General features: G+C 64.5%; 111 protein-coding genes and 1 pseudogene (1 of these 112 running past the window's edge). 72 read left to right on the top strand and 40 right to left on the bottom strand.

The window, feature by feature from the left end:
* From FJ972_RS05165 to purH, 3 genes are all read left to right on the top strand, one after another.
* On the top strand, nucleotides 1–1198 hold the 3' portion of the coding sequence (locus FJ972_RS05165) for an RsmB/NOP family class I SAM-dependent RNA methyltransferase (protein WP_140518223.1). It extends 224 nt beyond the left edge of the window; only the last 1198 of its 1422 coding nucleotides appear in the window; its start codon lies beyond the left edge, outside the window; its stop codon occupies nucleotides 1196–1198.
* Between the two features lie 248 nt (nucleotides 1199–1446).
* Nucleotides 1447–3171 (top strand): heparinase II/III family protein, encoded by a 1725-nt coding sequence (locus FJ972_RS05160; protein ID WP_140492891.1) that lies wholly within the window; start codon nucleotides 1447–1449, stop codon nucleotides 3169–3171.
* Between the two features lie 90 nt (nucleotides 3172–3261).
* Entirely contained in the window at nucleotides 3262–4878 is a 1617-nt protein-coding gene (purH, locus tag FJ972_RS05155) for a bifunctional phosphoribosylaminoimidazolecarboxamide formyltransferase/IMP cyclohydrolase (protein ID WP_140524984.1), read from the top strand.
* A 139-nt stretch (nucleotides 4879–5017) separates the two neighbouring features.
* On the opposite strand, the gene FJ972_RS05150 is transcribed toward purH, so the two are convergent.
* Together FJ972_RS05150 and FJ972_RS05145 are read right to left on the bottom strand one after the other, a co-directional pair.
* Nucleotides 5018–6394 (bottom strand): MFS transporter, encoded by a 1377-nt coding sequence (locus FJ972_RS05150; protein ID WP_140518061.1) that lies wholly within the window; start codon nucleotides 6392–6394, stop codon nucleotides 5018–5020.
* Between the two features lie 231 nt (nucleotides 6395–6625).
* Nucleotides 6626–11458 carry an NAD-glutamate dehydrogenase gene (locus FJ972_RS05145; RefSeq protein ID WP_140524983.1) on the bottom strand — a complete coding sequence of 1611 codons (4833 nt, stop codon included), beginning with the start codon at nucleotides 11456–11458 and terminating at the stop codon, nucleotides 6626–6628.
* A gap of 135 nt (nucleotides 11459–11593) precedes the next feature.
* Here FJ972_RS05145 and FJ972_RS05140 point away from each other — a divergent pair, with 135 nt between their 5' ends.
* Both FJ972_RS05140 and FJ972_RS05135 read left to right on the top strand, forming a co-directional pair.
* Entirely contained in the window at nucleotides 11594–12157 is a 564-nt protein-coding gene (locus tag FJ972_RS05140) for a peroxidase-related enzyme (protein ID WP_140524982.1), read from the top strand.
* 126 nt (nucleotides 12158–12283) lie between these two features.
* Nucleotides 12284–12606, top strand: a pseudogene (locus tag FJ972_RS05135) (hypothetical protein).
* Between the two features lie 3 nt (nucleotides 12607–12609).
* On the opposite strand, the gene FJ972_RS05130 reads toward FJ972_RS05135, so the two are convergent.
* A complete protein-coding gene (locus tag FJ972_RS05130; RefSeq protein WP_140524981.1) occupies nucleotides 12610–13224 on the bottom strand; it encodes a LysE family translocator in 615 nt (204 codons plus the stop codon).
* A 382-nt stretch (nucleotides 13225–13606) separates the two neighbouring features.
* On the opposite strand from FJ972_RS05130, the gene FJ972_RS05125 reads away from it, so the two are divergent.
* Entirely contained in the window at nucleotides 13607–14233 is a 627-nt protein-coding gene (locus FJ972_RS05125) for a DUF1062 domain-containing protein (RefSeq protein WP_140524980.1), read from the top strand.
* A 60-nt stretch (nucleotides 14234–14293) separates the two neighbouring features.
* On the opposite strand, the gene typA is transcribed toward FJ972_RS05125, so the two are convergent.
* Entirely contained in the window at nucleotides 14294–16123 is a 1830-nt protein-coding gene (gene typA / locus FJ972_RS05120) for a translational GTPase TypA (protein WP_140492867.1), read from the bottom strand.
* A gap of 253 nt (nucleotides 16124–16376) precedes the next feature.
* Here typA and FJ972_RS05115 point away from each other — a divergent pair, with 253 nt between their 5' ends.
* Nucleotides 16377–16604: a hypothetical protein gene (locus tag FJ972_RS05115; RefSeq protein ID WP_224518939.1), complete on the top strand. Its 228-nt coding sequence runs from the start codon at nucleotides 16377–16379 to the stop codon at nucleotides 16602–16604.
* An 87-nt stretch (nucleotides 16605–16691) separates the two neighbouring features.
* On the opposite strand, the gene FJ972_RS05110 is transcribed toward FJ972_RS05115, so the two are convergent.
* A complete protein-coding gene (locus FJ972_RS05110) occupies nucleotides 16692–17975 on the bottom strand; it encodes an MFS transporter (protein WP_140880322.1) in 1284 nt (427 codons plus the stop codon).
* Between the two features lie 74 nt (nucleotides 17976–18049).
* Here FJ972_RS05110 and FJ972_RS05105 point away from each other — a divergent pair, with 74 nt between their 5' ends.
* Both FJ972_RS05105 and FJ972_RS05100 read left to right on the top strand, forming a co-directional pair.
* Nucleotides 18050–18667, top strand: coding sequence for a TetR/AcrR family transcriptional regulator (locus tag FJ972_RS05105; protein WP_140524978.1), 618 nt, complete (start codon nucleotides 18050–18052; stop codon nucleotides 18665–18667).
* Nucleotides 18668–18711: 44 nt separating this feature from the next.
* A complete protein-coding gene (locus FJ972_RS05100) occupies nucleotides 18712–19305 on the top strand; it encodes a hypothetical protein (RefSeq protein ID WP_140524977.1) in 594 nt (197 codons plus the stop codon).
* A 115-nt stretch (nucleotides 19306–19420) separates the two neighbouring features.
* Here FJ972_RS05100 and FJ972_RS05095 read toward each other — a convergent pair whose 3' ends face one another.
* Nucleotides 19421–19588 carry a hypothetical protein gene (locus FJ972_RS05095; RefSeq protein WP_140492852.1) on the bottom strand — a complete coding sequence of 56 codons (168 nt, stop codon included), beginning with the start codon at nucleotides 19586–19588 and terminating at the stop codon, nucleotides 19421–19423.
* Between the two features lie 309 nt (nucleotides 19589–19897).
* Here FJ972_RS05095 and FJ972_RS05090 point away from each other — a divergent pair, with 309 nt between their 5' ends.
* Nucleotides 19898–20815, top strand: coding sequence for an SMP-30/gluconolactonase/LRE family protein (locus tag FJ972_RS05090; RefSeq protein ID WP_140518068.1), 918 nt, complete (start codon nucleotides 19898–19900; stop codon nucleotides 20813–20815).
* 23 nt (nucleotides 20816–20838) lie between these two features.
* Nucleotides 20839–21045 carry a tautomerase family protein gene (locus FJ972_RS05085; protein ID WP_013892236.1) on the top strand — a complete coding sequence of 69 codons (207 nt, stop codon included), beginning with the start codon at nucleotides 20839–20841 and terminating at the stop codon, nucleotides 21043–21045.
* A 3-nt stretch (nucleotides 21046–21048) separates the two neighbouring features.
* Here FJ972_RS05085 and FJ972_RS05080 read toward each other — a convergent pair whose 3' ends face one another.
* The 8 genes from FJ972_RS05080 to FJ972_RS05045 form a co-directional block, all read right to left on the bottom strand.
* Complete coding sequence (locus tag FJ972_RS05080) at nucleotides 21049–21579, bottom strand: NADPH-dependent FMN reductase (protein WP_140524976.1); 531 nt, start codon at nucleotides 21577–21579, stop codon at nucleotides 21049–21051.
* Nucleotides 21580–21609: 30 nt separating this feature from the next.
* Nucleotides 21610–22230: a pyridoxamine 5'-phosphate oxidase family protein gene (locus tag FJ972_RS05075; protein WP_140524975.1), complete on the bottom strand. Its 621-nt coding sequence runs from the start codon at nucleotides 22228–22230 to the stop codon at nucleotides 21610–21612.
* Between the two features lie 25 nt (nucleotides 22231–22255).
* A complete protein-coding gene (locus FJ972_RS05070; protein ID WP_140524974.1) occupies nucleotides 22256–22930 on the bottom strand; it encodes a septation protein A in 675 nt (224 codons plus the stop codon).
* A 51-nt stretch (nucleotides 22931–22981) separates the two neighbouring features.
* Nucleotides 22982–24817: a signal recognition particle-docking protein FtsY gene (gene ftsY / locus FJ972_RS05065; protein WP_140524973.1), complete on the bottom strand. Its 1836-nt coding sequence runs from the start codon at nucleotides 24815–24817 to the stop codon at nucleotides 22982–22984.
* A gap of 12 nt (nucleotides 24818–24829) precedes the next feature.
* The gene (gene mtaB, locus FJ972_RS05060) at nucleotides 24830–26155 is read right to left on the bottom strand and encodes a tRNA (N(6)-L-threonylcarbamoyladenosine(37)-C(2))-methylthiotransferase MtaB (RefSeq protein ID WP_140524972.1); all 1326 of its coding nucleotides are present in this window, start codon (nucleotides 26153–26155) and stop codon (nucleotides 24830–24832) included.
* Nucleotides 26155–27039, bottom strand: a complete 885-nt coding sequence (gene dapF, locus FJ972_RS05055; RefSeq protein WP_140518073.1) for a diaminopimelate epimerase — start codon at nucleotides 27037–27039, stop codon at nucleotides 26155–26157. The genes mtaB and dapF overlap by 1 nt, the downstream gene beginning before the upstream one ends.
* Before the next feature lie 72 nt (nucleotides 27040–27111).
* Entirely contained in the window at nucleotides 27112–27273 is a 162-nt protein-coding gene (locus tag FJ972_RS05050; protein WP_140518074.1) for a DUF1328 family protein, read from the bottom strand.
* A gap of 89 nt (nucleotides 27274–27362) precedes the next feature.
* The gene (locus tag FJ972_RS05045) at nucleotides 27363–28382 is read right to left on the bottom strand and encodes an MBL fold metallo-hydrolase (protein WP_140524971.1); all 1020 of its coding nucleotides are present in this window, start codon (nucleotides 28380–28382) and stop codon (nucleotides 27363–27365) included.
* A 129-nt stretch (nucleotides 28383–28511) separates the two neighbouring features.
* On the opposite strand from FJ972_RS05045, the gene FJ972_RS05040 reads away from it, so the two are divergent.
* The 3 genes from FJ972_RS05040 (at nucleotide 28512) to zapE (ending at nucleotide 30873) form a co-directional block, all read left to right on the top strand.
* A complete protein-coding gene (locus FJ972_RS05040; RefSeq protein ID WP_140518076.1) occupies nucleotides 28512–28955 on the top strand; it encodes a VOC family protein in 444 nt (147 codons plus the stop codon).
* A 136-nt stretch (nucleotides 28956–29091) separates the two neighbouring features.
* The gene (locus FJ972_RS05035) at nucleotides 29092–29631 is read left to right on the top strand and encodes a protease inhibitor Inh/omp19 family protein (RefSeq protein ID WP_140492818.1); all 540 of its coding nucleotides are present in this window, start codon (nucleotides 29092–29094) and stop codon (nucleotides 29629–29631) included.
* Nucleotides 29632–29658: 27 nt separating this feature from the next.
* Entirely contained in the window at nucleotides 29659–30873 is a 1215-nt protein-coding gene (gene zapE, locus FJ972_RS05030; RefSeq protein WP_140524970.1) for a cell division protein ZapE, read from the top strand.
* Between the two features lie 66 nt (nucleotides 30874–30939).
* Here the strand turns inward: zapE and FJ972_RS05025 are convergent, their stop codons facing one another.
* Nucleotides 30940–31368 (bottom strand): GNAT family N-acetyltransferase, encoded by a 429-nt coding sequence (locus tag FJ972_RS05025; protein ID WP_140492811.1) that lies wholly within the window; start codon nucleotides 31366–31368, stop codon nucleotides 30940–30942.
* Nucleotides 31369–31604: 236 nt separating this feature from the next.
* On the opposite strand from FJ972_RS05025, the gene mdh reads away from it, so the two are divergent.
* The 12 genes from mdh to lpdA all read left to right on the top strand — a co-directional run bounded on the left by mdh (nucleotide 31605) and on the right by lpdA (nucleotide 43519).
* Nucleotides 31605–32573, top strand: coding sequence for a malate dehydrogenase (mdh, locus tag FJ972_RS05020; RefSeq protein WP_140492808.1), 969 nt, complete (start codon nucleotides 31605–31607; stop codon nucleotides 32571–32573).
* Nucleotides 32574–32603: 30 nt separating this feature from the next.
* Entirely contained in the window at nucleotides 32604–33797 is a 1194-nt protein-coding gene (gene sucC / locus FJ972_RS05015; protein ID WP_140492804.1) for an ADP-forming succinate--CoA ligase subunit beta, read from the top strand.
* Nucleotides 33798–33801: 4 nt separating this feature from the next.
* A complete protein-coding gene (locus tag FJ972_RS05010; protein WP_140524969.1) occupies nucleotides 33802–34173 on the top strand; it encodes a cupin domain-containing protein in 372 nt (123 codons plus the stop codon).
* 3 nt (nucleotides 34174–34176) lie between these two features.
* A complete protein-coding gene (locus FJ972_RS05005; protein ID WP_140492799.1) occupies nucleotides 34177–34674 on the top strand; it encodes a DUF1579 family protein in 498 nt (165 codons plus the stop codon).
* Nucleotides 34675–34757: 83 nt separating this feature from the next.
* The gene (locus FJ972_RS05000; protein WP_140492797.1) at nucleotides 34758–35063 is read left to right on the top strand and encodes a hypothetical protein; all 306 of its coding nucleotides are present in this window, start codon (nucleotides 34758–34760) and stop codon (nucleotides 35061–35063) included.
* Nucleotides 34990–35406 carry a PIN domain-containing protein gene (locus FJ972_RS04995; protein WP_033838548.1) on the top strand — a complete coding sequence of 139 codons (417 nt, stop codon included), beginning with the start codon at nucleotides 34990–34992 and terminating at the stop codon, nucleotides 35404–35406. Before FJ972_RS05000 ends, FJ972_RS04995 begins: the two co-directional genes overlap by 74 nt.
* Nucleotides 35407–35432: 26 nt before the next feature.
* A complete protein-coding gene (gene sucD / locus FJ972_RS04990) occupies nucleotides 35433–36335 on the top strand; it encodes a succinate--CoA ligase subunit alpha (RefSeq protein WP_140518080.1) in 903 nt (300 codons plus the stop codon).
* Nucleotides 36336–36473: 138 nt separating this feature from the next.
* Nucleotides 36474–39458 carry a 2-oxoglutarate dehydrogenase E1 component gene (locus FJ972_RS04985; RefSeq protein ID WP_140524968.1) on the top strand — a complete coding sequence of 995 codons (2985 nt, stop codon included), beginning with the start codon at nucleotides 36474–36476 and terminating at the stop codon, nucleotides 39456–39458.
* A gap of 47 nt (nucleotides 39459–39505) precedes the next feature.
* Complete coding sequence (gene odhB / locus FJ972_RS04980) at nucleotides 39506–40792, top strand: 2-oxoglutarate dehydrogenase complex dihydrolipoyllysine-residue succinyltransferase (RefSeq protein WP_140524967.1); 1287 nt, start codon at nucleotides 39506–39508, stop codon at nucleotides 40790–40792.
* Nucleotides 40793–40878: 86 nt separating this feature from the next.
* Nucleotides 40879–41337 carry a hypothetical protein gene (locus FJ972_RS04975; RefSeq protein ID WP_181173422.1) on the top strand — a complete coding sequence of 153 codons (459 nt, stop codon included), beginning with the start codon at nucleotides 40879–40881 and terminating at the stop codon, nucleotides 41335–41337.
* On the top strand, nucleotides 41334–42089 hold the full coding sequence (locus FJ972_RS04970) for an SDR family oxidoreductase (RefSeq protein ID WP_140492777.1): 756 nt from the start codon (nucleotides 41334–41336) through the stop codon (nucleotides 42087–42089). The genes FJ972_RS04975 and FJ972_RS04970 overlap by 4 nt, the downstream gene beginning before the upstream one ends.
* 26 nt (nucleotides 42090–42115) lie before the next feature.
* Nucleotides 42116–43519, top strand: coding sequence for a dihydrolipoyl dehydrogenase (gene lpdA / locus FJ972_RS04965; protein ID WP_140524965.1), 1404 nt, complete (start codon nucleotides 42116–42118; stop codon nucleotides 43517–43519).
* 574 nt (nucleotides 43520–44093) lie between these two features.
* On the opposite strand, the gene FJ972_RS04960 is transcribed toward lpdA, so the two are convergent.
* Together FJ972_RS04960 and FJ972_RS04955 are read right to left on the bottom strand one after the other, a co-directional pair.
* Nucleotides 44094–45161: a TraB/GumN family protein gene (locus tag FJ972_RS04960; protein ID WP_140524964.1), complete on the bottom strand. Its 1068-nt coding sequence runs from the start codon at nucleotides 45159–45161 to the stop codon at nucleotides 44094–44096.
* Nucleotides 45162–45335: 174 nt separating this feature from the next.
* Nucleotides 45336–46274: a tyrosine recombinase XerC gene (locus FJ972_RS04955; protein ID WP_140492761.1), complete on the bottom strand. Its 939-nt coding sequence runs from the start codon at nucleotides 46272–46274 to the stop codon at nucleotides 45336–45338.
* Between the two features lie 282 nt (nucleotides 46275–46556).
* Between FJ972_RS04955 and rimM the strand changes: the two genes are divergently transcribed.
* Together rimM and trmD are read left to right on the top strand one after the other, a co-directional pair.
* A complete protein-coding gene (gene rimM / locus FJ972_RS04950; RefSeq protein WP_140524678.1) occupies nucleotides 46557–47156 on the top strand; it encodes a ribosome maturation factor RimM in 600 nt (199 codons plus the stop codon).
* Complete coding sequence (gene trmD, locus FJ972_RS04945; RefSeq protein ID WP_140492755.1) at nucleotides 47153–47854, top strand: tRNA (guanosine(37)-N1)-methyltransferase TrmD; 702 nt, start codon at nucleotides 47153–47155, stop codon at nucleotides 47852–47854. The genes rimM and trmD overlap by 4 nt, the downstream gene beginning before the upstream one ends.
* Here trmD and FJ972_RS04940 read toward each other — a convergent pair.
* Nucleotides 47836–48588 (bottom strand): sulfite exporter TauE/SafE family protein, encoded by a 753-nt coding sequence (locus FJ972_RS04940; RefSeq protein WP_140524677.1) that lies wholly within the window; start codon nucleotides 48586–48588, stop codon nucleotides 47836–47838. The genes trmD and FJ972_RS04940 overlap by 19 nt on opposite strands.
* Nucleotides 48589–48893: 305 nt before the next feature.
* Between FJ972_RS04940 and rplS the strand changes: the two genes are divergently transcribed.
* The 7 genes from rplS to leuC all read left to right on the top strand — a co-directional run bounded on the left by rplS (nucleotide 48894) and on the right by leuC (nucleotide 54979).
* On the top strand, nucleotides 48894–49433 hold the full coding sequence (rplS, locus tag FJ972_RS04935; RefSeq protein WP_140492749.1) for a 50S ribosomal protein L19: 540 nt from the start codon (nucleotides 48894–48896) through the stop codon (nucleotides 49431–49433).
* Nucleotides 49434–49588: 155 nt separating this feature from the next.
* On the top strand, nucleotides 49589–50008 hold the full coding sequence (locus FJ972_RS04930; protein ID WP_140518091.1) for an organic hydroperoxide resistance protein: 420 nt from the start codon (nucleotides 49589–49591) through the stop codon (nucleotides 50006–50008).
* The gene (locus tag FJ972_RS04925; protein ID WP_140524676.1) at nucleotides 50005–50514 is read left to right on the top strand and encodes a MarR family winged helix-turn-helix transcriptional regulator; all 510 of its coding nucleotides are present in this window, start codon (nucleotides 50005–50007) and stop codon (nucleotides 50512–50514) included. The genes FJ972_RS04930 and FJ972_RS04925 overlap by 4 nt, the downstream gene beginning before the upstream one ends.
* 178 nt (nucleotides 50515–50692) lie before the next feature.
* Nucleotides 50693–51490 (top strand): transporter substrate-binding domain-containing protein, encoded by a 798-nt coding sequence (locus FJ972_RS04920; protein ID WP_140524675.1) that lies wholly within the window; start codon nucleotides 50693–50695, stop codon nucleotides 51488–51490.
* Nucleotides 51491–51750: 260 nt separating this feature from the next.
* Entirely contained in the window at nucleotides 51751–52563 is an 813-nt protein-coding gene (locus FJ972_RS04915) for an amino acid ABC transporter permease (protein WP_140492737.1), read from the top strand.
* Nucleotides 52564–52619: 56 nt separating this feature from the next.
* Complete coding sequence (locus FJ972_RS04910; RefSeq protein WP_140524674.1) at nucleotides 52620–53255, top strand: class I SAM-dependent DNA methyltransferase; 636 nt, start codon at nucleotides 52620–52622, stop codon at nucleotides 53253–53255.
* 314 nt (nucleotides 53256–53569) lie between these two features.
* The gene (gene leuC, locus FJ972_RS04905) at nucleotides 53570–54979 is read left to right on the top strand and encodes a 3-isopropylmalate dehydratase large subunit (RefSeq protein ID WP_140524672.1); all 1410 of its coding nucleotides are present in this window, start codon (nucleotides 53570–53572) and stop codon (nucleotides 54977–54979) included.
* A gap of 88 nt (nucleotides 54980–55067) precedes the next feature.
* On the opposite strand, the gene FJ972_RS04900 is transcribed toward leuC, so the two are convergent.
* Entirely contained in the window at nucleotides 55068–55382 is a 315-nt protein-coding gene (locus tag FJ972_RS04900; RefSeq protein WP_140492726.1) for a hypothetical protein, read from the bottom strand.
* A gap of 160 nt (nucleotides 55383–55542) precedes the next feature.
* Here FJ972_RS04900 and FJ972_RS04895 point away from each other — a divergent pair, with 160 nt between their 5' ends.
* Nucleotides 55543–56739 (top strand): GGDEF domain-containing protein, encoded by a 1197-nt coding sequence (locus tag FJ972_RS04895; RefSeq protein WP_140524671.1) that lies wholly within the window; start codon nucleotides 55543–55545, stop codon nucleotides 56737–56739.
* Between the two features lie 189 nt (nucleotides 56740–56928).
* Nucleotides 56929–58131: a sensor domain-containing diguanylate cyclase gene (locus tag FJ972_RS04890; RefSeq protein WP_140524670.1), complete on the top strand. Its 1203-nt coding sequence runs from the start codon at nucleotides 56929–56931 to the stop codon at nucleotides 58129–58131.
* Here the strand turns inward: FJ972_RS04890 and FJ972_RS04885 are convergent.
* On the bottom strand, nucleotides 58115–58477 hold the full coding sequence (locus FJ972_RS04885) for a hypothetical protein (protein WP_140524669.1): 363 nt from the start codon (nucleotides 58475–58477) through the stop codon (nucleotides 58115–58117). The two genes, FJ972_RS04890 and FJ972_RS04885, sit on opposite strands and share 17 nt — an antisense overlap.
* A gap of 444 nt (nucleotides 58478–58921) precedes the next feature.
* Here FJ972_RS04885 and sdhC point away from each other — a divergent pair, with 444 nt between their 5' ends.
* The 5 genes from sdhC to FJ972_RS04860 all read left to right on the top strand — a co-directional run bounded on the left by sdhC (nucleotide 58922) and on the right by FJ972_RS04860 (nucleotide 63129).
* A complete protein-coding gene (gene sdhC, locus FJ972_RS04880; protein ID WP_140518100.1) occupies nucleotides 58922–59341 on the top strand; it encodes a succinate dehydrogenase, cytochrome b556 subunit in 420 nt (139 codons plus the stop codon).
* A 2-nt stretch (nucleotides 59342–59343) separates the two neighbouring features.
* Nucleotides 59344–59739, top strand: coding sequence for a succinate dehydrogenase, hydrophobic membrane anchor protein (sdhD, locus tag FJ972_RS04875; protein WP_140518101.1), 396 nt, complete (start codon nucleotides 59344–59346; stop codon nucleotides 59737–59739).
* A 4-nt stretch (nucleotides 59740–59743) separates the two neighbouring features.
* On the top strand, nucleotides 59744–61579 hold the full coding sequence (sdhA, locus tag FJ972_RS04870) for a succinate dehydrogenase flavoprotein subunit (RefSeq protein WP_140524668.1): 1836 nt from the start codon (nucleotides 59744–59746) through the stop codon (nucleotides 61577–61579).
* Nucleotides 61580–61618: 39 nt separating this feature from the next.
* A complete protein-coding gene (locus FJ972_RS04865; protein WP_140518103.1) occupies nucleotides 61619–62398 on the top strand; it encodes a succinate dehydrogenase iron-sulfur subunit in 780 nt (259 codons plus the stop codon).
* Between the two features lie 104 nt (nucleotides 62399–62502).
* Nucleotides 62503–63129, top strand: coding sequence for a YceH family protein (locus FJ972_RS04860; RefSeq protein WP_140524667.1), 627 nt, complete (start codon nucleotides 62503–62505; stop codon nucleotides 63127–63129).
* A gap of 48 nt (nucleotides 63130–63177) precedes the next feature.
* Here FJ972_RS04860 and FJ972_RS04855 read toward each other — a convergent pair whose 3' ends face one another.
* Nucleotides 63178–63603, bottom strand: coding sequence for an OsmC family protein (locus FJ972_RS04855; protein WP_140492697.1), 426 nt, complete (start codon nucleotides 63601–63603; stop codon nucleotides 63178–63180).
* A 213-nt stretch (nucleotides 63604–63816) separates the two neighbouring features.
* Between FJ972_RS04855 and FJ972_RS04850 the strand changes: the two genes are divergently transcribed.
* On the top strand, nucleotides 63817–64044 hold the full coding sequence (locus tag FJ972_RS04850) for a hypothetical protein (protein WP_140492694.1): 228 nt from the start codon (nucleotides 63817–63819) through the stop codon (nucleotides 64042–64044).
* Complete coding sequence (locus FJ972_RS04845) at nucleotides 64041–64397, top strand: YciI family protein (RefSeq protein ID WP_140492691.1); 357 nt, start codon at nucleotides 64041–64043, stop codon at nucleotides 64395–64397. The genes FJ972_RS04850 and FJ972_RS04845 overlap by 4 nt, the downstream gene beginning before the upstream one ends.
* 13 nt (nucleotides 64398–64410) lie before the next feature.
* On the opposite strand, the gene FJ972_RS04840 is transcribed toward FJ972_RS04845, so the two are convergent.
* A complete protein-coding gene (locus FJ972_RS04840; protein WP_140524666.1) occupies nucleotides 64411–65670 on the bottom strand; it encodes a ubiquinone biosynthesis hydroxylase in 1260 nt (419 codons plus the stop codon).
* Between the two features lie 99 nt (nucleotides 65671–65769).
* Between FJ972_RS04840 and tesB the strand changes: the two genes are divergently transcribed.
* The 7 genes from tesB (at nucleotide 65770) to FJ972_RS04805 (ending at nucleotide 73822) form a co-directional block, all read left to right on the top strand.
* A complete protein-coding gene (tesB, locus tag FJ972_RS04835; protein ID WP_140524665.1) occupies nucleotides 65770–66630 on the top strand; it encodes an acyl-CoA thioesterase II in 861 nt (286 codons plus the stop codon).
* 249 nt (nucleotides 66631–66879) lie between these two features.
* On the top strand, nucleotides 66880–67218 hold the full coding sequence (locus FJ972_RS04830) for a P-II family nitrogen regulator (protein WP_013528889.1): 339 nt from the start codon (nucleotides 66880–66882) through the stop codon (nucleotides 67216–67218).
* 32 nt (nucleotides 67219–67250) lie between these two features.
* On the top strand, nucleotides 67251–68603 hold the full coding sequence (locus FJ972_RS04825; RefSeq protein ID WP_140492683.1) for an ammonium transporter: 1353 nt from the start codon (nucleotides 67251–67253) through the stop codon (nucleotides 68601–68603).
* Nucleotides 68604–68912: 309 nt separating this feature from the next.
* The gene (locus tag FJ972_RS04820; protein WP_140513949.1) at nucleotides 68913–69188 is read left to right on the top strand and encodes a hypothetical protein; all 276 of its coding nucleotides are present in this window, start codon (nucleotides 68913–68915) and stop codon (nucleotides 69186–69188) included.
* Between the two features lie 213 nt (nucleotides 69189–69401).
* Nucleotides 69402–72068 (top strand): DNA translocase FtsK, encoded by a 2667-nt coding sequence (locus FJ972_RS04815; RefSeq protein ID WP_140524664.1) that lies wholly within the window; start codon nucleotides 69402–69404, stop codon nucleotides 72066–72068.
* 136 nt (nucleotides 72069–72204) lie between these two features.
* Complete coding sequence (locus FJ972_RS04810; RefSeq protein WP_140513951.1) at nucleotides 72205–72885, top strand: outer membrane lipoprotein carrier protein LolA; 681 nt, start codon at nucleotides 72205–72207, stop codon at nucleotides 72883–72885.
* A gap of 130 nt (nucleotides 72886–73015) precedes the next feature.
* On the top strand, nucleotides 73016–73822 hold the full coding sequence (locus tag FJ972_RS04805; protein WP_140524663.1) for an exodeoxyribonuclease III: 807 nt from the start codon (nucleotides 73016–73018) through the stop codon (nucleotides 73820–73822).
* Between the two features lie 122 nt (nucleotides 73823–73944).
* On the opposite strand, the gene FJ972_RS04800 is transcribed toward FJ972_RS04805, so the two are convergent.
* Together FJ972_RS04800 and FJ972_RS04795 are read right to left on the bottom strand one after the other, a co-directional pair.
* On the bottom strand, nucleotides 73945–74400 hold the full coding sequence (locus FJ972_RS04800; protein WP_140524662.1) for a cyclic nucleotide-binding domain-containing protein: 456 nt from the start codon (nucleotides 74398–74400) through the stop codon (nucleotides 73945–73947).
* Nucleotides 74401–74521: 121 nt separating this feature from the next.
* A complete protein-coding gene (locus tag FJ972_RS04795) occupies nucleotides 74522–75205 on the bottom strand; it encodes a response regulator transcription factor (protein WP_140524661.1) in 684 nt (227 codons plus the stop codon).
* A 144-nt stretch (nucleotides 75206–75349) separates the two neighbouring features.
* On the opposite strand from FJ972_RS04795, the gene FJ972_RS04790 reads away from it, so the two are divergent.
* The gene (locus tag FJ972_RS04790; protein ID WP_181165209.1) at nucleotides 75350–75886 is read left to right on the top strand and encodes a L,D-transpeptidase family protein; all 537 of its coding nucleotides are present in this window, start codon (nucleotides 75350–75352) and stop codon (nucleotides 75884–75886) included.
* Between the two features lie 44 nt (nucleotides 75887–75930).
* On the opposite strand, the gene FJ972_RS04785 is transcribed toward FJ972_RS04790, so the two are convergent.
* Nucleotides 75931–76176, bottom strand: a complete 246-nt coding sequence (locus FJ972_RS04785) for a hypothetical protein (protein ID WP_140524660.1) — start codon at nucleotides 76174–76176, stop codon at nucleotides 75931–75933.
* A gap of 165 nt (nucleotides 76177–76341) precedes the next feature.
* Here FJ972_RS04785 and gcvA point away from each other — a divergent pair, with 165 nt between their 5' ends.
* Nucleotides 76342–77274: a transcriptional regulator GcvA gene (gcvA, locus tag FJ972_RS04780; protein WP_140492662.1), complete on the top strand. Its 933-nt coding sequence runs from the start codon at nucleotides 76342–76344 to the stop codon at nucleotides 77272–77274.
* Nucleotides 77275–77283: 9 nt separating this feature from the next.
* Here gcvA and FJ972_RS04775 read toward each other — a convergent pair whose 3' ends face one another.
* The 6 genes from FJ972_RS04775 to tsaD are packed head-to-tail and all read right to left on the bottom strand — an operon-like array spanning nucleotide 77284 to nucleotide 81313.
* On the bottom strand, nucleotides 77284–77700 hold the full coding sequence (locus FJ972_RS04775; RefSeq protein WP_140524659.1) for a DUF1761 domain-containing protein: 417 nt from the start codon (nucleotides 77698–77700) through the stop codon (nucleotides 77284–77286).
* A 51-nt stretch (nucleotides 77701–77751) separates the two neighbouring features.
* A complete protein-coding gene (locus tag FJ972_RS04770) occupies nucleotides 77752–78465 on the bottom strand; it encodes a class I SAM-dependent methyltransferase (RefSeq protein ID WP_411908942.1) in 714 nt (237 codons plus the stop codon).
* On the bottom strand, nucleotides 78420–78845 hold the full coding sequence (locus FJ972_RS04765) for an EVE domain-containing protein (protein ID WP_140492656.1): 426 nt from the start codon (nucleotides 78843–78845) through the stop codon (nucleotides 78420–78422). Before FJ972_RS04765 ends, FJ972_RS04770 begins: the two co-directional genes overlap by 46 nt.
* Before the next feature lie 28 nt (nucleotides 78846–78873).
* On the bottom strand, nucleotides 78874–79170 hold the full coding sequence (locus tag FJ972_RS04760; protein WP_140513955.1) for a YciI-like protein: 297 nt from the start codon (nucleotides 79168–79170) through the stop codon (nucleotides 78874–78876).
* A gap of 23 nt (nucleotides 79171–79193) precedes the next feature.
* Nucleotides 79194–80216 (bottom strand): NAD(P)H-dependent glycerol-3-phosphate dehydrogenase, encoded by a 1023-nt coding sequence (locus FJ972_RS04755; protein ID WP_140513956.1) that lies wholly within the window; start codon nucleotides 80214–80216, stop codon nucleotides 79194–79196.
* A gap of 11 nt (nucleotides 80217–80227) precedes the next feature.
* Complete coding sequence (gene tsaD, locus FJ972_RS04750; RefSeq protein WP_181167281.1) at nucleotides 80228–81313, bottom strand: tRNA (adenosine(37)-N6)-threonylcarbamoyltransferase complex transferase subunit TsaD; 1086 nt, start codon at nucleotides 81311–81313, stop codon at nucleotides 80228–80230.
* 105 nt (nucleotides 81314–81418) lie between these two features.
* On the opposite strand from tsaD, the gene hemC reads away from it, so the two are divergent.
* The 6 genes from hemC (at nucleotide 81419) to FJ972_RS04720 (ending at nucleotide 87523) form a co-directional block, all read left to right on the top strand.
* Nucleotides 81419–82345, top strand: coding sequence for a hydroxymethylbilane synthase (gene hemC / locus FJ972_RS04745; RefSeq protein ID WP_140513958.1), 927 nt, complete (start codon nucleotides 81419–81421; stop codon nucleotides 82343–82345).
* A gap of 2 nt (nucleotides 82346–82347) precedes the next feature.
* Nucleotides 82348–83064: a uroporphyrinogen-III synthase gene (locus FJ972_RS04740; protein ID WP_140513959.1), complete on the top strand. Its 717-nt coding sequence runs from the start codon at nucleotides 82348–82350 to the stop codon at nucleotides 83062–83064.
* A gap of 89 nt (nucleotides 83065–83153) precedes the next feature.
* Nucleotides 83154–84635 (top strand): COG4223 family protein, encoded by a 1482-nt coding sequence (locus FJ972_RS04735; protein WP_140524657.1) that lies wholly within the window; start codon nucleotides 83154–83156, stop codon nucleotides 84633–84635.
* 10 nt (nucleotides 84636–84645) lie between these two features.
* Nucleotides 84646–86247 carry a heme biosynthesis protein HemY gene (locus tag FJ972_RS04730; RefSeq protein WP_140513961.1) on the top strand — a complete coding sequence of 534 codons (1602 nt, stop codon included), beginning with the start codon at nucleotides 84646–84648 and terminating at the stop codon, nucleotides 86245–86247.
* 36 nt (nucleotides 86248–86283) lie between these two features.
* Nucleotides 86284–86763: a TerB family tellurite resistance protein gene (locus tag FJ972_RS04725; RefSeq protein ID WP_140492633.1), complete on the top strand. Its 480-nt coding sequence runs from the start codon at nucleotides 86284–86286 to the stop codon at nucleotides 86761–86763.
* A 22-nt stretch (nucleotides 86764–86785) separates the two neighbouring features.
* Complete coding sequence (locus FJ972_RS04720) at nucleotides 86786–87523, top strand: glutamine amidotransferase (protein WP_224655818.1); 738 nt, start codon at nucleotides 86786–86788, stop codon at nucleotides 87521–87523.
* A 21-nt stretch (nucleotides 87524–87544) separates the two neighbouring features.
* On the opposite strand, the gene FJ972_RS04715 is transcribed toward FJ972_RS04720, so the two are convergent.
* Nucleotides 87545–87775 carry a hypothetical protein gene (locus FJ972_RS04715; protein ID WP_140492627.1) on the bottom strand — a complete coding sequence of 77 codons (231 nt, stop codon included), beginning with the start codon at nucleotides 87773–87775 and terminating at the stop codon, nucleotides 87545–87547.
* Between the two features lie 84 nt (nucleotides 87776–87859).
* Nucleotides 87860–89098: an MFS transporter gene (locus FJ972_RS04710; RefSeq protein ID WP_140513962.1), complete on the bottom strand. Its 1239-nt coding sequence runs from the start codon at nucleotides 89096–89098 to the stop codon at nucleotides 87860–87862.
* Between the two features lie 896 nt (nucleotides 89099–89994).
* Here FJ972_RS04710 and FJ972_RS04705 point away from each other — a divergent pair.
* Nucleotides 89995–90420, top strand: coding sequence for a hypothetical protein (locus tag FJ972_RS04705; protein WP_140513963.1), 426 nt, complete (start codon nucleotides 89995–89997; stop codon nucleotides 90418–90420).
* 33 nt (nucleotides 90421–90453) lie between these two features.
* Nucleotides 90454–90861, top strand: coding sequence for a lysozyme inhibitor LprI family protein (locus FJ972_RS04700; RefSeq protein ID WP_140513964.1), 408 nt, complete (start codon nucleotides 90454–90456; stop codon nucleotides 90859–90861).
* A 178-nt stretch (nucleotides 90862–91039) separates the two neighbouring features.
* Here the strand turns inward: FJ972_RS04700 and FJ972_RS04695 are convergent, their stop codons facing one another.
* The 5 genes from FJ972_RS04695 to FJ972_RS04675 form a co-directional block, all read right to left on the bottom strand.
* On the bottom strand, nucleotides 91040–91501 hold the full coding sequence (locus tag FJ972_RS04695) for a MucR family transcriptional regulator (RefSeq protein WP_140492615.1): 462 nt from the start codon (nucleotides 91499–91501) through the stop codon (nucleotides 91040–91042).
* 216 nt (nucleotides 91502–91717) lie between these two features.
* Nucleotides 91718–92422 (bottom strand): ROK family protein, encoded by a 705-nt coding sequence (locus FJ972_RS04690; RefSeq protein ID WP_140492612.1) that lies wholly within the window; start codon nucleotides 92420–92422, stop codon nucleotides 91718–91720.
* Nucleotides 92423–92438: 16 nt separating this feature from the next.
* Nucleotides 92439–93815 carry a glucose-6-phosphate dehydrogenase gene (gene zwf, locus FJ972_RS04685; RefSeq protein WP_140513965.1) on the bottom strand — a complete coding sequence of 459 codons (1377 nt, stop codon included), beginning with the start codon at nucleotides 93813–93815 and terminating at the stop codon, nucleotides 92439–92441.
* Between the two features lie 22 nt (nucleotides 93816–93837).
* Nucleotides 93838–94848, bottom strand: a complete 1011-nt coding sequence (gene gnd / locus FJ972_RS04680; protein ID WP_140524656.1) for a phosphogluconate dehydrogenase (NAD(+)-dependent, decarboxylating) — start codon at nucleotides 94846–94848, stop codon at nucleotides 93838–93840.
* A 42-nt stretch (nucleotides 94849–94890) separates the two neighbouring features.
* On the bottom strand, nucleotides 94891–97308 hold the full coding sequence (locus FJ972_RS04675) for a glucan 1,4-alpha-glucosidase (protein WP_140524655.1): 2418 nt from the start codon (nucleotides 97306–97308) through the stop codon (nucleotides 94891–94893).
* 208 nt (nucleotides 97309–97516) lie between these two features.
* On the opposite strand from FJ972_RS04675, the gene FJ972_RS04670 reads away from it, so the two are divergent.
* From FJ972_RS04670 to FJ972_RS04650, 5 genes are all read left to right on the top strand, one after another.
* Nucleotides 97517–98530, top strand: coding sequence for an ABC transporter substrate-binding protein (locus FJ972_RS04670; protein WP_140492600.1), 1014 nt, complete (start codon nucleotides 97517–97519; stop codon nucleotides 98528–98530).
* Nucleotides 98531–98579: 49 nt separating this feature from the next.
* Entirely contained in the window at nucleotides 98580–100043 is a 1464-nt protein-coding gene (locus FJ972_RS04665) for a sugar ABC transporter ATP-binding protein (protein WP_140524654.1), read from the top strand.
* Between the two features lies 1 nt (nucleotide 100044).
* Nucleotides 100045–101019 carry an ABC transporter permease gene (locus tag FJ972_RS04660; RefSeq protein ID WP_140513969.1) on the top strand — a complete coding sequence of 325 codons (975 nt, stop codon included), beginning with the start codon at nucleotides 100045–100047 and terminating at the stop codon, nucleotides 101017–101019.
* A gap of 3 nt (nucleotides 101020–101022) precedes the next feature.
* Entirely contained in the window at nucleotides 101023–101970 is a 948-nt protein-coding gene (locus FJ972_RS04655) for an ABC transporter permease (protein WP_140513970.1), read from the top strand.
* Between the two features lie 145 nt (nucleotides 101971–102115).
* Nucleotides 102116–104188, top strand: coding sequence for a 3-hydroxyacyl-CoA dehydrogenase NAD-binding domain-containing protein (locus tag FJ972_RS04650; protein ID WP_140524653.1), 2073 nt, complete (start codon nucleotides 102116–102118; stop codon nucleotides 104186–104188).
* A 27-nt stretch (nucleotides 104189–104215) separates the two neighbouring features.
* Here the strand turns inward: FJ972_RS04650 and FJ972_RS04645 are convergent, their stop codons facing one another.
* Nucleotides 104216–105022, bottom strand: coding sequence for a response regulator transcription factor (locus tag FJ972_RS04645; protein ID WP_140524652.1), 807 nt, complete (start codon nucleotides 105020–105022; stop codon nucleotides 104216–104218).
* Nucleotides 105023–105141: 119 nt separating this feature from the next.
* Here FJ972_RS04645 and FJ972_RS04640 point away from each other — a divergent pair, with 119 nt between their 5' ends.
* The 6 genes from FJ972_RS04640 to FJ972_RS04615 all read left to right on the top strand — a co-directional run bounded on the left by FJ972_RS04640 (nucleotide 105142) and on the right by FJ972_RS04615 (nucleotide 110961).
* Nucleotides 105142–106278: an ABC transporter ATP-binding protein gene (locus FJ972_RS04640; RefSeq protein WP_140524651.1), complete on the top strand. Its 1137-nt coding sequence runs from the start codon at nucleotides 105142–105144 to the stop codon at nucleotides 106276–106278.
* Nucleotides 106259–107422, top strand: coding sequence for an ABC transporter substrate-binding protein (locus FJ972_RS04635; protein ID WP_140524650.1), 1164 nt, complete (start codon nucleotides 106259–106261; stop codon nucleotides 107420–107422). The genes FJ972_RS04640 and FJ972_RS04635 overlap by 20 nt, the downstream gene beginning before the upstream one ends.
* A 77-nt stretch (nucleotides 107423–107499) precedes the next feature.
* Nucleotides 107500–108357, top strand: coding sequence for an ABC transporter permease (locus tag FJ972_RS04630; protein WP_140524649.1), 858 nt, complete (start codon nucleotides 107500–107502; stop codon nucleotides 108355–108357).
* Nucleotides 108357–109169: an ABC transporter permease gene (locus FJ972_RS04625; protein ID WP_140492575.1), complete on the top strand. Its 813-nt coding sequence runs from the start codon at nucleotides 108357–108359 to the stop codon at nucleotides 109167–109169. The genes FJ972_RS04630 and FJ972_RS04625 overlap by 1 nt, the downstream gene beginning before the upstream one ends.
* Before the next feature lie 10 nt (nucleotides 109170–109179).
* Nucleotides 109180–109941 carry an SDR family NAD(P)-dependent oxidoreductase gene (locus FJ972_RS04620; RefSeq protein ID WP_140492572.1) on the top strand — a complete coding sequence of 254 codons (762 nt, stop codon included), beginning with the start codon at nucleotides 109180–109182 and terminating at the stop codon, nucleotides 109939–109941.
* 324 nt (nucleotides 109942–110265) lie between these two features.
* On the top strand, nucleotides 110266–110961 hold the full coding sequence (locus FJ972_RS04615) for a hypothetical protein (protein ID WP_140524647.1): 696 nt from the start codon (nucleotides 110266–110268) through the stop codon (nucleotides 110959–110961).
* A gap of 29 nt (nucleotides 110962–110990) precedes the next feature.
* On the opposite strand, the gene FJ972_RS04610 is transcribed toward FJ972_RS04615, so the two are convergent.
* A complete protein-coding gene (locus tag FJ972_RS04610; RefSeq protein WP_181167274.1) occupies nucleotides 110991–111185 on the bottom strand; it encodes a hypothetical protein in 195 nt (64 codons plus the stop codon).
* Nucleotides 111186–111197 lie beyond the last annotated feature (12 nt).

Genomic DNA, 111197 nt, shown 5'->3' with positions numbered 1-111197 from the left:
GGACCTGCGCGATCGCGGTCTCGTGCGCGCCATTCTGGTCACCGCGCTGCGCTATCGCATGACCATTGCCGGGCTGCTGGCGCGGCGTTTGGAAAAACCGCTGCCGGCCAATGCCACCGCGCTGTCGCATATTTTGCATGTGGCGGCCGCGCAGATCCTGTTCCTCGACATTCCAGACAGCGCCGCGGTCGACCTCGCCGTCACCCATGCCAAGTCCGATCCCCGCACATTGCGCTTTGCCGGCCTGGTCAACGGTGTGCTGCGCACGCTCGCGCGGATCAAGGAGGCTGAACTTCCAGAGGCCCTTGCTACCACCGACGAAGCGCCGAAATGGTTTTCCGACCGTTTGAAGGCCGCCTATGGCGTGGACGAGGCCGGACGGATACTCGCCGCCCACCGCCAGGAGGCCCCTGTCGATTTCTCGGTCAAGGCCGATCCGGAGCACTGGGCCGAAAGGCTCGGCGGCATTGCCCTGCCGACCGGCACGATTCGGGTGGAGAAGCTTGCCGGCCCGGTCACCGAACTGCCTGGCTTCGCCGAAGGCGCCTGGTGGGTCCAGGATGCCGCAGCCGGCCTGCCTGCCCGGTTGCTCGGTGATGTCGGCGGGCTTCGCGTCGCCGATCTCTGCGCCGCGCCCGGCGGCAAGACCGCCCAATTGATCGTGGCCGGCGCACGCGTCACCGCGATCGACACCTCGAAGAACCGGCTGGCGCGGCTGGCGCAGAATCTCGAACGCCTCCGCCTGTCGGCGGATATCGTGCAGGCCGACCTCCTCCAGTACGAGCCGGACGAGCTGTTCGACGCCGTCCTCCTCGACGCGCCCTGCTCCTCGACCGGCACGGTGCGGCGGCATCCCGACGTGCCATGGACCAAGACTGTGGCTGATGTCGAGAAGCTCGCCGATCTCCAGCGCCGGCTGCTCGCGCGCGCCGTCACCCTGGTTAAGCCGGGCGGAAGGATCGTCTTTTCGAACTGTTCGCTCGACCCACTCGAAGGCGAGGAGCTTTATCGTGGCTTCCTCGCCGCGACGCCTGGCGTCGTTGCCGACCCGCTTCGCGCCGGCGAGATCGTCGGCATCGATCCCTTCCTGACGCAGGAAGGCACGTTGCGCACCACACCTGCCGACCTCGATCTGGGCTCGCCGGAACGTTCCGGTCTCGACGGCTTTTTCGCCGCGCGCATGCGTCGCGCCGGCTAGGGCAATTCCACGAAAGCTGCGTGATGATTCTCCGTCCGGAATTGCGTGGAACAAGGATCTGGAGCGGAGTATGGATGCCCATAGGGCACTGAACCGCTCCAAGGTTTAAGCATAGGAAGCTGCTGACTTTTTGGGGAGACACCGCGGCCAAGCCAGGCGCAGCGTCACCGCTCGCGGGAATTCGCCTTCGCATGAATCGTTGAATCAGATAAGCTTGCCCTTGGGATAGAGGACGATCAGGAGGGGTTTTGGCACTTGCTGCCGGCAACACGACGCGTCTGTGGGCGCTTGTCGCGAAGGAGTTTTGGCGCAAAACGCGCCGGCGCCTGCGTGCCGGACCGGTCTATCGCTGGCGCTATTCCGGCCGCACGCCCGAACGGGTGCTGATCGCGCCGCCGGACCTGCGGCTGGCCGACCCGCAGATCGCGCTCGAGATCTACTATGGCCGCTATCCCCTGTCGGGACATATGGTCGAGACCGGCGGCAAGTCGCCCTTCCAGATCAGCGTTCCCAATTACGGCTGGCAGAAGACGCTGCATGGCTTTCGCTGGCTGCGTCACATGCGCGCCGCCGGCACCGAGCTTGCCGCCGCCAATGCGCGTGCGCTGGTGTCCGACTGGATCGCCACGCATGGAAACAACATTTCCGGCATCGCCTGGGAGCCCGGCACGGCCGCCAAGCGCATCATCGCCTGGCTGCAGCATTCCTCGATCGTGCTGCAAGGCGCTGAATTCCCGTTCTACCGCGCCTTCCTGAAATCGCTGGCCGTCCAGATCCGCTACCTCAGGTCGATGGCGCGCGAAATGCCTGACGGCAAGGACAGGCTGCGCGCCCGCATCGCCCTCGCCTTCGCCGCCCTGTCGCTGCCGGCGCCCGCATCGGCGCTGCGCGGCGCCACCCGCAACCTCGCCGAGGAACTGGACCGCCAGATCCTTCCTGATGGCGGCCACATCTCGCGCAACCCAATGGCGGTGCTGGAAATCCTCGCCGACCTTTTGCCGCTGCGGCAGACCTACGCCAACCAGGCGGAAGCGCCGCCACAGGCCCTGATCGGCGCCATCGACAGGATGCTGCCGGCGCTGCGCTTCTTCCGCCACCAGGACGGCAGCCTCGCCCGCTTCAACGGCATGGGCGCCACCATCCATGACCGCATCGCCAGCATCCTGCGCCACGACGACACCGCCGGCTCGCCGCTGCTGCATGCACCGCATTCGGGCTATGAGCGGCTGTCCATGGGTGGCGTCACCGTCATCGCCGACACCGGCCTGCCGCCGCCCGTCCACGTCTCCAATGCCGCCCATGCCAGCTGCCTTGCGTTCGAGCTGTCGTCGGGCCGCCAGCACTACATCGTCAATGCCGGCATCGACACCTATGGCGCCGCCGAATTCCGGCCCCTGGCCCGCGCCACCGCCGCGCATTCGACCGCCACCATCAACGACACCTCGTCGGCGCGGTTCAGCCATTCGCTGCGCATCAACGATCTTCTGGGGTCGCCTTTGATCGGCGGCCCGCAGCATGTGCAGTGCAAGCGTATCGACCAGAAGGGCGTTCAAGGCTTCATCGCCCGCCATGACGGCTATATCCAGCGCTTCGGTTTCCTGCACGAGCGCGAGCTGAAACTGTCCTCGAACGGCAATGTGCTGACTGGCAGGGACCGCTTCCAGCGTCCTGGAGGTGCGGTGATCCGCAACAATGGCCGCGATTTCGTCACCGTGCGCTTCCACGTCCATCCCGACATCAACCTTTTGCAGGACGAGCATGACCGCCTGGTGCTGACCGCCGAGCAGGCCGATAGCTGGGTGTTCACCTGCACCGAGATGGTGCCGGAGGTCGAGGAATCGATCTACTTCGCCGGTCTCGGCGGCCCGCGCCGCAGCCGGCAGATCGTGCTTGCCTTCAAGCCGTCCGACATCGCCGAAGTCCACTGGCAGCTCACCCGCACCTCAATCGCCGGCTATCCCGAAAACAACTGACCGCGCCTGCGCTGACCGAGCTTGCGCCTTGATTTCCTGATCTCATATGATACGGCGCGGGCCTGCCCCTCCAGCCGTGAAAGCACGCCCATGGCCGTCGCCGCCAAGAACATTCCCGCTCCCGACCTCGTTCCCGTGCGTCGCGCGCTGCTCTCCGTCTTCGACAAGACCGGCCTCATCGATCTCGCCAGGGCGCTCGCCGCTTCCGGCGTCGAGCTGGTGTCGACCGGCGGCACGGCAAAAGCGATCGCCGATGCGGGCCTGGCGGTCCGCGACGTCTCCGAGCTCACCGGCTTTCCCGAGATCATGGATGGCCGCGTCAAGACCCTGCACCCGTCGGTGCATGGCGCCCTGCTCGGCGTTCGCGATGATCCCGATCACGCCGCGGCGATGCACAAATATGGCATCGAGCCGATCGACCTGGTCGTCTGCAATCTCTATCCGTTCGAGGAAGTCCGCCGCTCCGGCGCCGACTACGCGGCGATCGTCGAGAACATCGACATTGGCGGCCCGGCGATGATCCGCGCCTCGGCCAAGAACCACGCCTATGTCGCCATCGTCACCGACCCCGGCGACTATGCCTCCGTGCTCAATGCGCTGGAGATGAATATCGGCTCGCTTTCGCTGGATTTCCGCAAGAAGCTCGCGGCCAAGGCTTTTGCCCGCACCGCCAGCTATGACGCGGCAATCTCGGGCTGGTTCGCCGAGGCGCTGGAGATCGAGCACCCGACCTGGCGCGCCTTCGGCGGCAGGCTGGAAACCGTGATGCGCTATGGCGAGAACCCGCACCAGGGCGCCGGCTTCTATGTCAATGGCGACAAGCGGCCGGGCGTGGCCACGGCGCGCCAGCTCCAGGGCAAACAGCTTTCCTACAACAACATCAACGATACCGACGCCGCCTTCGAGCTGGCCGGCGAGTTCGACCCGGCGCACTCGGCCGCCGTCGCCATCATCAAGCATGCCAACCCGTGCGGCGTCGCCGAGGGTTCGACGCTGAAGGCCGCCTACGCCAGGGCACTGGCCTGCGATCCGGTCTCGGCCTATGGCGGCATTGTCGCTGTGAATCGCATCCTGGACGCCGAGGCGGCCGAAGAGATCGTGAAGACCTTCACCGAGGTCATTATCGCGCCCGGCGCCACCGACGAGGCGGCAGCGATCGTGGCCGCGAAGAAGAACCTGCGCCTGCTGGTCGCGGGCGGCCTGCCGGATCCGCGCGCGATCGGCACAACCGTCAAATCCGTCGCCGGCGGCCTGCTGGTGCAGGGCAGGGACAACGCCGTCGTCGACGACCTCGAGCTGAAGGTGGTGACGAAACGGGCGCCGACGCCGGCCGAACTGGCCGACCTGAAATTCGCCTTCCGCGTCGCCAAGCACGTCAAGTCGAACGCCATCGTCTACGCAAGGGACAGCGCCACGGTAGGCATCGGCGCCGGGCAGATGAGCCGCGTCGATTCCTCGCGCATCGCTGCCCGCAAGGCACTCGACGCTGCGGAAGCGGCGGGCTGGGCCGAGCCGCTGACCAAAGGCTCTGTCGTCGCCTCCGACGCCTTCTTCCCCTTCGCCGACGGCCTGCTGTCGGCCATCGAGGCCGGCGCCACGGCGGTGATCCAGCCCGGCGGCTCGATGCGCGACGACGATGTGGTTGCCGCCGCCGACGAGCATGGCATCGCCATGGTGTTCACGGGCGTGAGACACTTCAGACATTGAGCGCCTCACCCTCCCCCTTGTGGGGAGGGTCGGCGAGCGATGTTTGCGAAGCAAAGCTCGTGAGACGGGGTGGGGCCAGCGCCGTCCCCCACCCCGCTCCGCTTCGCGGATCGACCCTCCCCACAAGGGGGAGGGTAAATCACTCCGCCGCCCGGTCCGCCGGATACGGCGTCCTGATCAGGATCGCCATGCCTATGGCCAGGAACAGGATGATAACCGCCATGCCGAGCCGCGCCGAATCGCTCACCGCCGTGATGGTCGCCACCAGGAACGGCGCCAGGAAACTGGTCGCGCGCCCGGCCAGCGCATAGATGCCGAAATAGCGGCCGGATTCCGACGCCGTAACGCTGCGCGCCATATAGGACCGCGATGACGCCTGCACCGGCCCGAAGGCGAGCCCGATCAGCAATCCATAGAGGATGTAGGCCTTTTCCGCGGCGGTGCCGAACAGGCCCCCGGAATCGGTGGTCGAGAGCTGGATAAGCCCGAGCAGCGTGAAGCCGGGGCCGGTCGAGACGACGCCGATGGTGGCGACCGAAAGCATGACCAGCGCGATCATCACCACCGCCTTGGAGCCGAGCGCGGTGTCGAGCCGCGCAGCGATCCAGCAGCCGAAGATGGCGACGACGTTGAGGATGATGCCGAACATGCCGATCTCGGTGATCGACCACTGGAACATGCCGGCCGCGAAGGTGCCGCCGAGCGCCAGCAGCGCATTGACGCCGTCCTGATAGATCATGCGGGCGACGAGGAAGCGGAAGATGCCGCCGCGCCTGCGCACCTCGACCAAGGTCGACTTCAGCTCCGACAGGCCTTCGCGCACCGCAGGCTTGATCGGGATGCCTTTGATGGCATCGGGAGTGAAGAGGAACATCGGCAGGATGAACAGGAAATACCAGCCGGCCGACAGCGGCCCGGTGGCGCGGGCATCCTCGCCGAGCTTCGGGTCCAGCCCGAACAGCGGGTCGAGGCCGATGATGGTCTTGCCGGTCTCCTGCGATCCGGCCAGGAACAGCACGACGAAGATCAGCGCGATCATACCGCCGAGATAGCCAAGCCCCCAGGCCATGTTGGAGATGCGGCCGATCTCGCTCTTCGGCACCAGGCGCGGCATCATGGAATCGTTGAAGACGGTGGAGAATTCAGCCGCCACCGAGGCCAGCGAGAACAATGCCACGATCAGGAACAGGTTCGAGCCGGGCGCGGCGAGCCACAGCAGCGCCAGGCTGGCGATCTTGATCGCCGCGAAGAAGGCGATCCACGGCTTGCGCGGCCCGGTCTGGTCGGCGATCGAACCGAGGATCGGCGATAGCACGGCGATGACCAGTCCGGCCGCGGCGATGCCGTAGCCCCAGACGGCCTGGCCGGTGGTCGGATCGCTGGCCATGCGCGAAACGAAATAGGGGCCGAAGATGAAGGTGGTGACGACCGTGAAGAAGGGCTGCGCCGCCCAGTCGAACAACATCCACCCCCAGATGCCGCGCCCGGACGCCCGCTGCACTGCTACTTCGGCCATGTCCCCTCCGGTCGCCTTCGTTTCGTTGGCGGTTCACCCATGTCTGCATGTTTTCCGCGGGTCATGCAAACGAACACGCGCCGCGCCGCCGTTCTTTGGCCTACCCGCCTTCATTCAGATCAACGGAGCAAGGGCGCCACCCCTATGCCCCTTGTGCGACGGTCGGACCGAAGGTCCGGGTGAGGGCCGGCGCCGCCTCCCCGCCTAGGCGAGGGTAAGTCAGGCGATGGCTCACATCCCCGTCAGATCGCTCATCAGGCCCGATGCCACCGACAGCCGCGACACGGTGATGTCGCCGCCCTCGGTCAGCGCCTGCAGCCGTTCGCGGGTGCGGCCGATCCTCTCCCCGCCGGCCTCCAGCCACGCCGCCACCGGGTCGGCTGCCCCGGCGTGGTTCACGAGTGCCGCCACCGCGATGCCGCGCCGCGCGGTCCCGATCGTGTCGGTGGCGCGCGACAGGGCGAGCTGGTCGTAATAGTCCGCCGGTGTGATGGAGCGGGCCGCCTCCTCGACGCGCGGAATACGGAAGGCGTCGCTGACCGCGAAGAAGGCCTTCGCCGCGGCGACGATGTCGGCGCCTGCCGTTCGCGCCGTCAGCGCGATGTCGGGGATCAGCTCCGCCACATCGGCCAGCGCCAGTTGCGCTGCCAGCCTGTCCGGCGCCCCGGCCTTGAACAGTCCATGCCGCTTCTCGTCGATCCGTTCGCGCGAATAATCGGGGAGCAGCGAAACGAGTTTCGGCTCCAGCGCCTTGCGGGCCTCCTGCAATTCGGCGATGCGCTGGGCAAGCGGCGCCGTGCCGGCGTCGTTCTTCAAGTACCAGCCGCTGGTCACGTAGATCAGCCGGCTGACCGCCTGGTAGAGATCGAGCTGCATCTGGCCGTCGATCTGATTGTCGAGCGCGTCGATCTCGCGGTAAAGCGCCGGCAAGGCAAAGCCGTCGCGCACCACGGCGAAGGTGCGCACCACGTCGGCGGCGGTGCGCCCCGTCGCTTCCCGCAACCGGTTGACGAAGGAGGGACCGCCGCGGTTGACCAGCTCATTGGCGACGACGCGGGCGATGATCTCGCGGCGCAGGCGATGGCCGTGTATCTCGGCGGCATATTTCTTCGCCATCCGGTCGGGGAAATAGCCCATCAGGTCGCGGTCGAAATGCGGCTCGTCAGGCACGTCGCTTGCGACGATGTCGGAAAACAGCACGATCTTGGCATAGGCGAGCAGCACGCCGAGCTCGGCCCTGGTCAGCGGCTCGCCGCGCGTCTCGCGCTCGGCAAGGGCCGCCGGCGAGGGCAGCGTCTCGACCGTGCGGTCGAGCAGGCCGCGTGCTTCCAGCGCCGACATGAAGCGGGCCTGGTGGGCGATGTCGGCGAGGCCGCGCTTGCGGGCGATGGAGAGCGCCAGCGTCTGCTGGTAGTTGTTGGACAGGACCAGCTCGCCGACCTCGCCGGTCATCTCGGCGAGAAGCTTGTCGCGCGCAGGCCGGGTCAACGACCCTTTGCGCATGGCGGACGCCAGCGCGATCTTGATATTGACCTCGACGTCGGAACAGTTGACCCCGCCCGAATTGTCGATGGCGTCGGAATTGCAACGCCCGCCATTCATGCCGAATTCGATGCGCGCGCGCTGCGTCACCCCGAGATTGGCCCCCTCGCCGATCACCTTGGCGCGCACGTCGAGCGCGGTGATGCGGACGGCGTCGTTGGCGCGATCACCGACCTCGGCGTTGGTCTCGGTCGAGGCCCGCAAATACGTGCCGATGCCGCCGAACCACAAGAGGTCGACGGGCGCCTTGAGGATGGCGCTCATGATCTCGACCGGCGTGGCGGTCGTCTTGTTGAGGCCGATCGCAGCAGCAGCAGCGGCCGGCAAGGTGATCGATTTCTGGCCGCGCGAGACGATGACGCCGCCCTCGGAGAGCTTGCTCTTGTCGTAGTCCTGCCAGCTCGAACGGGGAAGAGCGAACATGCGCTGGCGCTCGGCCATCGATGCCGCCATGTCGGGATCGGGATCGATGAAGATGTCGCGGTGGTCGAAGGCTGCGATCAGCCTTGTCTTCGGTGACAACAGCATGCCGTTGCCGAACACGTCGCCCGACATGTCGCCCACCCCGACGACGGAGAAGGGCGTGGTCTGGATGTCGCGGTTCATCTCGCGGAAATGCCGCTTGACCGCCTCCCACGCGCCCTTGGCGGTGATGCCCATCTTCTTATGGTCGTACCCGGCCGAACCGCCGCTGGCGAAGGCATCGTCAAGCCAGAAGCCATGGCTTTCACTGATGGCGTTGGCGGTGTCCGAGAAAGTTGCCGTGCCCTTGTCGGCGGCAACGACGAAATAGGGATCGTCCTGGTCGCGCCTGACAACGCCGGCCGGCGGGATGACGCCGTCGAGGCCGATATTGTCGGTGATCGACAAAAGGCTGGAAACGAAGTTCTTGTAGGCCGATGTGCCGGCTTCGAAGATGGCGTCGCGGCCGGCGCTCATCGGCAGCTTCTTCGGATAGAACCCGCCCTTGGCGCCGACCGGCACGATGACCGCGTTCTTGACCTGCTGTGCCTTGACCAGGCCGAGCACCTCGGTGCGGTAATCCTGGGCGCGGTCCGACCAGCGCAGGCCGCCGCGCGCCACCGGACCGAAGCGCAGATGCACGCCCTCGACCTCAGAGCCGTAGACGAAGATTTCCCGCCACGGTCGCGGCTCGGGCAATCCGTCGACCGAACGCGAATCGAGTTTGATCGCCAGCGACTGGCCCTTGGCTTTCGTATCGGCAACGAAATGATTGGTGCGCAGCGAGGCTTCGATGAGATTGAGGTAGCGGCGGATGATGGCGTCGTCATCGATGTTGGGAACGTCTTCCAGTGCGTCCCTGATCTTGGCCTTGAGATGCTTTGCCGCCACCACGCCTTCCGTCTCGGCCGTCGGCCCGAGCCGGGCGATGAACAGCGCGTGCAGGCCGCGTGCGATCTCGGGATAGCGGTTGAGGGCCGCGGCGATGAAATCCTGGCTCTGCGGGATTCCGGCCTGCTGCAAATAGCGACCATAGGCGCGCAGGATGGTGATTTCGCCCGACCACAGGCCTGCGGTCTGGGCAAGGCCGTTGTAGCCGTCATTGTCGACGTCGCCGCGCCACACCGACAGGAATGCGTCCTCGAACAGCGCGCCGCCATTGCTGAGGTCGATCGGCTTTCCGTAGCCGTTCTCCAGTTCCATGTCGTGGATGAACACGGTGCCGGGCTGATCACTATCGATCATGCCGGGCTGGCCGCTATTCCCGGCCTTGTCGTCACCGACCTCGAAGGTGCGCTCGCTGATGACGCGGAAACCGATGTTTTCCAGCACCGGCACGCGCCGCGACAGCGCCACCGGGCTGCCATGGTGATAGATTTTCAGCGCCGCCTGATGCGGCTTCTGCTCGGCATGGCGATAGTAATCGATGGCGATCGGATTGCTGGCGCTGATCTTGGCGATACGCCCGGCATCGACCAGCGCCACACCGGCGCTGAAGGAGTCCCGGTAGCTTTCCGGAAATCGTGCCGCGATCCTCTTCAGCGCCGGGTCGCTGCCGCTGGTTTCCGCCGCCTCGGAAAGGGCATCCTCCCAGGTGCGCACGATGTCGCGGATCGCCGCCTCGATCGTCGCCTGTTCGACCTTCGGCGTCTTGCCGCCGGAGCGGCCGATGATGAAATGCACACGCGCCAGCCCGCCTTCCGGGAAGGCCGGGTAGTAGGCCGACAGCCGGCCTTCGAACACCGTCTTGAGGTAGGTGCCGACCTTCTCGCGCACGACGCTGTCGTAACGGTCGCGCGGCACGAAGACGAGAATGGAGACGAAGCGGTCGAACTGGTCGGCGCGCACCAGTGCCCGCACGCGCGGCCTCTCGACGAGGCCCAGAATGGCCGCGGCATGCTTCCTCAGGATGGGCACCGGCACCTGGAACAGCTCGTCGCGCGGATAGCTCTCCAGCACGTTGATCAGCGCCTTGCCGGAATGGTCGTGCCGGTCGAAACCGGATTTGGCGATGACGGTTTCGGCCTTCGACCTGAGATAGGGGATCTTCATCACCGAGCGCGTGTAGGCGGTCGACGTGAACAGGCCGACAATGCGCAGTTCGCCCGCCAGCGCGCCCTTGGCGGTGTAGGTCTTGATGCCGATATAATCGAGATAGATGCGCCGGTGCACGGAAGACTTGGCATTGGCCTTGGTGACGATCAGCGGCTCCGGCCCATGCAGGAAGGCTCGAATCTCCGGCGTTGTCGTCACCGCTTCGGTGCCGCGCCGCAGCACCAGCACGTCCAGGTCGGACAATATGCCCAGGCCAGGCTTGTCGGCACGCTCCAGCGTGCCGCTTTCCTCGCCGCCGACATATGTGAATTCGCGCATGCCGAGGAAAGTGAAATTGTCGTCGCGCAGCCACTCCAGGAAGGCGATCGCCTCGGCCACGCTCTTCTTGTCCAGCGGCACCGCCGAATAGCGGAACTCCGAGATCGCCTGGTCGAGGCGGGCCAGCATCGGCTTCCAGTCGCTGACGGCTGAATGGACCTGGCCGAGGATCTTGCGCAGCCGCTCTGCCAAGCCGTTCGCCTGCTCCGGGGTCAGCCGGGGAATATGGACATGGATGACGCTCAGCCGGTCGTGGCTGCCGTCGTCCCTGGCGAAATTGCCGTCGCCGAGAATTTCCTCGACGCCGTCCTTGCCATGGCGGACGGTGATGACGGGATGGGTGACCAGGGTCGGCTCGCCGGCACTCTCGGTGATCTCGCCGAGTATGGAATCGAACAGGAAAGGCATATTGTCGTTGACGACGGTGACGATCGTGACGGGTCGGCCCTCGCGAACGACGCCGGAATCGGTGTCGACGGCGACGGCGCACGCGCCCTTCTTGTGACCGGCGACCGCGCGGCCGGCGAGATCCGCGGCGCGTTCGAGGTCGGCCACCTCATAGGCGGCAATGTCTTCCGCCGGCGCGCGGGCGAGCAGGTAGTCGGCAAGCCTGGCCGGCCTTTCCTGCGTCTTCGGCATCGCCGTGGCTTTCTTCTTCGACCTGCTCGCCGATTTCACGCTGGCCATGACGCTTCTTTCCTCCAGTCGTATGCTTTTGCGGACTATGTAGCAGATGACCGCTATTTGGCGACAAAGGTTTGACGGCGTGCCAAGAATTATCGCAATTCGGCGGCAGCCGGCGACAAACGAGGAGGAATGCCCATGACCGACAGGATCACCGCGCTCGATCTCGCCGCCGCTGAGCTGAGCGATGCGACCAGGACCTATTTCACCAAATGCGAGGAGAAGCTCGGCCTGGTCCCCAACGTGTTGCGCGCCTATGCCTTCGACGACAAGAAGCTGCGTGCCTTCACCGACATGTACAATGATCTGATGCTGGGTGATTCAGGCCTGTCGAAGCTGGAGCGCGAGATGATCGCGGTCGCTGTCTCCTCCATCAACCATTGCTACTACTGCTTGACGGCGCATGGCGCCGCCGTGCGGCAGCTGTCGGGCGACCCTTCGCTCGGCGAGATGATGGTAATGAATTTCCGCGCCGCCGATCTTTCATCGAAGCAGCTCGCGATGCTGGAATTCGCGGTCAAGCTGACAGAGGAGCCGGCCAAGATCGTCGAAGCCGACCGCGCGGCCCTGCGTATGGCCGGCTTCACCGACCGCGACATTTGGGACATCGCCTCCACGGCCGCCTTCTTCAACATGTCGAACCGGGTGGCGGCGGCAATCGATATGCGCCCGAACTCCGAGTACCACGCCATGGCAAGGTGACGAGCAGGCTACCTGCTCATATATTAGCCACCTCTCATTCTCATTGCTTGTTTGCCGGTTTGGTCCGATGATCGCCGGGCGGCATGACCGCATGCCGGTTCGATGCCGCCGACAAGGGAGGAGAACATGGCGAAATTTCTCTATGTCTATCACGGCTCCGGCAAGATGCCGACCGAGGAGGCCGAACGCAAAGCGGCGATGGATGCCTGGAACGGCTGGTACGGCAAGCTCGGCTCGGCCGTGGTCGACGGCGGCAATCCGGTCGGCATGTCGAAGACGGTGCTGCCCGACGGCAAGGTCGAGAACAATGGCGGCAGCAACCCGACCGCCGGCTACACGATCGTGGAAGCCAGGGACATCGACGATGCCGTCGCCAAGGCCAGGGATGCCCGATCCTGATGAACCCGGCCTTCAGCGTCGAGATCGCGCCGATCGTCGAAATGATGTGACGGTCACGAGCGCGCCGCGATCGCCGCGGCTGCACTGGCCATGGTGGTGGCGCTGACGCGGTTGGCAATTCTCATGGCGCGCTTGCTCTTCAGGAGCTTGCGCGCCTGGGCGGCGGCCAGCACCCAGGCAAGGTCGATGATAACAAGCACCACCGCCATGGTCGCCGTCAGCTCGATCCAGCCAACCACCGTCACCGAAGCAAGGTCGATGATGGTCGGCAGCAAGGCCAGGTAGAACATCATGATCTTGGGGTTGCCGAGCGTCACGGCCATGCCGGCGAAGAACAGTTTGCCGGGCGAGTCCTCGCGCGGCATCTCGCCTTCATTCGCTTCGACAGGCGCGGTCCACATCTTCCAGGCGAGGTAAGCGAGATAGGCGACGCCGACCCATTTGACGATGACGAAAGCGAAATGGAAAGTCTGCGCCACCACCGCCAGCCCGAACACGGCCAGCGACAGCCAGATGCCCTCGCCGATCCACATGGCGAGCAGGAACGGGAACACGTCGCGAAACCCCTTGGCGATGACGCGGGCGACGAGTGCCGCGATCGAAGGACCCGGCGAACCGGCGGCCACGAAGAGCGCGCCGGCGAAGATCAGGAGCGAGGTGAGATGCATGGTGAGGATCTCGGCTTGAAAACCTTCAATGCCAGACAATAGCGCAAGCGATCGAGTTTCGGTAGCATCAACATGCTTGCCGGCCCGGCATCTCGCGGCTAGATAGATCGCCGCGAAACAATTTCGAGCTTCACTTTGCCTACGTAACCGCCGGTCTCGTCAACTCCCCCGACACAATGCATGGCGCCGCCACAACGGTGCCTTTTCCATTTCATGTGTTCCTCTGGGCGGCGGTTCGAGACCGGTTTGGCACTGCTGAACCGCTGTCGCATGCGCCGCGACGCCTGATCCCAAGAACCGCAGCCTACCGCCACGCCGTGCCCGCCTGGGCATCTCGACATTGCCGACCTGATGAACTTCCCGACGGGAAGGGCTTATCGGCATGTCTTCCGCCTTGCGCATCCGCTGGACGATCGCGCCTCAAACCGCACCACGTCCCCTGATCACCTGCAATCGCTGCGGCGGCGTCAAAGCCTATCGCAGCAGCGGAAAGTTCCGCGTCAACGCCAACGGCAAGCGCATTGACGTCTGGCTGATCTATCGTTGTATCAACTGCGACAATTCCTGGAATTTCGGCATTTTCGAGCGCCGCAACCGCCGCGAAATCGAGCCGGCGCTGCTGCGGGCGCTGGAGAGCAACGATGCAGCACTTGCCCGGCGCCATGCATTCGATGTGACCGCACTGCGCGGCCAGGTGGGGCGTGTCGAGGAGTTTCCCGACGTCGACGTGCACAAGACGGCGCTTGGCGGGACAAGCGAAGCTGCAAGCGTGCTGGAGCTCCGGCTCGGGCTCAAAATGCCGATATCGCTGCGGCTCGATCGTTTGCTCGCCAACGAACTCGGCATCTCACGGTCGCGACTTCAAGCCCTGGAGGAGAAAGGCCTGTTGGTTGTCGATTGCGACGGGGCCAAGGCTTTGCGCAAGCCGGCACGCGACGGGACGACGGTCCGCGTCGATCTGGCCGGCGAACCCGACCGGCAGGCCATCATATCTGCCGCTAGGGGATGAACGGCAGAGGGGCGAAGCACCTGTGCTCCGCCCCTCCCGGATACGATCAGAAAGCAGAAATTACGCGGCGCCGACGGCCTTGGACGATTTCTCGAAGCGCTTGCGCTCGTTGGGATCCAGATAAAGCTTGCGCAGGCGGATGGTCTTCGGTGTCACCTCGACCAGCTCGTCGTCCTGGATCCAGGCCAGCGCGCGCTCCAACGTCATGCGGATCGGCGGTGTCAGCTTGACCGCCTCGTCCTTGCCGGCGGCGCGGATGTTGGTCAGCTTCTTGCCCTTCAGCACGTTCACTTCCAGGTCGTTGTCGCGGGAGTGGATGCCGATGATCATGCCCTGATAGACCTTGACGCCCGGATCGATGACCATCGGGCCACGATCCTCCAGGTTCCACATGGCGTAGGCGACGGACTCGCCCTGCTCGTTGGAGATCAGCACGCCGTTGGTGCGGCCGGGCAGTTCGCCCTTATAGGGCTCATAGGCATGGAACAGCCGGTTCATCACGGCGGTGCCGCGCGTGTCGGTCAAGAGTTCCGACTGGTAGCCGATCAGGCCGCGCGTCGGCGCGTGGAAGACGAGGCGCTGGCGGTTGCCGCCGGAGGGGCGCAATTCGACCATCTCGGCCTTGCGCTCGGACATTTTCTGCACGACGACGCCGGCATGCTCCTCGTCGACGTCGATGACGACTTCCTCGACCGGCTCCAGCAATTCGCCGTTCTCGCCCTTCTGCATGACCACGCGCGGCCGCGACACGGCGATTTCAAAGCCCTCGCGGCGCATGGTCTCGATCAGCACGGCAAGCTGCAATTCGCCACGGCCCGACACGAAGAAGGAATCCTTGTCAGGCGATTCCTCGATCTTGAGCGCGACATTGCCCTCGGCTTCGCGCAGCAGGCGGTCGCGGATGACGCGGCTGGTCACCTTGTCGCCTTCCGTGCCGGCCAGCGGCGAATCGTTGACGAGGAAAGACATGGTCACGGTCGGCGGATCGATCGGCTGCGCGTGCAGCGGCTCGCTCACGCTCAGGTCGCAGAACGTGTCGGCGACGGTGCCTTTGGACAGGCCGGCAATGGCGACGATGTCGCCCGCCTGCGCTTCCTCGATCGGCTGGCGCTCGAGGCCGCGGAAGGCCAGTATCTTGGAAATGCGGCCGGTTTCGATCTGGGTACCGTCATGATGCAGCACCTTGACCGCCTGGTTGGCCTTCAGCGTTCCGCTCTCGATGCGGCCGGTGATGATACGGCCGAGGAACGGATTGGCTTCCAGGATAGTGCCGATCATGCGGAACGGGCCGGGATGCACGGTCGGCGCGGGCACATGCTTGAGGACGAGGTCGAACAGCGGCGACAGGCCCTGGTCCTTGGGACCTTCCGGATTTTCCGAGACCCAGCCGTCGCGCCCCGAACCATAAAGGATCGGGAAGTCGAGCTGCTCGTCGGTGGCGTCGAGCGCGGCAAACAGGTCGAACACCTCGTTGACCACCTCGACATGGCGGGCGTCCGGCCGGTCGATCTTGTTGATGACGACGATGGGCTTCAAGCCGACCTTGAGCGCCTTGCCGACGACGAACTTGGTCTGCGGCATCGGGCCTTCGGCGGCGTCGACCAGCACGATCGCCGAATCCACCATCGACAGGATGCGCTCGACCTCGCCGCCGAAATCGGCGTGGCCGGGGGTGTCGACGATGTTGACGCGGGTACCCTTCCAGTCGACCGAGGTCGCCTTGGCCAGGATGGTGATGCCGCGTTCCTTTTCGAGGTCGTTGGAATCCATGGCGCGTTCGGCGACGCGCTGATTGTCGCGGAAGGCGCCGGATTGTTTCAGAAGCTGGTCGACAAGGGTGGTCTTTCCATGGTCGACGTGCGCGATGATCGCGATATTGCGGAGGTTCATGATCTGGTCTCGGGAGCGTTGCAGGCAGCAGGCCAAAAGGCGCCGCCTCTTTCGTGTTGCGCGGCTCATACAGGGTTTTTCGCATTTGCGAAAGAGGAAGCGCGACACCAAATAATCATCAAATCTTAAGCATCGCCATGTGAAATGGTTTTGTTAACCAAGGCGGGAACCTTTTGCGGGCCCGGGCAGTTCGAACACCATGACCAACGCAGTCGTCAAATTTCGGCCGATTCTCGCAACTGCGGCTTTCGCCGTGCTGCTGGCTGCCGGCGCCGCTCAATCCGCGGCGACGCTCAAGGAAGCGCGGCCCGCTCTGCCGAGCGATATCCCGAGCGCCGAACAGGTCTTTGCGGATGCGCCCGATGGCGTCGATCCGGTGGTGACGGGGCCGGTCAGCGCGGCCTTCAAGCAAAGGCAGCAAAGCGCCAACTGCGATAGCGCGGTTTGGCCCAACGTTCCGATAGTCTGCTATCCCGACTGATCGGCTGCGCGCCGTTGGCGAAGCTGCCGATCTCCCCCTTATTGAAAGATCGCCAATCTGACCGACGGCCCCTCGTCCGAAGGCGCACTACGCCGCCTGCGGCTCCGGGTCGAACGCCGGCCGGCTGGTGTTGATCAGGAGCGAGATACAGGCGGCGGCAATCGCGGTCATGCCGGCGATCAGGAAGGCCAGTTCGTAATTGCCTTGCAGTTCGCGCATGGTGCCGCCGAAGAAGGCGGCGGTTGCCGCGCCCACCTGATGGCCCGCGACGATCCAGCCGAACACGATCGGGCCGCTGCGGTCGCCGAAGGCTTCATTGGCGAGCCGCAGCGTCGGCGGCACGGTGGCGATCCAGTCGAGACCGTAAAGCACGGCGAAGATGATCAGACTGGTCGCCGAAAAGCCGGAATAGGGCAGATAGATCAGCGAAAGGCCGCGGATCGCATAATAGACGCCGAGCAGCTTGCGCGGATCGAAACGGTCGGTGAGCCAGCCCGACAGCGTGGTGCCGATCAGGTCGAAAATGCCCATCATCGACAACAGGCCAGCCGCCTGCACCTCGTTGATGCCCATATCGCCGCAAAATGCGATGAGATGCGTGCCGACCAGCCCGTTGGTGGTGAAACCGCAGACGAAGAAGGTGGCGAACAGGTACCAGAAGACGCGCGTGCCGGCGGCGCGACGCAGCGTGGTCAGCGTGTGGGTCAGGAAATTGCCTTGTGCCGCCGGCGGTACCGGCGGCACGTCGTCGGCTTCCGCGCCATAGCGCACCATGCCGATCGATGCCGGGCGTTCCGGCACCAGCAGCAGCACCAGCGGCACCAGACAGGCCGTTGCGACGGAGATGGCGGTGACGACCGGCTTCCAGCCGCCTGACTGCGCCAGCGAGGCCAGCAGCGGCAGGAAGACCAGCAGACCGGTGGCGCTGGAGGCCGACATCAAGCCCATGACGAGACCGCGGTTGGTCTTGAACCAGCGGTTGACGATGGTGGCGCCGAGCACGGTGGCGACCGCGCCGGAGCCGACGCCGGAAAACACGCCCCAGGTGATCAGCAGATGCCATGGCTTGGTCATCAGCAGGCTGAGCGCGGTGGAGGCCGACATCACCACAAGCGCGGCAAGCAGCGTGCGCCGCAGCCCGATCCGCTCCATCAGCGCAGCGGCAAACGGTCCGGTCAGGCCGTAGAGGAAGATGCCGACCGCGGCAGCCAGCGACACCACGTCGCGCCGCCAGCCAAAACTTTCCTCCAGCGGCAGCATCATGACGGCTGGCGCGGAGCGCAGGCCGGCCGCGATCAGCAGGCAGAGAAAGATGACGGCGACCACGACGAAAGCGTAGCGCTGGCCAAATGGACGGGATTGAGCTAGCATGTTACTGACCGGTACGTTGCAGGATGGAAACATGTATACGTACCGATCGGTAACAGTGTCAACCGAGACCGCGAATGCCACCAGACAATAAAATTGAACCGTCCATCAGCAGCGCTCACGCGTCGGCTCCGCCAAAGGCGGCGGAAAAGATACTCGGCGTGGCGCGCGATCTGTTTTACCGGCAAGGCATCAGGGCAATTGGCGTCGATGAGATCGTCAGGCGCGCAGGGGTCACCAAGCCCAGCCTCTATCGCAGCTTTCCCTCCAAGGACGAATTGGCCGCCTCTTATCTGCGCCGATACGACCTCGAATTCTGGGAACGCTTCGACGAGGCGGTGAACGCCCATCCCGGCGATCCGCGCGCGCAAATCCGAGCCTTCCTGACCCGCGTCGGCAAGCGCACGCAGAAGCCTGACTATCGCGGCTGCGGCATGACCAATGCGGCCGTAGAATATCCCGAGCGCGGCCATCCGGCGCGCGTGGTGAGCGAGGACAACAAGCAGGAACTGCGCCGCCGGCTGCGCGCCATGGCCGCCGCGATGAATGCCGCCGACGCCGACACGCTGGGCGACGGTCTGCTGCTTCTGATCGAAGGCGCCTATATCAGCGGCCAGTTGTTCGGCGCCGGTGGCCCGGCGGCGTCGGTGGCGATCAACGCCGATCTGCTGATCGAGGCGAGCTTGAAGAAATAGTGTTTGGCGATAGGCTGCTGCGACCTTCAACGGAGATGTCCGCGATGCGCAGCCTGGTTCTTCCGCTCGTTCTCGCCAGCGTCTGCCAGGCAGCGCATGCCGGCGAGATATCGAGCGCCTCCACCGATCTTGACTGGAAGAACGACTGCGTCACCTATGCGCAAGCCGGGGACGGCGATGGCGACTGGGCCGACCTCGCCTGTTCGGGCTATCGTGGCTATCCGGTGCTGATCGCCTATGACGATGCGCGCGAATCGCTGTTTTATGGTTTCCCGCCCGGCGGCGACATGACATCGGTCTGGGAAAGTTTCTCCGGCTTCAATTCCTCAGGCGCCAGGATCGAGTGGCGCATCGAGACCGACGGCGACAAGGCGGTGCCGTTCGCGGTCATTCACCGCCGCTCCATCAGCAATCCGGAAGACGAAAAGAAACCCACCGACGTGCTGCTTGTCTCCAAGGTCGCGCAAATGGATGCGCGCGACGGCTGCACGGTCGCACTGGTGCTGGCTACAGGAAATCCTGCCGCCAACGATCAGGCGCGCAAGCTTGCCGACGAGAAAGCACGGTCCTTCGCCTGCGGCAAGGACCGGCGCACCGTCATCGGCGAGGTGCCGGCTTTCGGGCGCGTCGACAATTGAAGGACAAGCGTTCGCCGCTCGCCGACGCGTCAAATGCTTCTGTTTTCACGCGCCCTCGTCATCACCGTTGAGGAACAGCAATGTCTCGGAGCGCGCGAATTTGCTTGTTGTGGGCTCAGCCGTAGATCTGCTTGTGGACCTGATAAAGCATTTCCGAGCGGTCGGCGCGCATGTCGGCCAGATCGCGGCTGGAGAAGCTGTCGATTTCAGCGACGAGGCGGTTGTAGTTCTTGCGCTTGGCGATGCTGCTGCGGGCGCGGGTCAAGAGGCTGTCGAGGATCATAGCGAGTTTCCTTCTGGGGCCGCATTTGGCGGCCGGTTTCTTCCTCCCTTGATCGAGACGGAGCATGACATAGGAATGGTGCATCGCAAAAAGAAGATGTTGCAATGCACCATTGCGCTGTGTGCATAGCCGGTTAATGGCGCCTGAACGCCACCCCCGGCGCCGGCGCATTGCCCTTCCGTGATGGGAATGCCGGTTCCTGTCGTTTTGTCTTACAAATTGCGGAAATGTCATCGCCGCCGACCTTGCCATATCGATCTCCTGCTGGCTTGATCGCCGCCGGATTGCCAACGTTACCGGGAGGAAAGAATGGCCGCCGCCGACTACGAAATTCTCGATCCGCGTTTTGCGCGGCTGTTCAACGGCAATGCGCAAGTGGATAAGCTCTTCACCGGCTGCCGATGGGCGGAAGGGCCGGCCTGGTTCGCCGCCGGCCGCTATGTCGTCTGGTCCGACATCCCGAACAACCGCATGATGCGTTACGACGAGACCGACGGCAGCGTCAGCGTGTTTCGGCAGCCATGCGGCAATTCCAACGGCAACACCGTCGACCGGCAGGGCCGGCTGGTGACCTGCGAGCATTCGGGGCGCCGCGTCAGCCGCACCGAGTTCGACGGTTCGGTCACCACCATTGCCGCCAAATGGAAGGGCAAGCGGCTGAATTCGCCCAATGACGTAGTGGTCAAGTCGGACGGCTCGATCTGGTTCACCGATCCAACCTACGGCATCGACACCGATTACGAGGGCGACAGGGCCGAGAGCGAGATCGGCGCCTGCCATGTCTACCGGGTCGATCCCGGTACCGGCGATGTCGAGGCTGTCATCACCGACATGGTCAGGCCGAACGGGCTGGCTTTCTCGCTCGACGAGAGCAAGCTGTATGTCGTCGACACCGGCCGCACGCATGGCGCGCAGAACCCGGCGCATATGCGGGTATTCAATGTCGGCGAGGGCGGCAAGAAGGTCTCGGGTGAAAAAGTCTTCGCCGACTGCACCGCAGGCCTGTTCGACGGCTTCAGGCTCGACGATGCCGGGCGCATCTGGACCAGCGCCGCCGATGGCATCCATTGCTACGATCCGGACGGAACGCTGATCGGCAAGGTCAAGGTGCCCGAGGTGACGGCCAATTGCGTGTTCGGCGGCGCCAAGCTGAACTGTCTCTACATCGCCGGCACCACCTCGCTCTACATGGTCCGGCTGATGGTGAACGGCGCCAAGACCTACTGAGCTGAATTAAAGGGGAGGACGTCATGCCATTCGTCAACATCCGCATCGTCAAGGAAGTGATCGCCGCCGATCCGGCCGGCAAGAAAGCCGACATCGCCAAAAAAGTCACGGCGGCGATCATGGACGCCACCGGGCTCGGCAATGACGATGTCTGGGTGGTCTTCGAGGAGGTCAACGCCCGCGACTGGTACGTCGGCAAGACCGATGTCGAGACGCTGAGAAAAGGGTAGGCGCTAACGCGCGCGAATGAAATCCGCGAAAGCGGACAACGCATCGCGCGTTGCCAACGCGTTCGCCTGCTCCCCCAGGACGGCCTCCACCTCAGCTGGCTTCTTGCCGAGCAGCCCGATCTCCAGCCCGCCGTCATAAAGCGCGAAGGACATGGTGCGCATGATCTCCGCCAATGCAGCGCGGGCATAGAGCGAGCGCGGCGAGGCGTGCACCAGCATGGCCGGCTTGTCGACGGCGGCATCGCGCGACACCAGCCAGTCGAGCGCATTCTTCAGGCCGCCCGGCACGCCATGCGCATATTCCGGGCATGAGATGATGACGCCGTCGGCGGCGGTGACGGCATCGATCAGCCTGGACGCTTCGGACGGCGTCCGCTCACCCTCGTCGTCGGGGTTGAAGATCGGCAGCAGGCCGAGTCCTTCATGGATGGCGACGCGGCAGCCCTCTGGCGCGTTCCACGCCAGTGCCGCGACAAGGGCCGAATTGGTGGAGGCCGCCCGCAGGCTGCCGGAAATGGCAAGGAGGTTCAGCAAGGCGACGCTCGAACGAATCTCCCCCGCACGCTACCACATCGTCTGCTTGTATTCGTCGTCCAGCCAGCGGTCGGTCGCCTCGGCCGAATCAGCGAGCGCCAGCTGGTCGCGCAGGATCTGGCCGAGCGTTGGCAGCGTGGCGCGGTCGTACCAGCTGTCGGGCTTCCAGAGGTCGGAGCGCATGAAGGCCTTGGCGCAATGCATGTAGGCGGCCTTGACGGCGACCACGACGACGCTCTGCGGCTCCTTGCCGTCGACGGCCAGCCGTTCGCGCAAACCGGCGTCGACGGTGATGCGGGCGTCGCCATTGACGCGCAGCGTCTCGTTCATGCCGGGAATGAGGAACAGCAGCCCGACCGACGGGTTGAGCAGGATGTTCTCCAGCGTATCCAGCCGGTTGTTGCCGGGCCGGTCGGGGATGGCGATGGTCCTGTCGTCAAGCACGGCGGCGAATCCTGGCTTGTCGCCTTTGGGCGTCACATCGGCATTGCCTTCGCCGTCGGAGGAGCCGATCAGCACGAAGGGGCTCTTGCCGATGAAGGAGCGGCAATGGCCGTCCAGCGCCTTCAATTCTTTGCGGATCGAACCATCCGTCGGACGCGGCGTCTTGTAGATCGTCCGCAGCTCTTCGCGCGTGGTGACGAATTCCATGGCACTCCCCCCCAATTTGCAGGCCTTATTTGCGGGCCTTCTCTTCGCCGCCGGTCTTGTCGTCCAGCGAATGGCGCAGGATCAGCGGCATCTGGCTGAAGGTGAACAGAAGCGTGATCGGCATGATGCCCCAGACCTTGAAGGTAACCCAGGCATCGGTCGAAAAATTCCGCCACACCACCTCGTTGACGAGGGCCAGGAACAGGAAGAACAGACCCCAGCGGAAGGTGAGTTTTCTCCAGCCCTCGGCATCGAGCCTGAAGGCGGAATCGAAGACGTAGCCAAGCAGAGATCTGCCGAAGAACAACCCTCCGAGCAGCACGCCGCCGAACAGCGTGTTGACGATGGTCGGCTTCATCTTGATGAAGATGTCGTCCTGCAGGTAGAGCGTCAACGCGCCGAAGATGAAGACGACGACGCCCGACACCATCGGCATGATCGGCAGGGTGCGGGTGAGTAGCCACGACGCGACCAGCGCGATCGCGGTGGCGGCCATGAACAGGCCGGTGGCGACGAAGATCGGGCCGCCGAATTCAGCCAGCGCCGGGAATTTCTGCGTCAGCCATTCGCCTCGCGCATTGGCGAAAAAGAACACCAGCAGCGGCCCTAGCTCGAGAACGAGCTTGAGCAGCGGGTTGACGCCTTCCTTCTTCTCTTTCTGCGGGTCGGACGGATCGCGTTCGAGAATGGGTGGGTTCATATCTTCCTTCTTACGCACGATCCGGTTGAAGCAACTTCCGGGATCATGCCGTTACGCAACGCCAGCGATCGCCCTGGCGAATTCGCTTGCCGAGAACGGTTCGAGGTCGTCGACCTGTTCGCCGACGCCGATGAAATAGACCGGCAATCTGTGTTTTGCCGCGATCGCCACCAGAATACCGCCACGCGCCGTGCCGTCCAGCTTGGTCATCACCAGGCCGTTGACGCCGGCGATGTTGCGGAAGATCTCCACCTGGTTGAGCGCGTTCTGGCCGGTGGTGGCGTCGACCGTCTGCAGCACGGTGTGCGGGGCTTCCGGATCAAGCTTGCCCAGCACGCGCACGATCTTTTCCAACTCGGCCATCAGCTCGGCCTTGTTTTGCAATCGGCCGGCGGTGTCGATGATCAGCACGTCGGAACCCGCTTCCTTCGCCTTCTCGAAGGCATCGTAGGCGAGGCCGGCGGCATCGGCGCCGAGCTTGGAGGCGATGACCGGCGATTTCGTCCGCTCGCCCCAGATCTTGAGCTGCTCGATGGCGGCGGCTCGGAAGGTGTCGCCGGCGGCCAGCATCACCGACAGGCCGCCATCGGTCAGTTTGGCCGCCAGCTTGCCGATGGTCGTGGTCTTGCCGGTGCCGTTGACGCCGACCACCAGGATGACATGCGGTTTGTGGCTGAGGTCGAGTTCCAGCGGCAGGGCGACGGGGGTCAGCACCTTCTCGACCTCCTGCGCCATCACGGTGCGGACCTCGGCGTCGGAGACATCCTTGCCGTAGCGGCTGGCGGCCAGCGAATCGGTGACGCGCAAGGCCGTCTCCAGCCCGAGATCGGCGCGGATCAGCACGTCCTCCAGATCCTGCAGCGTGTCGTCGTCGAGCTTGCGCTTGGTGAAGACGCCGGCAATGTTGCCCGACAATTCGCGCGAGGAGCGGGCAAGCCCGTCCCGCATGCGCTGGAACCAGGAGCGCCGCGGCGCCGGCTCCGGCGCCTTCTGCGGCTCGGCCTTCTGCTCCACCTTTCTGGCGACCGTTACCTTTCCGGGGGCGGGCGCAGCCTTCGGCGGGACGGGAACTGCCTCAGGTTCCGGCGCGATCTCGGCGCGCACAGGCTGCGGCTCGATCGGCGCAGGCTGGCGAATCGGCGGCGAGATTTCGGCGGCGGTTTCGGCGCTGGGTGCCAGGTTCTCGACAGGTCGGCGCTGCCCCTCACCCTCGCCCTCTTCCCGTGAAGGACGGGGAGAGGGAGGCGTTGGCGTTGCAGCTTCTTCCTTCTCCCCGTCACTATACGGGGAGAAGGTGCCAGCAGGCGGATGAGGGGCGGCGCCGGCCTGTGAAGGCTGCGCGGAAGACGGTGTCGCAGGAATCTCGATTGGCGCCGGCGTCTCGACCGGAACTTCGGCGGGCGTCGGTACTTCGGCGGGTGCCGGTTCCGGCAGCTGCTCCGGGCGCGACGGGACAATTTCCGGCTCGGCGGGCGCTGGTTGCGGTACCTCCTGCGGCCGCGGTTCGGGCGCAGGCTCCGGAATGGCCGGGGGTGTCGGAATTTTCTCAGGGGCCGGCGGCTCCGGGCGCTCTGGCGCCGGTGCCGGTTCCTCCTCCGGCCGCGGCTCCGGCAGCGGTTCCGGCTCGGGCGGAATGGTCGGCTCCGGCACCGGCGGAATGGCCGGGGCAGGCTCGGGTGTCGGCTCCTCGGGCGGCGCGGGCTCGACGGGAGGCTGAGCCTGGCTCTCCTCCCGCTTCAGGAATTCCGGAACGGCCTGCTCGGCCGCCGGCTTCAGCGTGTCGAGCTGATCCCATTTGATCGGCGGCAGCGGGGCGGTCTCGTCGACGCGCTCCTCGACGACCTCCTTCTTGCCGAACGAAAATATCTTCTTGAAGAACCCGGCCATCTCTTGCGTTTCTCAGGCGGCACGGGCGGCAAGCGGAGCCGCGATCAGCCGGGCGCCGTCATGACCGGTGACTGTTGCTTCGACGATCTCGCCCGGCGCGCCGGTGGCGAGCGCGGCGAGCGTAAACCCTTCGGTGCGGCCGAGCCCGTCGCGCTCGATCAGGATCGACTGGCGCGTTCCGGAGAGCGACGACAGATGGCGGCGATATGCCGTCTCGCCGGCGGCGCGCAGGCGGGCTGCCCTCTGCTTGATCACTTCGCGGCGGACCTGCGGCATGCGCGCGGCGGGCGTGCCTTCGCGCGGCGAAAACGGAAAGACGTGCAGGTGGGTCAGCCCGCATTCCTCGACGATCTTTGCCGAATTTTCGAACATCGCCTCCGTCTCGGTCGGGAAGCCGGCGATGATGTCGGCGCCGAAGACGACGTCAGGGCGCAGCTTGCGCACGTCTTCGCAGAAGCGGATCGACTGATCGCGCAGATGCCGACGCTTCATGCGCTTCAAAATCATGTCATCGCCGGATTGCAGCGACAGATGCAGATGCGGCATCAGCCGCGGCTCGGTGGCGATGGCGTCGAGCAAATCGTCGTCGGCCTCGATGGAATCGATGGAGGAGAGGCGCAGGCGCTTCACGTCCGGCACCTGGCGCAGGATCGTCTTCACCAGCCTGCCGAGTTTCGGCGCACCCGGCAGGTCGGCGCCGAAACTGGTCATGTCGACGCCGGTCAGCACGATCTCGGCATAGCCGTTGCCGGTGAGCCGCTTGACCTGTTCGACCACGGCGCCCATCGGCACCGAGCGTGAATTGCCGCGGCCATAGGGGATGATGCAGAAGGTGCAGCGGTGGTCGCAGCCATTCTGCACCTGCACGAAGGCGCGTGCCCTGCCCTCGATGGCATCGACCATATGGCCGGCGGTCTCGCGTACGGAGAAGATGTCGTTGACGCGCGCCTTCTCGCTGTCGTTGACGCCGAAATCCGGCAGCGCGCGATAGGAATTGGCCTTCAGCTTCTCCTCATTGCCAAGGACGAGATCGACCTCGTCCATGGCCGCGAAATTCTGCGGCTCGGTCTGCGCCGCGCAGCCGGTGACGATGATGCGAGCTTCGGGGTTGTCGCGGCGCGCCTTGCGGATCGCCTGTTTGGCCTGGCGGACCGCTTCGCCGGTGACGGCGCAGGTGTTGAAGATGACGGCGCCGCCAGCCAGCCCACCGAGGCCCGCAGTTTCGGCCTCGCGCCGCATCACCTCGGATTCATAAGTGTTCAGCCGGCAGCCGAAGGTCACCAGTTCGATGCGATTGGGGCCCTTCCCCACATCGCCATCCTTGAAAGGAGCGGGCATCAGGCCGCGCTTTCGGTGTCGCGCGCCCAGGCGCCGCTCGAGGGATCGAAGCTGCCGGAAAACTCCCATTCGGCCGCACCGGTCAGGATGACATGGTCGTTTTCAAGCCATTCGACGTGCAGCGAGCCGCCGCCGGGGGTCAGTAGATTGACGCTGCGCCCGGTGCGCCGGGTGCGGGCCGCAGCCACGACGGCGGCGCAGGATGCCGTGCCGCAAGCCTTGGTCAGGCCGGCGCCGCGTTCCCAGGTGCGGATGATCATGCTGTCGGGCGAGGTCACCTGCGCGATGGTGATGTTGGCGCGCTCGGGGAAGATCGGATGGTTTTCGAGCAGCGGTCCGAAGCGGTCGAGTTCGTAGGACCAGACGTCGCGGTCGACCCAGAAGATGGCATGCGGATTGCCCATGGAGACGACCGAGGGCGAATGCAGCACCGGGGCGTCGATCGGGCCGACCTGCAATTCGATCATGCGGGTATCGCGAAACTCCTCAGCGAGCGGAATGTCCCGCCAGCCGAAGCGCGGCGTGCCCATGTCGACCGAGATCGAGCCGTCGGCATGTTCCTGCGCGTTGAGGATTCCGGCGACGGTCTCGAAGGTGAATGTCTTTTGTCCGGTCTCGGCCGCCAGCGCCTGGACGACGCAGCGCATGCCGTTGCCGCAGGCCTGCGCGCCCGAGCCGTCCGAATTCAATATGTCGATGAAATAGGCCGTACCCGGCGTCCGCGCCTCATGGATCGCCATGATCTGGTCGAAGCGCGTCGAGGCATCGGCGTTGAGCGCGATCGCAGCTGTCGGCGTCACCCGGTCGGCACGGCCGCGCATGTCGGCAACGATGATCTCGTTGCCGATGCCGTTCATCTTGGCGAAAGGGGCGGTGCCTGCCATTTCTTCCGGTCATTCCGTACTGTTTGCCGCTATATGGCGGAAAAGGGCGGGAATTACCAGTGCATCGCGCCTTCAGGTGACGGCGAAGACGCCGAGCACGATCAGCAGGAATATGATCAGCACGATACCGATCAGGATGCGCGCGCCGGTGGCGGCCGCACCTGCTAATGCCGGCATGCCGAGCAGGCTCGCAGCGGCGGCGATAATCAGGAGAATGATGATCCATTTAAGCATGGAAATGCCTCGCAAAGCGATAGAAATCGAAGCCCCTTCAACAAACGCGCCGGTGGCGCTCGGGTTCCGCCGGCCGCGGCCGGCCCCGGTCAAAGCGCCGCTTCCTGCGGCACGTCCCAGACCTCACCTGGCCGCAAGGCGCGAAAACGTTCGCGCGGCAGGCCCTCGGCCTCCAGCGCCTCGTCGAGCTTGCGTGCCGGCTCGTCGATCGGTTCGTCGGTGAGCTGGAACGTGCCCCAATGGCAGCCGGCCGCATAGGCGGCGTTGCACAATGTCATGCCTTGCACCGCCTCCTCCGGGTTTTGATGCTGCGAGGCCATGAACCAGCGCGGCTCATAGGCGCCGATCGGCAGGATGGCGAAGCGGAAGCCGCCGTGCTTGTGAGCCATGAGCCGGTAGTTGATGCCGTCATGGAAGCCGGTATCGCCCGCGAAATAGATCCGGCCGGCCGGCGTCTCGATGACGAAGCCGGCCCATAGCGCCATGCGCCGGTCGCGTGTGCCGCGCGCCGACCAGTGATGCGCCGGCTCGACATGGACGGCCACGCCATCGCCGATGTCGACCCTGTCGCCCCAGTCATGCGCCGAGAGCCGCATGCCGGGAACCGCCCCGCCAATCAGGACGTCATTGCCGAACGGGGTCACCACCAGCGGGTCGTGCCTGGCCTTGAGCTGCTTCAGCGTCGCAATGTCGAGATGGTCGTAGTGATTGTGGCTGACCAGCACGAGATCGATCGGCGGCAGGTCGGCCAGGGCGATGCCCGGCGCGTTGACGCGTTTCGGCCCGACGAAGGAGAACGGCGAGGCCCGCAGCGACCATACCGGATCGGTGAGGATGTTCAGGCCCGCGGTCTGGACCAGCAGCGTGGAATGACCGACCATGGTCACGGTCAGGCCGGCGCCCTCGACACGTGCAGGCGGCTTTGCCTGCGGAAAGGGGCTCGGATTGGTGGCCGGCCATTTCGAGCGTTGGCCATTGAACTGCCATTTCAGCAGATCGGCGAAACGCGCCGGCGGCTGGCCGCCGGGATTGAAGAACAAGATTCCGTCGAAATGATCGCTGGGCGGGCCGTTATAGTAGCGATTGGCGGCTTTCGGTCTCGCAGCCAATTTGCGGCTCCAGCGAATTTCGTCTTGATAGACATAGCCCTTGTGCCGGCTGGCGCAAGCGTTTGCCGGCCGAATGCCAACGGCCCGGGCGGCCGGCTTGAGTAGGATCGGATTGGGGAGGACGATGCCATGGCGATGAAGCGGACCAGGACACCATGGATGAAGGCCGGGGATTTCGGCCGCTCGCTGGCGCGCGGCATCGGCGTCAACCTGCTGGTGAGCGACATGGCGGCCATGGAAGCCTTCTGCCGCGACGTGCTCGGCGCCGATATCATCTATGCCGACGAGGATTTCGCGGCAATCGAGCTGCTGGGCTCGGTGTTCATGCTGCACGCCGACCATTCCTATCTCGACAATGCCATGACAGGGACGATCGCCGGCGCCGAGACACGCGGCGCCGGCGTCGAGCTGCGTCTTTACGGCGCCAACCCGGATGCGGTCGAGGCCGCCGCGCGCGATCACGGCCACATCGTGCTGGCCGGGGCGATCGACAAGCCGCACGGCCTGCGCGAGAGCTATGTCGTCGGACCGGACGGCTATATATTCGTGCCAAGCGCTCCGCTGGCCGGATGATAGCGACAAATTTGCAACAATTCTTGGCGCAAACCCTATTTTAACCATATCGGGTTGAAATTTCGCCACCTTCTCCATCTTGGTGGAGGGCGACATTGTGCGGACGGCAGCCCCGCCGGATCCGACGGAGGTTGAAATGACTTTTTCGAAAACAGCCCTGGTGGCCGTATCGCTGGCGGCGCTCGTTGCGAGCGGCTGCTCAACCTCACGGTTTTCCTCGATGGACGACCAGCAGCCGGCGCCGCTGCAGCCGGCGCCGTCCGGTCAGGTGACGGCCAACCAGTTGCCGCCCCCGGCCTCCCCCGGCACCACGGATCCTTCGCAATTCCCGACCGCCCCGCAGAACAGCCAGGTCGCCTCCTTGCCGCCGGACGGTTCGGCGCCGGCGGGTGCGCCGGACCTGACCGCGGCCAGTGTCGCCGGCGTATGGAACGCCAGCGTTTCCGGCCAGAGCTGCAAGGTGGCGACGCCGCAGACCAAATTCGGCGCCGGTTTCCGCGCCGGACCGCTGCATTGCCCGGCGCCGATCGACGGCATCAAGTCATGGAACGTCGCCGGCAAGCAGTTGACGCTTTACGATGAGAATGGCGGCACGCTGGCACGGCTCTATTCCTCGGGCGGCTCGAAATTCGACGGCCAGACTTCCAATGGCCTGCCGATCTCGCTTACAAGGTAAGCCAATCCCTCGACAACGACGTGACCTATGCATCTGCGTGACGGCCTCCAGACCCATGTGACCGTCAGGCAGCGTTACGACCATCTGGTCGACACCGGTGCCATCGAGCGCGATCCGGCGCAGGAGCGGATCGTCACCGCTCTCGACCGGCTGATATCAGAGATTTCGGTGAAGCGGCTGGCGCACAAATCGAGCGCGCTTGGCTGGCTCTTCGCCCGAAGGCGCGAGACGCACGAGGCGGTCAAGGGCCTCTACATCCACGGCGGCGTCGGCCGCGGCAAGACCATGTTGATGGACTTGTTCTTCGAGCTGCTGCCGGTGCGGCGCAAGCGCCGCGTGCATTTCAACGACTTCATGGCCGAGGTGCAGGACCGCATCCAGAAGCACCGGCAGGAGCGCAAGGACGGCACGGTGAGGGAAGACGATCCGATTCCGCCGGTGGCGCGGGCGCTTGCCGAACAGGCCTGGGTACTGTGTTTCGACGAGTTCTCGGTCACCGACATCGCCGATGCGATGATCCTGTCCCGGCTGTTTTCGGCGCTGTTCGCCAGCGGCGTGGTGCTGGTGGCGACGTCGAACGTGGCACCGGAAAATCTCTATCGCGACGGGCTGAACCGTCAGCTTTTCCTGCCCTTCATCGGCATATTGGAACGGCACGCGCAGGTGCTCTCGCTCGATGCCGACAAGGACTATCGGCTGGAAAAGCTTGCCCGTACGCCGGTCTATGTCACGCCCACCGATGCGGCGGCCGATGAGGCGATGGACGCGGCTTGGCAAACGATGACGCGCGGCGCGCCGACGGCCGAGACGTTGCTTGCCGTCAAGGGCCGGCAGCTGGCCGTTCCGCGCGCCGCCGGCGACGCGGCGCGTTTTTCCTTCGCCGATCTGTGCGAGAAGCCACTCGGCGCGCGCGACTATCTGGCCCTTGCCGACCGCTTCTCGACCATCTTTATCGACCACATTCCGGTGCTGGGTGAAGGCCGGCGCAACGAGGCCAAGCGCTTCATCCTGCTGGTCGACACGCTCTACGACCATCACATCAGGCTGGTGGTAAGCGCGGAAGCGCCGCCGCAGCAACTCTATGTGGCCAAGCGCGGCGTCGAGGTGTTCGAGTTCGAACGCACGGCTTCGCGGCTGATCGAGATGCAGAGCCGCGACTGGCTGGAGGATTGGGCGGAGCGGCGGAAGGCGAAGACGACGCCGGAGGCGCGGCAGGCGCCGGCTACGCCGCCTTCGTCCTAGGGCGGAGCGACGCAAAGCGAAGCGCGCACCCTAGGACGAAGATAGGCCGAACTCCTGTCAGCCTCGCTACAGTTGATAAACATACATGAGGAAGCTCTCTGCTGACTCGTGCGTCTCCTCGCGCGACTCGTAAAGCGCGCGGGCGGCACGGTTGTCCGGCTCGGTGCCGACCCAGGCTTCTTCGCAGCCATTCTCCCTGCCGATCGCAAACATCGCGTCGAGCATCTTTCGCGCGATGCCCTGGCGCTGGAAGGCCGGCGATACGCCGACCTCGTCGATGTAGAGCTCCGTCGCCTTGTCGGGATGACGGTGAATGATGGCGGCGCATTGACCGACGGTCACGCCGTCGGCGAGCGCCACGACCATGAAGTGGCCGGGTTCCCTGAGATAGACTGCCAATCGATCTGGCCTGACCGGTTCGTCGAACACATCCTCGGCGACCCGCATCACAAGGGCGTCATTGCCGGCATCAAGTCTTACGATCTCCATCTTCATCGTGTAGATTTTCCCCAGTCGAGTTTTCAAACTTTTACGTTTACGTAATTCCCGGTCACTCTAACCGATTGAAAACGCTCGCTCCAAAATAATCGTTTGAATTTACGCGGCGCCGGGGCTATTGGGTGCGGCGAAATCTCGCGGGATCCCCGCAGCATTCCGGTCTCTTCCTCGACGCCGTCATCAGATCGTCAGCGATTTGAGCGACATCACGAACAAAGGGAAACTATCCTGACATGGCACGCAACAAGATAGCGCTTATCGGCTCTGGCATGATCGGCGGCACGCTCGCTCACATGATCGGCCTCAAGGACCTCGGCGACGTGGTTCTGTTCGATATTGCCGAAGGCATCCCGCAGGGCAAGGGGCTCGATATTGCGCAATCGTCGCCGGTCGACGGGTTCGATTCCAGGCTGACCGGCGTCAACGACTATGCCGGGATCGAAGGGGCGGACGTCTGCATCGTCACCGCCGGCGTGCCGCGCAAGCCGGGCATGAGCCGCGACGATCTGCTCGGCATCAACCTCAAGGTCATGGAACAGGTCGGCGCCGGCCTGAAGAAGTACGCGCCGAAGGCCTTCGTCATCTGCATCACCAATCCGTTGGATGCGATGGTCTGGGCGCTGCAGAAGTTTTCCGGCCTGCCGAACACCCATGTCGTGGGCATGGCCGGCGTGCTCGACAGCGCTCGCTTCCGCTATTTCCTGGCCGAGGAGTTCAAGGTCTCGGTCGAGGACGTCACCGCCTTCGTGCTCGGCGGCCATGGCGATTCCATGGTGCCGATGATCCGCTATTCGACGGTTGCAGGCATTCCTCTGCCCGATCTCGTCAAGATGGGCTGGACCTCGAAAGAAAAGCTCGACCAGATCGTGCAGCGCACCCGCGACGGCGGCGCCGAGATCGTCGGCCTGTTGAAGACCGGCTCGGCCTATTACGCGCCGGCCGCATCGGCGATCTCGATGGCCGAAGCCTATCTCAAGGACAAGAAGCGTGTGCTGCCTTGCGCGGCTCATCTTTCCGGCCAGTATGGCGTGAAGAACACCTATGTCGGCGTTCCCGTGGTGATCGGCGCCGGTGGCGTCGAGCGCGTCATCGAGATCGAGCTTTCCAAGCCAGAGCAGAAGATGTTCGATAGCTCGGTGGCGGCGGTGCAGGGCCTGACCGAGGCCTGCGTCAAGATCGCGCCGCAACTCGCCTCGAAGTGAACCCCAGTAGCTGATCCGGAGACGATCCAGATGAACATCCATGAATATCAGGGCAAGGCGCTGCTGAAGGGCTTTGGCGCGCCGGTGGCCCAAGGCGTGCCGGTGTTCAAGGCGGATGAGGCGGAAGCCGCCGCCAAGGCGCTGCCCGGCCCGCTCTATGTGGTGAAGAGCCAGATCCATGCCGGCGGCCGCGGCAAGGGCAAGTTCAAGGAGCTCGGGCCTGACGCCAAGGGCGGCGTGCGGCTGGCCAAGTCGGTCGCCGACGTCGTCGCCAACGCCAACGAGATGCTCGGCCACACGCTGGTGACCAAGCAGACCGGCCCGGCCGGCAAGCAGGTCAACCGGCTCTATATCGAGGATGGCGCCGATATCGAGCGCGAGCTCTATCTGTCTGTTCTGGTCGACCGTTCGGTCGGCCGCATCGCCTTCGTCGTCTCGACCGAAGGCGGCATGGACATCGAGGCGGTCGCCCACGACACGCCGGAAAAGATTATCACCGTCGCCATCGATCCGGAAAAGGGCGTTACCGCGGATGACGTGAAGAAACTCAATGGCGCGCTGAAGCTCGACGGCGATGCTGCCAGGGACGGCGGCACGCTGTTCCCGATCCTCTACAAGGCCTTCGTCGAGAAGGACATGAGCCTGCTCGAGGTCAATCCCCTGATCGTCATGAAAAACGGCCGGCTGCGCGTCCTCGACGCCAAGGTGTCGTTCGACAACAACGCGCTGTTTCGCCATCCGGATGTGCTCGAGCTGCGCGACACCACCGAAGAGGACGAGAAGGAGATCGAGGCGTCGAAATACGACCTCGCTTATGTCGCGCTCGACGGCAATATCGGCTGCATGGTCAATGGCGCCGGCCTCGCCATGGCGACGATGGACATCATCAAGCTCTACGGCGCCGAGCCGGCCAACTTTCTCGATGTCGGCGGCGGCGCGTCGAAGGAAAAGGTGACGGCGGCCTTCAAGATCATCACCAGGGATCCGGCGGTCAAGGGCATCCTGATCAACATCTTCGGCGGCATCATGAAATGCGACATCATCGCCGAGGGCGTCATCGCCGCGGTCAAGGAAGTCGGCCTGAAAGTGCCGCTGGTCGTGCGCCTGGAAGGCACCAATGCCGAACTCGGCAAGAAGATCATCAACGACAGCGGCCTCAACGTCGTGTCAGCCGACGATCTTGACGACGCGGCCAAGAAAATCGTGGCGGCGGTGAAGGGCTGATCAAGTGCCTCCACGCAAGATAAACCTCGTCGAGGCTGCGGATGCGAAGATCGCGGATGTCTTCGATCCGCATATCGCCGGCGACGTCAATGACAGCCAGGCGAAGGTCGCCAAGTTCGGCGCGGTTTTCGACTGGCACGCCCATGACAACGAAGACGAAGCCTTCCTCGTGCTGCGCGGCCGCATCGCCATCGATTTCCGCGACGGTCCGGTCGAGCTCGGCGAAGGCGATTTCATCGTCGTGCCGCGCGGCGTCGAGCACCGGCCGCGTTCGCTGACACCGGAACCGGTGGTGCTGATGTTCGAGCCGGCGACGACGCTCAACACCGGCAACGCCAAGAGCGCTCTCACCGTCACCGACCTGAAGCGGCTCTGAGCCATGAACGCGGCCTCCTTCTCCTCGCTCTCGCCTGATCACCAGCGCCTGCAGGCGCTGGTCGGCGCGTGGCGTGGCGAGGAAGAGGTCGCGGACACACAATGGGCCGATGGCGGCTCAGCGACTTCGGAAGTACTGGCAGAGGCACAGTTCGGCGGCCTGTTCGTAGTGCAACGCTATCGCCAGCGCCGCGACGGGACGATTTCGTTCGGCGCGCACAGCGTGTTCGGCTTCGACCGGCAAAACAGCCTTGTCACCATGCATCAGTTCGATTCGATGGGCTTTGTGCCGGCCTCGCCGGCCTCCGGCACGTGGGAGGGCAACACACTGACGCTGTTGCGCTCGTCGCCGCGCGGGGCCGCACGCGTGACCTACGCTTTCGACGGCAGCGACAGCTATCGCATGCGACTGCAATTCCAGCCCGTCGGCAGCGACGGCTGGCAAGACATGATGAGCGGCCTTTACCGGCGCGTCCCGCCTTCCGTTTTGGGGGATGGCTGAGCGATGGAAATCCTGGGCAAAGCGGTTGAAGAAAGACACATAATCACACATATATTGGCTGTGTGTTTATGTGGAGACGAGCGATGAAGAACGTCACCCTGGCCATGGACGAGGCACTGCTTGAGAAGGCGCGAGGCCTTGCCGGACGTCGCAAGACGACGCTCAACGCCCTCATTCGTTCACTGCTTGCGCATGAAGTCGAGCAGGAAGATCGGATTGCCTGGGCCAAGGCGGGAATGAAGCGGCTTATGGACGAGGCTGCGAAACGGAGCGACAGCGCCGACACCCCCTACAAGTGGGATCGAAGGGACGCCTATGCCGACCGGGAAGATCGACTGCTTTCTCGACACGAACGTCCTGATCTACGCGGCTTCGGAGAAGAATCGTGACCCACGTCGCGCGCCAATCGCAGAAGACCTGGTATCGAGCACTGTCTTTGGCGTGTCGGGGCAAACCTTGGCCGAATTCACAGCGGTGGCGCGAGGAAAATCCCTTCTGGGGGATGATCTGCTCGACCAATGGCTGGTCCTCCTCGGCACTTGTCCGCTGGTGCCTGTCGACGAAAGCTATGTTCGCGCAGGACTGGACCTCGCCCGCCGCTACGGAATTCACTACTACGACGCCGCGCTTCTTGCCGCAGCCGGATATCTCGGCGCGCCGATTTTCTACACCGAAGATCTCAACCACAACCAGGTTTATGGCTCGGTGCGAGCCGTCAATCCTTTCTTGTAATCGCTGAATTCAGAGGCGTTCTCACCATGTCCATTCTCGTCGACAAGAACACAAAGGTGCTCGTGCAGGGCCTGACCGGCAAGACCGGCACCTTCCACACCGAACAGGCGCTGGCCTATCACGGGACCAAGATGGTCGGCGGCATCCATCCCAAGAAGGGCGGCGAGACCTGGACCGGCGCCAAGGGCGAGAACCTGCCGATCTTCGCCACCGTCGCCGAGGGCAAGGCCAAGACCGGCGCCAACGCTTCCGTCGTCTATGTGCCGCCGGCGGGTGCTGCCGAAGCCATCATCGAGGCCATCGAGGCCGAAATCCCGCTCATCGTCTGCATCACCGAAGGCATTCCCGTCATGGACATGATCAAGGTCAAGGCGCGACTCGACCGTTCGACGTCGCGGCTGATCGGCCCGAATTGTCCCGGCGTGCTCACCCCCGACGAATGCAAGATCGGCATCATGCCCGGGAACATCTTCCGCAAGGGTTCGGTCGGTGTTGTTTCGCGCTCGGGAACGCTTACCTATGAGGCCGTGTTCCAGACCACCAATGTCGGCCTCGGCCAGACCACCGCTGTCGGCATCGGTGGCGATCCCGTCAAAGGCACCGAATTCATCGACGTGCTCGAAATGTTCCTCGCCGACGACGAGACCAAGTCGATCATCATGATCGGCGAGATCGGCGGCTCGGCCGAGGAAGACGCCGCGCAGTTTCTCAAGGACGAGGCCAAACGCGGCCGCCGCAAGCCGATGGCGGGCTTCATCGCCGGACGCACGGCGCCGGCCGGCCGCACCATGGGCCATGCGGGCGCGGTTATCTCGGGCGGCAAGGGCGGCGCCGAAGACAAGATCGCGGCAATGGAATCGGCCGGGATAAAAGTTTCGCCATCGCCGGCCCGGCTGGGCACGACGCTGGTCGAGGCAATTAAGGGCTAGTGAGTAGTCAATAGTGAGTAGTGAAAAGGGAAGAACGGGTGAGTAGCAGCTGAACGGGAAAGTCTTCATTTTTCCTACTCCTTACTGACTACTCACTATTCCCCTCGAAAGGAGACGGAGCCAGGCTCCGCAGACAAAATGGCACGACAAGATCAGGCCAACGACCAATTTTCGCTCACCTCTTTCCTCTATGGCGGCAATGCCGATTATATAGACGCGCTCTATGCGGCGTATGAGGACGATCCAGCCTCGGTCAATCCCGAATGGCAGGAGTTCTTCGCCGGCCTGAAGGACGATGCCGGGGATGTCCGCAAGAACGCCAAGGGCGCCTCGTGGGCCAAGCCCTCCTGGCCTCTGCAGGCCAATGGCGAGCTGGTGTCGGCGCTCGACGGCAATTGGGGCCTGGTCGAGAAGCACATCGAAAAGAAGGTCAAGGAGAAGGCAGCCGTCAACGGCGCCGTCCCCTCCGACGCCGACGTGCACCAGGCGACGCGCGATTCCGTGCGCGCCATCATGATGATCCGCGCCTATCGCATGCGCGGCCATCTGCACGCCAATCTCGACCCGCTCGGCATCGCCACGCTCGAGGACTACAACGAGCTGTCGCCAGAGAATTACGGCTTCACCGAAGCCGACTACGACCGGCCGATCTTCCTCGACAATGTGCTCGGGCTCGAATTCGGCACCATCCGCCAGATGCTCGACATCCTGACCCGCACCTATTGCTCGACGCTGGGCGTCGAGTTCATGCATATCTCCGATCCCGAAGAGAAAGCGTGGATCCAGGCGCGCATCGAGGGCGCCGACAAGGAGATCTCCTTCACCGCGACCGGCAAGAAGGCGATCCTGCAGAAACTGATCGAGGCCGAGGGCTTCGAGCAGTTCGCCGACGTCAAGTTCAAAGGCACCAAGCGCTTCGGCCTCGACGGCGGCGAAGCGCTGATCCCGGCGCTGGAGCAGATCGTCAAGCGCGGCGGTCAGCTCGGGCTGAAGGAGATCGTGCTCGGCATGGCGCATCGCGGCCGCCTCAACGTACTCTCCCAGGTGATGGCCAAGCCGCACCGCGCCATCTTCCATGAATTCAAGGGCGGCTCGGCCGCACCCGACGAGGTCGAGGGCTCGGGCGACGTCAAATACCATCTTGGCGCCTCCTCGGACCGCGAGTTCGACGGCAACAAGGTGCATCTGTCGCTGACCGCCAATCCCTCGCATCTGGAAATCGTCGACCCTGTGGTGATGGGCAAGGCGCGCGCCAAGCAGGATTATCTGTTCGGCCGTGGCCGCGAGGAGATCGTGCCGCTGGAAGAGCGGGCCAAGGTGCTGCCGCTTTTGCTGCATGGCGACGCCGCCTTTGCCGGCCAGGGCGTCATTGCCGAAATCCTCGGCCTGTCGGGCCTGCGCGGCCACCGCGTTGCCGGCACGCTGCATTTCATCATCAACAACCAGATCGGCTTCACCACCAATCCGCGCTTCTCGCGCTCGTCGCCCTACCCGTCCGACGTCGCCAAGATGATCGAGGCGCCGATCTTCCACGTCAACGGCGACGATCCGGAGGCCGTGGTGCACGCCGCCAAGGTAGCGATCGAATTCCGCATGAAGTTCCACAAGCCTGTCGTGGTCGACATGTTCTGCTACCGCCGCTTCGGCCACAATGAGGGCGACGAGCCGGCCTTCACGCAGCCGATCATGTACCGCAACATCCGCACCCACAAGACGACGGTGCAGATCTATGCAGACCGGCTGATCGCCGAAGGGCACATGACGCAGGCCGAGTTCGACAAGCTCAAGGCCGACTGGCGGGAGCATCTGGAATCCGAGTGGGAAGTCGGCCAGCACTACAAGCCCAACAAGGCCGACTGGCTGGACGGCGCCTGGTCGGGCCTGCGCACGGCCGACAACCAGGACGAACAGCGGCGCGGCAAGACCGCGGTGCCGGCCAAGACGCTGAAGGAGATCGGCAAGAAGCTGACCGAGGTGCCGAAGGATTTCGAGGCGCACAAGACGATCATCCGCTTCCTCGAAAACCGCCGCCAGGCCATCGAATCCGGCGAAGGCATCGACTGGTCGACGGCCGAGGCGCTGGCTTTCGGCGCCATTCTGCTCGACGGCAACCCGATCCGCCTCTCCGGGCAGGATTCGGAGCGCGGCACCTTCTCGCAGCGCCATTCCGTGCTCTACGACCAGCGCGACGAGACCCGCTACATCCCGCTCAACAACCTGTCGGCGGCGCAGGCGGGCTATGAGGTCATCAACTCGATGCTGTCCGAAGAAGCCGTGCTCGGCTTCGAATATGGCTACAGCCTGGCCGAGCCGAAGGCGCTGACGCTGTGGGAAGCGCAGTTCGGCGACTTCGCCAACGGCGCCCAGGTGGTGTTCGACCAGTTCATATCCAGCGGAGAGCGCAAGTGGCTGAGAATGTCGGGCCTCGTCTGCCTGCTGCCGCATGGCTATGAGGGCCAGGGGCCGGAACATTCGTCTGCCCGGCTCGAGCGTTTCCTCCAGCTCTGCGCCGAAGACAACATGCAAGTGGCCAACTGCACGACGCCGGCCAACTACTTCCACATATTGCGTCGGCAGTTGAAGCGCGACTTCCGCAAGCCGCTGATCCTGATGACGCCGAAGTCACTGTTGCGCCACAAGCGGGCGGTGTCGACGCTGCCGGAAATGTCGGGCGAAAGCTCGTTCCACCGGCTGCTGTGGGACGATGCCCAGCTCTTGCCCAACCAGGCCATCAAGCTGACCAAGGATTCCAAGATCCGCCGTGTCGTGCTGTGCTCGGGCAAGGTCTATTACGACCTCTACGAGGAGCGCGAGAAACGCGGCATCAACGACATCTATCTGCTGCGTGTCGAACAACTCTACCCGTTCCCGGCCAAGGCGCTGATCACCGAATTGTCGCGCTTCCGCAATGCCGAAATGGTGTGGTGCCAGGAGGAGCCCAAGAACATGGGCGCATGGTCGTTCATCGACCCGTATCTGGAATGGGTGCTGGCGCATATCGACGCCAAGCACCAGCGGGTGCGCTACACCGGCCGGCCGGCAGCCGCCTCGCCGGCGACCGGGCTTATGTCCAAGCATCTCGCCCAGCTCGCCGCCTTGCTCGAAGACGCGCTCGGCGAGTAGGCAGAGTTGAGCGAATAGAACAGACAGACAACAAACGGACAGGCACAATGGCTACCGAAATCCGCGTTCCCACTCTCGGCGAATCCGTCACCGAGGCAACCATCGGCAAATGGTTCAAGAAGGTGGGCGATGCCATTGCCGCCGACGAGCCGCTGGTCGAGCTCGAAACCGACAAGGTGACGGTCGAGGTTCCCTCGCCAGGCGCCGGAACCTTGGGCGAGATCGCCGCCAAGGAGGGCGAGACGGTCGGGGTCGGCGCTCTTCTGGGCTCGATTTCGGCCGGTGGCGCCGCCGCACCGGTCACCAAGCCGCAGGCCGTGGCGCAGGCATCGAGCCCCGACGCCGCGCAGACCACCAAACAGGCCGCCGCCGAGACCGCCAAGGTCGCAGGCGACGCCGGTCCGGTCGAGCCGCGCACCATGCCGCCGGCGCCGGCAGCGGCGAAACTGATCGCCGAGAACAATCTGTCGGTCGACCAGCTTTCCGGCTCCGGCAAGCGCGGCCAGGTGCTGAAGGGCGACGTGCTGGACGCCATCTCCAAGGGTGCGCCGTCGCAGCCGGCCGAGACGCCGAAGGCGGCCCCGGCCCCGGCAGCGCCGGTTGCTGCCCGTGCGCCGTCCTCAGGCAACGACGCGGCGCGCGAGGAGCGCGTGCGCATGACCAAGCTGCGCCAGACCATCGCGCGCCGGCTCAAGGAAGCGCAGTCGACCGCCGCCATGCTCACCACCTTCAACGAGGTGGACATGTCAGCGGTGATGGCGCTCAGGACCAAGTACAAGGACGTGTTCGAGAAGAAGCACGGCGTGAAGCTCGGCTTCATGGGTTTCTTCACCAAGGCCGTCACGCACGCGCTGAAGGAAATCCCCTCGGTCAACGCCGAGATCGATGCCACCGATATCATCTTCAAGAACTACGCCCATATCGGCGTCGCCGTCGGCACCGAGAAGGGTCTGGTCGTTCCGGTGGTGCGCGATGCCGACCAGATGTCTATCGCCGAGATCGAGAAGGAGATCGGCCGGCTCGGCATCGCCGCGCGCGACGGCAAGCTGTCGGTCGCCGACATGCAGGGCGGCACGTTCACGATTTCCAATGGCGGCGTCTACGGGTCGCTGATGTCCACGCCGATCCTCAACGCGCCGCAGTCGGGTATTCTGGGCATGCACAAGATCCAGGACCGGCCCGTGGTGGTCGGCGGCCAGATCGTGATCCGGCCGATGATGTATCTGGCGCTGAGCTACGATCACCGCATCGTCGACGGCAAGGAAGCGGTGACCTTCCTGGTGCGCGTCAAGGAAAGCCTGGAGGATCCGGAACGGCTGGTGCTTGATCTGTGAGGCGGTCGGATGGCGGCTCGCGGTCGGAGTAGCCAATAATGGCCCTGTTCCCTGGGCCTGCCAGACCGATAGCGCTGGCGGCCGGTATGGCATTCGCCGCTGTCCACGCTAATGCCGCATGCCCGGCCGAACTCGCCGTCTACGGCGATGTCCAGAGCGGCAGTGAGATCAATTTTACGCCGACCGGCACGTCGGCGACCGTCACCAACACGTTCCGCTTGATCCTCGACAACGATGTGGTGCTGAACGGCATCGTCCAATGGAACGAAGGTGTTTCGCGGCCGAACGGGGCGCTGATGTACAAATGCCCGGGAGGCGACGTTACCGGCACCGAGCTTGCCGCCTGCACCTTGTGGAACGGCGTCATCTATACGTCGGATGAAAAGGGCAGCATCGGCCTGTTGCCGGCCGAAGGCGTCGAAGCACCGAAGACGCTGATCCTGCCCGATCTCGGTCCGGTGTTGCATCAATCCACCGCCTATGGCGGCGCCGGGTTTTCGAAAGTGCCGTCGGACGTGTTTGCCTTGAAGGGATGCCAGGAATGAGCGGGACGCAAAAGGTGCTGCTGGTCACCGGTGGCAGCCGCGGCATCGGCGCCGCGATCTGCCGGCTCGGGTCGAAGGCTGGCTATCGCGTAGCGGTCAACTACACCTCCAACCAGACCGCCGCCGAGGCGCTGGTCGGCGAAATCAAGGCCGCAGGCGGCGAGGCCTTTGCGGTCAGGGGCGATGTCGGCGTCGAATCCGATATCGTTGCCATGTTTGAAGCCGTCGACCGCGGCTATGGCCGGCTCGATGCTTTCGTCAACAATGCCGGCATCGTCGACGTCAAGGCGCGGGTCGATCAGATGGATGTTTCACGGCTGGAGCGCATGATGCGCATCAACGTCGTGGGGTCGTTCCTCTGCGCCCGCGAAGCGGTGAAGCGGATGTCGAGCCGTCACGGTGGGTCGGGTGGATCCATCGTCAACATCTCGTCGGCTGCGGCAGTTCTGGGCTCGCCGGGCGAATATGTCGACTACGCCGCGTCCAAGGGCGCGATCGACACCTTCACCATGGGGCTCGCCCGCGAGGTGGCGCTGGAAGGCATCCGCGTCAATGCGGTGCGGCCGGGCATCATCGATACCGAAATCCATGCCTCGGGTGGACAGCCGGACCGGATAGAACGGTTCCGCGATCTTCTGCCGATGAAAAGAGCCGGCACCGCGGATGAAGTCGCGGGCGCGGTTCTCTACCTGTTGTCCGATGCCGCGTCCTATACGACCGGCGCGATCCTGAATGTCAGCGGCGGCCGCTGAGCGCCCCAAGAAAAAGGGAAACAAACATGGCTTATGACGTCGTAATCATCGGCTCGGGACCGGGCGGCTATGTCTGCGCCATCAAGGCGGCGCAGCTCGGGCTGAAGGTCGCGGTGGTCGAGAAGAACCCGACCTTCGGCGGCACCTGCCTCAACATCGGCTGCATTCCATCCAAGGCGTTGCTGCATGCCTCCGAGATGTTCGCCGAAGCCGGCCACTCCTTCGACACGCTGGGTGTCGAAGTGACACCGAAGCTCAATTTGAAGAAGATGATGGCGCACAAGGACGCCACGGTGACGGCGAACGTCAACGGCGTCGCCTTCCTGTTCAAGAAGAACAAGATCGATAGTTTTCGCGGCATCGGCACGGTGGTCGCGGCGGGCAAGGTGTCGGTGACGAGCGAGGACGGCAAGGTCGAGGAAATCGAGACGAAGAACATCGTCATCGCCACCGGCTCGGATGTCGCCGGCATTCCTGGCGTCACGGTCGACTTCGACGAAAAAGTCATCGTGTCCTCGACCGGCGCGCTGTCGCTGGACAAGGTGCCCGGCCATCTCGTCGTGGTCGGCGGCGGCGTCATCGGGCTCGAGCTCGGCTCGGTCTGGGCGCGGCTCGGCGCCAAGGTCACCGTGGTCGAATTCCTCGACACCATCCTCGGCGGTATGGACGGTGAGGTCTCCAAGCAATTCCAGCGGCTGCTCTCCAAGCAGGGCTTCGAATTCAGGCTCGGCGCCAAGGTCACCGGCGTCGCCAAGGCCAAGAAGGGCGCCAGCGTCACTTTCGAGCCTGTGAAAGGCGGCGCGGCCGAGACGATCGAGGCCGACATGGTGCTGATCGCCACCGGCCGCCGAGCTTTCGCCGACAGCCTGGGCCTGAAGGAAGCGGGCGTCGAGGTCGATGAGCGCGGCCGGGTCAAGACCGACGCGCACCTCAGGACCAACATACCAGGCATCTATGCCATCGGCGATGTCATCGCCGGGCCGATGCTGGCGCACAAGGCCGAGGATGAGGGCGTGGCAGTGGCCGAGACCATTGCCAGCCAGGCCGGCCATGTGAACTATGACGTCATTCCGAGCGTCGTCTACACCAGCCCGGAGATCGCTTCGGTCGGCAAGACCGAGGAAGAATTGAAGAAGGCCGGCATCGACTACAAGGTCGGGAAGTTCCCGTTCACCGCCAATGGCCGGGCGCGCGCCATGCTGCACACCGACGGCTTCGTCAAGATCCTGGCCGACAAGGCCACCGACCGCGTGCTCGGCGTTCACATCGTCGGCTTCGGCGCCGGCGAGATGATCCACGAGGCGGCGGTGCTGATGGAATTCGGCGGCTCGTCGGAAGATCTCGCCCGCACCTGTCATGCCCATCCGACCATGTCGGAAGCAGTGAAGGAAGCGGCATTGGCGACGTTCTTCAAGCCGATCCATATTTAGAACGATCCAGGAAAACCGTGAAACGGTTTTCCCGGGCAAGCGCGTAACGCTTCCCTTGAGGGAATTGCCTCCTTGCCTGCCCCAAACAGAACGGCCCACCGGAAGGCGGGCCGTTCTTCGTTGAAAGCCGTGGCCCGATTACTGGGCCGGTGCGGGAGCTGGGGCCGGCGCAGGAGCCGGTGTCGCCGGTGCAGGGGCCGGCGCGGGTGCTGGGGCAGGGGCAGGGGCAGGGGCAGGGGCAGGAGCCGGTTCGGCGGGCTTCATCGGCTCCGCGGGCGCTGGCGCCGGGGCCGGTGTGCTCGCGGCGGGCGGTTCGGTCGCCGGATGCTCACCACTTCTTCCGAAAACATAATACGCGACAATCGCCAGAATAACGACGACCAATGCAATCAGCCAAGGGCTGCCGCCGCCACCTGATCTGGGCGTGTCGTTTGATGGATTCGCCATAAAAGTGTCCTCCGTGGATGAAAATGATCAATCAACAGCCATCAACGCGCAACCGTTGATGGGGTTTCACGCTAGGGAAGGAAAGCGCCGAAAACGCGGCGCCTGATTCCTCCGCTGCCCACGCGACTCAATCGACAGCGGTGACAGTATAGCCGGCTTTGCGGAAATCCTCGACCAGGCCCTCGGGGCCGGGCAGATGTAGCGCGCCGACGGCGATGAAGGCACTGCCTTTGGCGAGGAATGGTCCGGCATGATCGACCATCGCCTTGTTGCGGCTGGTGATTATGGTCTGCTCGAACGCCGCATAGCCTGTCGCGTCGCCCGTCTCGCCGGGCAGCACGGCGCGAAACAGCGGCCAGAACATGCCGGTCTCGCCGCGCTGGTAGAGCACGATCATGGTTTCGTTGACGTCGTTCATCTTGTCGCCGAGCTTCAGCGTGTCGACCAGTCCCTTCATGTGGAACGCCATCGGCAGCGAAGCCATGGCGCGCAGCTGGTCGGCGACGGTTTCCAGCCCTTCGACGGATTTGCCGGAGGCCTTGGCATCCTCGGCAAGCTTGACGTCGAGCACCGGCGCGCCGCCCGCCTTGCGGGCGAGCTCGCAGGCTGGAAGCGCCACCATGGCCGACAGCATCCACGGCTTCATCTTGGCGACGGTTGCCGGCGGGATGCCGCGTTCGTCGAGCGCCTTGTCGACCGCCGCGGCGTCGTCGGGCGACAGCAGCGACGACAGCGTGGTGCTGTCGGTGAACATCATCAGCTCCGGCTGCTTGAGCAGGGCCGCCATCATCTTCTGCTGGTCGAGCACTTCGGTGGTCTCGATGACGATGGTGCCGGCGCCGTCATAGGCCTTCTGCGCCGCCGGCGGCAGCGCTGTGACGCGCGGGTCGGTCATATGCATGGTGCCGAACAGGAAGGACGGCTGTTCGCCCGTCTTCTCCAGCTTCCACAGCAGGCCCTTGCCGTTCGGCGTTGCGGCGGCTTCCGCCTCGATCTTGCGGTAGGTGGACGGGTCACTTTTCTGCAACGCCGACAGCATGTCGGCGCCGGTGCAGGACGGGATTTCGGCATGCGCCTTGCCCGCCGCAAACAACAGGACGGCGAGCAGAGACAGGAAGAACAGCACATGGAACGCCAGGAGCAGCTTCAGCGAGAAGAGCGCAGCGCGGTCGGCGATGACGATGACCCGTTTCATGGTCCTTTCCTAAGCTGGAAAAACGGCAAAACGGTTAACCCGGAGAACGAAATTGTCTTCGGTTCAATCAGTTTTGACTATCGCTCGAATTACTGAACGGCTTGCGGTTGGTTGAGCCGCCCACCCCTCATCATCCCGTGGCGAAGTCCGGAAGCCTCGCGCAACCCCAATACTTCACGCCCTCGGGTGAGCCGATTCATAGATCTCCAACAGCCTCGACGTATCGACGCCGGTGTAGATCTGCGTGGTCGACAGGCTGGCATGGCCGAGCAGTTCCTGGATGGTGCGCAGGTCGCCGCCGCGGCCGAGCAGATGCGTGGCGAAGGAATGGCGCAAGGCGTGCGGCGTTGCGGTGTCCGGCAGGTTGAGCGCCGAGCGCAGCTTGGCCATCTCGCGCTGGACGATGGCCGGGTTGAGCGGGCCGCCGCGCGCGCCGCGAAACAACCGGCCCTTGGGGTCGAGATGGTAGGGGCACAGCCGGCGGTATTCGGCAACCGCCCTGAGCGCCACCGGCAGCACCGGCACCAGCCGCGTCTTGCCGCCCTTGCCGGTGACGCGCAGCACCGTGTCGGCCTCCGACGCCAGTTCGGCGCCGGCAAGGCCGAGCGCCTCGGAAATGCGCAGGCCCGAGCCGTAGAGCAGCGTCAGCACGGCGGCGTTGCGGGCGGCGATCCAGGGTTCCTCCGCCAATTGACCCTCGACGGAAACGACATGTTTTGCGTCACTGGCCGTCAGCGGTTTCGGCAGTGACTTTGGTTGGCGAGGCGCGCGCAGGGCCGCCGCGCCCGCTGCGTTGGCGAGACCACGCCGTTCCAGAAAGCGCAAGAGTGAGCGAATGCCGGCCAGCCCCCGGCCGAGCGTGCGGGCGCCTGCGCCTTCATTGCGGCGCGCGGCGAGAAAGCCGCGCAGGTCGGCCGGGCGCAGATCGGCGATGTCGGCTATGCCGGGCGGGCCGCCATTATGACCCGTCAGGAAATGCAGGAACTGCCTGGTGTCGCGCTCGTAGGCTTCCACCGTCTCGGGCGACAGCCGACGTTCTCGCGCGAGCATCTTGAGCCAGCTTTCGCGCGCCGCCTGGAGGTCGGGCTTTGCCGGGATAAGGAATTCCTGCATGGCGTCGTTCCGGTTCGCCGTCATTTTCCGGCAGCCGGGTTAGGAAGCGGTGAAGAGGCGTCATTGAAATGACAATCCGGTGGGGCTAGGAGTCGACCGGCGGCAAGTCAAAACCGTGGTGATTGGCCAAACGGGGTATCCGCAAATAGAGAGTTGCAGGAACGAAACCCGTGAGCCTTTCTGAACTGCCGTGGGTTTGATCACCGTAACGAATGGGTCCTCGGGTCTGCGCAGTCGCTTCGCGCCTGCTCCGCCCGTGGATGACGAAGGTAAAAGCGCGCCATGAGCAAGCCCCAGAACCCTGTCCAGATGGCCGTGATCGGCGCCGCTCACGGCATCAAGGGCGAATTGCGCGTCAAAACCTTTACCGGCGATCCGCTGGCGCTCGCCGATTACGGGCCGCTTTACGCAAGGGACGGCCGCGCCTTCCAGATCATGGACATAAGGCCCGCCAACACCGTGGTCGTGGTGCGCTTCAAGGGTGTCAGTGACCGCAACGCGGCCGAGGCGCTGGCCGGCACGGAGCTGTTCGTCGATCGCTCCATGCTGCCCGATGACGGCGAGGAGGACGAATTCTATCATGCCGACCTGATCGGTCTGGAGGTTCGGGACGATACGGGAGCCGTCCTTGGTAAGGTCGTCGCCGTGCACAATTTCGGCGGCGGCGACATCCTCGATGTGACGCTGGCCGGACGCAAGGGCGTGTTGATCCCGTTCACGCAGGCCGCTGTGCCCGAAGTGTCCATCGCCGAGGGTTTTGTGCGCGTCAACCAGGCGGCGGCCGGACTGGTCGAGGACGAGGACGGCGAAGCGCCGCGCGAGGAAGGCTTCGACCCGAAGGGCAGGCCGCGCGGCCCGAGGGACGCCGGGGGCAACCGGTGAGCTTCTCCGCCTCCGTGCTTACGCTCTACCCGGAAATGTTTCCGGGTCTGCTTGGCCTGTCGCTGGCCGGGCGGGCGCTGGAGGCGGGTACATGGTCGCTGCAAGCAATCCAGATCCGCGACTTTGCAACCGATCGCCACCGCACTGTCGACGACACGCCGGCCGGCGGCGGCGCCGGCATGGTGATGCGCGCCGATGTCTTGGCCAGGGCGATCGACCATGCCTCGCCCGAAGGCGATTTGCGGCCACGGCTGCTGATGAGCCCGCGTGGAAAGCCGCTGACGCAGGCGCGCGTGCGCGAACTGGCCGCCGGGCCGGGCGCCGTCATCCTGTGCGGCCGCTTCGAAGGCATCGACCAGCGGGTGATCGACGCGCGAGGATTGGAGGAAGTCTCGGTCGGAGACTTCATTCTGTCCGGTGGCGAGCCGGCGGCGCTTGTGCTGCTCGACGCGGTCGTGCGGCTGCTGCCCGGCGTCATGGGCAATGCCGTGTCGGGTGAAGAAGAGAGCTTTGAAAACGGCCTGCTCGAACACCCGCATTACACGCGGCCGCAGGATTTCGAGGGCCGGCCCATTCCCGAGGTGCTGACCTCGGGCAACCACGGCAAGATCGCGGCGTGGCGGCGGGCACAGTCGGAGAAGCTGACTCGAGAACGGCGGCCGGACTTGCTCGGCTCTCCTCAGCCCTTGGCGAAATAGTAGAAAGCCAGGAACAGCCCGACCGCGACGACGAAGCCACGCACCACGTTCTGCGGCACGCGCTTGGCGATCCACACGCCGGCATAGCCGCCCAACGCGCCGCCGGGGATCATGACGATCGCTTGCGGCCAGGCGACGACGCCACCCGAGACGAAGACGATGATGGCGACCGCTGCGATGACCATGGCCAGCATGTTTTTCAGCGCGTTCAGGCGGTGGTAGTCGCCGGCCTGGGTCAGGCCGAGCGTCGCCAGCATCATCACGCCCATGCCGGCCCCGAAGAAGCCGCCATAGATGGCGGTGACGAACTGCGCCAGCGAGCCGGCCAACGAGCCCACAGAAGCCTCATGCCCCGGCTTGGGTGCGGGCTTCAGCCACGGCCCGGCGGCGAACAGCGCCGTCGCGGCCAGCAGCAGCCACGGCACCAGGACGCGAAATGACGGATTGTCCAGCGCCAGCAGGATAAGCGCGCCGGCCAGTGCGCCGAGCGCCGATATCAGGCAGAGCAGCAGGGCGCCACGCCAGAAATGGCGGATGTCGTCCCCGTAGGCCAGCGTCGAGGTGATGTAGCCGGGAAATTGCGTCACCGAGGAGGTCGCGTTGGCGACGATCGGCGGCAGGCCGACCAAGGTCATGGCACCGAACGTGATGAAGGTGCCGCCGCCCGCGACCGCATTGGCGGCGCCGGAAAGAAAACCCGCCATGAATAGCAGGACCGCGTCGAAAAAGGACATGAGGATGCCGCCCGAGAACTATGGTTGCCTCGCCTTAGGCAGCTTGAAGGGCCCTTGCAACCCGGCAGTGGACAGATACGATGGTGCACGCGAGCAAAAAAGACGCGGCCAAGACGTGACAAAGCGTCGAAATAGCTGTATGTGCCCGCCGAACCGGGAGAAATCTGCCGGACCCGTCAACAATGGCGGTGTAGTCGCCCCTGCCCGATGTTTTCGAACAAAGGGCATAGCCGAGCGGTCATTGGAACTGCAAGGCGAGCGCCGGGCGCTCTGACTGTCGGAAGAACAAGAAGTGGATTATTAAGATGGATCTCATCCGTCAGCTCGAGGCCGAACAGGCCGCCAAGATCGAAGCCAAGCGCAAGCTTCCCGAATTCCAGCCCGGCGACACCGTGCGCGTCCAGGTCCGCGTGACCGAAGGCACCCGCACCCGCGTCCAGGCCTATGAAGGCGTCGTCATCGCCCGCGCCGGTTCGGGCTTCCAGGAAAATTTCACTGTCCGCAAGATCTCCTACGGCGAAGGCGTCGAGCGCGTCTTCCCGGTGTTTTCGCCAATGGTCGAAGGCGTCGAGATCGTGCGTCGCGGCAAGGTGCGTCGTGCCAAGCTCTATTACCTGCGCGACCGTCGCGGCAAGTCGGCCCGTATTTCGGAGAACACCGGCGTGCGCGCCCGCAAGCTCAATGATGAGGAGCGCGATGCGCTGAACGCCGAGAAGGCGCGCATCGAGGCCGAGAAGGTTGCCGCCGCGCAGGCGCTGGCCGCCGAGACAGCCGCCAAGGAAGCCGCCGAGAAGAAGGCCGCCGACGAAGCCGCCAAGGCTGCGGAAGCCGCTGCCGCCGAATAAGGCTTTCGACAGAGACTTCTGAAAAAGGCGGCTTCGGCCGCCTTTTTTTCGTTTCGGAGCCCGCCCTTTGCCACATGCGGGCTTCCAAAGCGGGATTGACTCCTATAATACGGTATACTAATTAATCGTGTACGAATTAATTTTGGAGACTTGATATGCCCGCACTCTATTCGACCCAGGCTCGTGCCGTCGGCGGCCGCGCCGGCCACGTCCAGACCAATGACGGCCTGCTCAGCGTCGACCTCGCAATGCCGAAGGAGCTTGGCGGCAAGGGTGGCGCCACCAATCCCGAACAGCTTTTCGCCGCCGGCTATGCCGCTTGCTTCGAAAGCGCCATGCGGTTTCTCGCCGGCAAGCAGAAACTGCCGCTGCGCGATGCCTCGGTGACGGCCACTGTCAGCCTCCATCCCAACGGTCAGGGCGGTTTCCTGCTCGGCGTTTCCCTGGCGGCCGAGACGAAAGGTCTTGATCAGGCGGCCGCCGAAGCGCTTGTATCGGCAGCGCACCAGATCTGCCCCTACTCCAACGCAACCAGGGGCAATATCGAGGTGGCGATTTCGGCAAAGGCGACATGACGGCGAAAACCAAAGACACGGCCAACCAGGTCCCGGCGGGTGACGCCGGGACAAGCGCGGTCCCAAGGCTCAGCGACCAGCTCTGCTTCGCGCTCTATTCGGCGAGCGGATTGATGACGAAGCTCTACCGGCCGTTGCTCGATCCGCTTGGCCTGACCTATCCGCAATATCTGGCCATGCTGGCGCTGTGGGAGCGCGCGCCGAGCACGGTGGGCGAGCTCGGCGAGGCGCTGGGCCTCGATTCGGCGACGCTGACGCCGCTGCTCAAGCGGCTCGAGGCCGGCGGCCTGGTTACGCGCCGGCGCGATCCTGCCGACGAGCGCCGCGTGCTGGTCGAGCCGACAGTCAAGGGCCAAGCCTTGCGCGAGCGCGCCAGGGACATCCCCGCCGCCATGCTCTGCAGCCTGCCGCTCGACCCAGCCGAGTTGAAGTCGCTGCACGGCACGCTGACCCGCTTCGTCGCCGGGCTGCGCGAGGCCGATGCCGGAGCGCCGCAGCGCGGCTGATCGGCCACGGCAAGGATCGTTCCCCAAAATCCCGGCCGAAAGTATCTATTTGCGTTTTTCGCCGGCCGTGGCGCAGCGGAGCGTCTTGCATGGCGCTTGCGGAGAGCTAAAGTCGGCGCCGGATTTCCTTTGCAAGCCCGGCCCGTGTCCGGGCGCTTTCACTTCCGGGGAGTGTGTCATGACAAAATCGAAACTGCTGCTGGCCGGCCTGCTTGCCGTCATGCTTGCGCCCGTTGCCGCCTTCGCCCAGGCGCTGCCCGATCTCGGCGGCAAGAAAGTGGTGGTGGTGACGGAAAACGCCTATCCGCCGCTACAGTTCATCGATGCCAAGACCGGAAAACAGATCGGCTGGGAATATGACGCGATGAACGAGATCGCCAAGCGGCTGAATTTCACCGTCGAGTACCAGAACACGTCCTGGGACGCGATGATCCAGGCGGTTTCCGACAACCAGTACAACATCGGCATGACCGGCATCACCATCAAGGACGACCGCAAGCAGAAGGTGGATTTCTCTGACCCCTATATGCGCTCGGAACAGTTCATGTTGGTGCGCGGCGACGAGAGCCGCTTCACCGACGCCAAGACCTTCGGCGCCTTCAAGGACGGGCTGATCGGCGCGCAGGCCGGCACGACGCCCTTCTACACCGCTGTCTACAGCGTGCTGGACGGCAATGAGCAGAACCCGCGCATAAAGCTGTTCGAGACGTTCGGTGCCACCGTGCAGGCGCTGAAGACTGGCGACGTCGATGTGGTGCTCACGGACGGCACTGCGGGCAAGGGCTATGTCGACGCTTCCGAGGGCAAGCTGAAGCTGATCGGCGGCCCGCTGGGCACCGAGGATTTCGGCTTCATCTTTCCCAAGGGCTCCGACCTGGTGAAGCCTGTCAACGCCGCGATCGCCGCGCTCAAGACCGACGGCACGTTCGATGCGCTGAACAAGAAATGGTTTCTTGATTACAAGATGGGGCAGTAGTTCGTCTTGATGCGGGCGGTGCGCGTGCGGGAACTCGCGCTGAGTTTGCGCTTGAACGCCCCCCTCTGCCCTGCCGGGCATCTCCCCCTCAAGGGGGGAGATTGGCAGCTTGGCCTTCGTCCCACATGCAGCATCGATGAAGATTGGCGAAGGCCGATGAGACATCTGATCTCCCCCCTTGAGGGGGAGATGTCCGGCAGGACAGAGGGGGGCGCCTTGGCGCCTGCCTTGCGCACTATGCACCTCGCCGGCCACGCCTGATGGCCCCCCCACCATCCTCCGTCAAACCTGAATTCCCCTGGTGGCTGGCCGCCGCCCTTGTCCTTGCCTTGGCCGCCGCGCTCGCCATCGCCGCCAGCGATCTTTATGCCCAGGTCTTCGCCACTGTTGCCAAGGGCATCGGCGTCACCGTCTTCGTCACCATTGTCGCCTTCGCGCTGGCCTCGATCATCGGCCTCGGCATCGCGCTGATGGGATTGTCGGGTTCGCAGTGGCTGCGGCAGATCGCGCGTTTCTATGTCGAGATCATCCGTGGCGTACCGATCCTGGTGCTTTTGTTCTGGATCGCGTTTGCCGGCGCACCGGCTTTCGTCGCAGCCTGGAACGCGCTGACCGCGCCGCTGCAGAGCACCGGCTATCTCGGCGAGTTGCAGGTGCGCGACGTCTCGCTCTTGTGGCGCGCCGTCATGGCGCTGACCATCGGCTATTCCGCCTTCATCTCCGAAGTGTTCCGGGCCGGCATCCAGGCGGTCGAGAAGGGCCAGATCGAAGCGGCCAAGGCGCTCGGGCTCACGCGGGCGCAACGTTTCCGGCTCATCGTCTTTCCGCAGGCGATCCGTACCATCCTGCCGCCGCTCGGCAATGACTTCGTCGCCCTGGTCAAGGATTCCTCGCTGGTCTCGGTGCTCGGTGTCGCCGACATCACGCAGATGGGCAAGGTCTATGCCGCCGGTTCCTTCCGCTTCTTCGAGACCTATTCGATAACAGCCTACATCTATCTCATCCTGACCGTCGGCTTGTCTTTGGCGCTCCGGGCGCTGGAACGGCGGTTGCGCCGCCAGCATCAGGAATAGTCTTTCGGCAAGGACGGCGTTACGCTCCAGTTGCGCATTGGAGGAGGAGCATGCCCATGAACGTCGACAAGGCCAATGCTGCGCTGGATTCGGTCTATACGGCCGATACGCCCGAAACCCTGGCGCAGGCCTATGCCGCATGGGCCGCGACTTATGACAGCGAGACCGCCTCGCTCGGCTATCTCCTGCCGTTCCTCATCACCGCCTGGGTGGCGCGCCACGTGCCTGCGGGCGAAGGGCCGCTGCTCGACGCCGGCTGCGGCACCGGCCTGTCCGGGCCGTCGCTGAAGGCGCTGGGCTACGGCGATATCGCCGGGCTCGACCTGTCGGACGACATGCTGAAGATCGCCGGCAGCCGCAACGCCTATGGCGAGCTGAAGCAGGCAATGCTGGGCGGCCCGCTGCCCTGGCCCGACGGCCATTTCCGCGCCTTCTTCTCGACCGGCGTGTTCACCATCAGCCATGCGCCGGCTTCCGGCCTGCACGAACTGGTGCGCATCACGAAGAAAGGCGGCCACGCCATCTTCACCGTGCGCGACCAGGTGTTCGAGAGCGGTGGTTTCCAGGCCGTCTTCGACGAGCTGGAACGGACGGGAAAATGGCGGCTGATGGAGCAAAGCCCGTGGTTCCGCTGCTATGCGATTGCCGAGCCGGATGCGCTGGTGAAGACGTTTGTCTTCGAGGTGCTTTGAACCGCGGGTCCGCCAAGCTTGGTGCGCATCCCCCGGAGGCGTGGACGCGAGGACGAGGAACCCAGGTCCCGCGCAGCCACCGCCAATTGCCGAAAAGCCAAAACATTGCTATCTACCCCGCCATGGAAGAGCTTTTTGGCGATCCGGCCTACAAGGGGTTCGTGCTGCAGGACAGAAAACGCCTGCCGTCGCGCTTCTCCGCGCGTGTCTGCGGCGCGCCGACCAGCCGACTTACGCAAGCCGACTGATCAAGTCGTTCCGCCGGACGTCTCGGCGTCTGCCCTTCCCTTTCTCATATCGACGGATTTACGCACATGAGCGCACCGCGCACCCTCTATGACAAGATTTTCGACGACCACGTCGTCGACCGCCAGGACGACGGCACCTGCCTGCTCTATATCGACCGCCACCTCGTCCATGAGGTGACCAGCCCGCAGGCCTTCGAGGGCCTGCGCATGAGTGGCCGCAAAGTCCGTCATCCCGAAAAGACGCTGGCCGTGGTCGACCACAACGTCTCGACCTCGCCCGAGCGCAAGTTCGGCATCAAGAACGAGGAAAGCCGCATCCAGGTCGAGGCGCTGGCCAGGAACGCCAAGGATTTCGGGGTCGAATATTATTCCGAGAACGACATCCGCCAGGGCATCGTCCATATCATCGGGCCGGAACAGGGTTTCACCTTGCCCGGCATGACCATCGTCTGCGGCGACAGCCACACCTCCACCCACGGCGCCTTCGGCGCGCTGGCGCACGGCATCGGCACGTCGGAGGTCGAGCACGTGCTGGCGACGCAGACGCTGATCCAGCGTAAGGCCAAGAACATGCTGGTGCGCGTCGACGGCCAGTTGCCGGAAGGCGTCACCGCCAAGGACATTATCCTCGCCATCATCGGGGAGATCGGCACCGCCGGCGGCACCGGCTATGTCATCGAATATGCCGGCGAGGCGATCCGCTCGCTGTCGATGGAAGGCCGCATGACGATCTGCAACATGTCGATCGAGGGCGGCGCGCGCGCCGGCCTGATCGCACCCGACGAGACGACCTTCGCCTATGTCAAGGACAAGCCGCGCGCGCCCAAGGGCGCCGCCTGGGACGCCGCGCTCGCCTACTGGAAGACACTGCAATCCGACGAAGGCGCGCATTTCGACAAGGTGATCGTGCTCGATGCGGCCAAACTGCCGCCGATCGTCTCCTGGGGCTCTTCCCCGGAGGATGTTGTCTCGGTGCAAGGGATTGTGCCGAACCCGGAAGACATCACCGACGAAAACAAGCGCACCTCAAAGCAGCGCGCGCTCGACTATATGGGCCTGACGCCGGGAACGAAGATCACCGACATCGCCCTCGACCGTGTCTTCATCGGCTCCTGCACCAACGGCCGCATCGAGGATCTGCGCGCCGCCGCCAAGGTGGTCGAGGGCCGAAAAGTCAATCCGCGCGTCAACGCCATGATCGTGCCGGGCTCCGGCCTGGTCAAGGAACAGGCCGAGGCCGAAGGGCTGGACAAGATCTTCCTCGCCGCCGGCTTCGACTGGCGCGAGCCGGGCTGCTCGATGTGCCTTGCCATGAACGACGACCGGCTGAAGCCGCATGAGCGCTGCGCCTCGACCTCGAACCGCAATTTCGAGGGCCGGCAGGGCTTCAAGGGGCGCACCCATCTGGTGTCGCCGGCCATGGCTGCGGCGGCGGCGATCGCCGGCCACTTCGTCGATATTCGCGACTGGAAGTAAATCGCGGCTGGTTCGATCGAAACGCAAGGGCCCGGATCGCGATGCGATTCGGGCCTTCTGCTTGAGCGTTCAGAGCATGTTTGGAGCTTCACCGGTCGTCGCGGCGGATGATCTCGTGGAACTGCTCGCGGCGCCCGGGTTCTTCGGCGGCGACCACCAGGGCCAGCCCGCGTTCATCGAAGAGTTTGAACCATTCGTCCCACTCGACCAGCTCATAACCTCCGGCATTGATCGGGCGCTCCGGCTGGTCTTCGTCCTCATAGGCGTGCTGGCCGAATACCAGCCGCAGCATCGCCTGCGTGCCGGCTTCGGGCGACACGTCGACAATGGCCGGAAAGCCGGCGCGCGACGCGGCCCACGAACGGATTGCCTCGTGATCGGTCAGGGTGATTGTATCGGCCATTATCGGTTCCTCTTCTGCGCTGGACAAACGCAGGTCCGGCGCGCCGGTTCCACGTCACGCTCCGCACCAGCGTGACGCATATTCGCTTTCGCTTAACCGCTTGTTTGGGCTTGCGCCCTAAGGTCTTCCCTGACGTCAAGCGAGGGGAAGTCACGGTCTTTTGGACACCGGCCTGCTGATAGCGTTGTTAAACCCGACGATCGCGCTGGCCCTTGGCGCGGCGTTCCTCGTGCTTTGGTTCTATCAGCGCCACCGTCCCTATCTGGCCGTGCTGGCGGTAAGCTATTCGCTTGCGGCGGCCGGGTTCCTGTTCCAGCATTTCACGCTGCCCGTTGGCCTGGCACCGTCGAAGCTGCTCTCCAACCTATGCTTCTGCGTTGCCGGATCCTGCCTGGCCGGCGCGATCGTGGCGCGGCATGGCCAGCGAGTGCCCTATGCCGGGCTTTGCGTCTTGGCGAGCGGCGGCATGGCCGCCTTTTGCTGGTTCCTGTTCGTCCAGCCGGACCTGACATGGCGGGTCCTCGTCATCAATTTCGCGCTCGGCGGCATCAGCCTGGTGGCGGCCGCCGAATTGCGCAAGGTGCGTGGCAATGGCCCGACGGAAAATATCCTGTTCGTCCTGGCGTTGCTCGCGGGGCTGAATTTCTTCGTGCGCACCCTTGCCGTCATCGTCGCGCACGGGCCTTTCGCGACTTATGACGAGCTCTATACATCATCCTATTGGACGACGGCGTTGCTGTCGCATGCGCTGCTGTCGCTGCTGATCGCGCTTTGCCTGTTCTCCGCCGCCGCCCTCGACGTGATGAAGGCGTTGAAGGTCGAAACCTACACCGATCCGCTGTCTCGCCTCCTCAACCGGCGCGGCTTCGAGCAACGGGCGGCCCTGCTCTTGCAACGCTGCGCGGCGGCGAAATTGCCGGTGGCTCTTGTGTTGGCCGATCTCGACCACTTCAAGACGCTCAACGACCTGCATGGGCATGCCGCGGGCGACCGGGTGATCGCCGACTTCGCCGCCAAGCTTCGCGCCGCCGCCGGTACGCGCGGTGAGGCCGGACGTATCGGCGGCGAGGAATTCGCGGTGCTCCTGCCCTTGACCGATCTTGCCGCCGCGCGGCTGCTCGCAGAGGCCGTGCGCGTGGCCTACTCGGCCGGCGGCGTCGACGGACTTCCGCCCGGCACCAAGGTCACCGCCAGTTTCGGCGTGGCGGCGCGCAGCGGCGACGAAGCTCTGGAGCCGTTGATGCGCCGCGCCGACGAGGCCCTCTACAAGGCCAAGAAGAACGGCCGCGACAGCGTGCGCCTGTCCTATGAGCGGCCGGAAACGCTGTTCGTGCCGGAGCCGCTCAAAGCCGGCTGAAGGCGATCGGCCGACGCCTTCATCATCCAGGACCCGCGCCGCACCGCTTCTTTCCTTGCTTCGCCCTGAAGGGCGATGGCAACCATCCTTCGGCCAATCTCCGAGGCGTGCGCGAGCCTCCGATATGACCTGACGTTAACTTCTTTTTCGCCCGTCGATGGTTTGCTGCCGTCAGGGGCTTGGGAAATCATGGGCGGCGCGGACTTCATCCTTGTCATCAATCTGTTCGTTGCCGGGCTGCTGGCGGCGGCCTTCATGGCGATTGCCGTCTATGACATCGGACGCGTCTCGGCACGCTGGCTGGCGTTCGGTTATGTGCTGGGCATGGCCTATTTCGTCGTGGAATTCAGCATCCCCGCCTTCGACAATGCGCGGCTGGTGGTCGTCGCAGCCTTTGCCGTTTTCCTTGGCGCCACCATCGCCTTCAACGGCGGGCTTGCGCATAGATACGGCGTGACGCCGCCCTGGTCGGCGATGCTCCTGGTCCTGGCCGTTGCGTCTGTCGCGGTCTATTTCGCCCAGGATCTGCCGCGCCAGTCCCTTGTCAGCAAGATGGCCTACCAACTGCCCTACGCCGTCATGCAGCTTACCGGGTTCGGCATTGTCTGGTCGTCCAGGCAAAGGCGTGACCGGCTCGATCGGATGCTGATGGCGGTGCTGGCGGCCAGCGCCATGCAGTTCGCCAGCAAGCCATTTATCGCCGATGCGCTTGGCGGCCGCGGCGCCGCCCCGCAATCCTATCTGCAGACCAGCTATGCCCTGGTATCGCAATCGCTCGGCACCGTGTTCGGCGTGGCGCTGGCCTTGCTGGCGCTGGCCATACTGGTGCGCGACGTGCTCGCCGAGGCGACGTCGAAGTCGGAAACGGACACGCTGTCGCGGCTCCTCAACCGCGGCGGCTTCGAGCGTCACGCCGAGACGGCGCTGGGGGACGCGGCGCGCCGGGGCGTTCCAGTCGCGCTGGTCATCGCCGATCTCGATCACTTCAAGTCCATCAACGACAATTACGGCCATGCCTCGGGCGACCGGGTCATCGAGGCCTTTGCCCGCTTCCTGCGTGAGGCCGCGACCGACCACCATGTCGCCGGTCGTATAGGCGGCGAGGAGTTCGCCATCATCCTGCCCGGCACCCACCTTGCCGCCGCGCGGCTGTTCGCCGAAGGCGCGCGCAGCGCCTTCGGGACGCTGCCCATCGACGGGCTCCCCGCCGACAATCGCTGCACGGCGAGCTTCGGCGTCGCCGAACTTCATGCCGGCGAGCATTTTTCCGACCTGATGCGACGTGCCGATGAAGCGCTCTATCAGGCCAAGGATGCCGGGCGCGACTGCGTGCGCGTTTCCGCCGGGCCAGCCAGGCCAGAGGCCGTGGCGCTGTTCAGCGGCAGGGGCTGAGCTCGGGCATTTCGCCGTCGGAGAGGCCATACATATAACTGCGCCCCTTCACGAACACCGGCGGCCGATAGCAGTCGCCATAGCCCGACATCTCGTCAGCCCCGTTCTCGTAGATCACCTTGGGCTGGCCGGCGCTGGTATAGTCGGACAGCTGCTTGGCGAGCTTGCCTTCGCCGACGAGGATGCGCTTGTAGCCGGCGGCACTGTCGATGACGAGATTGCCGAAGGAATCGGCGTAGACCCGATCCTGGTGGCGTCCGTCCGCCAGCGCCGGCGCGGCGAAGCCGACGGCCAATACCGCCACTGTGAGCACTGCAAGGCGCGATCTGCCCGAATTCGAACGCATGGCGTCCTCCATGTTGGAGACAAAGCCTCCTCGAATCGGAAATTAACCTTTTCTTAACCTTTGTTAAGAGGCTGGCGCGGTTCTCACCCATGTCTTGATAAACATGGTTAACGAGGCACATGACGCGATCGTGATCGACGGTCGCGAGGCGCTGGTGATGAAAGCGGGCTCGGCGCCGCTGACCCGCACCCGCTGAGCCGAAGCCCGCGCCCGCCACATATATGCTGCACCGCAGCGAGAACGGGCCGGCTTGGCATCGTCGACGCCTAATCGATTGAAGCCCGGACCTGCCTTTTAATCAGACTAAATTACGTTTTCGAAACGGTTTTCCGGCTTTGACGCGGTGCAAAAAGAGCATTAGAAACCGGCTGTCCGAAGTCGCAACCGGAAGCGGCAATGCCGCATTTCCACCTGAGGCTCCAGGAACGCCGAACTGGGGGAGCCATGAGCAAATCACCAGCCACCCGCGAATTCGCCAGACGTGAACGGCCGCTTTCGCCGCACCTCAGCGTGTACCGGCCGCCGATCACCATGACGATGTCGATCATCCATCGCATCACCGGCGGCGCGCTCTATTTCGGCACGCTCCTGGTCGCGATATGGCTGATGGCGGCGGCGAGCTCGCAAGCCACTTTCGATTGGGTGAGCTGGGCCTTCGGAACCTGGCTCGGACGGCTGATCCTGTTCGGCTACACCTGGGCGCTCATGCACCACATGCTGGGCGGCGTGCGCCACCTGATCTGGGATACCGGCGCCGGTCTCGAAAAGCATACCGCCTCCAAGATCGCCTGGGCGACCCTGGCCGGCTCGGTCCTGCTCACGCTGCTGATCTGGATCGCCGGCTATATGGCGCGAGGAGCCTGACCATGAGCACTGGAAAGACCGACATGCGCACGCCGCTGGCGAAAGTCCGCGGCCTGGGGTCCGCCCGCGAAGGCACCGGGCATTTCTGGCGCCAGCGCCTCACGGCAATCGCCAACATCCCGCTGATCCTGTTCTTCACCGGGTTCCTGGTCGCGCTCAACGGCGCCGGTTATGCGGAGGTGCGGGCAGCGCTCGCCAACCCGCTCGTGGCGCTGATGATGGCCCTTGTGCTCATCTCGCCGCTTTATCACATGCGGATCGGCATGCAGGTGATCATCGAGGATTACGTGCATGGCGAAGGCATGAAGCTGGCGCTGATCGCCCTCAACACTTTCTTCACCGTAGCGGTCGGCGTGGCTTCGCTCTTCGCCCTGCTCAAACTGGCATTCGGAGGCTGACGTTTTGGCCAAGGACGCGAAAGAAGCCAATACGGCAGGCTATACCTATGTCGACCACAAATTCGACGTCGTGGTCGTCGGTGCCGGGGGCGCGGGACTGCGCGCTACGCTGGGCATGGCCGAACAGGGCCTGCGCACCGCCTGCATCACCAAGGTTTTCCCGACCCGCTCGCACACGGTGGCGGCGCAGGGCGGCATTGCCGCTTCGCTTTCCAACATGGGCCCGGACTCCTGGCAGTGGCACATGTACGACACCGTCAAGGGTTCGGACTGGCTGGGCGATGTCGACGCCATGGAATATCTGGTGCGTGAAGCGCCGGCCGCCGTCTACGAACTCGAGCATTACGGCGTGCCGTTCTCGCGCACGGAAGAGGGCAAGATCTACCAGCGGCCGTTCGGCGGCCACATGATGAATTACGGCGATGGCCCGCCGGTGCAGCGCACCTGCGCGGCCGCCGACCGCACCGGCCACGCCATCCTGCACACGCTCTACGGCCAGTCGCTGAAGAACAACGCGCAGTTCTTCATCGAGTATTTCGCGCTCGACCTGATCACGGAGCCGGACGGCACATGCACCGGCGTCGTCGCCTGGAACCTCGACGACGGCACCATCCACCGCTTCTCGGCCAAGATGGTTGTGCTGGCGACAGGCGGCTATGGCCGCGCTTATTTCTCGGCGACGTCGGCCCACACCTGCACCGGCGACGGCGGCGGCATGGCCGCGCGGGCGGGGTTCCCTTTACAGGACATGGAGTTCGTGCAGTTCCACCCGACCGGCATCTACGGGGCCGGCTGCCTGATCACCGAAGGCGCGCGCGGCGAGGGCGGCTATCTCGTCAATTCCGAGGGCGAGCGGTTCATGGAGCGCTACGCGCCGTCGGCCAAGGACCTTGCCTCGCGCGATGTCGTCTCGCGCTGCATGACGCTGGAAATCCGGGAGGGCCGCGGCGTCGGCAAGAACAAGGACCATATCTTCCTGCACCTCGATCATCTCGATCCGGCGGTGCTGCACGAGCGGCTGCCCGGCATCTCGGAATCGGCAAAGATCTTCGCCGGCGTCGACCTCACCAAGGAGCCGATTCCGGTGCTGCCGACGGTGCACTACAATATGGGCGGCGTGCCGACCAATTACTGGGGCGAGGTGCTCAACCCGACGATCCTTAATCCCGATCGGGTCTCGCCCGGCTTGATGGCGGTAGGCGAGGCCGGGTGCGCCTCGGTGCACGGCGCCAACCGGCTGGGATCGAACTCGCTGATCGACCTGGTCGTGTTCGGCCGCGCGGCGGCGATCCGTGCCGGCCAGGTCATCGACCGCAAATCGGCAATCCCGTCGCCCAACCAGGCCTCGGTCGACAAGATCATGGACCGCTTCGACCGGCTGCGCCACGCCAACGGCTCGACGCCGACGGCGGTTCTGCGCGAAAAGATGCAGCGCGCCATGCAGGAAGACGCGGCGGTGTTCCGCACGCAGGAATCGCTGGAGAACGGTTGCAAGCGCATTTCGCAGATCTGGGGCGAGCTCAAGGACATAAAGGTTTTCGACCGCTCGATGATCTGGAACTCCGACCTGGTGGAGACGCTGGAGCTGGAAAACCTGATGGCCAACGCCATCACCACGGTCTACGGCGCCGAGGCGCGCAAGGAGAGCCGTGGCGCGCACGCGCGGGAGGATTTCTCGGCCCGCGACGACGCCAACTGGCGCAAGCACACGCTCGCCCATCTGAGCGAGACCGGTGAGGTGACGCTCTCCTACCGCCCGGTGCACACCGAACCGCTGCTGGCCGAAAAGGACGGCGGCATCAGTCTCGCCAAGATCGCGCCCAAGGCCAGGGTGTATTGAAATGACGTCCAGCCGCGTCATCCGAAAGGACCTGAGGTAATGGTCGAACTCACGCTCCCCAAGAACTCGAAGATCCAGCAGGGCAAGACCTGGCCGAAGCCGGAAGGCGCGACCAATCTCAGGGAATACCGCATCTACCGCTGGTCGCCGGATGATGACGAGAACCCGCGCATGGACACCTATTTCGTCGACATGGACGATTGCGGGCCGATGGTGCTGGATGCGCTGCTCTGGATCAAGAACAAGATCGACCCGACGCTGACCTTGCGCCGCTCCTGCCGGGAAGGCATCTGCGGCTCCTGCGCCATGAATATCGACGGCTCCAACACGCTCGCCTGCACCAAGGGCTGCGACGACATATCGGGTGCCGTCAAGATCTACCCGCTGCCGCATATGCCCGTCATCAAGGACCTGGTGCCCGACCTCACCAATTTCTACGCCCAGCACGCCTCGATCGAACCGTGGCTGAAGACGGTCTCGCCGCAGCCGGCCAAGGAATGGCTGCAGAGCCATGAGGAGCGCGAGAAGCTCGACGGGCTCTACGAATGCATATTATGCGCCTGTTGCTCGACCTCTTGCCCGAGCTATTGGTGGAACGGCGACCGTTATCTCGGCCCGGCAACCTTGCTGCAGGCGTATCGCTGGCTGATCGACAGCCGCGACGAGGCCACGGGCGAGCGGCTCGACAATCTCGAGGACCCCTTCCGGCTCTATCGCTGCCACACCATCATGAACTGCGCGCAGACCTGCCCCAAGGGCTTGAATCCGGCCAAGGCGATCGCTGAAATCAAGAAGATGATGGTGGAGAGAAGGGTTTAGGCGCTCGCTCGCGGCAATCTTGAACGCAGCGATCCTTCGCGCCCCTTTCTCCGGCAGGACAAAAGGGGCGCTGTCTTGCCAGCTTCAAAAAGGATTGCAATCCAATGACGGACCTCCCCATCCTGTCTCCTCCCGAAGCGCGTGTGCTCGGCTGCCTCATCGAGAAGAAGGAGCTGACGCCGGACGTCTATCCGTTGACCCTCAACGCAGCGCTTGCCGCCGCCAACCAGAAGACGGCGCGCGAGCCCGGCATGGCGCTGGAGCAGACAGAGGTGCACCGGGCGCTAAAGCTGCTCGAGCAGAAGGGGCTGGTGCGGCAGGTGTTCGGCTCCCGCGTCGAGCGCTACGAGCACCAGATGGCGCAGCGCTTCTCGCTGACCACGCCTCAGACCGCCTTGGTCGGTCTGCTTTTGCTGCGCGGGCCGCAGACGGCGCATGAATTGTTGGCACGCAGCGAGCGCATGGCAAGGTTTTCATCGATCGAGGATTTGCGCGGTGAACTCGATATGCTGATCGGCCGTCGACCGCCGCTCGTTCAGGAAATCCCGCGCGGTTCAGGCCAACGCGAGGACCGCTATGTGCATCTCCTCGCCGGGCCGGTTGACGTTGCCGCCCTGTCGGCGCAGCGCACTGCATCGGCCGTGCCCGCTTCCGACCTCGAAGCGAGAGTGGAGGCGCTGGAGCAGGAAGTCGCAGCCCTTCGCGCCCGGCTCGACGCGCTGGGCGCCTGAGCGCTCGAGGGTGCCCGGCGCGACCATGCGCGCCGGGATGCCGGGGTCTCAGCCGAGCCTGGCGTCGAGCGATACGTTGATGGCGCCCAGCGCTTTGGAAACAGGGCATTCGGCCTTGGCCTTCTCGGCCAATTCCTTGAACTTCGCCGCGTCGATGCCGGGCACCTTGCCGACAAGGGTGATCGCGCTGCCCGTGATGCCGGTGCCGGGAACCAGCGTCACCACGGCCTTGGCGTCGAGTTCGGCCGCCGGGGTGCCGTTCTCGGCCAGGAAATGCGACAGCTGCATGGCGTAGCAGCCGGCGTGCGCGGCCGCGATCAGCTCTTCCGGATTGGTGCCGGATTTGCCGCTCTCGTCCTCGAAGCGTGCCTTGAACGAATAGGGCGTGCCGTTCAGGGTCCCGCTCTGGCTGTCGAGCGTGCCTTTGCCGTCCTTCAGATTGCCCTTCCAGACGGCGGTTGCGGTGCGGTCCATGAATTCCTCCTTGGTTGTCGTGAACTTGTCCAGGTGAGCCCAGCGTCCGGCCAACTATAGCGCGGGCATGCGCGAAGACCACTGCGCTGTTTGGACCACGGCGTGATGACGGTTCATTCCTTTAGAAAAAAATCCGCGTGCAAAAATGTCGGCTTCCATTCGGCCCGACCGTCCTGCGGGCGACCACGGGATTGTGGCCGGATGGAGGTTCACATGGACAATCTGTTTTTCGCAATATGGAAGACCCCGGGCCGCAAGGCTCAACGACGGCAGGACTTCTGGCTGGAGCCGCCGCCGTCCGGTGTCCGCAGGCTGCTGGCGGCTGTCGCCATCGTCGCGGTCGCGGCATGCCTTCTCGACCATGCAGCAGCGGTCGAAGGCAAGGCTGACACGCTCGTCGCCGCATCCTATGATTCATCGCAGCAAGGGAGCGCGAAATGAAATATGTCTGCCTGGTCTATGGTGAGGAGAAAGACCTCTACGCGCTCACTCCGGAAGGATCGGCCAAGCTCGACGCCGATTCGCTGGCCTATGACCGGTCCTTGGACCAACAAGGCAAGCTCATCGTCGCGCAGGCGCTGCAATCGGTGAAGACCTCGAAGACCGTGCGCCGTCGCAAGGGCAAGCGACTGGTCACCGACGGCCCGTTCGCCGAAACCAAGGAGCAGTTGCTCGGCTTCGTCATGATCGAGGCGAAGGACCTCCAGGAGGCGCTGGACATCGCTGGCGGCATTCCGCTGGCCGAACTCGGCACGATCGAGGTCCGGGCGATCTATGACGTGCCCGGGTCATAGATGGCGCGGCGGGTCAGATCGCCTCGCCCTTCAAAAGGCGCGGCGTGCCGGCCGAAAGCCCCGACGCCTGGCGGATGAAGAATTCCTTCAGCCGCGGCATGCGTTCGACCAGGCCGAGGCCGATGTCGCGCACCGCGCGCAGCGGACCGATGTCGTTGGAAAACAGCCGGTTCAGCACATCTGTCGTGACGCCCATCTGCACCGTGTCGAAACGACGCCATTGCTGGTAGCGCTCGAGCACGTCGAGCGCGCCGATATCCTGGCCCAGCCGGTCGGCCTCGACGATCACCTCGGCCAGGGCGGCGACATCCTTGAAGCCGAGATTGAGGCCCTGGCCGGCGATCGGATGGATGCCGTGGGCGGCATCGCCGGCAAGCGCCACGCGCGGCGCGACGAAGGCGCGCGCGATGGTAAGACCCAGCGGCCAGGCGCGCGGCTTGTCGGCGACGCGGATCTCGCCAAGCTTGAGGCCGAAACGCTGTTCCAGTTCGTGCTCGAAGAGGAGGTCGTCGCCGGCGACCAGCGTCTGAGCATCTTCCGACCGCTCGACCCAGACGATCGACGAGCGGTTGGAGCCGTCCTCGCCCGGCTTCAGCGGCAACGTGGCGAAGGGGCCGGCGGGCAGGAAATGCTCTTCGGCACGGCCGTTGTGGGGCCGTTCATGTGCCACGGTGCAGACGATGCCGGACTGGCCGTATTCCCACTTCACCGTCTTGATGCCGGCCATGTCGCGCAGCTTCGAATTGACGCCGTCGGCGGCGACCAGCAGCCGCGCCTTCAGCGTCGCGCCGTCGGCCAAATGCACGGTGATGCCTGCACCATTGGTTTCGAACCCTTGCACGGCAACGCCTTCGATGATGTCGACGCCGAGCTTTTCGGCGCTGCGGCGCAAGGCGCCGTTCAGCACCCGGTTGGCCACCATATGTGCGAAGGGCTCGCCCGGCGCCACCTCGCCGTCGAAAGTGAGGAAGACCGGGCGCACAGGATCGGCGGCACGCGAATCGGTGATGATCATCTCGGTGATTGCCTGCGCTTCCGGCGCGATCTCGGCCCAGACGCCGAGCCGCTCGAGCATGCGGCAGGCGGCCGCCGCAATGGCCGAGGCGCGCCCGTCCCTTTGCCAGGAGCCGGGGGGTGCGGCATCGACCAGGGCCACGGCAAGCTCCGGTTGCGCCTGTTTCAGCGACACGGCGGCAGCCAGGCCGACATAGCCGGCGCCGGCGACCAGAACATCGAGCCCGGACCTGGTTTTCGCCTCTGCCTTGCCTTCCATGGTCTTCGCTCCTTGCAAGCCAGCCTGCCATCCGCCCTTGACGGCCCGTCCTTCCTGTCGGAAACCCGCCGAGGAAATCTTGAGGCGAGGTCACGACACATGACGGCGGCCATGGACGAGCTTCTGCGCATTCTCGACCTCGAGAGGCTGGAACACAATCTGTATCGTGGTCGCAGCCCCCAGGTGGAGTGGCAGCGCGTGTTCGGCGGCCAGACCATCGCCCAGGCGCTGGTGGCGGCGCAGCGGACCGTCGAGCCCGACCGCTACGTGCATTCGCTGCACGGCTATTTTATGCGGCCGGGCGACATCAAGGTGCCGATCATCTACGAGGTCGACCGCATCCGCGACGGCGGCTCCTTCACCACCCGCCGGGTGCTGGCGATCCAGCACGGGAACGCGATCTTCTCGCTGGAAGCCTCGTTCCAGGTCGATGAGAAGGGGCTGGAGCACCAGTTCGCTTTGCCCGACGACGTGCCGCCGCCGGAAGGGCTGAAGACGCAGCGCCAACTGCTCGAAAAGGCCGACCGGGTGCCGGAAGCGGTGCGACGCTTCTGGGCGCGCGAGCGACCGCTGGAGCTCAGGCCGGTCAATCTCCAGCACTATGAAAGCCGTGACAAGCTGCCGCCCCGGCAGAATGTCTGGATCCGCCTCGCCGGTCCCGTCCCAGACGACCGCGCGCTGCAATCGGTGTTGCTCGCCTATCTCTCCGACATGACGCTGCTCGACACCTCGACCTTCGCGCATGGGCGCGGGCTGTTCGATCCCGACATCCAGGCGGCCAGCCTCGACCATTCGATGTGGTTCCACCGCCCGCATTCGCTCGACGGCTGGCTGCTCTACGCGCAGGACAGCCCCTCGAGCTCGGGATCGCGCGGATTCAGCCGCGGCACGCTTTATGCCCGCGACGGCACGCTGATCGCCTCGATGGCCCAGGAAGGCTTGATCCGGCTCAAGCGTTGAGCAGTCCTTTCGACCAAAGCCCGCCAAATAGGCGTTTTCTGAAAACTGCTTAATTATTGAGCAGAAGCTGTGCCGCGCTCATCGGTACGGTGCGATCGCCGGTGCGTCAATTCCTTTGTTTACAACCAGTTAACACGCTGCTTCGGCAATTGGCACGGAGCTTGAATCCTCGTCGGCACTCTCCGGCTCCTCGGGATCGGTGAAGGTGTGCAAACGCGGGGGACCGCAACAGCAAAAGGGTGAAACCTTATGAAAATCGTGATGGCAATCATCAAGCCGTTCAAGCTCGACGAGGTACGCGAAGCGCTTACCGCCGTCGGCATCCAGGGCCTGACCGTCACCGAAGTCAAAGGCTACGGGCGTCAGAAGGGGCACACGGAAATCTATCGCGGGGCGGAATACGCGGTCAGTTTCCTGCCGAAGATCAAGATCGAGGTCGCGGTCAGCGCCGACATGGTCGACAAGGCCGTGGAGGCCATCACCGCAGCCGCCAAGACCGGTCAGATCGGCGACGGCAAGATCTTCGTTTTCGGCATCGACCAGGCGGTGCGCATCCGCACCGGCGAAACAGACACCGACGCGCTCTGAAGCGGCGAACACGTATTCCAATGGAGAGTTCAATGAATATTCCTTCCACCTTGAAGAAGACGGGACGCGCCGCCCTTTTTGGCTCGCTCGCTCTCGCAGCGTTGGGCAGCGTCGCCGCCCTCGCGCAGGAAGCGGCTCCGGCCGCGGCTGCCGCCGCCCCGGCCGCTCCCACCCCGGTGCTCGACACCGGCAACACCGCCTGGATGCTGACTTCGACGGCGCTGGTGCTGATGATGACCATCCCCGGCCTGGCACTGTTCTACGGCGGCATGGTGCGCAAGAAGAACGTGCTTGCCACCGTCATGCAGAGCTTCGCCATCACCTGCCTGGTGACGGTGCTGTGGTTCATGTTCGGCTATTCGCTGGCCTTTTCCGACGGCGGCGGCATGAATGCCTATCTCGGGGGCTTCTCGAAGTTCTTCCATCACGGCATCACCACCTCGACGCTGTGGGCGCCGGGCGTGGCTAACATTCCTGAATTCGTCTTTTCGATGTTCCAGATGACCTTCGCCATCATCACCCCGGCCCTGATCGCCGGCGCCTTTGCCGAGCGCATGAAGTTCTCGGCCCTGCTGATCTTCATGGCGCTGTGGCTGCTGGTCGTCTATGCGCCGATCGCGCATTGGGTCTGGGGCGGCGGCTTCCTCGGCGCTGCCGGCGTGCTCGACTTCGCCGGCGGCACGGTCGTCCATATCAATGCCGGTGTCGCGGGTCTCGTCTGCGCCCTGGTCCTGGGCAAGCGCGAAGGCTACGGCACCACCAACATGGCGCCGCATAACCTGGTCTATTCCGTGATCGGCGCTTCGCTGTTGTGGGTCGGCTGGTTCGGCTTCAACGCCGGTTCGGAACTCGCCGCCGACGGCCTCGCCGGTGCCGCGATGCTCAACACCCAGGTTGCCACCGCGGCAGCGGCGCTGGCCTGGATGTTCGCCGAATGGATCGTCGCCAAGAAGCCCTCGGTGCTCGGCATCATCTCCGGCGCCGTCGCCGGCCTTGTCGCGGTGACGCCGGCTTCCGGCTTCGTCAACCCGACGGGCGCCTTCATCGTCGGCATCGTCGCCGGCGTCGTCTGCTACATCTCGGCGGTCAAGGTAAAGCACATGTTCGGCTATGACGACTCGCTCGATGCCTTCGGTGTCCATGGCGTCGGTGGCGTGGTCGGCGCATTGCTGACCGGCGTGCTCGCCGACCCGGCAATCAACAGCCTCTCCTCGGGCGCGTCGATCGGCAAGCAGCTCTACGGCATCGTCTTCACCATCCTGTGGACGGCAATCGCCACCTTCGTCATCCTCTACATCGTCAAGGCGCTCGTCGGCCTGCGTCCGTCGACCCAGGAGGAGGTCGAGGGTCTCGACATCAGCCAGCACGGCGAAGTGGTGCCGTAAGGCCTCTTTGCCATGGGACCGGCGGACCTCCTCCCGCCGGTCCCATCTCTTTCGGTAATCACGTACGGAAAACCGCTGCACGTCTTCCGGAACTGTTTTGAAATCCCGTCGTGACGCTCCGCAAGGTGCTCACGCCTTGAGGCCCGGATCGCTCCGGGCCTCTTTTTTTGGAGCCCGTTTGGTTGGACGAGCGCAATCACGTTCGCGTGATTGAGATTTTCGAGGAAACATCGGCCGTCTTGGCATCGAACTCCCGGGCACGACCACTGTTCGGCGGTCGTTGCAAACAATAGGGAAGGAAACTATCCAATGAACGTCAAGAATATCTGTCTCGGCGCGCTCGCTCTTTCCATGGTCAGCGGCATGGCATTTGCCGGGGCTCTCGACGAACCCGACAATATGGCCCCGTTCTTCACCGATTCCAGCATGAAAACCATGAAGCCGATGGCGGAATTCAAGACCGCTTTCATGGCCATGCCAATGGAAAAGCAGGATGCGATGAAGAAGGAATGCCAGGACGCGGCGATGAGCAAGCCGCACGCCGAGTTCTGCGCCAACGTCCAGGCGCTCGGCGGAGCCAACTGAGACCGCGGCGGATCAGGCCCACCGAGCCTGGTCACCCTGCCGTTGCCGATGCAGAAATGGCGGGCCGTGAGGCTTGCCATTGTTATTTGCGGCAGGCGGCTGGGGCCCTTGCCATGGTTAATGCGGCCTTAACCTTCCCACGCATAGTCTGGCAGCCAAATCTGCCGAAGTGCGTCACGCGCTCGGGCCAGGCAATCACTGACGGGGAAGAGCATGCGTTCAGGGGCTTCAGCACCGCTCGCGCTGACCGATACGGGGCACGGCATCCAGGCATTCGCGCGACGCCAGGTCGGCCGGCTTGTCGGCGCCGGCATGTTCGCGTTCACCGCCTTCGGCGTCGCCAGCCTTGCCACCTGGAATGTCGCCGACCCGAGCTTCTCGCACGCCACAGCCAACACCGTCACCAATGCCATGGGATATGCGGGTGCGGTCTTCTCCGACATCGCCATGCAGTTCTTCGGCCTTGCCGCCGTGGCGGCGCTGGTTCCGGCCGTGATCTGGGGATATCTGCTGTTTTCGGCGCGCGGCGTCGACAGGCTGCCCAGGCGCGGTCTGTTCTGGTTCGGCTTTGCCCTGCTGGCCGCTGCGATCGCCGGCTGCGTGGTGCCGCCCAAGACCTGGCCGCTGCCGACCGGGCTCGGCGGCGTGTTCGGCGACATGGTACTGAAGATTCCGGGCGTCGTCATCGGTGGCTATCCGACCGGGCTGGTGGCCAGCGTGCTCGCCATTCTGATGGCCGGTCCGGCGCTATGGCTATTCGCCTACGGTTCGGCGCTGATCGCACGCAAGAACGGTTTCGCCGTCATGGAGGAACCGGCCGCCGCCGATCCGCGTGAGGATGAGCTGCTGTTCGACAATGACGAGGATGAAGGCGACGAAGGCATACTGGCGCTCGGCGCAATGACCCATTGGTGGCTTTCGTTCCGCGCGTGGATGCACCGCCGCGCCGTGCGCCGCAGGCAGCGGCGGGACGAATTCGAGCCGGGAATGGAACCGCGCGCCAGCGCCTGGCGGCGTGCCGCCGAACGGGTCGAATCGGCCGAGTTCGCCGAGCAGCGGATGAGCCCGGATGGCCGTGCCCGCGTCGAACCGGAATTCTTCGCCGCCATGGTCAACGACCGCAGCGTTTCCGTCGATCCGGACGATGACGTCTTCGACGGTCGCTTCGACACCGGCGATGACGATGTCGATTTCGACGATGAACCCCTCGTCCAGCGTCGCGCGGCTTCCACCGCCAAGGTCCAGCCGTTCCGCTCGGATGCCGCCACGCGCGTTGAAGCGCCGGCGCCGCGCCCGGCTCCGGGTGCGCGCGTCCAGCGCGAGGCGCAGACCTCGTTGATCGGCTCGGAAAAATTCGAGATGCCGTCGCTGCATTTCCTGTCCGAACCGAAGAACGTCGCGCGCGACCCGAGCCTCTCGAAAGACGCGCTGGAACAGAACGCCCGCCTGCTCGAAGGCGTGCTGGAGGATTTCGGCGTCAAGGGCGAGATCATCCATGTCCGCCCCGGCCCCGTCGTCACGCTCTATGAGCTGGAGCCTGCGCCAGGCATCAAATCATCGCGCGTCATCGGCCTCTCCGACGACATCGCCCGCTCGATGAGCGCCATCGCCTGCCGCGTCGCCGTGGTGCCGGGCCGCAACGCCATCGGCATCGAATTGCCGAACGCCAAGCGCGAGACGGTGTATCTCAGGGAAATCATGGCCAGCCGCGATTTCGAGACCACCAAGGCCAAGCTGGCGCTGGCGCTGGGCAAGACCATCAACGGCGAGGCGGTCATCGTCGATATCGCCAAGATGCCGCACGTCTTGGTCGCCGGCACCACCGGCTCGGGCAAGTCGGTCGCCATCAACACCATGATCCTGTCGCTGCTCTACCGGCTGACGCCGCAGGAATGCCGGCTGATCATGATCGATCCCAAGATGCTGGAGCTCTCGGTCTATGACGGCATCCCGCACCTTTTGACGCCTGTCGTCACCGACCCGAAGAAGGCGGTGGTTGCGCTGAAATGGACCGTGCGGGAGATGGAAGACCGCTACCGCAAGATGTCGAAGGTCGGCGTGCGCAATATCGACGGTTTCAACGCACGCGTCCAACAGGCGGAGAAGAAGGGCGAAAAGATCTCGCGCACGGTGCAGACCGGCTTCGACCGCCAGACCGGCGAGGCGATCTACGAGACCGAGAATCTCGACCTTGAGCCGATGCCTTACATCGTCGTCATCATCGACGAAATGGCCGATCTGATGATGGTTGCCGGCAAGGACATCGAGGGTGCCGTCCAGCGCCTGGCGCAGATGGCGCGCGCCGCCGGCATCCATGTCATCATGGCGACGCAACGTCCGTCTGTCGACGTGATCACCGGTACCATCAAGGCCAACTTCCCCACCCGCATCTCCTTCCAGGTAACGTCGAAGATCGACAGCCGCACCATCTTGGGCGAGCAAGGCGCCGAGCAGCTGCTCGGCATGGGCGACATGCTCTACATGGCCGGCGGCGGCCGCATCCAGCGCGTGCACGGCCCGTTCGTCTCCGACGACGAGGTCGAGAAGATCGTCGCGCATCTGAAGCTGCAGGGCGTGCCGGAATATCTCGACGCCATCACCGAGGACGATGATGAGGACGAGGACGAGCCCTCCGGCAAGGGCGGCTCGGGCGGCGGCGGCGGCAATTTCGAGGATTCCGACGATCCTTACGACCAGGCGGTGTCCGTGGTGTTGCGCGACGGCAAGGCCTCGACCAGCTACATCCAGCGGCGTCTGGGCATCGGCTACAACCGCGCCGCTTCGATCATCGAGAAGATGGAAAAAGAAGGCATTGTCGGCCCCGCCAACCATGCCGGAAAACGCGAGATCCTGGTGCCGACCGAAGAGGACAAATTCTGATCGCGACAAATACCGGCGGCAACTTTGAACCTTCTGGCGCGTTCAAGCGGTCAAGCAGTGTTCGCGCCGTCAAACTTCAGCCCAACTGGGGGTTCAGGACAACAACAAATCAGGACTCAAGATGAGAGTGACCGACATGAAAAACGATCTTTCCGCGCTCGGCGATCTTGCCCCGACGCGCCGTCAGTTGCTTGGCCTCGGCCTGGTGCTCGCGGGCGCTGCCGCCCTCAACGTGGTGCCCGGATTCGAGCTGCTGGCATCCGCGCAGGCGGCCGTGCCGGCGGCCGCGCAGAAGATCGCCGATCATTTTTCCTCGGTTAAGTCGATGAGCGGCGAATTCGTGCAGTTCGGCCCCAAGGGCGAACAGACCGGCGGCAAGTTCTTCCTGGAAAGACCGGGCAAGATCCGTTTCAATTATGACGGATCCTCGAATTTCCGGGTGATTTCGGACGGCAAGTCGGTGGTCATCCTCAACAAGAAACTGAACACGTCCGATCTTTATCCCTTGTCGAAGACGCCGCTGAAACTGTTGCTCGACGACCGGATCGATCTCTCCGGAAACCGCGTCAAGAGCGTCAAGGAAGAGGACGACCTCACCACCATCCAGCTCTCGGACAAGTCGGTGTTCGGCAATGCGCGGATCACCATGATGTTCGATCCGAAGACCTATGATCTGCGCCAGTGGACGATCACCGATGCGCAGGGCAAGGACACCACGGTGATGATCTTCAACACCAAGGAAGGCGTCAGCTTCGCTCCCGACACGTTTGCCATCGACTATACGGCCAATCGCGAGCTGAATACGAAAACCAGATAGCTTTCCTCGCGCTGGCGAAGCCTTTCGTGCAGTTTCGGCGGCGCGGCGCCGACCTCCGCAACTGCTGCAATGCTTGTCTTTATGGCGCGGGGCTGGCAGTAGTTCGGCGATCTTTCGCCGGACCCGCCAAATGCCCTTTTCCATCGCCACCTGGAACATAAATTCCGTTCGCCTGCGCATGCCGATCATCGAGCGCCTGCTCGATGAATACGCGCCCGATGTGCTTTGCCTGCAGGAAACAAAAGTTCCCGACGAGCTGTTCCCCGAAAAGGCCTTCCGCAGGCTCGGCTACGGGCACATCGCCTTTCACGGTCAGAAGGGCTATCACGGCGTGGCGACGGTCGCGCGCCGGCCGATCGCGGTGGTCGAGAAGCGCCGCTTCTGCGACATCGACGACAGCCGGCATTTGTCGGTGACCGTGCGGGCCGGCGGCAAGACGATCCTGCTGCACAATTTCTACGTTCCGGCGGGCGGTGACGAACCGGACCCGGAAGTCAACCGCAAATTCAGGCACAAGCTCGATTTCGTCGCCGAGATGAACGCAATCCGCGCCGAACACAGCGAAGTGTCCGCCTCGGTCCTGGTCGGCGACCTCAACATCGCGCCGCTCGAACACGATGTCTGGTCGCATAAGCAACTGCTCAACGTGGTCAGCCATACGCGGGTCGAGACGGAGAGTTTCGAGGCCATGCGGCTGGCCGGCGACTGGGTCGACCTGATGCGGCTCAACGTGCCATCAGAACAGAAGCTCTACACCTGGTGGAGCTACCGCGCGCAGGACTGGGAGGCATCCAACCGCGGCCGGCGGCTTGACCATGTCTGGTCGTCACCGAACCTGGTGCCTGATTTCACCGGCTACGAAATCCTGCGGGCGGCGCGTGGCTGGGAACGTCCCTCGGACCATGTTCCGGTCATCGCGCGGTTCAACCTAGACTGATCAGCCGGGCCGGCGCTTTTCCCACTCCGGCGACAATTGCGTCAAGCCGCTCGGTCGCCATGATGAAGGGCAGGTCATTTTCGGTGGCGCGAACCAGCCGGAACTCCACCTGTCTCTCCCGTTCACTCGGAAAAGCGCGGCGCCAGCTTCTCGATGCGGTGGATCATTGCCTGAAAGTCTTCCAGGATGCGCTGGTGGAGCTGTGCCGCCAAATCCGGATATTCCTCCAGGATGCGGCGGAACATCTTTCGGCTGAGCCGGATCACCTCCGAATCGACCGCGGCCGATGCACTGGTCAGCCGGTTGGTGTCGGCGATCAGCGCCAGTTCGCTCAGCATGGTGCCGGGGCTGGCCGTGCCGATAGGGATGCGTCCGCCTGCCTGTTCGCGGTAGAGCACGATCTCTCCGCTGACCACGATATAGGCCGAATCAGCCATATCGTCCTCGCGATAGAGCTTGTGGTCTGCCTGCAGCAGCATGGTCTCGGCGCCGAAGGCGAGCAGGCGCAATTGTTCCTGCGTGAAGCCCTCGAAAAGCCTCACGGCTGACAGGATGCGGATGTCGTCATCCAGCGCCATCTAGCTGTGTCCCCGAACGGTCAGTCCAATCCCTCCTCTGCGGTGCGATCCAGAATCCCGCTCCAACAGGATCGCACCCAAAAGCAGCCCCGCCCAGACCGCTTATTGGATAATAAAATGTTTAAGGAACCAGCTTGTAGCCACCGCTTTCTGTCACAAGAATTTCCGCATTGGAAGGATCGCGCTCGATCTTCTGGCGCAGGCGATACACATGGGTTTCTAGTGTGTGCGTGGTAACGCCGGAATTGTAGCCCCACACCTCCTCGAGCAGCACGTCCCGCGTCACCACCTTCTGGTCGGCGCGGTAGAGATATTTGATGATCGAGGCCTCCTTCTCCGTCAGCCGCACTTTTGCGCCGCGCGGGTCGATCAGCAGCTTCTGGCTTGGCTTGAAGGTGTAGGGGCCGACCGAGAAGGTGGCGTCCTCGCTTTGCTCGTGCTGGCGCAGCTGCGCGCGGATGCGCGCCAAAAGCACCGCGAAGCGGAACGGCTTCGTCACGTAGTCGTTGGCGCCGGCTTCGAGGCCAAGGATCGTGTCCGAATCGGTGTCGTGGCCGGTCAGCATGATGATGGGCGCCTTGTAGCCACCCTTGCGCAGGATCTTCACCGCTTCGCGGCCGTCCATGTCGGGCAGGCCGACATCCATGATCAGCAGGTCGATGAGGCCGCCACGCGCCGCGTCGACGCCTTTTGCCGCAGTGGACTCCTGCAGCACGTCGAATTCCTCATAAAGAGACAATTGCTCGACCAACGTGCCGCGCAGGTCGTCATCGTCGTCGACGATCAGGATGGTTCGTGAAGTCATGGATCAATCCGTTGTTTTGAAAAGAAAATTCAGTTGACCGCTGCCTGTTTATGCGGAAGCTGACCGGCACAACAGCCGATCACAGTGATTTGTTCCGTGGCACGATCATACAAGAAAAAACACGATCGCAATGCAGCCGGCGCAATTTTGCGAAAAGGACTGCGGGTGCTGACCGTGCGGGCAAGGCCCGGCCGTCCCAGCCAGGGGCTGCTGCAGGCGGGCAGAACGGTGTTTGCCTGCGCGCTGGGGCGTGGCGGCATCTCGGCGGGCAAGCGCGAAGGCGACGGCGCCACGCCGCTTGGCCAAATGCGGATCCTGTCGGGTTATTTCCGGGGAGACCACTTCTCCAGCGGCCGCATCACCCGGCTGGCGATGACGCCGATCGGGCCTGATCTCGGCTGGTGCGAAGTGCCCGACGACCGAAACTATAACAGGCCAGTCAAGATCCCCTACGGCGCCAGCCACGAACGCATGCGGCGCGACGACAGGCTCTATGATGCCTGCCTTGTGCTCGACTGGAATATAACGCCGCGCCGCCGCGGACGCGGCAGCGCCATCTTCTTCCACCTGGCGCGCCCGGGCTTCACGCCCACGCAAGGCTGCGTCGCGGTGACCGCACGCACGATGGCGCGCCTTTTGCCGCTGCTGTCGGACCGGACGGTGGTGAGGGTGGTAAGGTAGGGAATAGGCAGTAGGCAGTAGGGTTCTCTTTCTATTGCCTACTCCTAATTCCTATTCCCTTTCCTTACCTGCCAGCCGATGTCGAGCAGGCCCAGCCGGCCGAGTTCGCGGGCCATGGCGCGGGAGACGTCTTTGCGCGTGGCGCCGACATCGCGCAACTGGCGATCCGACAGGTCCTCGATGTCGTCCTGCGGCAGGCTTGCCGCGACCTTGGCCTGGCGGAGCCAGTCGAACGCGGCGGTCAGCCAGTTCAGCCGGCTCGCGGGAGCTCTCAAAGCTATGTGAGACATGATACGGTTCCTTCCATCCGGACATAAAATCCGGTTTGATATTGGTTCGATGGTCGCATCATGCCCGATTGAAAGATTGGAGAGAAACGAGTAGTTCTTTCCGGATTATCAAGTTTTCTTTGAGGATCAGGACGCCATGACCGCGTCTGTTCTGGGGCCGCGCTGATGGCCCGCCTGGTGCCGGGAACCCGGGCGCTGAGGACGCTGGAGGCAGCGGCCCGGCATCTCAATTTCACCCGGGCCGCCGACGAACTCGGCCTGACGCCAGCCGCCGTCAGCCACCAGATCAAGGAGATCGAAGACCAGCTCGGCATCGTCCTGTTCACGCGCTCCAGCCGCAGCATCCGGCTGACGGAGGCCGGAACGGTGCTGTTCGAGGCCTCTGCCGATGCGCTCGACCTGCTTGGCAAGGCCGTCTCGCGGGCACAGAAGATGACGCGCGGCACGACGCTGCTGAAAGTGACGCTCGACGCCCAATTCGCGACGAAATGGCTGATGCGGCGGGTCGAGGATTTTCGAAAAAAACATGAAGGCATCGAACTCAGGTTCGACATCGCCTACGGATTGCGGGATTTCGACCTTGACGATGTCGATGTCGGCATCCGCTTCGGCGCCGGCAGATATCCGGGACTTTGCGCGCATCGGCTGTTCGACAACGTCATCATCCCGGTATGCAGCCCGAGCCTGCTGGCGTCAGGTCCGCCGCTGCGCGAACCGCGCGATCTCTTCCATCACACGCTTGCCCATATCGAATGGGCGCGTCAGGGCGTGACCTGGCCGAACTGGCGCATGTGGATGGCGGCAGCCGGCGTCGACGATTTCGACGACAGCCGCACCATCGTTTTCGGCACCTCGGCCGACGCGGTCCAGGCGGCGATGGAGGGCAGCGCCGTGGCGCTCGCCGATTTCGCCATGGTGGCCAACGACCTTTCCGAAGGTAGGTTGGTGCGGCCTTTCGAACTCGGCATCAAGGTCGCGCCGGAATTCGCCTATTTCCTGGTCTATCCCAAGGAATTGGTGAACGATCCGCGCATCGTTGCCTTTCGCACGTGGATTCTGGAGGAAATGGCAAAATCCCAAACCGCGGACCGGGTGTAGCGGAGGCCTTCAACTCGCTGCGGCGCCGAACCAGCCGACCACGGCGCCGACGATCAACAGCACGCCAAGCCAGTGGCCGCCGTCGATGACGGTCAGGTCCCAGCCGAAATTCTCGTAGCGATGATTGACCGACAGCGTGGTTGCGACGAAGCCGAGCCAAAGCACGAAACCGAAGACCAGTCCCGCCAGCAATGTCGGCTCGCCGCCAGTCACCGCGCCGACGACCAGGGCCAGCACAAGCGCCATGACCAACTCGGCGATGAAAGAGATGAGAAACGGCAGCAACGATTTCTTCATGGTCGCCGGATCGAGTTTTGCAGCCTTCAGCCATGGCTTACTCAAACCGGTGTACCAGCCGGCGCCGAACAGCCACGCCAGGATTGCGGCGACGATCACCGCCAGCCAGTTAACCGCTGAAAAATCCATGATATTCCCCTCTGATACGGAGCTCATGGAAACGCCTGTTCAGTGGCGGCGTCAAGCCGGGCGCTCGGTGCTCCACCGCCAGACGGTGGTGCGTTTTATTTCGGCATCCTCGAGCGCCCGCGTCACCGGCACCTGGTAGACGCCAAGCGGTTCCAGCCCCGACCGCGGCAGATAGGAGCGGCCGGGATCGCCGATCAGGATATCGGCGCCGCGCCGCTTCAGAGCCGCGAACCAGGGCGTCAGCCGGTCTGCGAACGGCTTGTCGTAGAAGACATCGCCGGCAAGAACCACGTCCCAGTCCGCATCCGTTCCGACGCAGTCATCCTGGACGAATTCGACGGCGACGCCATTGGCTTGCGCATTGAGGCGGACCGCCGTGGCGCAGAACGGGTCGATGTCGGCGGCGGTCACCCCTGCCGCGCCGGCTTTTGCTGCGGCGATGGCGACGAGACCGGAGCCGGAGGCGAAGTCGAGCACGCGCTTGCCCCGCACCATGGCCGGGTTGTCGATGATATGGCGGGCAAGCCCCTGGCCGCCGGCCCAGGCAAAGGCCCAGAAAGGCGGCGGCAGCCCGATCTCGACCAGCTCGTCCTCCGTCCGCTGCCACAGATCATGCGCCTCGTCGGCAAGATACAGCGCAATCTCGGGCACATGCGGCGGCGCCATCAGCGCCGTATTGTCGAGGATGAAGCGTTCGGCGCTATGGCTCGTGAGAACCGTCACGGAGCCGGCGTCAGGCCACCCATGCGGCAGACTTCCTTCCATTCGGCCGGCGTCACCGGCTGCACGGAAAGCCGTCCGAGCCGCACCAGCGCCATGTCGGCGAGCTTGGGATTGGCCTTGACCTGCTCCAGCGTCGGCGGGTTCGGCACATCCTTGAAGGCGCGGATGTCGACGCATTCCCAGCGCGGATCGTCCGATGTGGTGTCGGGATGAGCCAGTGCGCACACTTCGGCGATGCCGACCACGTTCAGCCCCTCGTTGGAGTGGTAGAAGAAGCCGAGATCACCGATCTGCATGGCCTTCATGTTGTTGCGCGCCGCATAGTTGCGCACGCCGTCCCATTGCGTGCCTGCCTTGCCCTTGGCCTTCAACGCCTCGAACGAGAAGACCGAGGGTTCGGATTTGAACAGCCAGTAGTTCATTCGTATTGCTCCTCCAGCCTTGTGCCGATTAATTAGCCGCCGGCTTGTTGAAGGTCCAGTTCCACTGGCGGATCTCGACGCTTTCGAACAGTCCCGCCTTGGCATAGGGATCGGCTGCCGACAGCGCCTGCGCGCCTGCCATGTCAGGCGCTTCGACGACGACGAGGCTGCCGTTGGACTTGCCGTCGGCGTCGAGGAACGGACCGGCGAAGGCCAGCTTCTTGTCGCTGTTCAGCCCTTCGAGAAAAGCGAGGTGCTCCGGCCGCGTATCGATGCGCACTTGCATGCTTCCGGGCTTGTCCTTGCAAATCAACGCGAACAACATGTCTCTGTCTCCTGATGCTGGAATCAATCGTCGGTTTCGGTCTTCAGCGGCCGGGTCATCAAGGCCGCCACAGCCTGCCGGATGGTGATGGTGCCGTCCAGTATGGCGGCGACTGCGGCGATGATAGGCGCGTCGATGCCGCGCTCGGTGGCGATGCGGGCGGCGATCGCCGCCGTCGGCACGCCTTCCGCCAGCGGCAGCCCGCCAAGCGGCTTGCCCTGGCCGAGCGCCAGTCCGTAGGCAAAGTTGCGCGATTGCGTGGACGAGCAGGTGAGCAGCAGGTCGCCAAGGCCGGAAAGCCCCATCAACGTCTCGGGCCTGGCGCCGAAGGCGGCACCGATGCGGCGCAGTTCGACGAAGCCGCGCGTCACCATGGCGGCCTGGGCACTGGCGCCGAGCCCGGCGCCGGTGACGGCACCCGCGGCGATGGCGAAGACGTTCTTCAAGGCGCCGCCGATCTCGACGCCGATCAAATCATCATTCGAATAGCAGCGCAGATTTTCCGCCGAGAAGCGCGCGGCAAGCTTGGCCGCCAGCGCCTCGTCCCGGGCGGCAACCACTACCGCCGTGGGCAAGCCCCGGGCAACGTCCGTGGCGAAGCTCGGACCGGACAGAGCGGCGACCGGATTCACAGGCAGGATTTCCCCGACGATCGCCGACAGCAAAGCGCCGGTGTCGCGCTCGATGCCCTTGGCGCATAGCACCAGTGGGACGCCGGCCGGCATATGGCCGTTGGCGTGAGCAAGCATGGCCCGCAACGATTGCGCCGGCGTCACCGCCAGCACGCAATCGGCACCGTCGAGCGCGGCTTGGATGTTGCTCGTCGCCACGATGCCGGCCTGGAGCGCGATGCCAGGCAGATAGCGTCGATTTTCGCCGTGGTCGATTGCGGCGACGGTCTCCGGGTCGCGCGCATAAAGGCGGACGAAATGGCCGGCGCGCAGCATGGCCAGCGCCAAAGCGGTACCCCAGGCCCCGCCACCGAGCACGGCAACGCGCCAGCCGGTTGGCGCGATCTCGATGCCGCTCATGCCTTCTTCGCTCATGCCCTCCTTGCTCATGCTTTGGCCCCGCGCCGGCCCGAACCGATCATCGGCGCGGAGATGCTGTCCAGCGGCCAGCGCGAGCGCGGCACGAAATCGAAGCCGTTTTCTTGCGCCAGGCCTTCGCGCATCCGCTCGATGCCGGCCCAGGCGATCATTGCCGCATTGTCTGTGCAAAGTTTCAGCGGTGGCGCGACGAAGGCGAAGCGCGCCTCGGCGCACAGCCGTTCCAGCGTCGCCTTGATCGTATGGTTGGCGGCGACGCCGCCGGCGACGACCAGCGCCGGCGCGGCCGTGTCGGGGAATTCCCGGCGGAACCGGGCGAGCGCGCGCGAGACACGGTCGCCCAGCGCGTCGGCCACCGCCGCCTGGAAGGACGCGCAGATGTCGGCGACGTCCCGGTCGCTCAAGGGCTCGATCGCGCTCGCCGCCTGGCGCACAGCGGTCTTCAAGCCGGAGAACGAAAAATCGGGCTGCGCCGATCCCTTCATCGGACGCGGGAAGGCAAAACGACCCGCATCGCCCGATGCCGCCGCCTTCTCGACATTGGGACCGCCGGGATAGGGTAGGCCAAGCATCTTGGCCGTCTTGTCGAATGCTTCGCCGAGCGCGTCGTCGATGGTCGTCGCCCAGCGTTGGTAGTCGCCGACACCGCGCACGGCCAGGATCTGTGTGTGGCCGCCGGAGACCAGCAGCAGGAGATAGGGAAAGTCGAGCCCATCGGTCAGCCGCGCCGTCAAGGCATGGCCTTCGAGATGGTTGACGGCGATCAGCGGCTTGCCGGTTGCGGCCGCGATCGCCTTGGCCGTCATCAGCCCGACGATGAGGCCCCCGACGAGGCCCGGACCTGCGGTCGCGGCGATGGCGTCGATGTCGGCCAGCGCCACGCCCGAATCGGCAAGGGCTGCCTCGACAATGCCGTCCAGGGCCTCGACATGGGCGCGCGCGGCGATCTCCGGCACAACCCCGCCGAAGGCGGCATGCTCCTCGATCTGCGACAGCACGATATTGGACAGGATTTTGGGCGCGGCATCGCCCTCCAACGCCACGACGCTGGCGGCGGTCTCGTCACAACTCGTTTCAATGCCCAGAACGCGGATCAATTGGTCGCTGTCCCCAAGGATTGTGTATCGGGGCATTCCCCGGTAGGAGACGCCCGGAAAAGGCGACTTCGCTTGCCGGGGGGTTATCACGGACCGCGCGCCATGCAAACAATCTTGAAGATCGGAACACGCGGCAGCCCGCTGGCGCTGGCGCAGGCGCAGGAAACCCAGGCGCGGCTTATGGCGGCGCATGGTTTGCCGCAAGAAGCGTTCGAAATCGTCGTCATCTCGACCACCGGCGACCGCATCCAGGACCGGCCGCTGTCGGAAGCTGGCGGCAAGGGCCTCTTCACCAAGGAGATCGAGGAGGCGCTGCTCGCCCGCGCGATCGACATTGCCGTGCATTCCTCGAAGGACATGCCGACGCAGTTGCCCGATGGGCTGGAGCTGTCTGCTTTCCTGCCGCGCGAGGACGCGCGCGATGCTTTCGTCGGCAAGGCGGCTAAGACGATTGCAGACCTGCCGCGTGGCGCCAAAGTCGGCTCGTCGTCGCTCAGGCGGCAGGCGCTGATCCGCCGCATGCGGCCGGATCTCGACGTGGTGATGTTTCGTGGCAATGTGCAGACGCGGCTGCGCAAGCTCAATGAAGGCGTTGCCGCCGGCACCATCCTCGCCCATGCCGGGCTGAAGCGGCTCGGGCTCGGCCACGTGGTCACCGATCTGATCCCGCTCGACATCTTTCCGCCGGCGCCGGGCCAAGGCGCGATCGGCATCGAAACCCGCATAGGCGATGGCGACGTCGAACAGATGCTGGCGGCCATCCACGACCTGCCGACCGGACAGGCGCTGGCTTGCGAGCGCGCTTTCCTGGCGGCCCTCGACGGCTCCTGCCGCACGCCGATTGCCGGTCATGCCGTGATAGACGGCGCGGACCTTTCTTTCGCGGGATTGATCATCTCGCCTGATGGCACGCAGTCGCACATGGTCGAGATGAAAGGCCTGGCGCTGGATGCCGCCCGCATCGGTGAAGAGGCGGCAAGGACGGTGCGGGCCAGGGCCGGCGAGACATTCTTCGACGGCTGGGCCTGACGGTGCAGCGCGTTCTGGTGACGCGGCCTCAACCGGGCGCCTCCCGCACCGCGCGAATGCTCAAGGACATGGGGTTTCTACCGCTGCTTTTGCCGCTGACCGAGACGGTGGCCTTGCCGATCGATACGGACCTCGTCATCGGCAATGCCGTGGCCGTTGCGGTGACCAGCGCCAATGGCGTGCGCTTTGCGCCTAAGGAGGTCGTCGCCCGGCTTTCGGACTTGCCTTGCCATGCCGTCGGCAAGAGGACCGCGCAAGCCGCGCGTGAAGCAGGATTTTTGTCCGTCAGCGAAGGTCCCGGCAATGCCGAAGGTCTTGCTGGCAGTCTTGCCGGCGAATTCCAGGGCAAGACCATTGTCTATCTCTGCGGACGCGTGCGCTTCCCGGCATTCGAGCAGCGGCTGCAAGCTGCCGATGTCGGGGTCCGCCCCGTCGAGACATACGACACGCTCGCCGTGACCTATTCGGACGAGGCCGTGCTTGCCCGTCTGTCGGGGCAAACCGCGGATGCGGTGCTGCTCTATTCCGCCAGGGCGGCTGCTGCGCTGCAGGCCTTGGTCAGGCGGCCTGCGCTGCATGAAGCCTTTGACAAGACGCGGGTTTTTGCCCTGTCGCATCGCATCGCCGCCGTCCTTGGCGACGTCGCTGGCGACCGCATCCACATAGCCGCGCGGCCCGACGAGGGTGCGCTGCTTTCGCTTTTGCGGCCCGGGTCCTGAGCCGCGTCATCACACCGCCCCTTTTCACCGCTTGGTGATGTGCTAGACCCTCTTTGAACCATCCCCAAGCGAATTTGCGGAGCCCAAGCATGGTCAAGACGCCGAAGATGCGACATTCGAAAAGCCGCCGCGAGCCGGTGACCATCGAACTTGAGCCCGGCGCCGTTTCCCGCATCGCCGACGAGAATGCCGCCAGGGCCGGGGCGCAAACCGACGAGGCCAAGGCGGAGGAAGCCGCGAACGCCTCGCGGCCGGAGGCGCCCGAAGAGCCTGTGCACGCCGACCAGACCGATCTAGAACCCTGGGAGCACGCCGAGGCGACAGCGCCCCGATCGGAACGATCCGCGGAAAGCGCCGCCAAGGCGGACGAACCGGCGGCAGCCTACCCCGGTTCCCGGGACGACGCCGCTGGCAAGGCCGGCGCCTTCGACTACAGTTTCGAGGACACATCGGCGAAGCGCGCCGAACCTGAACCGGCCGGGCCAGTAACCGGCGCCTCGGCGGGGAACGGGAAAACCGCATCCGCACCGCCACCGCCGAAGCGGGTCAACGGCATCGCGGCCGGCATCATCGGCGGTGTCATCGCACTGGTCGGCGCCGGCGGATTGCAGTTCGCCGGCCTGCTCGGCGCGCCGGGGTCCGCTCCCAGCGTCTCGCTCGAAGGCGTCAACGGCGAAATCGCCGCGCTCAGAGCCGAGATCGCGGATCTGAGGCAAGCCGGCGACGGCGGTGCGTCGGCCAAGGTCGACGGGTTGTCCGCGGCGTTGGATCAGGTCAGGACGGATGTCGCAGCGCTCAAATCGGCGGTCGAGCAAGGCGGAGCGGGCGACAATGCCGGGCTGGCCGCGCTTGGCGACAAGGTCAGGCAGATCGAGACGGCGGTTGCGGCGCTCGGCAAGGCCGGCAACTCGGCCCCAGTCGATCTCGGTCCGCTCAATGAAAGGCTGGCTGGCCTCGATGCGCTGGTGAAATCGGCCGGCGAGGCGGCGGCGAAGCAGGACAGTCGGCTCACCGCGCTGGAGCAGTCGGTGTCGCAGCTTTCTGGGAAAGTCGAGGCGCAGGCCGGACAGCCGAAGGTCGCGCTCGCCATCGCCGCTTCGGCACTGAAGGCGGCGCTCGACCGTGGCGCGCCGTTTGGTGCCGAACTCGAGACCTTCGCCGCGATCGCGCCGGACGCGCCGCAGCTTGCGGCTCTGCGCGCCTACGCCCAAAAGGGCGTCCAGACCCGCACCGAGATCGCATCGCAGATGGATGCCGCCGCCAACGCCATGGTCGCGGCGGCCACGCCGGTCGACGAAAATGCCGGGCTGCTGCAGAACCTTCTGTCGAGCGCCGAATCGCTGGTCAAGGTCCGGCCGATCGGCGCTGTCCAGGGCGCCGGCGCGCCGGAAACCATTGCGCGCATGGAGGTGGCGGTCAATCAGGGCGACTATGCCAAGGCGCTCACAGAATATGAGACGCTGCCCGCGCCTGCAAAGGCGGCCGGCGCCGATTTTGCCGGCAAGCTGAAGGCACGCATCGAGGTCGAGACGCTGATCGATGCGCTGATATCAGGCGCGATGAAGGCGTGAGGAACTGGCGATGATCCGAATCCTGCTCTTCCTCGCCGTCGTCTTCGCGCTGGGCCTAGGCTTTGCCTGGCTGGCGGACCGGCCGGGCGACATGGTCATCACCTTCAACGGCTACCAGTATCAGGTCAGCCTGATGGTGGCGGCGGTGGCGGTGGTCGCTGTCGTCGCGGCGGTGATGATCCTGTGGTGGCTGATCAAGTCGGTCTGGAACAGCCCCTACACCATTTCGCGCTATTTCCGGGTGCGGCGCCGCGACCGCGGCTATCAGGCGCTGTCGACCGGCATGATCGCCGCCGGCGCCGGCGACGGCGCGCTGGCCCGCAAGAAGACCAAGGAAGCGGCCAAGCTGATCCGCTCCGACCAGGAGCCATTGATCCATCTGCTCGAAGCCCAGGCTTCGCTGCTCGAAGGCGACCACGAAGGCGCGCGCCAGAAATTCGAGAGCATGCTCGACGATCCCGAAATGCGGCTGCTCGGCCTGCGCGGGCTTTATCTCGAAGCCGAGCGCCTGGGGGACCGCAATGCCGCCAGGCACTATGCCGGGCGCGCCGCCGGCATGGCGCCGCAACTGGCCTGGGCGGCCGAATCGACGCTTGAAGAGCTGACCGGGCGCGGCGACTGGGACGGCGCGCTGAAGCTGGTCGAGGCGCAGAAGGCGACCCGCCAGATCGAACGTGACGCCGCCAACCGCCGACGCGCCGTGCTGTTGACCGCCAAGGCGCAGTCACTCGCCGACAGCGATCCCGCAGCCGCCCGCACGGCGGCGATAGAGGCCAATCGGCTGCAGCCGGAGTTCGCGCCGGCCGCGGTCGCGGCTGCGACGCTGCTGTTTCGCCAGAACGACGTGCGCAAGGGCTCGAAGATCCTCGAGACAGCCTGGAGGGCCGAACCGCATCCGGAGATAGCGGAGCTCTATACCCATGCCAGGCCGGGTGACGCCGTGCTCGATCGCCTCAACCGGGCGAGGAAATTGCAGGAGATGAAGAAGAACCACGCCGAATCCTCGATGACGGTGGCGCGCGCCGCGCTCGATGCACAGGATTTTGCGACTGCCCGCCGCGAAGCCGAGGCGGCGATCCGGATGGACCGCCGCGAGGGCGCCTATCTGCTTTTGGCCGACATCGAAGAAGCCGAGACGGGCGACCAAGGCAAGGTGCGACAGCTCTTGTCCAAGGCGGTGCGGGCGCCGCGCGACCCGGCCTGGGTCGCCGACGGCGTCGTCTCGGAGCGCTGGGCGCCGGTATCGCCGGTCACCGGCCGGCTTGACGCCTTCGAGTGGCGCGCCCCGATGGAGCGTCTCGGCCAGCTGATCGACAGCCGTGACGATGCGCCGGACGCCCCGGCGGTGGCTATCGAGGCGCCGGGCAGGCCGGCGCAGGAAGAGTCGGTCGAGGTGATCGATCACGCTGGCCCGGGCGGCGAGACGGCCGGCAAGCAGGCCGAGAACGATCAGGACCACGTCAGGCCGGTGACGGCGCAGGCTTTCGCCGCGGTGCCCGCCGATGCCGAGGCCGTCGAACCGGCGCAGGAACTGGCACGCCTGCCGGACGATCCCGGCGTCGATCCGGACGATGCGGCGGAAAAGTCGCCGCGCCGGTTCCGGTTGTTTTGAGTTGGCTGGGTGGCCCGGCCGTTTGGGAATGGATCGATGTTCGAACGCGTTTTGTCGTTTCTGAGGGATTTGCCGACCGGCACCGGCGCCCGCGCCAGCGCCGATGATCCGCGCGTGGCAGCCTCGGCGCTGCTCTACCACGTGATGAGCGCCGACGGCGTGCGCCAGGACGTCGAGTGGGAACGGTTCAAGGCAGTGCTGGCGCAGGCCTATTCGGTCAGCGGCAACGAGCTCGACGCGCTGGCCGCCGCCGGCGAGCGCGCCGACAACGAGGCGATCGACCTCTATGCCTTCACCAGCGTGCTGAAGCGCCACCTCGATGCCGAAGGCCGCAAGGCTTTCATCGGCCTGATGTGGGAGATCGTCTATGCCGATGGCGAGCTGCACGAGTTGGAAGACAACACGGTCTGGCGCGTTGCCGAGCTGATCGGCGTCGAACGCCAGGATCGCATCGAGGCGCGCCGCAAGGCGGCGGCCGCGGCGCCGGGGGCCCGTGGAACGTCGAGCGACGAATAGGATCCATCCGCCGATGCCGCCGATGCCGCCGATGCCGCCGCGTTCGAAGCCGAGAATCCTGATCGTGCTGCATCAGGAGAATTCGAGCCCCGGGCGCGTCGGCCACATGCTTCTCGAAGAGGGCTTCGATCTCGACATCCGCCGCCCGCCGCTTGGCGATGCCTTGCCAGAGACGCTCGACGGCCATGCCGGGGCCGTGGTGTTCGGCGGGCCGATGAGCGCCAATGACGAGGACGAGTTCGTCCGCCGCGAGACCGACTGGCTTGAGGTTCCGCTGCGTGAGAACCGACCGCTGCTGGGTATCTGCCTTGGTGCGCAGATGCTGGCCAACCATCTCGGCGGCAAGGTCGAGGGCCATGGCGAAGGTCTGGTCGAGATCGGCTGGTATCCGTTGAAGGCGACCGAAGCCGGCAGAAAGCTGATGCACTGGCCCGAAATGGTCTATCAGTTCCATCGCGAAGGTTTTTCGCTGCCGAGCGACGCGACCTTGCTGGCGACCGCCGAGACCTATCCCAACCAGGCTTTCCGCTACCGCGACAATGCCTGGGGCATCCAGTTCCACGGCGAATTGACCAGGCTGATGATGCAGCGCTGGGTGGTGCGCGGCGCGCACCGCTTCGAATTGCCGGGCGCCCAGCCCGGCCGCGACCATCTCGGCGGCAGGCTGATCTGGGACATGCACCTCAAGCGCTGGCTGGACGAGTTCCTGGTGCTGATTTTCGGCGGCCGACGGCGCGGTCGCGGCACAACCATCCCCTGATGGCGGGTCGTTTAACACCTGCTAGTTCGAAAACGTCACGCTCACGCCGCGCTGACGAAAATAAGCCTGCATCAATTTGCGGCCCGAGCGGTTGTTCTGCGCCAGTTTGGTGGGATCGAACACCGCCTGCTTCATCCCCTCTCGTGCCAGCGCTGCCTTAAGCGTCGCGATATGGGCGTCGAGATCGGCATTATCGGCCCGCAGCGACACATAGATACTCTCGGTTGCCTCAGCCACGGTCGGTTCGCTCACAGTTATCGTCCTTTGATTGGTCGGGCGGCGGCTTAGCACAGATTCGCAGCCCGCCGATACCGGTGGACCTGAATTCGATCCCCGTCAGTTTCGTCCACTGAGGTGCCGCACCCTTCGGAGCGCCGGGAACAGATAGGCCCACAGGCCGGCAACGGCAATGGCGCCGACGCCGCCGATGACGACGGCAGGCACCGTGCCGATCAGCGCCGCCATGGTGCCGGCGCGGAATTCGCCGAGCTCGTTGGAGGCGCCGACGAAGACCTGATTGACGGCGTTGACGCGGCCGCGGACATGATCGGGGGTCCAGAGCTGGATCAACGTTTCCCTGATGTAGACGCTGAACATGTCGGTGGCGCCGAGGAAGGCCAATGCCAGGATCGACAGCCAGGTGAAGGTCGACAGGCCGAACAGCACCGTAAAGGCGCCGAACGCGGCCACGAAGCCGAGCATGATCAGGCCCGCGTGGTTTCGGATAGGATGACCAGCGAGCCAGATGGCGACACAGATGGCACCCACCCCTGGCGCCGAGCGCAGCAAACCAAGTCCCCAGGGACCGAGTTGCAATATGTCGCGGGCATAGATCGGTAGCAGCGCCGAGGCGCCGGACAGGAGCACGGCGAAGAGATCGAGCGAGATGGCGCCAAGCACGATCTTCTCGCCCCAGATGTAACCGAAGCCGGCGAACAGGGTCTGCATGGTCGGCTTGTCGGTCTCGCTGCGCTGTGCCGGCCTCGGTATGGTGAAGATCAGCAGCCCGGCGACGAGCATCAGCGCCGTGGCCGTGCCATAGGCCACCTCGGCCGATACGCCGTAGAGAAGGCCGCCGGCGACCGGCCCGACGATGGTCGCCGTCTGCCAGGCCGACGAGTTCCAGGCAATGGCGTTGGCGAAATCCCGGGGCGGCACCAGATTGGCGAACAGCGACGACGAGGCCGGTCCGAAGAAGGCGCGGGCGATGCCGAACATGGCGAGCACGATGAAGATTGGCAGCGGGCCACTGATGCCGCGCAGGGTCAGGATGAGCAGCGCGAGCGCGCAGATCGCCTCGAGTAGCACCGCCAGCGCCATGATCAGCCGGCGGCCGAAACGGTCGGCAACGACCCCGGTGACCAGCACCAGGAGTAGCGAAGGCAGGAACTGGACGATGCCGACAAGACCGAGATCGAGCGGGTCACGGGTCAGGTCGTACATCTGCCAGCCGACCGCGACGGAAACGATCATGGTGGCGAATGTGGTGAGGAAGCGCGCCGCCCAATAGCTCAGGAAGGAGCGATGGCGGAACGCGGCATAGCGCTGGTCCGGTGATATCTGTTCGGCGGTCATGGAACGAGGCCCCGTTAGAAGGATGGAGGCCGGCGGGGCACTTCCACGATGGACGCTGGTCCGGCCGGGGAACCCTTTAGCCCAGTTCGACGTATGACGCGCGCAAAAAACAGGTTCTGGATCAAGGATTTTCTGGCGTGTTCCATCGAACGCACACGAAACTCACCCGCCAAGACCCAGCGGGACAGGAAAGCCTATCGGGTGTCTCGAAGACCGCATGTCTCCCCCATCGTGCACGCGATAACCTTGAAAGCCGATCCGTGAGCAGCATTCTTTTGGCCTGCCCACTGGCCTGGCCGAAACCTACCAATACATTGGGGCTCTGGCGATAATGTCGAGCGTAACTTCACCCTTATATATCGTCGTCCCTTGTGAATTGGAATAATAGACCATTTTATGTTGGAATAGTCGAAAAGCGTAGGCGTAACCCAGCAATCTTTTTGCTGGAGCCTTTCTGTCAATTATATTTAAGTACTTGCTAAATCAAGCAGGGCGCTTACTGGATTATTAAGCATTCTCAAAACAGAACTCAAGATCTGGCAATTTTCCCTTGCTAGCCGGCGACATCGGCTACAACCTATGGATACATCAACCGCGCCGGCGGATCGTTGGCATGCTTGGGCGGATGGGCGCTAGGCATGGAGAGGGAAATGGACATTCGCCAAGGCGGCTCCCGCTGGGAGCGCTCCCCTCGACTTGAGGAATTGCGACGGCCGGCCGCAAAGTCGTCGAATGCATGGGCCACAGCCCGGCAATCCAAGCTTCGATACGCAGGGCAACTATCAGGGGTGCAATGGCATCGGCTGCCAGGTCGATGCGCCTGACGATGACAATTCGTCCGATGACGACGATTCCGACTGACAGCCACACTCCGCAAAGGAAGAGGAAAACCACCCATGTCTGAATTCGGCGACTTGGTTCGACGGCACGCCAAAACCGTCATGATCGGGCTGGCGGGATTGATACCGACATCTGCTTTCGCGAACGATGCCTGCGACGGCGTCAAGGTCGAAGTGACGAAGGCGCGCAAACAGGAATATGCACCGCTCGTCGCTTCGGCGATGGACAATAAGTTCAAGCCCGCCCGCGCCAAGTTCATCACCATCTTGGAAAGCGGCAACTGGAGCGCCGCTTATGTCTCCACGCCTGTGAGCGATGACGGCGTGATGTTCTTCCAGACCGTCGACGGAAAGAAGCAGTTTCGTGACGTATGGGGCGGCTATGCCGATCCATCGGAAAAGCCTGGACTGGTATCCTGGGCGAAGAAGCTTGGAGCACCGGAAAAGCTGGCCAGGTGCTTCGCCGAAACCGTTACGGAATGACGATGCCGCTCACCTGCAAAGAGGACGAGACCAATGAAAACCGCAATTCTGACCACCGCCGTGGTTCTGGCCATGCCGGCTTTCGCTTTTGCCAAGGACAAGTGTGCCGACGCCAAGGATCAGGCCACCATGAACCAGTGCGCCGATGCTTCGTTCAGGAAATCCGACAAGAAGCTCAACGAACTTTACAAGCAGATCGAAACCCGCCTGAAGGACGACGCGGATACCAAGAAGCTTCTTGTCCAAGCGCAGCAGGATTGGATCAAGTTCCGCGACGCTGAGTGCAATTTTCAGACCGCGGGAGCGGCCGGAGGCAGCGTGGTCCCCATGCTCCTCTCGATGTGCATGGATGGCCTGACGCAATCCCGGGTCAAGGATTTCGACGGTTACCTGAACTGCAAGGAAGGCGATCTGAGCTGTTCCGTTCCGGCAGCGAACTGAGCTTTCCTGCCTGCCTGCAGGCGGGGTGGAAAATCATTCCCTCAGCTCGCCGGAGATGGCGTCGAGCCCCCCTGCAATTGCGCGCTCGCCGTGGAAGAGCGCAACATCGGGCAGCCTGCCAAGACGGAACCGCCGGCAGGCCTCAATCAAACCATTGGCTCAGCGCCGGAATGCGCGCTCAGGCCGAGACCTTGGCTTTCCTGCCCCTGGCCGGCGCTTTCGGGGCGACGGCCTTGCGGCCGAGACCGATCGACTTAGCCAGTTCCGAACGCGAGGCCGCGTAATTGGGAGCGACCATCGGATAGTCCGACGGCAAGCCCCATTTGGCTCGGTAGGCGTCCGGCGTCAGGCCGAAATGCACGCCCAGATGACGCTTCAGCGATTTGAACTTCTTGCCGTCCTCCAGGCAGATGATGAAATCCGGCGTCACCGACTTCTTGGGATTGACCGCCGGCACGAGCGGCGCCGCCACGGGTACGGCCGGCTGGCCGAGCCCGCTGATCGAAGCGCTGACGCTGGCGATGAGGTCGGCCAGGCCGGAGGCGGGCAGGCGGTTCTTCTCGACGTAAGCCGACACGATATGGGCGGTCAGCTCGAGAAGGTCGATATCCTTGCGAGCGTCGTTGCTGTCGTCGGTCAATCTATTTTCCTCCGTCTATGGCGTATGGGGCCCGAAATCGGCACAGTTTCGGATGGGATGATGCGCAAAGTTAAAGTGCGGCGGCGTCTTTGCACGTCCCTCGCGGTTCGTCGCGATGTAGTGCGCCGGAATTCCTAGTCGGCAAATCTGCGCAATGCAACGACTTGGCCCCGCGTCACACATTATTTTGAATAACTATACTGAACTGTAATACTATCAGACGATCAGGGCCTTGTCTCGCCACAGACGAAATCCGCCTTCGAAGGCGCGTGTGTTGTCGCCGCGCCTGCTGTCGGCGGGCAAATCGCCGAGCTTGTCGACATTGCCGCCGCCGATGACGACATAATCGGGCTGCATGGCGGCGCGCAGCCGGTCGACGACGTCGAAAACGGATTTTCGCCATTTCTTCTTGCCGCGTTTTATCAGGCCGCGCTCACCGACATAGTCCTCGAAGCTCTTGCCCTTCTTATAGGGAAGATGGGCGAGTTCCATCGGTTGGGCGACGTTGTCGACGATCATCGCCGCACCCAGGCCGGTTCCCAACCCCAGGAACAGCATGCGACCGCCTTCATAGCTGCCGATGGCCTGCATCAGCGCGTCGTTGACCACCTTGACCGGTTTGCCGAACTGCGCGGCGAAGTCGAAGCCGGCCCAGCCCTTGCCGAGATTGGCGGGATCGAACAAGGGCCTGTTGTGATGCACCGGGCCGGGATAGCCCATCGAGATGACGTCGTAGGACAGTCCGTCGGCCAGCGCCTTCACCGCATCGATCATCTGCTGGGGCCTCAGGTCCGGCCCGGAATCGGCGCGGCGCTCAGCACCGCCTGAGCTGGTGAGGATCTTGACGTGCGAGCCGCCTATGTCGATCGACAGCACGATCGGATCGCCGCTCGCCGCTTTCGGCCTTGCCGTCCTGGCCATGCTGCCCTCTCCCAGCCTATTTCGATGGATTGATCCAGCCGTTCGGCGGCCCGAAGCCGTTCATGGCGGCTGCCGGCCCCCAGGTCTTCGGTTCATAAAGATGCGGCGGCGTGGTGTCGCCGAGGACCGGCCCGACGATGCGCCAGGCAAGTTCGCTGGCGTCCTGGCGGGTAAAAAGCTGGCCATTGCCGTTCATGGCATCGCCGATCAGCCGTTCATAGGGCGGCATATCGCCCTTGCTGTCGTCGAGCGCCGTCAGTTCGACCTGTTCGCCGACCATGTCGTCGCCCGCTGCCTTGCGCTGGGCGCCGATCGAGATCGCCACCTGCGGGTCGATGCGGAAGCGCACATAGTTGGCGTCGTTCGGCTTGATCGGGTCGAAGACATCGAGCGGCGGCCGCTTCAGCCGCACGATCACCTCCGTGGCATGCACCGGCATGTTCTTGCCGGCGCGGATGAAGAACGGCACGTCGCGCCAGCGCCAGGTGTCGACGAAGAAGCGCACCGCCGCGAAAGTTTCGACCGGCGAGTTGGGCGCCACGCCGGGCTCGGCGAGATAGCCGTCGAATTGGCCACGCACGATATCGTCCTTGGTCAAGGTGCGGATCGCGCGCAGCACCTGCACCTTCTCGTCGATCAGGTCGTCGGCGGAACGGCCGACCGGCGGTTCCATCGCCAGCAGCAGGAGGATGTTGAGCAGATGGTTCTCGATCACGTCCCTGACGCAGCCGACCTCGTCATAGAACCGGCCGCGCCCATCGATGCCGAAATCCTCGGCCATGGTGATCTGCACGCTCTCGACGAAATTGCGGTTCCAGATCGGTTCCAGGAAGGAATTGGCGAAGCGGAAATAGAGCAGGTTCTGGATCGCCTCCTTGCCGAGATAGTGATCGATGCGGAAGATCGACTGTTCGTCGAACACCAGATGCAGCACTCGGTTCAGCCAGCGCGCCGATTGCAGGTCATGGCCGAAGGGCTTTTCCACCATCAGCCGCGCGCCGCGCGCCGTGCCCGATTGCTCCAGACCCTGGACCACCGTCTCGAACATGGTCGGCGGCACCGCCATGTAGTGCAGCGGCCGCTGGGCGGTGCCCAGCGCGCTCTTCAGTTTCTCGAACGTGGCCGGGTCGCGATAGTCGCCGCTGACATAGCGCAGCAGCGAAGCGAGCTTGGCGAACACCTTCTCGTCGATCTTGCCGAGCGTATTGACGATGCCGTCGCGCGCGCGGTCCTGCAATTTCCTCAAATCCCAGGCGTCGAAGGCGACGCCGATCACCGGTTCGGTAAGCGTTCCCTTGGCGACCATGGCATAGAGGGAAGGAAATATCTTCTTGTGGGCGAGGTCGCCGGTCGCCCCGAAGAGCACCAGCGTATCGGACCGTTCCGGGCTCATGAGTGCGTCTCCCCTGCCGCCGTCACTTGCCGGCCTTCGGTTTTTCGACATGGCCGCCGAATGCATAGCGCATGGCCGACAAGAGCTTGTCGGCGAATTCGGATTCGCCTTGCGAGGAGAAGCGGTCGAACAGGGCCGAGGACAGCACCGGCGCCGGCACGCCGGTGTCGATGGCCGCTTTCAGGGTCCAGCGGCCTTCGCCGGAATCGGACACCCGGCCGCCGAACTGGGTCAGACCGGGATCGCTCTTCAACGCGCTGGCGGTGAGATCAAGCAGCCACGAGCCGATGACGCTGCCATGCCGCCAGACCTCGGCCACTTCGGCAAGGTCGATGTCGAACTGGTAGTATTCGGGGTTCTGCAACGGGCTGGTCTCGGCATCGGCCTCGCGCTTGACCTTGCCGGCATTGGCGGCCTTGAGAATATTCATGCCTTCGGCATAGGCGGCCATGACGCCGTACTCGATGCCGTTATGGACCATCTTGACGAAGTGGCCGGCGCCGCTCGGGCCACAATGCAGATAGCCGAACGGCGCCGTGCCGGCCGTCTTGTCGGGAGCACCGGCATCCGCGCCGGGCGCCAGCGTGGCGAAGACCGAATCGAGATGCCGGACCGCGTCATCGGGCCCGCCGATCATCAGGCAGTAGCCGCGATCCAGGCCCCAGACGCCGCCGCTGGTGCCGACATCGACATAGTTGAGGCCTTTGGCGGCGAGCTTGGCGGCCCGGTCGACGTCGTCGTGATAGTAGGAATTGCCGCCGTCGATGATGATGTCGCCGGGTTCCATCAGCGCCGCCACCTGATCGACGATCTTGCCGGTGATGGCCGCAGGCAGCATCAGCCACACGCAGCGCGGCTTGGCGAGCTTGCCGACGAATTCCGCCATCGATGCAGCCCCCGAGGCGCCGTCGCCGACCAGGGCCGCGACGCTTGCCGGGTTGATGTCGTAGACGACGCATTCGTGGCCGTCACGCATCAGGCGCCGGACCATGTTGGCGCCCATTCGGCCCAGTCCCATCATTCCGATCTGCATGGTCTCATCCTTGTGTCTTGAAGAGGATCTGTCGGGAAGGATCTACAGTCTGTCCTGTTCACCAATGATGACGGAGAAGTCGACATTCTCCCAATCGCCGCTGCCGGGCCAGAAAAAAGTGAAGATCAGCGTGCTCCCCTCGGGCAGGCCGGCGACCGGCAGATCAGCGAGGTGGATGCCGAAAGCATTCTCGCTGGTCGCGCTGTCATGCACGGCCGCCCAATTGTCGACGCTCCAATGGACGGTCGCCTTCGCCAAAAGCTCGAGGCGCATTGTCTTGCCGGCCGGCATGGAACGGATTTTGTTGTTGAAGCGCCATGTCCTGAACATCGAGACGATCTTTTTGTCGATGTAGCGTTCGACGCCTTGCGGCGGCATGTCGAACACCGCGCCGTCGCGCAGCGAGCGCAGCAGCTTGATATGTTCGGAATGCGCCCAGACCAGCGGCATGGCGCTGCCCGAGGGCTTGCCATGCAGCAGTTCGCGCTCGGGGAGGTCGGCGCCGTCCCAGATCTGCTCCGGCAACAGGCCGCCCGGTCCGGACGAGCCCTCCATTGCCGCCAGCAGCGAGGTCGCCTTGTCCTTGCGTCCGGCCGCCAGCTCGTAATGGGCCCGTTCGCCGGCGAGCAACGGCCAGGGGCGGCCCTGGCCGGTGCCGTCGAATGGCGCGCCGTCCTCGTGCTCGCCATAGCCGTCGCCGGTGTAGCGATACCAGAGCGGCCCCTGCGGCAGTTGCCGGCGCAGCTGCGCGTCGATGACCTTGACCGTGTCGACGATGCGCGGATCGTCGGCTGCCCTGAGCCCAAAGCGCACCAGGGCCAATGCGTCCGGGCTGACGATTTCCTGCGCCGGCCGGTCGGCATCGCCAGGCGGGCGGTTTTTGATCGGCACATAGCCGTCCTTCGGCGAACCGGCCTCGGCGCTGTCGGGCGGTGCGATGCGGACATAGTAACCCGCGACGCCGGTCGCCTCGCAGCTTGCCGTGCCGGTGACATAGGTCCAGCGCTCGACCTGGTCGTTCCAGCCGTCGGCGGTCTCGCGCAGATAGCTTGCTGCATCCTGCTTGCCGCAGGCCTCCAGCATATCCGCGGCGGCAAGCAGCGCCGCGATCTCAACGGCGAGCGTGAACGGGCTGTAACCGGAATCCTCCTCCCAACGGTCCTCGCCGGTGACGGGTCCATTGCGCACGACATAGGCTGCGGCGCGCTCGATCATTGGCAGGAAGGCCAAAAGCCTGGCGCGCGGCAAATGGCCCTGGCGCCGCAGCGCATCCGCCAGCAGCAGCGGAAAGGCGCATTCGTCCATCTGGATGCCCGGCCAATAAGCTGTCCCATCGAGCCAGGCGTTCTGCGGCCAATGGCCGTCCGGCTGCTGGATGGAGCAGAGATAGTCGAGGGTTTGCAGGGCCGAGGCGGCATCGCCGGCGGCGAGAAAGCCGCCCGCCGTCTCGACCAGATCGCGCGGCCAGACCAGATGGTAGCCGCCGAGATCGTCGTCGCCCTTGTCGAAGCCCCATGGGATCGACAGGCTGGCGACCGCCGCGCCCGGCATGAGCGATGACCGGTGCGTCGCCAGGACGGCGGTGGAGATCCTGTAGCTGTTCACTCCGGACGCGTCATGGCGGTCCAGTCGCAGCAGGCCCGCCTGCCATTCGCGCCACTGTTCGACGTAGGACGTCGCCGCCGCCGCGAAACCCTGCCTGAGGCTGGCGAAGGCATTTCGAGCGGCCTCTTCGGGCGTCGCTCCGAAGCCCAGCGCCAGCACGGCTTTGGCGTCGTTGGCGGAAAACCCGATTTCGCCGGTCAGCGCGACATTGCCGTCCTCGGCTCCCTGAAAGGCTGGATCGAGCCGACCGGTGTTGCGCAGTTGCTGCCAGCCGTCGGAGACGCCGACATAGCCGGCCGAGCCGTTCCGCCAGGGCAGCGATGAGGCCAGCGCAAGGCATGTGCCGCGGCCCGAGGCGAACAGCACAGGCTCTCCCTCATGGTCGCCGACCCAGGCGGTGTTGCCCATCCCGGCATTGACCAGATGCGGCGCCAGCAAGGCGCGGACGCGGTAGTCGCCCGGCGCGCCCTTGAGCGGCGTGAAGGTGATCTCCTGCAGCAAGGTGGGTCGTGCAGGGTCGGCCAGGATACGCTTCTCGATCCGGTAGGCGCCGTCATCAGCGGTGTTGACCAGCCTGTAGGCTGGCACGCCTTCTTCGAACGGTTCGATGCCATGCGCGGCATCACGTTTTTCTTCCGAGAAATATCCGTTCGGGCCGGTGACAATCAGGCCGAGGTCGCGGGTGCAGGCACTGTCGACACCGGGATAGTAGATCTCGTTCAGGATGCCATGGCTGAGCGTGAACCAGACGCGGCTCGACGGCGAAAGCGCCGCGCCGACGCCGCTTTTGGCGCTTGACGTCCAGCGCGCCGGAATTCCCGGAGCCCCCGGGGGGACGATCGGCGTCACTGCCATGCGTCTGCGGCCTCCTGCCCGCATGCCTAGCCCATCCACCGAAGCCTTTTCAATCGTCGCACCGCAATGTGATCAGCGGCATCTTATGGATTGCAGTTGACAGCTCGCCGGCCTTCTGCACTTTTGTCTGACAATAGATAAAAAACAGGTGCGCAAGCGCGATAGTCACCAGCAGCCATCAAGACCAGCAACTCGGGAGGAGTATGACATGAAGAAACTGTTCGTCCTGGGCACCCTTGCAGCGGTGCTCGCAGCCGGTACGGCGTTTGCCGACACCAGCGGCAAGAAGATCGCTTTCTCCAACAATTACGCCGGCAATTCGTGGCGGCAGGCGATGCTCGACAGCTACAACGCCGTCACCAAGAAGGCGGTGGCCGACAAGGTGGTCGGGGCCGCCGATGTCTTCACGACGGCCGACAAGGAAGTGCCGACCCAGGCAGCCCAGGTGCAAAACCTGATTCTACAGGGCTATGACGCCATCGTCATCAACGCCGCCTCGCCCGACGCGCTGAACGGTGCCATCAAGCAGGCCTGCGACGCCGGCATCGTGGTCGTTTCCTTCGACGGCATCGTCACCGAACCCTGCGCCTACCGCGTCGTCGTCGACTATAAGGACATGGGCAAGCAGGAAGTCGAGCATATGGCCAAGTTCCAGCCCAAGGGCGGCAACCTGCTCGAGATCCGTGGCCTCGCCGGCACCTCGATCGACGACGCCATCCATGCCGGCATCCTCGAAGGCGTGGCCGCCCATCCCGAGTTCAAGATCGTCGGCTCGGTGACCGGCGACTGGGACCAGACGACGGCGCAGAAGGCGGTGGCGACCATCCTGCCCTCGCTGCCCGAAATCGTCGGCATCGTCGACCAGGGCGGTGACGGCTATGGCGCCGCGCAAGCCTTCGCCGCCGCCGGCAAGCCGCGCCCGACCATCATCATGGGCAACCGCCAGGACGAGCTGAAATGGTGGAAGGAACAGAAGGAAAAGGACGGCTACCAGACCTGGTCGGCCTCGATCGCGCCCGGTGTCTCGACGCTCGCCTTCTGGGTGGCGCAGCAAGTGCTCGATGGCCGCAAGGACATTCCGCACGACCTGCTGGTGCCGTATCTCGCCTTCACTCAGGACGATTTCGAGGCCGCTCTGCCGAAGATCAAGGAGGGCGGTGTCGCCACGCACGAATACACACAGGAAGATGCCATCGCGGCCATCAAAGCCAATATCAAGTGAATGTCGCACACGCGTTGCCGTGCACATCGCCGACCGGATATCGTTGAGCATGCCTGAAGGGAACGCGGACATCATCAGACTGAGCGGCGCCGAAAAACACTTCGGCGCCGTTCGCGCGCTTGGCGGCGTCGACTTCACTGTCGGGCCCGGCGAGTGCGTCGGCCTCGTCGGCCACAACGGCGCCGGCAAATCGACGCTCATGCACATGGTGGCGGGCACGCTGACACCCGACAGCGGAACGATCGGCGTGCATGGTGAGGCCGAGGAGAACTACTCGGTGTCGCGGGCACAGCAGCTCGGCATACGCTGCGTGTTCCAGGAATTGTCGCTGTGCCCCAATCTCAGCGTCGCCGAGAACACGCGCATCAACCACGCCTCGCTCACCGGCTTCGGCTGGCGGCGCAAGGCGGCCGAGCTGATCACGGCCAAGCTGGACGAAATCTTTCCCGACCATGGCATCTCGGCGGCCGACATCGCCGGTGACCTTTCCATTGGACGGCGGCAGATGGTGGAGGTGGCGCGCGCGTTCACGCTGACCCGCGAGCCGCTGCACCTGGTTATCCTCGACGAGCCGACGTCCTCGCTCGACGCGCACACGGCGGGTCAGCTGCTTGCCTTCGTGCGCCGCTTCGTCGCGTCGGGCGGCAGCTGCATTCTCATCTCGCATGTGCTGGGCGAAGTGCTGCAGAACGCCGATCGCATCGTCGTGATGCGCGACGGCAAGGTTGTCGGCGCCGAAGCGGCGAACGCTTTCGACCGCGATAGGCTGGTCGCCACCATGGGCGGCGCCGAAGGACATCGGAGGACCGCCACCGAAATCCGGAAAGCCGAGGCCGGCCCGTTGCGCGTGCGCGCCCGGCCGGCGCGGCAGCAGGACGGCAAGGAGCTGGTGGCCCGCGCCGGCGAGATCATCGGACTTGCCGGCCTGGCCGGCCATGGCCAGACCGACCTGCTGCTGGCGATCTTCGCCGCGGCATCGCGCGCCAGGGCCGGCGTCGAGGTCACCGCACCGGTGGCGCTTGTGGCCGGCGACCGCCAGGCGGACGGCATCTTTCCGCAGTGGTCGATCGCTGAAAATATCGGCATCCGCTCGCTGGCTCGGCTGCGCAACGGGCTGCTGATCTCGCCGCGGCGAGAGGCCGAACTGGCCGGGTTCTGGCAAAAGAAGATCGGCATCCGCACGCCGGATATGAACAACAACATCTTTTCGCTGTCGGGCGGCAACCAGCAGAAGGCTTTGTTCGCCCGGGCTCTCGGCTCCGACGCCGGGATCGTGCTGATGGACGACCCGATGCGCGGCGTCGACATCGGCACCAAGCTCGAGGTTTACGATCTCGTGCGCGAGGAGGCCGGCAAGGGCCGCACCTTCCTCTGGTACACCACGGAAACGGAAGAACTCGACAATTGCGACCATGTCTATGTCTTCAAGAACGGCCGCATCGTCGCCAATCTGACGCGCGACGAGCTGACGGAAGAAAAGATCATCCAGTCCTCCTTCGGCGACGCGGCCTGAGATGACGGCCGTCTCTGTTCAACACGGTTCGAAGACCTTTGGGAGCGGGGCGGCACGCGCCCGCCTACTGCGTGGGCTGCTGCCGGCGCTGTCGCTGGTGCTGGTGCTGCTCGCCATCGCCTGGCTCAATCCGCGCGCCATCAGCTATTTCGGCTTCGGCCTGATGCTCAACCTGGCGATCCCGATCGCGCTGGCGACGATCGCGCAGATGTTCGTCATATCGGGCAACGAGCTCGACCTGTCGATCGGCACCTTTGTCGGTTTCGTCGGCTGCGTCACCGCGACCTGGTTGAAGGACGCACCGCTCATTGGGGTTCTCGTCCTGCTCGGATCGATCGGCATCTATGCGCTGCTCGGCGCGCTGATCCATCTGCGCAATTTGCCATCGATCGTGGTGACGCTGGGCATGAGTTTCGTCTGGCAGGGGCTGGCCATCCTGGTGCTGCCCAAGCCCGGCGGCAAGGCGCCGGACTGGCTGCTGGCGATCATGGCATTCAAGCCGCCCTTTGTGCCCTTCCCGATCATCGCCGCGCTGCTGATTGGCCTCATCGTCCATTTCGGCCTGATGCGCACCTCCTATGGCGTCATCCTACGCGGCTCCGGCGGCAACCCGGCTGCGCTCAAACGTGCCGGCTGGTCGCTGCTCAAGACCAAGGTCGTGTTGTTCGCGCTGACGGGTCTGTTCGGCGTGCTGTCCGGCATGGCGCTGATCGGCATCACCACTTCGGCCGATGCCAATATCGGCAATGGCTACACGCTGCTTTCGATCGCCGGCGTCATCCTCGGCGGCGGCGAATTCGTCGGCGGCCGCGTGTCGCCGATCGGCGCGGTAATCGGCGCGCTGACGCTGGCGCTGGCGGCATCGCCGCTGCTCACCTTCATGCACATCCCGCCCGACTGGCAGGTGGCGGCCAACGGCGCCATCCTCATCATCGTGCTGGCGGCGCGGGTGCTGATCAGCCGCAAGGAGAGGTGAGCGATGATATTGCTGAGGTCGCTGACCGCCAAGCCCTGGATCTGGTCGTTCGTCGGCGCGCTTGTGGTGTGGCTGGCGACCATCGCTTTCACCGGCGGCTATGGCGCCGGCGGCATGGTCACCGCCGCGCTGTCGCTGGCCGTGTTCACCGTCATCGTCGGCGTCGGCCAGATGTTCGTCATCACGCTTGGGCCGGGCAATGTCGACCTGTCGCTGCCGGCCAATATCGGGCTCGCCAGCGCGGTGGCCATGAAGGTGATGGGCGGCAGCGATGCCATGATCGTGGTCGGGCTGCTGGCCGCGCTTGCCTGTGGTGCCGCGATCGGTGCCGTCAACTATCTGCTGATCTGGGCGCTGCGAATACCGCCGATCATCGCCACTTTGTCGGCGAGCTTCATCATCCAGTCGGTCGACATCAGCTATGGGCGCGGATTGCAGATCAAGCCGCCGCCGGGCTTTGCCGATTTCGCCAACCGGCAGGTTCTCGGCATTCCGGTGCTGGCGGTTCTCACCGTGCTGTTTACCATCGGTGCGGCCATCGCCTTGCAGCGCATGATCTATGGCCGCTCGGTGCTGGCGATAGGCCAGAACATCCGCGCCGCCTGGCTCGCCGGCGTCAATGTCGGCCGCGTCCGTTTCCTCACCTACACGCTGTCGGGCGCGCTCGGCGGCATCGACGGCGCGCTGCTCGCCGGTTATTTCCGCGGCGCCAATGTCGATATCGGCAACGAGTATTTGCTGGCTTCGATCGCCGTGGTGGTCATCGGCGGCACCTCGGTGGCCGGCGGCAAGGCCAATGTCCCCGGCGTCTGGGGCGCAGCACTGTTCCTGGTGCTGCTTTTGACCATGCTCAACACATTCGGCTTCAGCGCCGGCGTGCGCCTGCTTTTGACCGGGCTGATCATCGTCGGCGTCATCACGGCGGCAGGCGGGGAGAAGGCGGTGCGGTGATATTCGCTTCTCTTCAACCGCAACTCGCCAGCGTGCCGTCTTACAGCCTGTCCTGACAAGTCTTGTGCCAGTGCGGCACGCGGTTCCCATTCGCGGCGCAGCCTAGTAAACCCTCCGGATCGCAGCCGGTGTCGGGAGGGTCAACTTGTCCAATTTTGTCAGCGTCGCCAGGGACAGCGACGTCGCCATCGTCACCATCGACAACCCGCCGGTCAACGCGCTGAGCTTTCATGTCCGCGAACCACTGATGCACGCGCTGGCTGCCTTGCGTGACGACGCATCGGTCGGAGCCATCGTCGTCGCATGCGCGGGCCGGACCTTCGTCGCCGGCGCCGACATCACCGAATTCGGCAAGCCGGTGCAGCAGCCCGAGCTGCGTGCCATCATTGGGACGCTGGAAACCATCGCCAAACCTACGGTCGCCGCCATCCACGGCACCGCGCTGGGCGGCGGGCTGGAGCTGGCGCTCGGCTGTCACTTCCGCGTTGCCGATGCCGACGCCAGGCTCGGCCTGCCCGAGGTGAAGCTTGGACTGCTGCCGGGCGGCGGCGGCACGGTGCGGCTGCCGCGCCTCGTCGGCGCGATCAAAGCGCTCAGGATGATCGTTTCCGGTGCGCTGGTCGGTGCTGATGAGGCGCATGAAGCCGGACTGGTCGATGCTGTGTTCGAGAGTAACGTGATCACGCATGCCGTGAACTTCGCCAGGGAGATCGCTCGCAAGGGCGGGCCGTTCACGCCGGTGCGCGATCGCGATGACGAGATCAAGAAAACCGAGCTGGCCGCTTTCGATGCCGAGGCGGCGGATCTCGCCAGGAAAGCGCGCGGCCTCGACGCGCCGATCGCTTGCGCGCAAGCGGTGCGCAATACCGTCACGATGTCGTTCGAGGAAGCTCTGGCTGCCGAACGCGCGCTGTTCATGAAGCTGGTCGCCAGCGATCAGTCGCGGGCGCAGCGGCATCTGTTCTTCGCCGAGCGTGAAGCGGCAAAGGTCCCGGGCAAGGATCTTGTCCGGCGCAGGATCGCCCGCGTCGGCGTCGTCGGCGCCGGCACGATGGGCGGCGGCATCGCCATGGCCTTCGTCAATGGCGGTTTTCCAGTCACCTTATTGGAGACCAGCCAGGAAGCCTTGCAGCGCGGGCTCGGCATGATCGACAAGAACTATGCCGTCTCGGTCTCGCGTGGCTCCTTGACCGAAGACGCCAAGCGCCAACGCCTCGCTCAATTCAAGGGCTCCACCGACTATTCCGACCTCGCCGATTGCGACCTGATCATCGAGGCGGTGTTCGAGGACATGGCGGTCAAGAAAGAGGTGTTCGGCAAGCTCGATGCCATGGCCAAGCCGGGAGCGATACTCGCCACCAACACCTCCTATCTCGACATCGACGAAATCGCCGCCTCGATCTCGCGCCCGCAAGACGTGCTCGGCCTGCACTTCTTCTCGCCGGCCAACGTCATGAAGCTGTTGGAGATCGTGCGCGCCGACAAGACCGCGCCCGACGCGCTGGCAACCGTAGTCGACTTGGCGCGGCGGATCGGCAAGGTGGCCGTCGTCGTCGGCGTCTGCCACGGCTTCGTCGGCAACCGCATGCTGGCCGCGCGCGGCTCCGAATCGGAAGCCTTGCTGCTGGAAGGCGCGACGCCCAGCCAGATCGACAAGGCCTTCACCGATTTCGGCTGGCCGATGGGGCCCTTCCAGATGAGCGATCTCGCCGGCCTCGACATTAGCTGGCGCAACCGCAAGGCGCGAGGCCAGACGGCCGTGATCGCCGACACGTTGTGCGAACAGGGGCGTTTCGGCCAGAAAACCGGTCGAGGTTATTATCTTTACGAGAACGGGTCACGTATGCCGGTCCCGGACCCGCAGATCGATGCGCTGATCCGCGGTAAGGCAGCCGAGAAGGGCATCGCGTCGCGCGAAATCAGCGCGGAAGAAATCATCGAGCGCACGCTCTATCCCATGGTCAACGAGGGGGCCAAGATTCTGGAAGAAGGGATAGCCGCCCGCGCCTCCGACATCGATGTCATCTGGGTCAACGGCTATGGCTTTCCCATCGGCAAGGGCGGTCCGATGTTCTGGGCCGGCCTCGAAGGCGCGCCCAGGATCGTCGAGCGGCTCGAATATTGGCACCAGCGGACGGGCAAGGATGTTTTCAAGCCGGCGCGGCTGCTGAAACGGATGGCCGAGACCGGCTCCTGGGAGGCTGGCGCAAGACCTTGATCGAAAGGCGGTTGAAGGCCGTCGGAATTATCTTATCCGCGCGTCGATGATTTCGACAAAGCGGGCAAAAAGGCCGGCCTGCGATTTGATCTTGAGCTTGCGATAGATGTTGCGGCGATGGACCTTCACCGTCCCCGGCACGATGCGCATGGCCCGGGCGATTGATTCGGTGGAATGCCCTTGCAGCACTAGATCGACGACATGCTTTTCGCGCGGCGTCAGGGACAGGCTCTTCCAGATATGGGCGCGATCGAACTCGTTGACCGCCGCCAATGCATCGTCTTGCCTGGCCTCGGCCGGCTCGTCGGCGGGAAGGGCGGGCCAGCGCAATCGGGCGAAGGCGACCACCGCCGGCGCCATGTCGCGCAGCAGTCTGGCGTCGGCGGTCCCGAACGGACCTGAAGCGCGCAGCCGCATCAGCGACAGCACCAGCGCATCCTTGCCCGGCAGCGGAACGAAGAAGCCGACCTCCTCGGCCAGCCTGGTCTGGCTGTAGTAGGAGCGAAAATATTCGCTGGCGTAGAAGCGGTCGGGCGCCAGCTCGCGCATGCGCCAGAACCCTTCCTTGCGCTCGACCGCCGCATGGTGGAACGGATCCAGCAGGTATGGGCCTTCCTGGTAAAGCGCAACGAAGACATGGCTCTCGGCCGACGAGAAGGTCTCGAACAGCAGCGGCGGGCGTGCAGCGCCGCGATAGCCGAAGACCACGCAGTGGTCGAAGCCGACATGCTGCCGCAGCCAAGCGACCATCGCCTTGCCGAAGACGTCGCCGCTCGTCTCCCGCGTCGCCGCGACCAGCGCGGCGAGCTGGCTGTAGTCGTCGCTGCGGGACATCCAATACCCCCTTAAACAAGAAAATAGGTCAGATATACCACCTGCGAGGTATATACTAGCTGCCATTGGCTCTGGTAGCGTCCCGAAATCGCATCGTCCTGTCGCTGGAGCCCGCAGCCTTGACCGCAGTGCCCGACATCGAGTTTCGCGGCGTCACCAAGCGCTATGGCGCGGTGACCGCGGTCAGCGGCATCGATCTGGCCGTGCCGCCCTCCGCTTTCGTCGCCCTGCTCGGACCGTCCGGCTGCGGCAAGACGACCTGCCTGCGCATGATCGGCGGCTTCGAACAGCCGAGCGAGGGCAAGGTGCTCATCCGCGGCCAGGACATGGCCGACACGCCGCCCTACAGGCGGCCTGTCAACATGGTGTTCCAGCAATATGCCCTGTTCCCGCATTTGGACGTGAACGACAATGTCGCCTACGGGTTGCGCCAGGCACGACCGCGGCTGTCGTCGCGCGAGATCGGCCTGCGGGCAGGCAAAGCGCTGGAAATGGTGCGGCTCGCCGGTTATGGCGGCCGCAAGGTCCACGAACTGTCCGGCGGCCAGCAGCAGCGTGTCGCTCTCGCCCGCGCGCTGGTCAACAAACCGGCGGTGCTGCTGCTCGACGAGCCGCTGGCGGCGCTCGACAAGAAGCTGCGCACCGACATGCAGATCGAATTGCAGAACCTGCAGCGCGAGATCGGCATCACCTTCGTGCTGGTCACCCACGACCAGGAGGAAGCGCTGTCGATGAGCGATTTCGTCTGCGTCATGAATGGCGGCCGCATCGTTCAGCTTGGGCAGCCGAGCGAGATTTATGACGAACCGGCCGACCTGTTCGTCGCCGATTTCGTCGGCAAGACCAATCTCTTGAGCGGCGCCGTCGCAGGGCATTCGGGCGATCTGGTGGATGTGAAGCTGGCCGATGGCACCGTCATCGCGGCGCGCAAGCGGGTGGATTTGCGGCAGGGCGAAACCGTTTCGGTCAGCCTGCGTCCTGAATCGCTCAGTCTCGGTGGCCCGACTAGCGGCCCGCTCAAGGGCATCGTCCGCAACCGGATCTTTCTGGGCTCCACGGCGGAATACGCAGTCGAGATCCAGGGCATAGGAACGCTGCTGGCCAAGGCCGACCATGTGATCGGCCATGGCAATCTCTTCAAGCCGGGCGAACCCGTCGCCATCGGCTTTGCCGCCGGAACGCCGTTGGCGTTCGCGGATCCAAAGAACAACGGGACCAACCAGAGGGTAGAAAAACATGTCGAAATCATATCGTGACGGACTGCCGATAAGCCCCGAGAATTTCGTCGACCAGCTGATGCGTTTGAAGCGCGGCTCGATCGGCCGCCGCGACTTCCTTGGCCTCACCGGCCTCGGCATCGCGACGGCGGTGATGGCGCGCGAGATCGGCATCATGCCGACGTCGGCCTTTGCCGCCGAGAACCTCGGCGACCGCATGTCGATTGCCACCTGGCCCAACTATCACGACCCGCAGACCTTCGAGAATTTCAAGAAGGACACAGGCGTGGCCGTCGAGGTCAACGTGTTCGGCTCGAATGAGGAGATGCTGGCCAAATTGCAGGCCGGGGCGTCGGGCTGGAGCCTGTTCGTGCCGACCAACTACACCATCTCGACCTACAAGAAGCTCGGCATCATCGAGCCGCTCGACATGGCCAAGCTGCCGAATTTCGACGGCACGCAGGAAGATCCGCGCTTCACCTCGGAAGGCACGATCGACAGCACCATCTATGCGGTGCCGAAGAACTGGGGCACCACTGGCTTTGCCGTCAACACCAAGAAGCTGACCAAGCCGATGACGAGCTGGAAGGAGTTCTGGGACACGGCCATGGCGGAAGGCGATGGCCGCACTATGGTGCACGACTATCAGCTGACCACGATCGGCAATGCGCTGAAATATTATGGCTACTCCTTCAACTCGCTGAAGCAGGACGAGCTCGCCAAGGCCGAGGAATTGCTGCTCAAGGTCAAGCCGCATCTGTTCGCGGTGTCTTCCGACTACCAGCCGGGCATGCGCGCGGGCGATGCCTGGATGACAATGTGCTGGACCAATGACGGTGCGCAGCTCCATCGCGACATTCCGGAGATCGCCTATGTGCTGGGCAAGGAAGGCGGCGAGATCTGGACCGACTTCTACGCCATCCCGAAGGACGCGCCGAACAAGCCGGCCGGCTACGCCCTGCTCAACTATCTGATGAACCCGCAGGTCGCGGTCAAGGAACACCTCGCCAACGGCGCGCCCTCGACCGACGCGCGCGTCAACAAGCTGCTGCCCAAGGAAGTGCTGGACAATCCGATCCTCTATCCGGCGGCCGACCTGTTGACGCCGCTGGAATTCGGCGCTGCTGCAACGCTGACCGATCCGGGCCGCGCCGAGCTGATGGCGCGCTTCAAGTCGGCTTGAGTCAGGCGGGCAACAAATCCCATTCGAGACAACTTGACCGGCGGGCCCAGACCCGCCGGCACCGGGGCAATCCTTCGATGCGCGGCATTCGCAAAAATCTGCTGACGGCCATGCTGCTCGGGCCGGCGGCCGCCTGGCTCGTCGTGTTCCTGGTGCTGCCGTTCATGGCCATCGCCGTCTTCAGCGTCGGCGAGCGGGCGCCGGAGGGCGGCTATCAGGCGGCCTTCACGCTGGCGCAATATGCCAATCTTCCGGCGCGGGCGACCGCGTTCTGGAACACGATGGTGCTGGCTCCGGTGGGCGCGCTCGCCTGTCTGCTCGTGGCCTATCCCGTCGCCTATTACCTCGCCCTGCGGGCGCCGCAGCGCTGGCGGTTGATCCTGCTCGCGCTGGTCGTCATACCGTTCTGGACCAGCCTTTTGATGCGTACCTATGCCTGGATGTACATTTTGGGTGGACGCGGCATCCCGGCGCTGCTCGCGCTTGCCGGCATCGAGGACGTCAGGCTGATCAACACGCCGGGCGCCGTCCTGCTCGGCATCGTCTATGGCTATCTGCCGCTGATGATCCTGCCGATCTATGTCAGCCTCGAGCGGCTCGATCGCCGTCTGCTGGAGGCCTCCGCCGATCTCGGCGCGACGCCGCTCTCCACTTTCTTGGGCGTGACCTTGAAACTGTCGCTGCCCGGCGTGATGACCGGCTTCTCGCTGGTGATGATCCTGCTGCTCGGCGAATACCTGATCCCGACGCTGCTTGGCGGCGGCAAGGTGTTCTTCATCGGCAATGCGCTGGTCGACCTGTTCCTGCAGTCGCGCAACTGGCCGTTCGGATCGGCCATCGCGATCACGCTGGTGCTGGTTTCGGTTGTAGTGCTGATTGCCGCCAACCGCATCTCGACCCGCGTCTCGGGCGCCCGCCGGGTGGATCTGATCTGATGCGCGTCTTCGTCGTAGCCGTCTTCGCCTTCCTCTATCTGCCGATCGCGTTGGTCGTGCTGTTCTCCTTCAACGCCGGCCATCATGCCAGCGAGTTCACCGGTTTTTCGGTGCAATGGTACGGCAAGGCGCTGGCGAACCCGTTCCTGGTCGAGGCGCTGAAGAACAGCCTGTTCATCGCCACCACCAGCGCCTTGCTGGCGGCGGTGTTCGGCACCGCGGCCGCGCTCGGCCTGGCACGCGTCGGGGTGCGGACCCGCGCCGTCTTCGACGCCTTGCTTGGAGCCGCAATCGTCGTTCCCGGCGTCGTCATCGGCATTTCGACACTGGTCGCACTCGTCCAGCTGTTCGCCGTCGTCAATCCGTTCCTCGCCTCGATCTGGCCGGACGATCAGCCGCCGCGCCTGTCGCTCGGCTATGGTTCGATCATCGCCGCGCACGGCCTGTTTTCGATGGCGCTGGTGACGATGATCGTCGGCACGCGGCTGGGCAGCCTTGATCGCAACTTGGTCGAGGCATCCAGCGATCTCTACGCCACGCCGCTGACGACGTTCCGTTCCATCGTCCTGCCGCAGATCTTGCCGGCGGTGGTCGCCGGCTTCCTGCTCGCCTTCACCTTCTCCTTCGACGATTTCATCGTCGCCTTCTTCGTCGCCGGCGCGCAGACGACGCTGCCGATCTATGTCTTTGCGTCGATCCGGCGCGGGGTGACGCCGGAGATCAATGCCATCGCGACGATCGTGCTCGTCGCGTCCGTCCTGCTCGTGGTGCTTGCCCAATGGCAGCTGCGCCAGCGCAAGCTGTCAAACTGAAGGTCGCATCATGATCCTCGAAGACCGCATCGCCGTGGTGACAGGCGCCGGTTCCGGCATCGGGCGCGCCGGCGCCATGATCATGGCCAGGGAAGGCGCGGTAGTCGTCATCGCGGACAGGGATCGGACCAGCGGCGAGGCGACGGCTTCAGATATACGCGCCGCGGGCGGCCGGGCGGAGGCGGTCGCCACCGACGTCTCGGACGACAATGCGGTCGAGCAGCTCCTTGCCGGTACGCTCGACCGGCATGGGCGCATCGACATCCTGCACAATCACGCCGGCATCCAGGTCGGCGGCACGCTGACCGAGGTCGAGACCGGCGGCATGGACGCTTCCTGGCGGGTCAATGTGCGGGCGCAGTTCCTGGCGGCAAGGATCGTCATGCCATCGATGGTCGCGCAGGGCGGCGGTGTCATCCTCAATACGGCTTCGAATTCGGGTGTGTTCTACGACCGCGAGATGATCGCCTATGCGACGTCGAAACATGCCGTGGTGGCGATGACCAGGCAAATGTCGCTCGACTATGCCCGCCACAATGTGCGCGTCAACGCGCTCTGCCCCGGCTGGGTCGACACGCCGTTCAATGGACCGTTCATCGCCCAGATGGGCGGACGCGAGGCAATCGAAGCCTATGTCCGCACCAAGATCCCGATGGGGCGCTGGGCCAGCGCCGAGGAGATCGCCGAGGCGATCCTGTTCCTCGTGTCCGATCGGTCATCCTTCATGACCGGCCAGGCGCTGGTGATCGACGGTGGCGAGAGTATAGGCTGAATCGGCCGCCTTGGCATTCAGCCTGTTGATGAAAAGCGCCATCGCCTGCGCGTTTCGGCGCTGGGTCCGCGTCACCGGCCGGCAGCGCCGAAATCAACTCTGACCGACAGTTCGGACCATGGTCCGACCGGCATGGGACCTCAGTACCACAGCCGTTCAAAAACGTCGATTTCTGTTGGATATCAAGCATTTGCCGTACCGACAGATTCCCTGCTCTCTTATTGAGACAGTCTTTGTCTAAAGTTTACTGCGCATAATTAGCGGCTTCTCATACGAACTTACCATAGCAGCGGGCACAGGGCGGCGTTTCCCGAGGAGACTATCATGACAAACTGGAAAACTGCGTTGGCGGCGCTAGCCGCATTGGCGCTTCTGGCGTCTCCGGCACTGGCCGGCAATGGACACGGCGGAGGCAATGGCGGTGGTCACAGCGGCGGCAATGGCAATGGTGGCGCCCACGGCAACAGCGGCGCTGCGCACGGCAAGTCCTCGTCGGCCCGCGGGCAGGTAGCCAAGGCGACAAGGGACGCAACGATCACGGTCGATACGAAGACAAAGGTTTCGTCCCTGCCCAAGGAAAAGAACCTCCACGCCAAGCTCGGCCGGCTGAACTCGCTGCAGCGCAACGTCAACGCCTATATGAATTCCAAGAGCAAGAAATTCGCTGCGCTTCAGGTCTTCGTGACGCAGTCGGCAAAAGCCAAGGTCGCACAAACCCAGCTGGATGCCCTGAATTCACAGCTGGACGCACTGACATCTCTGACGCCGGACCAGATCGCCGCCATGACCCCCGAGGAGCAGGCGGCCCTGCCTGGACAGATATCAGCTCTGCAGGACCAGATCGACGCCCAGCAGGAAGTGGTCGACGCGGCGGCGGTCGGCACCGACCCGGCCGCACTCGACGCGGCGTTGACCGATATGGCCAACAAGCCCGTCGACGCCGAGGTCACCGCTTGGGCCCAAGGCGTCCTTGCCGGCAAGATCGACGAGACGGCCGCTGCCATGCAACCGACGCCGTAGCATCGCCAGCGACAACGGGGCAGCCGGCCTCACACGTGTTTGCGGCCAATCGCTTCGTGGCCGATGCGTTGTCCGATCACCTTAAGCTGCGGCGGCTGTCGACATCTATACCGGTGGCCGCCAATGTCTTTCGGCTGCGGCAATCGCTGCGCGAACGTCTGAAAGCACTCGACCAGCTCGAAAGCCGGCAGTATTAGGTTACTGCCGATCTGCTTCGCGTCCATCTGCGGCTCTCG

Source organism: Mesorhizobium sp. B2-1-1 (assembly GCF_006442975.2).
Classification (GTDB): Bacteria; Pseudomonadota; Alphaproteobacteria; order Rhizobiales; family Rhizobiaceae; genus Mesorhizobium.
This window is presented reverse-complemented; position numbering and strand designations above follow the sequence as displayed.

Excerpts from the sequence above, each read along its gene's own strand:
- dapF (WP_140518073.1), bottom strand. The coding sequence starts at position 27,039 with ATGGCAGGCACCGCCCCTTTCGCCAAGATGAACGGCATCGGCAACGAG.
- FJ972_RS04775 (WP_140524659.1), bottom strand. The coding sequence starts at position 77,700 with ATGGATTTTTCAGCGGTTAACTGGCTGGCGGTGATCGTCGCCGCAATC.
- FJ972_RS04840 (WP_140524666.1), bottom strand. The coding sequence starts at position 65,670 with ATGGAAGGCAAGGCAGAGGCGAAAACCAGGTCCGGGCTCGATGTTCTG.
- FJ972_RS04845 (WP_140492691.1), top strand. The coding sequence starts at position 64,041 with ATGAAATATGTCTGCCTGGTCTATGGTGAGGAGAAAGACCTCTACGCG.
- sucD (WP_140518080.1), top strand. The coding sequence starts at position 35,433 with ATGTCCATTCTCGTCGACAAGAACACAAAGGTGCTCGTGCAGGGCCTG.
- FJ972_RS04910 (WP_140524674.1), top strand. The coding sequence starts at position 52,620 with ATGAACGTCGACAAGGCCAATGCTGCGCTGGATTCGGTCTATACGGCC.
- FJ972_RS04970 (WP_140492777.1), top strand. The coding sequence starts at position 41,334 with ATGAGCGGGACGCAAAAGGTGCTGCTGGTCACCGGTGGCAGCCGCGGC.
- rplS (WP_140492749.1), top strand. The coding sequence starts at position 48,894 with ATGGATCTCATCCGTCAGCTCGAGGCCGAACAGGCCGCCAAGATCGAA.
- FJ972_RS04865 (WP_140518103.1), top strand. The coding sequence starts at position 61,619 with ATGGTCGAACTCACGCTCCCCAAGAACTCGAAGATCCAGCAGGGCAAG.
- FJ972_RS04860 (WP_140524667.1), top strand. The coding sequence starts at position 62,503 with ATGACGGACCTCCCCATCCTGTCTCCTCCCGAAGCGCGTGTGCTCGGC.
- gnd (WP_140524656.1), bottom strand. The coding sequence starts at position 94,848 with ATGCAGATCGGAATGATGGGACTGGGCCGAATGGGCGCCAACATGGTC.
- FJ972_RS04805 (WP_140524663.1), top strand. The coding sequence starts at position 73,016 with ATGCCCTTTTCCATCGCCACCTGGAACATAAATTCCGTTCGCCTGCGC.
- FJ972_RS05100 (WP_140524977.1), top strand. The coding sequence starts at position 18,712 with ATGCGCAGCCTGGTTCTTCCGCTCGTTCTCGCCAGCGTCTGCCAGGCA.
- FJ972_RS04625 (WP_140492575.1), top strand. The coding sequence starts at position 108,357 with ATGCGCGTCTTCGTCGTAGCCGTCTTCGCCTTCCTCTATCTGCCGATC.
- ftsY (WP_140524973.1), bottom strand. The coding sequence starts at position 24,817 with ATGGCCGGGTTCTTCAAGAAGATATTTTCGTTCGGCAAGAAGGAGGTC.
- FJ972_RS04720 (WP_224655818.1), top strand. The coding sequence starts at position 86,786 with ATGCCGCCGATGCCGCCGCGTTCGAAGCCGAGAATCCTGATCGTGCTG.
- FJ972_RS04820 (WP_140513949.1), top strand. The coding sequence starts at position 68,913 with ATGAACGTCAAGAATATCTGTCTCGGCGCGCTCGCTCTTTCCATGGTC.
- FJ972_RS04850 (WP_140492694.1), top strand. The coding sequence starts at position 63,817 with ATGGACAATCTGTTTTTCGCAATATGGAAGACCCCGGGCCGCAAGGCT.
- FJ972_RS04630 (WP_140524649.1), top strand. The coding sequence starts at position 107,500 with ATGCGCGGCATTCGCAAAAATCTGCTGACGGCCATGCTGCTCGGGCCG.
- FJ972_RS04610 (WP_181167274.1), bottom strand. The coding sequence starts at position 111,185 with ATGGACGCGAAGCAGATCGGCAGTAACCTAATACTGCCGGCTTTCGAG.
- FJ972_RS04620 (WP_140492572.1), top strand. The coding sequence starts at position 109,180 with ATGATCCTCGAAGACCGCATCGCCGTGGTGACAGGCGCCGGTTCCGGC.
- FJ972_RS04915 (WP_140492737.1), top strand. The coding sequence starts at position 51,751 with ATGGCCCCCCCACCATCCTCCGTCAAACCTGAATTCCCCTGGTGGCTG.
- FJ972_RS04660 (WP_140513969.1), top strand. The coding sequence starts at position 100,045 with ATGACGGCCGTCTCTGTTCAACACGGTTCGAAGACCTTTGGGAGCGGG.
- mtaB (WP_140524972.1), bottom strand. The coding sequence starts at position 26,155 with ATGCCCGCTCCTTTCAAGGATGGCGATGTGGGGAAGGGCCCCAATCGC.
- FJ972_RS04655 (WP_140513970.1), top strand. The coding sequence starts at position 101,023 with ATGATATTGCTGAGGTCGCTGACCGCCAAGCCCTGGATCTGGTCGTTC.
- FJ972_RS04795 (WP_140524661.1), bottom strand. The coding sequence starts at position 75,205 with ATGACTTCACGAACCATCCTGATCGTCGACGACGATGACGACCTGCGC.
- FJ972_RS05040 (WP_140518076.1), top strand. The coding sequence starts at position 28,512 with ATGGCGATGAAGCGGACCAGGACACCATGGATGAAGGCCGGGGATTTC.
- FJ972_RS04825 (WP_140492683.1), top strand. The coding sequence starts at position 67,251 with ATGAATATTCCTTCCACCTTGAAGAAGACGGGACGCGCCGCCCTTTTT.
- typA (WP_140492867.1), bottom strand. The coding sequence starts at position 16,123 with ATGAACCTCCGCAATATCGCGATCATCGCGCACGTCGACCATGGAAAG.
- FJ972_RS04940 (WP_140524677.1), bottom strand. The coding sequence starts at position 48,588 with ATGTCCTTTTTCGACGCGGTCCTGCTATTCATGGCGGGTTTTCTTTCC.
- FJ972_RS04730 (WP_140513961.1), top strand. The coding sequence starts at position 84,646 with ATGATCCGAATCCTGCTCTTCCTCGCCGTCGTCTTCGCGCTGGGCCTA.
- FJ972_RS05105 (WP_140524978.1), top strand. The coding sequence starts at position 18,050 with ATGCCACCAGACAATAAAATTGAACCGTCCATCAGCAGCGCTCACGCG.
- FJ972_RS04710 (WP_140513962.1), bottom strand. The coding sequence starts at position 89,098 with ATGACCGCCGAACAGATATCACCGGACCAGCGCTATGCCGCGTTCCGC.
- FJ972_RS04925 (WP_140524676.1), top strand. The coding sequence starts at position 50,005 with ATGACGGCGAAAACCAAAGACACGGCCAACCAGGTCCCGGCGGGTGAC.
- FJ972_RS05150 (WP_140518061.1), bottom strand. The coding sequence starts at position 6,394 with ATGGCCGAAGTAGCAGTGCAGCGGGCGTCCGGGCGCGGCATCTGGGGG.
- FJ972_RS04900 (WP_140492726.1), bottom strand. The coding sequence starts at position 55,382 with ATGGCCGATACAATCACCCTGACCGATCACGAGGCAATCCGTTCGTGG.
- rimM (WP_140524678.1), top strand. The coding sequence starts at position 46,557 with ATGAGCAAGCCCCAGAACCCTGTCCAGATGGCCGTGATCGGCGCCGCT.
- FJ972_RS05110 (WP_140880322.1), bottom strand. The coding sequence starts at position 17,975 with ATGCTAGCTCAATCCCGTCCATTTGGCCAGCGCTACGCTTTCGTCGTG.
- sdhD (WP_140518101.1), top strand. The coding sequence starts at position 59,344 with ATGAGCACTGGAAAGACCGACATGCGCACGCCGCTGGCGAAAGTCCGC.
- FJ972_RS04985 (WP_140524968.1), top strand. The coding sequence starts at position 36,474 with ATGGCACGACAAGATCAGGCCAACGACCAATTTTCGCTCACCTCTTTC.
- FJ972_RS04920 (WP_140524675.1), top strand. The coding sequence starts at position 50,693 with ATGACAAAATCGAAACTGCTGCTGGCCGGCCTGCTTGCCGTCATGCTT.
- FJ972_RS04755 (WP_140513956.1), bottom strand. The coding sequence starts at position 80,216 with ATGAGCGAAGAAGGCATGAGCGGCATCGAGATCGCGCCAACCGGCTGG.
- hemC (WP_140513958.1), top strand. The coding sequence starts at position 81,419 with ATGCAAACAATCTTGAAGATCGGAACACGCGGCAGCCCGCTGGCGCTG.
- FJ972_RS05140 (WP_140524982.1), top strand. The coding sequence starts at position 11,594 with ATGACCGACAGGATCACCGCGCTCGATCTCGCCGCCGCTGAGCTGAGC.
- FJ972_RS04645 (WP_140524652.1), bottom strand. The coding sequence starts at position 105,022 with ATGTCCCGCAGCGACGACTACAGCCAGCTCGCCGCGCTGGTCGCGGCG.
- FJ972_RS04890 (WP_140524670.1), top strand. The coding sequence starts at position 56,929 with ATGGGCGGCGCGGACTTCATCCTTGTCATCAATCTGTTCGTTGCCGGG.
- FJ972_RS04700 (WP_140513964.1), top strand. The coding sequence starts at position 90,454 with ATGAAAACCGCAATTCTGACCACCGCCGTGGTTCTGGCCATGCCGGCT.
- FJ972_RS05025 (WP_140492811.1), bottom strand. The coding sequence starts at position 31,368 with ATGAAGATGGAGATCGTAAGACTTGATGCCGGCAATGACGCCCTTGTG.
- FJ972_RS04885 (WP_140524669.1), bottom strand. The coding sequence starts at position 58,477 with ATGCGTTCGAATTCGGGCAGATCGCGCCTTGCAGTGCTCACAGTGGCG.
- FJ972_RS04690 (WP_140492612.1), bottom strand. The coding sequence starts at position 92,422 with ATGGCCAGGACGGCAAGGCCGAAAGCGGCGAGCGGCGATCCGATCGTG.
- FJ972_RS05095 (WP_140492852.1), bottom strand. The coding sequence starts at position 19,588 with ATGATCCTCGACAGCCTCTTGACCCGCGCCCGCAGCAGCATCGCCAAG.
- sdhC (WP_140518100.1), top strand. The coding sequence starts at position 58,922 with ATGAGCAAATCACCAGCCACCCGCGAATTCGCCAGACGTGAACGGCCG.
- zapE (WP_140524970.1), top strand. The coding sequence starts at position 29,659 with ATGCATCTGCGTGACGGCCTCCAGACCCATGTGACCGTCAGGCAGCGT.
- FJ972_RS04770 (WP_411908942.1), bottom strand. The coding sequence starts at position 78,465 with ATGGAAGGAAGTCTGCCGCATGGGTGGCCTGACGCCGGCTCCGTGACG.
- FJ972_RS04725 (WP_140492633.1), top strand. The coding sequence starts at position 86,284 with ATGTTCGAACGCGTTTTGTCGTTTCTGAGGGATTTGCCGACCGGCACC.
- FJ972_RS05130 (WP_140524981.1), bottom strand. The coding sequence starts at position 13,224 with ATGCATCTCACCTCGCTCCTGATCTTCGCCGGCGCGCTCTTCGTGGCC.
- FJ972_RS05000 (WP_140492797.1), top strand. The coding sequence starts at position 34,758 with ATGAAGAACGTCACCCTGGCCATGGACGAGGCACTGCTTGAGAAGGCG.
- gcvA (WP_140492662.1), top strand. The coding sequence starts at position 76,342 with ATGGCCCGCCTGGTGCCGGGAACCCGGGCGCTGAGGACGCTGGAGGCA.
- FJ972_RS04960 (WP_140524964.1), bottom strand. The coding sequence starts at position 45,161 with ATGAAACGGGTCATCGTCATCGCCGACCGCGCTGCGCTCTTCTCGCTG.
- FJ972_RS05070 (WP_140524974.1), bottom strand. The coding sequence starts at position 22,930 with ATGAACCCACCCATTCTCGAACGCGATCCGTCCGACCCGCAGAAAGAG.
- FJ972_RS04705 (WP_140513963.1), top strand. The coding sequence starts at position 89,995 with ATGTCTGAATTCGGCGACTTGGTTCGACGGCACGCCAAAACCGTCATG.
- FJ972_RS04815 (WP_140524664.1), top strand. The coding sequence starts at position 69,402 with ATGCGTTCAGGGGCTTCAGCACCGCTCGCGCTGACCGATACGGGGCAC.
- mdh (WP_140492808.1), top strand. The coding sequence starts at position 31,605 with ATGGCACGCAACAAGATAGCGCTTATCGGCTCTGGCATGATCGGCGGC.
- FJ972_RS05075 (WP_140524975.1), bottom strand. The coding sequence starts at position 22,230 with ATGGAATTCGTCACCACGCGCGAAGAGCTGCGGACGATCTACAAGACG.
- FJ972_RS04810 (WP_140513951.1), top strand. The coding sequence starts at position 72,205 with ATGAAAAACGATCTTTCCGCGCTCGGCGATCTTGCCCCGACGCGCCGT.
- FJ972_RS04615 (WP_140524647.1), top strand. The coding sequence starts at position 110,266 with ATGACAAACTGGAAAACTGCGTTGGCGGCGCTAGCCGCATTGGCGCTT.
- FJ972_RS05035 (WP_140492818.1), top strand. The coding sequence starts at position 29,092 with ATGACTTTTTCGAAAACAGCCCTGGTGGCCGTATCGCTGGCGGCGCTC.
- tesB (WP_140524665.1), top strand. The coding sequence starts at position 65,770 with ATGACGGCGGCCATGGACGAGCTTCTGCGCATTCTCGACCTCGAGAGG.
- FJ972_RS04995 (WP_033838548.1), top strand. The coding sequence starts at position 34,990 with ATGCCGACCGGGAAGATCGACTGCTTTCTCGACACGAACGTCCTGATC.
- FJ972_RS05085 (WP_013892236.1), top strand. The coding sequence starts at position 20,839 with ATGCCATTCGTCAACATCCGCATCGTCAAGGAAGTGATCGCCGCCGAT.
- zwf (WP_140513965.1), bottom strand. The coding sequence starts at position 93,815 with ATGAGCCCGGAACGGTCCGATACGCTGGTGCTCTTCGGGGCGACCGGC.
- leuC (WP_140524672.1), top strand. The coding sequence starts at position 53,570 with ATGAGCGCACCGCGCACCCTCTATGACAAGATTTTCGACGACCACGTC.
- FJ972_RS04735 (WP_140524657.1), top strand. The coding sequence starts at position 83,154 with ATGGTCAAGACGCCGAAGATGCGACATTCGAAAAGCCGCCGCGAGCCG.
- FJ972_RS04760 (WP_140513955.1), bottom strand. The coding sequence starts at position 79,170 with ATGTTGTTCGCGTTGATTTGCAAGGACAAGCCCGGAAGCATGCAAGTG.
- FJ972_RS04830 (WP_013528889.1), top strand. The coding sequence starts at position 66,880 with ATGAAAATCGTGATGGCAATCATCAAGCCGTTCAAGCTCGACGAGGTA.
- FJ972_RS04765 (WP_140492656.1), bottom strand. The coding sequence starts at position 78,845 with ATGAACTACTGGCTGTTCAAATCCGAACCCTCGGTCTTCTCGTTCGAG.
- FJ972_RS04955 (WP_140492761.1), bottom strand. The coding sequence starts at position 46,274 with ATGCAGGAATTCCTTATCCCGGCAAAGCCCGACCTCCAGGCGGCGCGC.
- FJ972_RS05090 (WP_140518068.1), top strand. The coding sequence starts at position 19,898 with ATGGCCGCCGCCGACTACGAAATTCTCGATCCGCGTTTTGCGCGGCTG.
- FJ972_RS04675 (WP_140524655.1), bottom strand. The coding sequence starts at position 97,308 with ATGGCAGTGACGCCGATCGTCCCCCCGGGGGCTCCGGGAATTCCGGCG.
- FJ972_RS04800 (WP_140524662.1), bottom strand. The coding sequence starts at position 74,400 with ATGGCGCTGGATGACGACATCCGCATCCTGTCAGCCGTGAGGCTTTTC.
- purH (WP_140524984.1), top strand. The coding sequence starts at position 3,262 with ATGGCCGTCGCCGCCAAGAACATTCCCGCTCCCGACCTCGTTCCCGTG.
- sucC (WP_140492804.1), top strand. The coding sequence starts at position 32,604 with ATGAACATCCATGAATATCAGGGCAAGGCGCTGCTGAAGGGCTTTGGC.
- FJ972_RS04635 (WP_140524650.1), top strand. The coding sequence starts at position 106,259 with ATGTCGAAATCATATCGTGACGGACTGCCGATAAGCCCCGAGAATTTC.
- FJ972_RS04665 (WP_140524654.1), top strand. The coding sequence starts at position 98,580 with ATGCCTGAAGGGAACGCGGACATCATCAGACTGAGCGGCGCCGAAAAA.
- lpdA (WP_140524965.1), top strand. The coding sequence starts at position 42,116 with ATGGCTTATGACGTCGTAATCATCGGCTCGGGACCGGGCGGCTATGTC.
- FJ972_RS05145 (WP_140524983.1), bottom strand. The coding sequence starts at position 11,458 with ATGGCCAGCGTGAAATCGGCGAGCAGGTCGAAGAAGAAAGCCACGGCG.
- FJ972_RS04785 (WP_140524660.1), bottom strand. The coding sequence starts at position 76,176 with ATGTCTCACATAGCTTTGAGAGCTCCCGCGAGCCGGCTGAACTGGCTG.
- FJ972_RS04975 (WP_181173422.1), top strand. The coding sequence starts at position 40,879 with ATGGCATTCGCCGCTGTCCACGCTAATGCCGCATGCCCGGCCGAACTC.
- FJ972_RS04855 (WP_140492697.1), bottom strand. The coding sequence starts at position 63,603 with ATGGACCGCACCGCAACCGCCGTCTGGAAGGGCAATCTGAAGGACGGC.
- FJ972_RS05125 (WP_140524980.1), top strand. The coding sequence starts at position 13,607 with ATGTCTTCCGCCTTGCGCATCCGCTGGACGATCGCGCCTCAAACCGCA.
- FJ972_RS05050 (WP_140518074.1), bottom strand. The coding sequence starts at position 27,273 with ATGCTTAAATGGATCATCATTCTCCTGATTATCGCCGCCGCTGCGAGC.
- FJ972_RS04670 (WP_140492600.1), top strand. The coding sequence starts at position 97,517 with ATGAAGAAACTGTTCGTCCTGGGCACCCTTGCAGCGGTGCTCGCAGCC.
- odhB (WP_140524967.1), top strand. The coding sequence starts at position 39,506 with ATGGCTACCGAAATCCGCGTTCCCACTCTCGGCGAATCCGTCACCGAG.
- FJ972_RS05005 (WP_140492799.1), top strand. The coding sequence starts at position 34,177 with ATGAACGCGGCCTCCTTCTCCTCGCTCTCGCCTGATCACCAGCGCCTG.
- FJ972_RS04930 (WP_140518091.1), top strand. The coding sequence starts at position 49,589 with ATGCCCGCACTCTATTCGACCCAGGCTCGTGCCGTCGGCGGCCGCGCC.